This is a genomic window from Megasphaera sp. UBA4233 (assembly GCF_002395615.1).
In the GTDB taxonomy this organism is placed as follows: Bacteria; Bacillota; Negativicutes; order Veillonellales; family Megasphaeraceae; genus Megasphaera; species Megasphaera hexanoica.
The window spans coordinates 1-114564 of the sequence record NZ_DGXL01000020.1; the positions used below are offsets into that span (position 1 = coordinate 1).

Annotated in this window: 131 protein-coding genes, 1 tRNA gene, 1 pseudogene and 1 other annotated feature (1 of these 134 only partly in view); of the genes and pseudogenes, 111 read left to right on the forward strand and 22 right to left on the reverse strand. The window is 47.8% G+C overall.

Annotated features, from left to right (window positions below; genetic code table 11):
- Positions 1 to 347 precede the first annotated feature (347 nt).
- The 12 genes and pseudogenes from B2U90_RS12565 to B2U90_RS06040 all read left to right on the forward strand — a co-directional run bounded on the left by B2U90_RS12565 (position 348) and on the right by B2U90_RS06040 (position 8385).
- Positions 348 to 419 carry a Fic family protein gene (locus B2U90_RS12565; protein WP_353885620.1) on the forward strand — a complete coding sequence of 24 codons (72 nt, stop codon included), beginning with the start codon at positions 348 to 350 and terminating at the stop codon, positions 417 to 419.
- 636 nt (positions 420 to 1055) lie between these two features.
- Positions 1056 to 1817, forward strand: a pseudogene (gene cas1f, locus B2U90_RS05990) (type I-F CRISPR-associated endonuclease Cas1f); the annotation flags it as partial.
- A gap of 95 nt (positions 1818 to 1912) precedes the next feature.
- Complete coding sequence (locus B2U90_RS05995; protein WP_292017352.1) at positions 1913 to 2626, forward strand: hypothetical protein; 714 nt, start codon at positions 1913 to 1915, stop codon at positions 2624 to 2626.
- Positions 2627 to 3142: 516 nt separating this feature from the next.
- Complete coding sequence (ylxM, locus tag B2U90_RS06000; RefSeq protein WP_072235719.1) at positions 3143 to 3472, forward strand: YlxM family DNA-binding protein; 330 nt, start codon at positions 3143 to 3145, stop codon at positions 3470 to 3472.
- 30 nt (positions 3473 to 3502) lie between these two features.
- The gene (gene ffh, locus B2U90_RS06005; protein WP_292017353.1) at positions 3503 to 4855 is read left to right on the forward strand and encodes a signal recognition particle protein; all 1353 of its coding nucleotides are present in this window, start codon (positions 3503 to 3505) and stop codon (positions 4853 to 4855) included.
- A gap of 43 nt (positions 4856 to 4898) precedes the next feature.
- The gene (rpsP, locus tag B2U90_RS06010) at positions 4899 to 5165 is read left to right on the forward strand and encodes a 30S ribosomal protein S16 (RefSeq protein ID WP_059075947.1); all 267 of its coding nucleotides are present in this window, start codon (positions 4899 to 4901) and stop codon (positions 5163 to 5165) included.
- 15 nt (positions 5166 to 5180) lie between these two features.
- Positions 5181 to 5408, forward strand: coding sequence for a KH domain-containing protein (locus B2U90_RS06015; protein ID WP_292017354.1), 228 nt, complete (start codon positions 5181 to 5183; stop codon positions 5406 to 5408).
- A gap of 8 nt (positions 5409 to 5416) precedes the next feature.
- Entirely contained in the window at positions 5417 to 5824 is a 408-nt protein-coding gene (locus B2U90_RS06020) for a YlqD family protein (RefSeq protein ID WP_059075949.1), read from the forward strand.
- 4 nt (positions 5825 to 5828) lie between these two features.
- Entirely contained in the window at positions 5829 to 6332 is a 504-nt protein-coding gene (rimM, locus tag B2U90_RS06025) for a ribosome maturation factor RimM (protein ID WP_292017355.1), read from the forward strand.
- On the forward strand, positions 6329 to 7066 hold the full coding sequence (gene trmD / locus B2U90_RS06030) for a tRNA (guanosine(37)-N1)-methyltransferase TrmD (protein WP_059075950.1): 738 nt from the start codon (positions 6329 to 6331) through the stop codon (positions 7064 to 7066). The genes rimM and trmD overlap by 4 nt, the downstream gene beginning before the upstream one ends.
- On the forward strand, positions 7063 to 7635 hold the full coding sequence (locus B2U90_RS06035) for an RNA methyltransferase (protein WP_059075951.1): 573 nt from the start codon (positions 7063 to 7065) through the stop codon (positions 7633 to 7635). Before trmD ends, B2U90_RS06035 begins: the two co-directional genes overlap by 4 nt.
- 15 nt (positions 7636 to 7650) lie before the next feature.
- The gene (locus tag B2U90_RS06040; RefSeq protein WP_059075952.1) at positions 7651 to 8385 is read left to right on the forward strand and encodes a YebC/PmpR family DNA-binding transcriptional regulator; all 735 of its coding nucleotides are present in this window, start codon (positions 7651 to 7653) and stop codon (positions 8383 to 8385) included.
- A gap of 132 nt (positions 8386 to 8517) precedes the next feature.
- Here B2U90_RS06040 and B2U90_RS06045 read toward each other — a convergent pair whose 3' ends face one another.
- Both B2U90_RS06045 and B2U90_RS06050 read right to left on the reverse strand, forming a co-directional pair.
- Entirely contained in the window at positions 8518 to 9126 is a 609-nt protein-coding gene (locus B2U90_RS06045; RefSeq protein WP_141700272.1) for a hypothetical protein, read from the reverse strand.
- Complete coding sequence (locus tag B2U90_RS06050) at positions 9107 to 9634, reverse strand: GNAT family N-acetyltransferase (RefSeq protein WP_059075954.1); 528 nt, start codon at positions 9632 to 9634, stop codon at positions 9107 to 9109. Before B2U90_RS06050 ends, B2U90_RS06045 begins: the two co-directional genes overlap by 20 nt.
- A gap of 185 nt (positions 9635 to 9819) precedes the next feature.
- Between B2U90_RS06050 and B2U90_RS06055 the strand changes: the two genes are divergently transcribed.
- From B2U90_RS06055 to B2U90_RS06070, 4 genes are all read left to right on the forward strand, one after another.
- Positions 9820 to 10452 carry a GTP pyrophosphokinase gene (locus B2U90_RS06055; RefSeq protein ID WP_292017357.1) on the forward strand — a complete coding sequence of 211 codons (633 nt, stop codon included), beginning with the start codon at positions 9820 to 9822 and terminating at the stop codon, positions 10450 to 10452.
- Entirely contained in the window at positions 10452 to 11120 is a 669-nt protein-coding gene (locus B2U90_RS06060; RefSeq protein WP_113855744.1) for a response regulator transcription factor, read from the forward strand. Before B2U90_RS06055 ends, B2U90_RS06060 begins: the two co-directional genes overlap by 1 nt.
- A gap of 1 nt (position 11121) precedes the next feature.
- A complete protein-coding gene (locus B2U90_RS06065; RefSeq protein ID WP_292017358.1) occupies positions 11122 to 12405 on the forward strand; it encodes a sensor histidine kinase in 1284 nt (427 codons plus the stop codon).
- A gap of 67 nt (positions 12406 to 12472) precedes the next feature.
- The gene (locus B2U90_RS06070) at positions 12473 to 13108 is read left to right on the forward strand and encodes a class II aldolase/adducin family protein (protein ID WP_292017359.1); all 636 of its coding nucleotides are present in this window, start codon (positions 12473 to 12475) and stop codon (positions 13106 to 13108) included.
- Positions 13109 to 13184: 76 nt separating this feature from the next.
- On the opposite strand, the gene B2U90_RS06075 is transcribed toward B2U90_RS06070, so the two are convergent.
- From B2U90_RS06075 to B2U90_RS06085, 3 genes are all read right to left on the reverse strand, one after another.
- Positions 13185 to 14189, reverse strand: a complete 1005-nt coding sequence (locus B2U90_RS06075; RefSeq protein WP_059075959.1) for an inorganic phosphate transporter — start codon at positions 14187 to 14189, stop codon at positions 13185 to 13187.
- On the reverse strand, positions 14182 to 14808 hold the full coding sequence (locus tag B2U90_RS06080) for a DUF47 domain-containing protein (RefSeq protein ID WP_059075960.1): 627 nt from the start codon (positions 14806 to 14808) through the stop codon (positions 14182 to 14184). Before B2U90_RS06080 ends, B2U90_RS06075 begins: the two co-directional genes overlap by 8 nt.
- 214 nt (positions 14809 to 15022) lie before the next feature.
- Complete coding sequence (locus B2U90_RS06085; protein WP_059075961.1) at positions 15023 to 15298, reverse strand: hypothetical protein; 276 nt, start codon at positions 15296 to 15298, stop codon at positions 15023 to 15025.
- Positions 15299 to 15486: 188 nt separating this feature from the next.
- Here B2U90_RS06085 and B2U90_RS06090 point away from each other — a divergent pair, with 188 nt between their 5' ends.
- The 11 genes from B2U90_RS06090 (at position 15487) to upp (ending at position 23625) form a co-directional block, all read left to right on the forward strand.
- Entirely contained in the window at positions 15487 to 16617 is a 1131-nt protein-coding gene (locus tag B2U90_RS06090; protein ID WP_292017360.1) for a hypothetical protein, read from the forward strand.
- The gene (locus tag B2U90_RS06095) at positions 16607 to 16846 is read left to right on the forward strand and encodes a hypothetical protein (RefSeq protein WP_059075963.1); all 240 of its coding nucleotides are present in this window, start codon (positions 16607 to 16609) and stop codon (positions 16844 to 16846) included. Before B2U90_RS06090 ends, B2U90_RS06095 begins: the two co-directional genes overlap by 11 nt.
- Before the next feature lies 1 nt (position 16847).
- The gene (locus tag B2U90_RS06100; protein ID WP_292017361.1) at positions 16848 to 17393 is read left to right on the forward strand and encodes an NUDIX hydrolase; all 546 of its coding nucleotides are present in this window, start codon (positions 16848 to 16850) and stop codon (positions 17391 to 17393) included.
- Positions 17394 to 17481: 88 nt separating this feature from the next.
- Positions 17482 to 18042, forward strand: coding sequence for a phosphoribosyltransferase family protein (locus B2U90_RS06105; protein WP_059075965.1), 561 nt, complete (start codon positions 17482 to 17484; stop codon positions 18040 to 18042).
- 101 nt (positions 18043 to 18143) lie between these two features.
- On the forward strand, positions 18144 to 18356 hold the full coding sequence (gene rpmE / locus B2U90_RS06110; RefSeq protein ID WP_059075966.1) for a 50S ribosomal protein L31: 213 nt from the start codon (positions 18144 to 18146) through the stop codon (positions 18354 to 18356).
- Positions 18357 to 18425: 69 nt separating this feature from the next.
- A complete protein-coding gene (locus B2U90_RS06115; RefSeq protein WP_083237035.1) occupies positions 18426 to 19379 on the forward strand; it encodes a DUF1385 domain-containing protein in 954 nt (317 codons plus the stop codon).
- A gap of 34 nt (positions 19380 to 19413) precedes the next feature.
- On the forward strand, positions 19414 to 20499 hold the full coding sequence (gene prfA, locus B2U90_RS06120) for a peptide chain release factor 1 (RefSeq protein WP_059075967.1): 1086 nt from the start codon (positions 19414 to 19416) through the stop codon (positions 20497 to 20499).
- A complete protein-coding gene (gene prmC / locus B2U90_RS06125; protein WP_059075968.1) occupies positions 20492 to 21352 on the forward strand; it encodes a peptide chain release factor N(5)-glutamine methyltransferase in 861 nt (286 codons plus the stop codon). The genes prfA and prmC overlap by 8 nt, the downstream gene beginning before the upstream one ends.
- A gap of 6 nt (positions 21353 to 21358) precedes the next feature.
- On the forward strand, positions 21359 to 22414 hold the full coding sequence (locus tag B2U90_RS06130; protein ID WP_059075969.1) for an L-threonylcarbamoyladenylate synthase: 1056 nt from the start codon (positions 21359 to 21361) through the stop codon (positions 22412 to 22414).
- Between the two features lie 107 nt (positions 22415 to 22521).
- Positions 22522 to 22959, forward strand: coding sequence for a ribose 5-phosphate isomerase B (gene rpiB, locus B2U90_RS06135; RefSeq protein WP_059075970.1), 438 nt, complete (start codon positions 22522 to 22524; stop codon positions 22957 to 22959).
- A gap of 42 nt (positions 22960 to 23001) precedes the next feature.
- Complete coding sequence (gene upp / locus B2U90_RS06140) at positions 23002 to 23625, forward strand: uracil phosphoribosyltransferase (protein WP_059075971.1); 624 nt, start codon at positions 23002 to 23004, stop codon at positions 23623 to 23625.
- Positions 23626 to 23711: 86 nt separating this feature from the next.
- Here upp and B2U90_RS06145 read toward each other — a convergent pair whose 3' ends face one another.
- Entirely contained in the window at positions 23712 to 24644 is a 933-nt protein-coding gene (locus B2U90_RS06145) for a homoserine O-succinyltransferase (protein WP_170087207.1), read from the reverse strand.
- A gap of 81 nt (positions 24645 to 24725) precedes the next feature.
- Positions 24726 to 24970, reverse strand: a binding site (T-box leader).
- Positions 24971 to 25163: 193 nt separating this feature from the next.
- Between B2U90_RS06145 and rplM the strand changes: the two genes are divergently transcribed.
- From rplM to B2U90_RS06170, 5 genes are all read left to right on the forward strand, one after another.
- A complete protein-coding gene (rplM, locus tag B2U90_RS06150) occupies positions 25164 to 25604 on the forward strand; it encodes a 50S ribosomal protein L13 (protein ID WP_059075973.1) in 441 nt (146 codons plus the stop codon).
- Positions 25605 to 25625: 21 nt separating this feature from the next.
- Positions 25626 to 26018 carry a 30S ribosomal protein S9 gene (rpsI, locus tag B2U90_RS06155; protein WP_118022355.1) on the forward strand — a complete coding sequence of 131 codons (393 nt, stop codon included), beginning with the start codon at positions 25626 to 25628 and terminating at the stop codon, positions 26016 to 26018.
- Between the two features lie 315 nt (positions 26019 to 26333).
- The gene (locus tag B2U90_RS06160; protein ID WP_292017363.1) at positions 26334 to 28832 is read left to right on the forward strand and encodes an autotransporter outer membrane beta-barrel domain-containing protein; all 2499 of its coding nucleotides are present in this window, start codon (positions 26334 to 26336) and stop codon (positions 28830 to 28832) included.
- A 238-nt stretch (positions 28833 to 29070) separates the two neighbouring features.
- A complete protein-coding gene (locus B2U90_RS06165; protein ID WP_292017364.1) occupies positions 29071 to 29700 on the forward strand; it encodes a TetR/AcrR family transcriptional regulator in 630 nt (209 codons plus the stop codon).
- A gap of 201 nt (positions 29701 to 29901) precedes the next feature.
- The gene (locus tag B2U90_RS06170; protein ID WP_292017365.1) at positions 29902 to 30672 is read left to right on the forward strand and encodes an EFR1 family ferrodoxin; all 771 of its coding nucleotides are present in this window, start codon (positions 29902 to 29904) and stop codon (positions 30670 to 30672) included.
- Between the two features lie 84 nt (positions 30673 to 30756).
- Here the strand turns inward: B2U90_RS06170 and B2U90_RS06175 are convergent, their stop codons facing one another.
- Positions 30757 to 31170 (reverse strand): flavodoxin, encoded by a 414-nt coding sequence (locus B2U90_RS06175; RefSeq protein WP_059075978.1) that lies wholly within the window; start codon positions 31168 to 31170, stop codon positions 30757 to 30759.
- Positions 31171 to 31183: 13 nt separating this feature from the next.
- Positions 31184 to 31741, reverse strand: a complete 558-nt coding sequence (locus tag B2U90_RS06180) for a DUF3793 family protein (protein ID WP_292017366.1) — start codon at positions 31739 to 31741, stop codon at positions 31184 to 31186.
- A gap of 553 nt (positions 31742 to 32294) precedes the next feature.
- On the opposite strand from B2U90_RS06180, the gene B2U90_RS06185 reads away from it, so the two are divergent.
- Both B2U90_RS06185 and B2U90_RS06190 read left to right on the forward strand, forming a co-directional pair.
- A complete protein-coding gene (locus B2U90_RS06185; protein WP_170087204.1) occupies positions 32295 to 32504 on the forward strand; it encodes a 50S ribosomal protein L9 in 210 nt (69 codons plus the stop codon).
- 82 nt (positions 32505 to 32586) lie between these two features.
- Positions 32587 to 33102, forward strand: coding sequence for an HMA2 domain-containing protein (locus B2U90_RS06190; RefSeq protein ID WP_292017367.1), 516 nt, complete (start codon positions 32587 to 32589; stop codon positions 33100 to 33102).
- 113 nt (positions 33103 to 33215) lie between these two features.
- Here B2U90_RS06190 and B2U90_RS06195 read toward each other — a convergent pair whose 3' ends face one another.
- On the reverse strand, positions 33216 to 35318 hold the full coding sequence (locus tag B2U90_RS06195; RefSeq protein WP_292017368.1) for a heavy metal translocating P-type ATPase: 2103 nt from the start codon (positions 35316 to 35318) through the stop codon (positions 33216 to 33218).
- A gap of 458 nt (positions 35319 to 35776) precedes the next feature.
- On the opposite strand from B2U90_RS06195, the gene B2U90_RS06200 reads away from it, so the two are divergent.
- The 11 genes from B2U90_RS06200 to gatB all read left to right on the forward strand — a co-directional run bounded on the left by B2U90_RS06200 (position 35777) and on the right by gatB (position 46170).
- Positions 35777 to 35995, forward strand: a complete 219-nt coding sequence (locus tag B2U90_RS06200) for a hypothetical protein (RefSeq protein WP_059075984.1) — start codon at positions 35777 to 35779, stop codon at positions 35993 to 35995.
- Between the two features lie 112 nt (positions 35996 to 36107).
- On the forward strand, positions 36108 to 36356 hold the full coding sequence (locus B2U90_RS06205) for an HMA2 domain-containing protein (RefSeq protein ID WP_234995438.1): 249 nt from the start codon (positions 36108 to 36110) through the stop codon (positions 36354 to 36356).
- A gap of 4 nt (positions 36357 to 36360) precedes the next feature.
- Positions 36361 to 36984 (forward strand): HMA2 domain-containing protein, encoded by a 624-nt coding sequence (locus tag B2U90_RS06210; RefSeq protein ID WP_292017369.1) that lies wholly within the window; start codon positions 36361 to 36363, stop codon positions 36982 to 36984.
- Between the two features lie 5 nt (positions 36985 to 36989).
- Entirely contained in the window at positions 36990 to 39077 is a 2088-nt protein-coding gene (locus B2U90_RS06215) for a heavy metal translocating P-type ATPase (protein ID WP_292017370.1), read from the forward strand.
- Between the two features lie 325 nt (positions 39078 to 39402).
- Positions 39403 to 39696: a DUF2325 domain-containing protein gene (locus tag B2U90_RS06220; protein WP_059075987.1), complete on the forward strand. Its 294-nt coding sequence runs from the start codon at positions 39403 to 39405 to the stop codon at positions 39694 to 39696.
- 82 nt (positions 39697 to 39778) lie between these two features.
- Complete coding sequence (locus B2U90_RS06225) at positions 39779 to 40021, forward strand: FeoA family protein (RefSeq protein WP_075581141.1); 243 nt, start codon at positions 39779 to 39781, stop codon at positions 40019 to 40021.
- A gap of 5 nt (positions 40022 to 40026) precedes the next feature.
- Positions 40027 to 42468, forward strand: coding sequence for a ferrous iron transport protein B (feoB, locus tag B2U90_RS06230; protein ID WP_292017371.1), 2442 nt, complete (start codon positions 40027 to 40029; stop codon positions 42466 to 42468).
- A gap of 144 nt (positions 42469 to 42612) precedes the next feature.
- Positions 42613 to 42792 carry a FeoB-associated Cys-rich membrane protein gene (locus tag B2U90_RS06235; protein WP_059075990.1) on the forward strand — a complete coding sequence of 60 codons (180 nt, stop codon included), beginning with the start codon at positions 42613 to 42615 and terminating at the stop codon, positions 42790 to 42792.
- 173 nt (positions 42793 to 42965) lie between these two features.
- A complete protein-coding gene (gatC, locus tag B2U90_RS06240; RefSeq protein ID WP_059075991.1) occupies positions 42966 to 43256 on the forward strand; it encodes an Asp-tRNA(Asn)/Glu-tRNA(Gln) amidotransferase subunit GatC in 291 nt (96 codons plus the stop codon).
- Positions 43257 to 43267: 11 nt separating this feature from the next.
- Positions 43268 to 44731, forward strand: coding sequence for an Asp-tRNA(Asn)/Glu-tRNA(Gln) amidotransferase subunit GatA (gene gatA, locus B2U90_RS06245; protein WP_059075992.1), 1464 nt, complete (start codon positions 43268 to 43270; stop codon positions 44729 to 44731).
- Positions 44731 to 46170 (forward strand): Asp-tRNA(Asn)/Glu-tRNA(Gln) amidotransferase subunit GatB, encoded by a 1440-nt coding sequence (gatB, locus tag B2U90_RS06250; RefSeq protein WP_059075993.1) that lies wholly within the window; start codon positions 44731 to 44733, stop codon positions 46168 to 46170. The genes gatA and gatB overlap by 1 nt, the downstream gene beginning before the upstream one ends.
- Before the next feature lie 101 nt (positions 46171 to 46271).
- Here gatB and tadA read toward each other — a convergent pair whose 3' ends face one another.
- Positions 46272 to 46745 carry a tRNA adenosine(34) deaminase TadA gene (gene tadA, locus B2U90_RS06255; RefSeq protein ID WP_059075994.1) on the reverse strand — a complete coding sequence of 158 codons (474 nt, stop codon included), beginning with the start codon at positions 46743 to 46745 and terminating at the stop codon, positions 46272 to 46274.
- 83 nt (positions 46746 to 46828) lie between these two features.
- On the opposite strand from tadA, the gene B2U90_RS06260 reads away from it, so the two are divergent.
- Complete coding sequence (locus B2U90_RS06260; RefSeq protein ID WP_059075995.1) at positions 46829 to 47494, forward strand: trimeric intracellular cation channel family protein; 666 nt, start codon at positions 46829 to 46831, stop codon at positions 47492 to 47494.
- A 79-nt stretch (positions 47495 to 47573) separates the two neighbouring features.
- Entirely contained in the window at positions 47574 to 49415 is a 1842-nt protein-coding gene (locus B2U90_RS06265; RefSeq protein WP_292017372.1) for a DUF4127 family protein, read from the forward strand.
- Positions 49416 to 49547: 132 nt separating this feature from the next.
- On the opposite strand, the gene B2U90_RS06270 is transcribed toward B2U90_RS06265, so the two are convergent.
- On the reverse strand, positions 49548 to 50186 hold the full coding sequence (locus B2U90_RS06270; RefSeq protein WP_292017373.1) for a YigZ family protein: 639 nt from the start codon (positions 50184 to 50186) through the stop codon (positions 49548 to 49550).
- Between the two features lie 69 nt (positions 50187 to 50255).
- Positions 50256 to 50332 (reverse strand) — tRNA-Val (locus B2U90_RS06275).
- A 194-nt stretch (positions 50333 to 50526) separates the two neighbouring features.
- Between B2U90_RS06275 and cobU the strand changes: the two genes are divergently transcribed.
- The 30 genes from cobU (at position 50527) to bioB (ending at position 77966) form a co-directional block, all read left to right on the forward strand.
- Positions 50527 to 51105 carry a bifunctional adenosylcobinamide kinase/adenosylcobinamide-phosphate guanylyltransferase gene (gene cobU, locus B2U90_RS06280; protein WP_292017374.1) on the forward strand — a complete coding sequence of 193 codons (579 nt, stop codon included), beginning with the start codon at positions 50527 to 50529 and terminating at the stop codon, positions 51103 to 51105.
- Positions 51102 to 51833: an adenosylcobinamide-GDP ribazoletransferase gene (gene cobS / locus B2U90_RS06285; protein ID WP_292017375.1), complete on the forward strand. Its 732-nt coding sequence runs from the start codon at positions 51102 to 51104 to the stop codon at positions 51831 to 51833. Before cobU ends, cobS begins: the two co-directional genes overlap by 4 nt.
- Positions 51834 to 51903: 70 nt before the next feature.
- The gene (locus B2U90_RS06290) at positions 51904 to 52569 is read left to right on the forward strand and encodes a histidine phosphatase family protein (RefSeq protein ID WP_292017376.1); all 666 of its coding nucleotides are present in this window, start codon (positions 51904 to 51906) and stop codon (positions 52567 to 52569) included.
- Positions 52570 to 52578: 9 nt separating this feature from the next.
- Positions 52579 to 53304, forward strand: coding sequence for a pseudouridine synthase (locus tag B2U90_RS06295; RefSeq protein ID WP_059076000.1), 726 nt, complete (start codon positions 52579 to 52581; stop codon positions 53302 to 53304).
- A 74-nt stretch (positions 53305 to 53378) separates the two neighbouring features.
- Positions 53379 to 54443 (forward strand): M24 family metallopeptidase, encoded by a 1065-nt coding sequence (locus tag B2U90_RS06300; RefSeq protein WP_059076001.1) that lies wholly within the window; start codon positions 53379 to 53381, stop codon positions 54441 to 54443.
- Between the two features lie 16 nt (positions 54444 to 54459).
- The gene (efp, locus tag B2U90_RS06305) at positions 54460 to 55017 is read left to right on the forward strand and encodes an elongation factor P (protein WP_059076002.1); all 558 of its coding nucleotides are present in this window, start codon (positions 54460 to 54462) and stop codon (positions 55015 to 55017) included.
- Between the two features lie 77 nt (positions 55018 to 55094).
- Positions 55095 to 55466, forward strand: a complete 372-nt coding sequence (locus B2U90_RS06310; RefSeq protein ID WP_292017377.1) for an Asp23/Gls24 family envelope stress response protein — start codon at positions 55095 to 55097, stop codon at positions 55464 to 55466.
- Entirely contained in the window at positions 55463 to 55768 is a 306-nt protein-coding gene (locus tag B2U90_RS06315) for an Asp23/Gls24 family envelope stress response protein (protein ID WP_292017378.1), read from the forward strand. The genes B2U90_RS06310 and B2U90_RS06315 overlap by 4 nt, the downstream gene beginning before the upstream one ends.
- 12 nt (positions 55769 to 55780) lie before the next feature.
- Positions 55781 to 56215: a transcription antitermination factor NusB gene (nusB, locus tag B2U90_RS06320; RefSeq protein WP_059076005.1), complete on the forward strand. Its 435-nt coding sequence runs from the start codon at positions 55781 to 55783 to the stop codon at positions 56213 to 56215.
- A gap of 6 nt (positions 56216 to 56221) precedes the next feature.
- On the forward strand, positions 56222 to 57175 hold the full coding sequence (locus B2U90_RS06325) for a peptidase (RefSeq protein WP_292017379.1): 954 nt from the start codon (positions 56222 to 56224) through the stop codon (positions 57173 to 57175).
- The gene (gene xseA, locus B2U90_RS06330) at positions 57172 to 58398 is read left to right on the forward strand and encodes an exodeoxyribonuclease VII large subunit (protein WP_292017380.1); all 1227 of its coding nucleotides are present in this window, start codon (positions 57172 to 57174) and stop codon (positions 58396 to 58398) included. The genes B2U90_RS06325 and xseA overlap by 4 nt, the downstream gene beginning before the upstream one ends.
- Positions 58364 to 58615: an exodeoxyribonuclease VII small subunit gene (xseB, locus tag B2U90_RS06335; protein WP_059076008.1), complete on the forward strand. Its 252-nt coding sequence runs from the start codon at positions 58364 to 58366 to the stop codon at positions 58613 to 58615. The genes xseA and xseB overlap by 35 nt, the downstream gene beginning before the upstream one ends.
- Complete coding sequence (locus B2U90_RS06340; RefSeq protein WP_292017381.1) at positions 58612 to 59496, forward strand: polyprenyl synthetase family protein; 885 nt, start codon at positions 58612 to 58614, stop codon at positions 59494 to 59496. The genes xseB and B2U90_RS06340 overlap by 4 nt, the downstream gene beginning before the upstream one ends.
- 12 nt (positions 59497 to 59508) lie before the next feature.
- Complete coding sequence (locus B2U90_RS06345; RefSeq protein WP_292017382.1) at positions 59509 to 60312, forward strand: TlyA family RNA methyltransferase; 804 nt, start codon at positions 59509 to 59511, stop codon at positions 60310 to 60312.
- 8 nt (positions 60313 to 60320) lie between these two features.
- A complete protein-coding gene (locus B2U90_RS06350; RefSeq protein WP_059076011.1) occupies positions 60321 to 61193 on the forward strand; it encodes an NAD(+)/NADH kinase in 873 nt (290 codons plus the stop codon).
- A complete protein-coding gene (locus B2U90_RS06355) occupies positions 61186 to 61770 on the forward strand; it encodes a tRNA (mnm(5)s(2)U34)-methyltransferase (protein ID WP_059076012.1) in 585 nt (194 codons plus the stop codon). The genes B2U90_RS06350 and B2U90_RS06355 overlap by 8 nt, the downstream gene beginning before the upstream one ends.
- Before the next feature lie 2 nt (positions 61771 to 61772).
- Positions 61773 to 62228 (forward strand): arginine repressor, encoded by a 456-nt coding sequence (gene argR / locus B2U90_RS06360; protein WP_059076013.1) that lies wholly within the window; start codon positions 61773 to 61775, stop codon positions 62226 to 62228.
- Between the two features lie 3 nt (positions 62229 to 62231).
- Entirely contained in the window at positions 62232 to 63944 is a 1713-nt protein-coding gene (gene recN / locus B2U90_RS06365) for a DNA repair protein RecN (protein WP_349678594.1), read from the forward strand.
- 168 nt (positions 63945 to 64112) lie between these two features.
- Positions 64113 to 64910, forward strand: a complete 798-nt coding sequence (gene dapB / locus B2U90_RS06370; protein WP_075581129.1) for a 4-hydroxy-tetrahydrodipicolinate reductase — start codon at positions 64113 to 64115, stop codon at positions 64908 to 64910.
- 36 nt (positions 64911 to 64946) lie between these two features.
- Positions 64947 to 65984, forward strand: coding sequence for an aspartate-semialdehyde dehydrogenase (locus B2U90_RS06375; protein ID WP_075581128.1), 1038 nt, complete (start codon positions 64947 to 64949; stop codon positions 65982 to 65984).
- 25 nt (positions 65985 to 66009) lie between these two features.
- On the forward strand, positions 66010 to 66891 hold the full coding sequence (gene dapA / locus B2U90_RS06380) for a 4-hydroxy-tetrahydrodipicolinate synthase (RefSeq protein WP_059076017.1): 882 nt from the start codon (positions 66010 to 66012) through the stop codon (positions 66889 to 66891).
- 195 nt (positions 66892 to 67086) lie between these two features.
- Positions 67087 to 67854, forward strand: a complete 768-nt coding sequence (locus B2U90_RS06385; RefSeq protein WP_292017383.1) for a glycosyltransferase family 2 protein — start codon at positions 67087 to 67089, stop codon at positions 67852 to 67854.
- Positions 67851 to 68783, forward strand: coding sequence for a glycosyltransferase family 8 protein (locus B2U90_RS06390; protein ID WP_292017384.1), 933 nt, complete (start codon positions 67851 to 67853; stop codon positions 68781 to 68783). Before B2U90_RS06385 ends, B2U90_RS06390 begins: the two co-directional genes overlap by 4 nt.
- 14 nt (positions 68784 to 68797) lie before the next feature.
- On the forward strand, positions 68798 to 70018 hold the full coding sequence (locus B2U90_RS06395; protein WP_292017385.1) for an O-antigen ligase family protein: 1221 nt from the start codon (positions 68798 to 68800) through the stop codon (positions 70016 to 70018).
- Positions 70019 to 70188: 170 nt separating this feature from the next.
- A complete protein-coding gene (locus B2U90_RS06400) occupies positions 70189 to 71253 on the forward strand; it encodes a glycosyltransferase family 9 protein (RefSeq protein ID WP_113855774.1) in 1065 nt (354 codons plus the stop codon).
- Positions 71254 to 72258 (forward strand): glycosyltransferase family 8 protein, encoded by a 1005-nt coding sequence (locus tag B2U90_RS06405; protein WP_075581124.1) that lies wholly within the window; start codon positions 71254 to 71256, stop codon positions 72256 to 72258. It begins immediately after the preceding gene.
- Between the two features lie 86 nt (positions 72259 to 72344).
- Positions 72345 to 73511: a nucleotide sugar dehydrogenase gene (locus tag B2U90_RS06410; protein ID WP_292017386.1), complete on the forward strand. Its 1167-nt coding sequence runs from the start codon at positions 72345 to 72347 to the stop codon at positions 73509 to 73511.
- Between the two features lie 22 nt (positions 73512 to 73533).
- Positions 73534 to 74541: an NAD-dependent epimerase gene (locus B2U90_RS06415; RefSeq protein ID WP_292017387.1), complete on the forward strand. Its 1008-nt coding sequence runs from the start codon at positions 73534 to 73536 to the stop codon at positions 74539 to 74541.
- A 63-nt stretch (positions 74542 to 74604) separates the two neighbouring features.
- Entirely contained in the window at positions 74605 to 76647 is a 2043-nt protein-coding gene (locus B2U90_RS06420; RefSeq protein ID WP_292017388.1) for an LTA synthase family protein, read from the forward strand.
- Between the two features lie 305 nt (positions 76648 to 76952).
- Positions 76953 to 77966 carry a biotin synthase BioB gene (gene bioB / locus B2U90_RS06425; RefSeq protein ID WP_292017389.1) on the forward strand — a complete coding sequence of 338 codons (1014 nt, stop codon included), beginning with the start codon at positions 76953 to 76955 and terminating at the stop codon, positions 77964 to 77966.
- 91 nt (positions 77967 to 78057) lie between these two features.
- Here the strand turns inward: bioB and B2U90_RS06430 are convergent, their stop codons facing one another.
- A complete protein-coding gene (locus B2U90_RS06430; RefSeq protein ID WP_059075869.1) occupies positions 78058 to 79323 on the reverse strand; it encodes a DEAD/DEAH box helicase in 1266 nt (421 codons plus the stop codon).
- Positions 79324 to 79470: 147 nt separating this feature from the next.
- On the opposite strand from B2U90_RS06430, the gene B2U90_RS06435 reads away from it, so the two are divergent.
- On the forward strand, positions 79471 to 79896 hold the full coding sequence (locus B2U90_RS06435; RefSeq protein ID WP_075581119.1) for a hypothetical protein: 426 nt from the start codon (positions 79471 to 79473) through the stop codon (positions 79894 to 79896).
- On the forward strand, positions 79897 to 80757 hold the full coding sequence (locus tag B2U90_RS06440; protein WP_292017390.1) for a hypothetical protein: 861 nt from the start codon (positions 79897 to 79899) through the stop codon (positions 80755 to 80757). It abuts the gene before it with no gap.
- A gap of 88 nt (positions 80758 to 80845) precedes the next feature.
- Here B2U90_RS06440 and potE read toward each other — a convergent pair whose 3' ends face one another.
- The 8 genes from potE to B2U90_RS06480 form a co-directional block, all read right to left on the reverse strand.
- Positions 80846 to 82183 (reverse strand): putrescine-ornithine antiporter, encoded by a 1338-nt coding sequence (potE, locus tag B2U90_RS06445; protein WP_292017391.1) that lies wholly within the window; start codon positions 82181 to 82183, stop codon positions 80846 to 80848.
- Positions 82184 to 82453: 270 nt separating this feature from the next.
- Complete coding sequence (locus tag B2U90_RS06450; RefSeq protein WP_059075873.1) at positions 82454 to 83647, reverse strand: acetyl-CoA C-acetyltransferase; 1194 nt, start codon at positions 83645 to 83647, stop codon at positions 82454 to 82456.
- Between the two features lie 384 nt (positions 83648 to 84031).
- Positions 84032 to 85450, reverse strand: coding sequence for a VWA-like domain-containing protein (locus B2U90_RS06455; RefSeq protein ID WP_292017392.1), 1419 nt, complete (start codon positions 85448 to 85450; stop codon positions 84032 to 84034).
- The gene (locus B2U90_RS06460; protein ID WP_059075874.1) at positions 85447 to 86523 is read right to left on the reverse strand and encodes an AAA family ATPase; all 1077 of its coding nucleotides are present in this window, start codon (positions 86521 to 86523) and stop codon (positions 85447 to 85449) included. The genes B2U90_RS06455 and B2U90_RS06460 overlap by 4 nt, the downstream gene beginning before the upstream one ends.
- A 168-nt stretch (positions 86524 to 86691) precedes the next feature.
- Positions 86692 to 87540 carry a DUF4116 domain-containing protein gene (locus tag B2U90_RS06465; RefSeq protein ID WP_236699635.1) on the reverse strand — a complete coding sequence of 283 codons (849 nt, stop codon included), beginning with the start codon at positions 87538 to 87540 and terminating at the stop codon, positions 86692 to 86694.
- 980 nt (positions 87541 to 88520) lie between these two features.
- Complete coding sequence (locus B2U90_RS06470; protein WP_292017393.1) at positions 88521 to 89678, reverse strand: tyrosine-type recombinase/integrase; 1158 nt, start codon at positions 89676 to 89678, stop codon at positions 88521 to 88523.
- A 362-nt stretch (positions 89679 to 90040) separates the two neighbouring features.
- On the reverse strand, positions 90041 to 90796 hold the full coding sequence (locus B2U90_RS06475; RefSeq protein WP_292017394.1) for a type II toxin-antitoxin system PemK/MazF family toxin: 756 nt from the start codon (positions 90794 to 90796) through the stop codon (positions 90041 to 90043).
- A 12-nt stretch (positions 90797 to 90808) separates the two neighbouring features.
- Positions 90809 to 91423, reverse strand: a complete 615-nt coding sequence (locus B2U90_RS06480; protein ID WP_292017395.1) for a helix-turn-helix domain-containing protein — start codon at positions 91421 to 91423, stop codon at positions 90809 to 90811.
- Between the two features lie 188 nt (positions 91424 to 91611).
- On the opposite strand from B2U90_RS06480, the gene B2U90_RS06485 reads away from it, so the two are divergent.
- The 3 genes from B2U90_RS06485 (at position 91612) to B2U90_RS06495 (ending at position 92882) form a co-directional block, all read left to right on the forward strand.
- Positions 91612 to 91812, forward strand: a complete 201-nt coding sequence (locus tag B2U90_RS06485) for a helix-turn-helix domain-containing protein (protein ID WP_292017396.1) — start codon at positions 91612 to 91614, stop codon at positions 91810 to 91812.
- Positions 91813 to 92480: 668 nt separating this feature from the next.
- Complete coding sequence (locus B2U90_RS06490; RefSeq protein WP_292017397.1) at positions 92481 to 92660, forward strand: helix-turn-helix domain-containing protein; 180 nt, start codon at positions 92481 to 92483, stop codon at positions 92658 to 92660.
- A gap of 12 nt (positions 92661 to 92672) precedes the next feature.
- Positions 92673 to 92882, forward strand: a complete 210-nt coding sequence (locus tag B2U90_RS06495) for a hypothetical protein (RefSeq protein ID WP_292017398.1) — start codon at positions 92673 to 92675, stop codon at positions 92880 to 92882.
- On the opposite strand, the gene B2U90_RS06500 is transcribed toward B2U90_RS06495, so the two are convergent.
- Complete coding sequence (locus B2U90_RS06500) at positions 92837 to 93043, reverse strand: hypothetical protein (RefSeq protein WP_292017399.1); 207 nt, start codon at positions 93041 to 93043, stop codon at positions 92837 to 92839. The two genes, B2U90_RS06495 and B2U90_RS06500, sit on opposite strands and share 46 nt — an antisense overlap.
- 63 nt (positions 93044 to 93106) lie before the next feature.
- Here B2U90_RS06500 and B2U90_RS06505 point away from each other — a divergent pair, with 63 nt between their 5' ends.
- The 29 genes from B2U90_RS06505 to B2U90_RS06645 form a co-directional block, all read left to right on the forward strand.
- Positions 93107 to 93307, forward strand: coding sequence for a helix-turn-helix domain-containing protein (locus tag B2U90_RS06505; protein WP_292017400.1), 201 nt, complete (start codon positions 93107 to 93109; stop codon positions 93305 to 93307).
- 15 nt (positions 93308 to 93322) lie between these two features.
- Entirely contained in the window at positions 93323 to 93556 is a 234-nt protein-coding gene (locus B2U90_RS06510) for a hypothetical protein (RefSeq protein ID WP_292017401.1), read from the forward strand.
- A gap of 14 nt (positions 93557 to 93570) precedes the next feature.
- Positions 93571 to 94302: a hypothetical protein gene (locus B2U90_RS06515; protein ID WP_292017402.1), complete on the forward strand. Its 732-nt coding sequence runs from the start codon at positions 93571 to 93573 to the stop codon at positions 94300 to 94302.
- A gap of 88 nt (positions 94303 to 94390) precedes the next feature.
- Positions 94391 to 94918, forward strand: a complete 528-nt coding sequence (locus B2U90_RS06520) for a hypothetical protein (protein WP_292017403.1) — start codon at positions 94391 to 94393, stop codon at positions 94916 to 94918.
- On the forward strand, positions 94915 to 96087 hold the full coding sequence (locus B2U90_RS06525) for a DUF2800 domain-containing protein (protein WP_292017404.1): 1173 nt from the start codon (positions 94915 to 94917) through the stop codon (positions 96085 to 96087). The genes B2U90_RS06520 and B2U90_RS06525 overlap by 4 nt, the downstream gene beginning before the upstream one ends.
- A 12-nt stretch (positions 96088 to 96099) precedes the next feature.
- Entirely contained in the window at positions 96100 to 96654 is a 555-nt protein-coding gene (locus B2U90_RS06530; protein WP_292017405.1) for a DUF2815 family protein, read from the forward strand.
- Positions 96655 to 96665: 11 nt separating this feature from the next.
- Positions 96666 to 96941, forward strand: a complete 276-nt coding sequence (locus B2U90_RS06535; protein ID WP_292017406.1) for a hypothetical protein — start codon at positions 96666 to 96668, stop codon at positions 96939 to 96941.
- Positions 96938 to 98893: a DNA polymerase gene (locus tag B2U90_RS06540; protein ID WP_292017407.1), complete on the forward strand. Its 1956-nt coding sequence runs from the start codon at positions 96938 to 96940 to the stop codon at positions 98891 to 98893. The genes B2U90_RS06535 and B2U90_RS06540 overlap by 4 nt, the downstream gene beginning before the upstream one ends.
- A gap of 4 nt (positions 98894 to 98897) precedes the next feature.
- Entirely contained in the window at positions 98898 to 99641 is a 744-nt protein-coding gene (locus B2U90_RS06545; protein WP_292017408.1) for a hypothetical protein, read from the forward strand.
- Between the two features lie 12 nt (positions 99642 to 99653).
- Entirely contained in the window at positions 99654 to 100019 is a 366-nt protein-coding gene (locus B2U90_RS06550) for a hypothetical protein (protein WP_292017409.1), read from the forward strand.
- A gap of 13 nt (positions 100020 to 100032) precedes the next feature.
- The gene (locus B2U90_RS06555) at positions 100033 to 101784 is read left to right on the forward strand and encodes a PcfJ domain-containing protein (RefSeq protein WP_292017410.1); all 1752 of its coding nucleotides are present in this window, start codon (positions 100033 to 100035) and stop codon (positions 101782 to 101784) included.
- Positions 101785 to 104274 (forward strand): virulence-associated E family protein, encoded by a 2490-nt coding sequence (locus B2U90_RS06560; protein WP_292017411.1) that lies wholly within the window; start codon positions 101785 to 101787, stop codon positions 104272 to 104274. It begins immediately after the preceding gene.
- Positions 104275 to 104615: 341 nt separating this feature from the next.
- The gene (locus B2U90_RS06565) at positions 104616 to 104870 is read left to right on the forward strand and encodes a hypothetical protein (RefSeq protein ID WP_292017412.1); all 255 of its coding nucleotides are present in this window, start codon (positions 104616 to 104618) and stop codon (positions 104868 to 104870) included.
- Positions 104864 to 105184, forward strand: coding sequence for a VRR-NUC domain-containing protein (locus tag B2U90_RS06570; protein WP_292017413.1), 321 nt, complete (start codon positions 104864 to 104866; stop codon positions 105182 to 105184). Before B2U90_RS06565 ends, B2U90_RS06570 begins: the two co-directional genes overlap by 7 nt.
- The gene (locus B2U90_RS06575; RefSeq protein WP_292017414.1) at positions 105162 to 106544 is read left to right on the forward strand and encodes a DEAD/DEAH box helicase; all 1383 of its coding nucleotides are present in this window, start codon (positions 105162 to 105164) and stop codon (positions 106542 to 106544) included. The genes B2U90_RS06570 and B2U90_RS06575 overlap by 23 nt, the downstream gene beginning before the upstream one ends.
- A 5-nt stretch (positions 106545 to 106549) precedes the next feature.
- Positions 106550 to 107080: a hypothetical protein gene (locus B2U90_RS06580; protein WP_292017415.1), complete on the forward strand. Its 531-nt coding sequence runs from the start codon at positions 106550 to 106552 to the stop codon at positions 107078 to 107080.
- Between the two features lie 14 nt (positions 107081 to 107094).
- The gene (locus B2U90_RS06585) at positions 107095 to 107295 is read left to right on the forward strand and encodes a hypothetical protein (RefSeq protein WP_292017416.1); all 201 of its coding nucleotides are present in this window, start codon (positions 107095 to 107097) and stop codon (positions 107293 to 107295) included.
- Between the two features lie 12 nt (positions 107296 to 107307).
- Entirely contained in the window at positions 107308 to 107766 is a 459-nt protein-coding gene (locus tag B2U90_RS06590) for a hypothetical protein (protein WP_292017417.1), read from the forward strand.
- Between the two features lie 87 nt (positions 107767 to 107853).
- The gene (locus B2U90_RS06595; protein ID WP_292017418.1) at positions 107854 to 108075 is read left to right on the forward strand and encodes a hypothetical protein; all 222 of its coding nucleotides are present in this window, start codon (positions 107854 to 107856) and stop codon (positions 108073 to 108075) included.
- Positions 108062 to 108562 carry a sigma-70 region 4 domain-containing protein gene (locus B2U90_RS06600; protein WP_292017419.1) on the forward strand — a complete coding sequence of 167 codons (501 nt, stop codon included), beginning with the start codon at positions 108062 to 108064 and terminating at the stop codon, positions 108560 to 108562. Before B2U90_RS06595 ends, B2U90_RS06600 begins: the two co-directional genes overlap by 14 nt.
- Before the next feature lie 164 nt (positions 108563 to 108726).
- Positions 108727 to 109239 (forward strand): ParB N-terminal domain-containing protein, encoded by a 513-nt coding sequence (locus B2U90_RS06605; RefSeq protein ID WP_292017420.1) that lies wholly within the window; start codon positions 108727 to 108729, stop codon positions 109237 to 109239.
- 162 nt (positions 109240 to 109401) lie between these two features.
- Positions 109402 to 110163, forward strand: a complete 762-nt coding sequence (locus B2U90_RS06610; protein WP_292017421.1) for a hypothetical protein — start codon at positions 109402 to 109404, stop codon at positions 110161 to 110163.
- 36 nt (positions 110164 to 110199) lie between these two features.
- Positions 110200 to 110901: a 7-cyano-7-deazaguanine synthase QueC gene (gene queC, locus B2U90_RS06615; protein ID WP_349678595.1), complete on the forward strand. Its 702-nt coding sequence runs from the start codon at positions 110200 to 110202 to the stop codon at positions 110899 to 110901.
- 4 nt (positions 110902 to 110905) lie between these two features.
- Complete coding sequence (locus B2U90_RS06620) at positions 110906 to 111244, forward strand: 6-pyruvoyl trahydropterin synthase family protein (protein ID WP_292017422.1); 339 nt, start codon at positions 110906 to 110908, stop codon at positions 111242 to 111244.
- The gene (locus B2U90_RS06625) at positions 111228 to 111881 is read left to right on the forward strand and encodes a radical SAM protein (protein ID WP_292017423.1); all 654 of its coding nucleotides are present in this window, start codon (positions 111228 to 111230) and stop codon (positions 111879 to 111881) included. The genes B2U90_RS06620 and B2U90_RS06625 overlap by 17 nt, the downstream gene beginning before the upstream one ends.
- A 5-nt stretch (positions 111882 to 111886) precedes the next feature.
- Positions 111887 to 112450, forward strand: a complete 564-nt coding sequence (gene folE / locus B2U90_RS06630; RefSeq protein WP_292017424.1) for a GTP cyclohydrolase I — start codon at positions 111887 to 111889, stop codon at positions 112448 to 112450.
- Between the two features lie 41 nt (positions 112451 to 112491).
- On the forward strand, positions 112492 to 113262 hold the full coding sequence (locus B2U90_RS06635) for a hypothetical protein (protein WP_292017425.1): 771 nt from the start codon (positions 112492 to 112494) through the stop codon (positions 113260 to 113262).
- On the forward strand, positions 113259 to 114542 hold the full coding sequence (locus B2U90_RS06640) for a PBSX family phage terminase large subunit (protein WP_292017426.1): 1284 nt from the start codon (positions 113259 to 113261) through the stop codon (positions 114540 to 114542). Before B2U90_RS06635 ends, B2U90_RS06640 begins: the two co-directional genes overlap by 4 nt.
- Positions 114539 to 114564, forward strand: the beginning of a protein-coding gene (locus B2U90_RS06645) for a phage portal protein (protein WP_292017427.1). 1342 nt of this gene lie beyond the right edge of the window; the window shows 26 of its 1368 coding nt (coding positions 1–26); the start codon lies at positions 114539 to 114541; its stop codon lies off the right edge, out of view. The genes B2U90_RS06640 and B2U90_RS06645 overlap by 4 nt, the downstream gene beginning before the upstream one ends.

The following is a 114564-nucleotide window of genomic DNA, read 5'->3' on the forward strand; positions in this document are numbered from 1 at the left end:
AACAAGTCTAACGATAAGAAAAAAATCACCTGTTTCAAAGGTCTGATTCGGATCTTTGAGACAGGTGATTTAAAATACAAAAATAGTCGCTCAATAATTTAATGACAAATTTTGATGAGGTTTTTCCAAGTCGGGGTAAATCCCATAGTAAGCATTACACCTTTTCAGCTTCAAGGAGAAATTTTATGAAAACATTTCTTAAGTTACGATTATTATTTGTTTACGAAAGATTCGCGTCTAGAGGAAAGACAGAAAACTTCTTGACATTAACTTCAGAAATAAAAATATTGAAGGGCAACGCTTTTATTGAAGGGTAACGCTTTTGTGATGTATAATAAAATTGTTATATTAATGCAGGGAAGATTGAAATGACGATACCTGATAAGCCGAACAGTAGAAATCAGAAATATAAAAAGTGAACATTAAAGATTGAAAAGCGGGACATTGGAGACGAAAATCGTGTATTGAAAAGAGAAAGCCGAACATTCAATATACAATTTTGATTGCAACAATAGATATGTCAGGACGATGGGACTTCGGACATATTCCCTCAGAGCGAAGCCTTGAAAAAAAGGTGGTTTTCAGACAAAAACACACATTGACCAATTCCCGCGGACGAACGCAAATCTGGCTATACACTCGACATCAAGATGAACCAATCGAGCCGCGTCGAGAACGTAGCATTGCTGACGAGGGCGCATTAATTGAATCAACAATCGAAAGAGTGAGGTATAGATTACTACTTGACTCCAGCCTTGGAGCTGGGAATTATTGAGATGACCATTCCGGAAAACCGAAAAGCCGTAACCAGAAGTACAGGAAAAAATAACTTGATCGCTAACCAACCAAGGAAAGCGACTAAGATAACGACTAATTTATGAAAGTTTTTACCATCGCCTTTACCACTAAAGATACCGTTGACATTGCCGAGTACTTTGGCGCGGAAATGGAGAACAACGTAAATAAAAGTAACCTGCCGCACAGGCAGTGTGTTATTTTTATTGCACTTTTGAAAACGTGATTAACGGATTGTACACTATGATAAAGGTGATGTCATGACAAGAACAGAAATTGAAGCATCGAATTTAAAAGTCATCTTGCATTCCAAGAGAGCGAATATCTATTACCTGGAAAAGTGCCGGGTCATGCAGAAGGATGGACGCGTGTTTTATCTGACAGAAGGTAAACGCGAAAATCAATATTGGAATATACCGATTGCCGATACGACGGTGCTGCTGTTGGGAACAGGTACATCCATCACGCAGGCAGCCATACGGATGCTGTCTATGGCTGGCGTCATGGTCGGATTTTGCGGTAGTGGTGGAACGCCGTTGCTCTCTGGTGTCGAAATTGAATGGCTCAGTCCTCAGAGCGAATACCGGCCAACAGAATATGTGCAGGGATAGCTTTCTTTTTGGTTTCAGGAAGACAAGCGGTTGGCAGCGGCAAAAGAATTCCAACTAAAGAGATGCCAGTTCATCGAGCAGGTCTGGCAGAAAGATCGAGACTTGCAAAGCTGGGGATTCTATGCAGATGACGATGATATTCAGTCGGCTATGAATCGTTTCCAGCGGGTCATCCGGCAAGCCGTGGATATCAAACAATTGTTGGCCGGTGAGGCAATCTTTACGAAATCGCTTTATAAATATGCGAGCGAACACGTTGATATGCCAGATTTTGTTCGCCTTCATGATGCTCCTGCGGGAGATAAGGCCAATATCTTCTTGAATCATGGCAATTACCTGGCCTATGGTCTGGCTGCGGTCACCCTCTGGATTTTAGGGATACCGCATGGCTTTGCCGTCATGCATGGAAAAGCACGGCGGTGTCCTGCCGCTGGATTCGCTCTCGTAATCGCAGCCAACTCCTCTGGGTGGTGGGAAACCGCGACAAATTCAATGAAGAAGGCCTGGTGCCGGTCAATACAACGCGAAAAAATATCCTGTATAATGAATGGGAAGGTGGTTGGCCGTATCTGTCCCTGCTCAAAGCAGTGGTAGCTGTTGCAGCCCTTTTTCATGATTGGGGAAAATCATCCGATCACTTCCAGAAAAAACTGCGGTCATCATCGCTGGAAAAAGACCCATATCGCCATGAGTGGGTCTATTGTCAATTGTTGGCGGCTGTAGCGGATATCAGTGGTGACACACAGGATGATGATGCTTGGATGCATCTCTTCTTGGAAGGAATGTTGAAAAAGACAACTTTGAAGAACGAGATGAAGAAGCATAGTGATCAGGCAGATGCATTGCCGAAGATGCCGCCAATCATGTGTTTTTCTTTTTCAAAAGGGTTCCTGTTGGATGATGACGACTGGAATAAGGCTGTTAAAAAATGGATGGCCCGTCTGCTCCGGGAAAAAGCACAGCTGCAGCAGCTCTGTACTAATTCAAGCCTGGCTTTGCGTACGCTCCTTCTATATGCGCGGGAAGCCTTGATGCTGGCAGACCATTTCGTCTCTTCATGTGTTATCACAGCCGTCAGGTTTTGCTGCTCCGCCATGAGCAGGAAGCGTATCTCGATTATGTTCTGCGCCGCAAGCAAGAGAAGGGAGAGCGAGTCGTTTTTCAAGATAACGTTCTTCGTACTCATTTGGATAGGGGTCAAAAGCAGCGGTGTATCATAGGGCTTAGGAAAGAGAGTTTTATAATTTTTATAGTATTAATATTACAACATGAGTCGTGATATTTCCGTTGATGTATGATGTTTTTGAGCGGCAATATACTGTTCAAAGGAGGCTCGTTTCCACGGATGGCTCATGGTCTAAGGCAAAGATGGATTCTACTTAGGAATCCTCATCAATCGATGGGGATTTTTTGCATTGATAGGTGAACACAGTACGCCTATCGGTAAAGATTTCATGTTGCATTCGTTTCTTTTTTGCTTTGGTTGCTTTGGGAGACAGGATGTACCGGTTTCATTCATGGATAGTTCTACCTTACTGATAGGAATCCCTCCCCTTATATTTATAATGATAAAGAAGAGAGATTATATCATAAATTGGGGACATTTTCATCTGTGGTCTATTGAGACAATATCATATGTGGCTTATATTATGCTAACTGCCAAGTAAAAGTACTTGACAGTTAGCGTTGCTTACGGTATACTAGCAAAGTACGAATTCACACGGGGCGGTGAGGCGATGATTGAAGATGTTGTACGCAAGGGCAGACTTCTTGATATTTACGGGCCGCTTTTGACAGAACGGCAGCGCCGTTGCATGGAGATGTATTTTAATCTGGACCTGTCCCTCAGTGAAATCGGAGAAGAGCTTCATATTTCGCGGCAGGGGGCCTACGATATGCTCAACCGGGCGTCCCGGTCGCTGGAAGGATATGAATCGAGACTGGGCCTGCTTGCCCGTACAGATGCCATCCGGGAGAAAATCGATACGGCTGTATCGCTGTTGGAGTCTGGCACAGAGTCGGCGCAGGAACAGGCAGAACATATATTGAAAGACATTGAATTGTAATGTGCGTAAATCAGAAAGGGAGGTCCATCAATGGCATTTGAGAGTTTGTCCGAACGGTTTCAGGCTGCATTCAAAAAACTACGCGGCAAGGGAAAGCTTTCTGAAGAAGATGTCAGTGAAGCGCTAAAAGAGATGCGCCGTGCCCTCCTGGAAGCGGATGTCAATTTCGCCGTTACCAAGGACTTCATCAAGCGGGTCCGGGAAAAGGCAGTCGGCGAAGAAGTATTTGGCAGTCTGAATGCATCGCAGACGGTCATTAAGATTGTCCGTGATGAACTGGCCGAACTCCTCGGTGGCACGCAGAGCCGTATCGCCATGGCCAGTAAGCCACCTACCATTATTATGCTGGTAGGGCTGCAGGGCGCCGGCAAGACGACGACGGCGGCCAAACTGGCCAGAAAGCTGCATGGCCAGGGCAAGAACCCGCTTTTGGTCGCGGCAGACGTATACCGTCCGGCGGCTATTACACAGTTACAGGTGCTGGGTCAGGATCTGGATATTCCCGTCTATACGGAAGAAGGGAGCAAAGATCCCGTTGCTATTTCCCAGCATGCCATACCATATGCCTTGAGTCATCTGAAAGATATGGTCATCATCGATACGGCAGGGCGGCTTCATGTCAATGAAACGCTCATGGATGAACTGGTCCATATCAAGGAACAGGTCAAGCCCCATGAAATCCTGCTCGTCGTCGATGCCATGACAGGCCAGGACGCTGTGACGGCAGCATCTGCCTTCGATCAGGCGCTGGGCATTGATGGCATTATCATGACCAAGCTCGACGGTGACGCCCGTGGTGGTGCGGCCCTTTCCATCAAGGCCGTGACGGGTAAACCCATCAAGTTCATTGGCGTCAGCGAAAAGTTGGACGGCCTGGAAGAATTCCATCCCGACCGGTATGCATCGCGTATCCTCGACCTGGGCGATGTGGAAACGATCATCGAAAAGGCGCAGGCTGCTTTTGACGAAGAGTCGATGGCCAATATGAAAAAGGCCATGAAGAGCAATAGCTTTACCTTTGATGATTTCCTGGCCCAGCTGAACATGGTCAAGAAGATGGGGAACATGAGCAGTCTGGTCAGCCTGATCCCCGGGATTGGCAAATATAAGAAAGAAATTGATAAAATCGATATGGATGGCAAGGAATTCAAGCGGATTGAAGCCATCATCCAGTCTATGACAGCCCAGGAACGGGCCAGTGCCAATCCGAAACAGCTCATCAAAGACAGCCGCAAACGCCGTATTGCCAAAGGAAGCGGCACGCGGGTGCAGGATGTAAACCGCCTCATCAAGCAGTTTACGGATATGCAGAAGATGATGAAGCAGGCCAAGAAAATGCAGAAGAACAAACGACGGGGCTTCTTGCCACGTCTTCCCTTTTAGAGGCTTCTCATGAAGCGACAGTCCATATAAGGAGGTGATTTTCATGATTAAAATTCGTTTAGCTCGTTTAGGCGCAAAGAAAAAACCGATCTACCGCGTCGTTGTAGCTGATTCCCACGATGCCCGTAAAAACGGTCGTCCTGTTGCTACTCTGGGCATGTACGATCCGGCCAAAGGCGCTGACTGCCTGACTGTAGACGCAGAAGCAGCTCTGTCCTGGCTCGGCAAAGGCGCACAGCCGACTGATACCATTCGTTCTCTCTTCAAAAAAGCCGGTATCATGGCTCAGTTTGAAGCATCCAAAAAGTAAGTGAGGCTGGATACGATGGAAGAATTGATTGCTTGTATTGCCCGGTCTCTGGTAAAGAAACCGGAAGCAGTAACAGTTACAAAGATTCAAAAGAATGGCCTCGAAGTCTATCAGCTTCATGTAGCCCCGGAAGATATGGGCAAGGTCATTGGCAAACAAGGCAAGATTGCCAAGGCCCTGCGCCTTGTCGTCAAGGCGGCTGCAGTGAAGGCTAACAAAAAAGTATCAGTGGATATCGTATAGGAGGAACCATGGATCAGATTACGTTGCGTGTACCGGTGACTGTCAAGTCCAAAGTTACACAGGCACTGAAAGACAAAATCATCAGAAATGCTGATCAGGCGTTGAGCGATATCGATCGTGAAGCTCAGAACCTGGAATTCCAGGCTAAGCGCATGATGACCGAACAGGCCAAAATCGACGCACAGGGTTTGATATCTCTTCGTGCACAAGTGGAAGAACAGAAGCAGCACATTGCCGCTGCCAAAGCGAAAGCCCAGCACGAACGCGAACAGGCGGAACAGCTCGAAATCGGCTCCGAAATCCGGCAGGGAACGCTCGAACAGACGGTCGTTGTCAAAGTCGGAGACGATCTGGGCAAACTCATGGGCACGGAAATCTTGCTCGAAGACGACAAGATCATTGCCTTCCGCCAGTAATACGATGACGGGTATGGATCTCTATACTATCGGTCAAATAGTTGCCCCGCACGGTGTGCGGGGTGATGTTCGTATTTATCCCGATACGGATTTTCCCGAACGATTCCTGCATATGAAATACGGGTACATCGACGGCAAGCGCTATGAAGTCAAGGCGGCACGGTTCCATAAACATGTCGTCCTGATGAAGTTTGCAGGTGTCGATGACCGTAATGCAGCGGAACTTCTGGTACGCAAGGAATTGCAGGTGCCAAGGGAAGATCTGATGCCGCTGAAAGAAGGGCAGTACTATGTCTTTGATATCATCGGCATAGCTGTCTACAACCTGGAAGGCAGGCTGCTGGGGAAAGTGACGGACGTTCTGAAGACAGGAAGCAATGACGTTTACGTGGTAAACGATGACGCCGGCAATGAGCTTCTATTAGCGGTCATTCCTGAAGTAATACGCTCTGTGGATATCAAAGCGAAGAAGATGGTGGTAAATCCGCCAGAATGGATTGACGAATGAGAATCGATATAATTTCCTTATTTCCTGAATTTATAGAGGCTTTCTATCAGCATAGCATCATCGGCCGCGCACGGGCACAGGGACTTCTGGAGCTCGATGTGACTAATCCCAGGAGTTTTGTCTATGACCGGCACCGCATGGTGGATGACACCATTTATGGCGGTGGCTGTGGCATGCTGATGAAGGCAGGCCCGTTGTTTGCAGCCGTAGAATCGGTGCGCAGAGATGTGCCCCGGCGGCGTGTCATCCTCATGGGACCGGCCGGCTCGACCTTTAATCAGGCCAAGGCGCGTGAGCTGGCTGCTTATGACCAGCTCATTTTGTTGTGCGGTCATTATGAGGGTGTCGATTACCGGGTAGAGCAGTATCTGGCTGATGAAACGATTTCCATCGGCGATTTCGTCGTGACAGGCGGTGAAATGCCGGCTATGATCATCACCGATGCCGTAGCCCGCATGATTCCCGGTGTCCTGGGGTCAGCTGGCAGTGCTTCGGATGATTCGTTTTATCATTCCCTGCTGGAATACCCGCAATACACGAAGCCGGCCGTATTTCGCGGCCATGCCGTTCCAGAAGTGCTGCGCAATGGCAATCATGCTAAAATTGCAGCCTGGCGCCGTGAACAGTCACTGCGCCGTACGGTGGCTAAAAGACCGGATCTTCTACAGGGTTGCTCTCTTTCGGATACAGACCGCATGATACTGGAACGCATACAGAAGGAAACGGAATTATGAAATCATCACTGTATATCGGGCTCGTTCACTACCCGATTTATGATAAAAACTTCAACGTCATTGCTACGGCCATTACGAATTACGATCTCCATGATATTTCCCGGTCGGCCCGCACTTATGGCGTAAAAAAATATTTCATTATCCACCATGTCGAAGCACAACTGGACATGGTGCGTAAGATTATCGATTTCTGGCGCAGCCCTGTAGGAAAGAATTATAATTCGTATCGTACGGAAGCTCTTGACATCCTCGACATCCGTCCTTCCATCGGGGCGGCTGTCCAGGCCGTCACCGATGCAGAAGGAAAAAGGCCTTATGTCGTGACGACCGATGCCAGGACGTACGCCAATACGATTTCCTACAAGGACCTCCGACGCAAGAGAGAAGAAGAAGATACTCCTGTCCTGCTGCTCCTTGGTACGGGATATGGCATGACAAAAGAAACGATGGAACAATTTGATTTTATCCTGGAACCAATTTATGGTGCAGGGGATTACAATCATCTCTCCGTTCGTTCGGCTGCGGCGATTATTCTGGATCGTCTTGCCGGCGAGGACTGGTGGAACTAAAGAGGAGGAACTAAGATGTCCGGACATTCAAAATGGGCGAATATTAAACGTAAAAAAGGTAAAAACGATGCGATCCGTGGCAAGATCACGACAAAAATCAGCCGCGAAATCACGATTGCCGTCCGTATGGGCGGAGCAGACCCGACGGGTAATATGCGCCTGAAACTTGCTCTGCAGAAGGCAAAAGAAAACAATATTCCGAAGGATAATATCAAACGGGCTATCCAGAAGGGCGCCGGCGCAACGGAAGGCCAGAATTACGAAGAAATCACCTATGAAGGCTATGGCCCGGCTGGCGTTGCCGTTACGGTCAATGTCCTCACAGATAACCGCAACCGTGCAGCAGCCGCTGTCCGTCATGAATTCAGCAAACACGGTGGAAACCTCGGTGAAACCGGCTGTGTTTCCTGGATGTTCAAAAATGAAGGCATTTTCATCGTATCTAAGGAAAACGCAACGGAAGACCAGCTGATGGAAGTCGCTCTCGATGCCGGTGCCGATGATGTCAAGACCGGTGATGAAGAGTTTGAAATCATCACCTCTCCAGAAGCCTTTGATGATGTAGAAAAGGCGCTGGCAGATAGCGGCATCGAAACAGAACATGCCCAGATTACGATGGTTCCGGATAATACTATTGCTCTCGGTGCTGAAGATGCCAAGAAACTGGAAAACCTCATCGATGCCCTCGATGAAATCGATGATGTCCAGGACGTATATCATAATGGGGAACTTCCCGACGAAGAAGAATAATAAAAAATTACAGCTTGCAGACCGTATCTGCAAGCTGTTTTGCATGACAGGGGGATGCTGTGTAGATCACGGCATCCTCTATTTATCGGGGGATATTCAGACATAGCTGAAAACGCATCCTGCATCGGGAAGCTAATACATTGTAAACGTTTGCAGACACTGGCGCATAGCCGGAAGATATGGTTCTTTCGTTTGGGCATCGGCCGTCAGTGTCAGGATATACAGGCTGTTTCCCCATAAAAGAAGGTAGCGTTCGGTGTACAGGTCGATGATCTGATCCCCCAGGTAGAACCGTTGTGTATAGGTCAGACGGGATGCCTGATGGGTGCCGATATGAGTCATACCCGTGTGGATGTCCCGGACGGTATGATCCGTTTTCAATACGCGCCGGTAGGCTTCCCAGCTTTGTTTCAGATAGGCTTTTTGCTTGCCCGGGGATATGGGCTGACTTCGCTTTTCTTCCGAAATCTGGATGCAGAGCCGGCCCTCTGGCTGTACGGCTGCCAAGTGTATTTCCGGACGGGGCGGCGTAGTCAGGGCAAAGCCAGCGGGAAGCTGCAGGGAGATGCCCAGCCTGTCATCCTTCCATTCCCGGGCAGCCGGAGAGGACGGCATGTCCTGAGTCACTGCCGGCTGATGTGCGGCGGCAGCGGCTGGCCAGACTGTCAGAACAGCGATACAAAGGCAAAGGGCCAACAGCCATGATCCGATGAGATGCACCTTAATCCAGTTTCTTTTCATAATAGCGTAACGTAACAGGCAATATTCCATTTAGCATAGCCTTTCCCGTGCTGACTAGTTCAAATCCCATATTTTCATAGAGGTGGCTGGCGGGAATATTATCAATATTCGTGTCGAAGCGCATGACCGTACATCCCCGGGAACGGGCCTGGTCCAGGGCAAACTGTACCATCTGCCGGCCAATGCCGCGGCGGCTGTGCCCGGGGAGTACACAGAGCGTATGCAGTACCAGCACGTGTGCGGAATCTGCCGGATATCGCCAGGGCTGGGAAGCATATTCGTCGTCCTGATGGTGATTGAGGAGCATACTGGCCAGGAGCGTGCCCTCTTCATCGCGCAGTACGTACAGCCAGCCTTCGGCAACTCCCCGTTCGGCTACGGCACGGGTCGGATAGGTTCCCCGCAGCCAGTGCGTCCGGTCGCGATGGGAATCGAAATAATCGAACAAGGCTTCATAGCTCCGGGCTACGTCATCGATGTCATTGGATACAGCTTTTTTTATCGTCATAGGTCTTCATCCTTTCTGTCAGTAGATACTTTCAGCATAGGGGCTTTCCCGGCAGATGTCAAGCCGATGTGGTACAATAGAAGGAGAAAACGTTGTAACTGTGACGAAATTGTGATGGCCGGCACATGGCATTTCACGGTTCGGTCTGGTATACTAAATCATTATAGTGATAAAAGGGTGAGTACATGGAAACAGATATATACGGCATATACAGGACTTCGCTGGAACAGGTCATGGATACACTGGTCCGGGAAATCCGGGCGTATAGTGAACGGGAAAAGGCCCGCACGGGTTCGACGATTTATGAACACTTGCTGTACCGCATAAAAACAGACAGTAGTATGCGCGGCAAATGTGACCGGAAAGGATTGCCGCAGACAGAACGTTCAGCATTATATGACATTCACGACGCTATCGGGCTGCGGATCGTCTGCCGGTTTATCGACGATATTTATACCAATATTAATTACTTACGCCAGTTGCCTCAGGTAGAGGTAGTAGAGGAGAAGGATTATGTCCGCCATGCCAAGCCCAACGGATATCGCAGCTATCATCTCATCCTCGCCGTGACGACACCGTTTATCGATGTGCTGGGACACAACCCGGGGCGCTACTTTGCGGAAATACAGCTTCGCACACTGGCGATGGATTCCTGGGCCAGCCTGGAACATGAAATGAAATATAAAAAACATATCCAGAATCCGGAAATGATCAGCCGCGAGTTGAAACGCTGTGCCGATGAACTGGCTTCGTGTGATTTATCCATGCAGACCATACGGAATCTGATTCGTGCAGATAACACAGGAGGGAAATCGTAATGAAAATCTTACTGGCAGAAGACGAAAAAGATATGTCGGCTGCACTGGTTGCCATACTGACCCATTCGGGGTATGAAGTCGATCCTGTCTATGATGGAGAGGCGGCAGTCCGCATGGCACAGAGCCATTCCTATGATTGTATGGTGTTTGATATTATGATGCCCAAATTGGACGGGGTACAGGCGCTGCAGCAGATCCGCGATGGCGGCGATGTGACGCCGGTCATTATGCTGACAGCCAAATCAGAAGTATCGGACCGTATCAACGGACTGGATGCCGGAGCGGACGATTATCTGACCAAGCCCTTTGCCATGGCTGAATTACTGGCCCGTTTGCGGGCCATGACACGGCGTTCGACGGCATTTACACCACAGAAGCTGCAGACTGGTTCCGTGTCTCTGGATGTGGCGGAACAGGAATTATGCAGTACCAATGCAGTCCGCCTTTCGGCCAAAGAAACGAAACTCATGCAGTTATTGATGATGAATGCCCATAAGGATCTGACAACTAGTGATATCCTCAGCCGCGTCTGGCCCGATGAGGACGAAGATGAAAAAATTGTCTGGATTTACATTTCCTATCTTAAAGAAAAATTAGCGGCTATCGATGCCGATATTACGATCCGGGGCGATGAAGGAGGTCCCTTCTGCCTCATGCAGGAGTCCTGATATGAGTATGATTAAAAAGATGCACCGGAAGTTTATCCTGGCCGGTACTGCCGCTGTCATCATCATCGTAGTCGGAGCACTGGCCGTCCTCAATGCTATCGTGTATATGCATGAAATAAGGGAAATCGACTGGATTATAACTTCTATTGCTGAAAATGACGGAACGTTGCCGGATGGACGGCAGATTCATCGTGATGCAGGCTGGTCAGCCGTCGATAAAGTACTGCTGGACGGTGATGACTGGATTTCCAGTACACCCGATTTTCTCTACCAGGTACGATATTTTTCTGTCTACTGGGATGCAGACCAGACTGTGTCCCGTGTCGATATCAGTCATACCGCTGCTTTTGATGCTTCTTCAGCAATTGTCTATGCTGACATGGCATCCCACCTTTCCAGTGATAAAGGTTTCCTCAATAGAGATAAGGCCGTTTATGCCTATCTCAGGAAGGACTATCCCGATGGGTCCCGGCTGCTCATTGTACTGGACAGCACGAAAAATATCATGTCCATCAATCATATGCTGCGCTATTCCTTCTGGTTTGGTCTGATTGTCATTGTTCTGTATGTAATCATTCTGGCGGCTTTGTCCAGCCTGGCCGTCCGGCCTTTTGTCCGCAATATGGAAAACCAGAAACGGTTTATTACCAATGCCGGCCACGAATTAAAAACACCGATTGCCATCATTTCGGCCAATGCTGAGACTATCGAGATGCTCAACGGCAAGAGTCAGTGGACGGACAATATTTTAAAACAGGTCCGGCGCCAGTCACAGCTGATCAATGATTTGATCATGCTGGCAAAAAGGGGCGAACGTTCCCGGGCAGATATAACGCTGCAGGATATAGATATTTCTCATGAAATCCAGTCGGCTGTCCAATCTTTCGATGCTCTGGCCAAAGACCAGGGAAAGATGCTCGTGCCACGCATAAAAGAGGGAATCCATGTCGTGGCGGATCAGCGCTGTGTCTATGAAATCGCCAGTATCCTTCTCGATAATGCCGTTAAGTATTGCGATGAAGCAGGAACGATTACCGTGACTCTGACGACGAAGAAAATCGGCAAGGGGGCTGTACTGACCGTCTCTAATGATTTTGCCGGTGGAAAGGGCGTCGATTATACGAGGTTTTTCGAACGTTTCTATCGGGGGGATGAATCGCACAGCAGTGCCAAAGCCGGATACGGTATCGGCCTGTCTATGGCAGAAGAACTGGTGCGGCTGTTGAAAGGCTCTATCAATGTTTCGTATAAGAATGGCGTCATCACCTTTACGGTGACACTTTGATTTTTTACTATCATACGGACTTTGTGATATGATTGAGATATCTTTTAGGAAAGAACAGGTGAATGGTATGGATACAAAGGATACAAAAAAACAACTATGCCGCATCGGCCGGAAGATGAAGGAAGGCGGGCTGGTCGTAGCCTGCGATGGTAATATCAGTTATCGCCGCGACGACGGCCTGATTGTCATCACGCCTTCCGGTGTGCCAAAGGGAGAACTCAGGCCGTCCGACCTGCTGCTCATCGACATGCAGGGGCATATCGTAAAAGGAAAAGGCAAGGCGTCGTCCGAAACGAGCCTTCATCTGGAAATCTATAAGGCCCGTCCTGATGTGAAAGCCATCGTCCACTGCCATCCTGTGACGGCTACGGCTGTATCAGTGGCAGGATTGGAATTTCCCAGTCAGGTCGTAACGGAAGGGCGGGATTTCCTCGGACCGGTCATAACCGTGCCTTTTGCTGAACCGGGATCAATGGATCTGGCCGTCAAGTGTGCTCAGGGATTGAAGAAAGTCAATGTCATCCTCATGGCAAGTCATGGGGCTTGTGCCGTAGGTACGAATCTCAATCAGGCGTTTTATCGAATGGAAACGCTGGAGTCGGTGGCTAAGATATACCGTAATGCCATGACTTTCCATGCAGCCTATCGCGTAATCCATGAAGAAGAACAGGTACATAGCCTGGCTGATGTATTTACCTTATAAGACATAAAAAAACAGGGACCGTCCCATGATGTGCGTTCATGGAACAGTTCCTGTTTTTTGTTTGAGGTTTGAGGTTTTAGACGACGGCAAAGAAGACATAACGGATGATGAGGAAGGCGAGGGCTCCCATGACGGCCGTGCAGGGGATGGTAAGGACCCAGGCAGAGACCATCTGGCGCGCTACGTTCCAGTGGACGGCTTTAACGCGCTGGGCAGCGCCCACACCCATGATAGATCCGGATACGACATGGGTCGTCGATACGGGCAGGTGAAGCAGCGTGGCCGTAAAGATGACAACTGCCGAGTTGAGATCGGCAGCAAATCCGTGGATGGGATGCATCTTGAAAATTTTGCCGCCTACCGTACGGATGATTTTCCAGCCGCCTACACTGGTTCCCAGGGCCATGGCGGCAGCGCAGAGCAGTTTGACGATAGTAGGAACTTCCAGTGTGTCGATGAATCCGCCGGAAAGCAGGGCCAGTGTAATGATCCCCATCGATTTCTGGGCATCATTGGATCCGTGGGAAAAGGCCATGAGAGCAGCGGACAGGATCTGCAGCCGGTTGGCCGTCAGGTTGACGACGGCCGGACGGTAATTATGGCAGAAGGAAAAGAGGAGGTTCATGATAATATAACCGACGATGATGGCGGTTATAGGGGACAGGATAAGGGAGAGAAAAATTTTTAATATGCCCCAGCCGTTGAGGGCACCGAAGCCGACAGAAATGGCAACGGCGCCAATCATGCCGCCTATAAGAGCGTGAGAAGAGCTGGACGGCATGCCGACGTACCAGGTCAGGAGATTCCATATGATGGCTCCTGTCAGGCCGGACACGATAATCAGTTCATTGATCATACTGGCCGATATGACGATATCGCCGCCAATCGTTTTGGCAACGCCTGTAGAAATCATGGCACCGATAAAGTTCAGGATAGCCGTACCGATGATAGCCAGGCCGGGCCGGATTGCCCGTGTCGATACGCAGGTAGCGATGGCATTGGCTGTATCGTGGAAGCCGTTGATGAAATCAAAAATCAGGGCCAGAACGACGACGAGGATAATCATGTACGTATCAAGCATACTTCATAACCACTCCTTTGATCAGGTTACCCAGTGCTTCTACTTTATCCGCTGTTTCTTCGATGGACGCCATCGTATCTTTCCAGCGGATGACATCCAGAAGCGGCATTTCCCCGCTGAAAATACGGGACATTTCTGCCCGGTAGATATGGTCTACTTCTGTTTCCATCTTGTTGAGCTTTTCCGTATGGTAAATGAGTTCTGCCTGGTGCTTGTCGATATTCTTTAACAATTCAAAGGTGCTGGCCAGTTCATTTCCCATATCGATGAGGACTTCCGTACCACGCACGGCAGCCGGCGTCGATTGGGTAATATGGTACATATCGACGCGCATGATAAAGCCGTGGAGGTTGTCGATACAGTCTTCCAGCCGGCAGGACAGATTGTAAAAATCTTCTCTGTCGATCGGCGTGATAAATACGCGGGCCAGTTGTTTGATGACATCAAAATTGACTTTGTCTGCCCCGTGTTCCAGATTGGTAATTTCTTCCATATGATCCGGCAGGAGTGACAGGTCTTTCATGACTTCGTTGGCGATGACGGCGCCGCGCCGGAATTTCTCGGCATTTTCGATGAGATAGTCAAAAAATTCTTCGTGTTTATTGCTGATGCTGAACATGTAAGGTACGCCTCCTAATATACTCTTTTCAAAGTATACGTATACTTTGTCAGTCCTGTGTAAATACTTTGTAAAAATCATGTAAATTTAAAGGAAGTATTTACTACTTATTTACTACTATTTTACCATGCTTTACCAGCTCTTGACATGTATACAAGGAGAAAAATAGAAAAAAATAACTGACAACCGGAAAAATTCCAGCTGTCAGTTATTATTAGTGAATCATAGTCGTTACGAGGAGGGCCAGATGATTGATTCCTTGGGGAACGCAGGCCGGGACATAGGTTACGATGAGTGCCGTAGAGGCCAGACCTACAACCGTCAGCCAGGCTTCGCAGTCGCTGCCCCAGATATATTCGCCAAGTTTGACGCAAGCGCCGCCGATAGCTACCAAAGCAGTAAGCATGGCTAACGTTGCTACGGGACTGCCGGGATAGAGATGGCTCAGTACAAGAAGTACGAACAGACCTATTACAATCAGATTTTTCATCAAATATTTCCCCCTCAATATTTATAATGGTTATATTATAGCTATGAGATTGGGTGCAGTCAATTACTAATGATTATTTCTTCGTATCAATACTGCAAGTATAAAATGTGTTATGTGACTAGTTCAAATCTCTATGATTTGCTATAATTAAAAACTGGGAATGAATCAGGGGAGAAGGTTGAACATCGATGAGCTGGCTGAAAAAACAATTAGGAAAAGTAAAGACCAGTTTAACCCAGAAGGCACGTCCGGATACAGATCATGTTCTGGATGACATACGGGCGTATACGGCTGAACCGGCCGATGGCCTGCCTGAATACGACCGCCTGCTGACGGTATTACGGAACAGTGCGTCTGAATTGGTAGTGTATTCCCACTTTGAGGCTGATGCGAAATCCTTATGGAATTTGTCTTATGGAGGGTCGTTGGCTGAAGCCGATAAGATTAGCTTTATTTATACGCAGATTCCTATTATTTGTGACAGCATAGAACGTCATCTGTATATGGTACGGACAGCCCGGCAGGCGAAAGCCTCGTATTTTGAAAACCATGAGAGTACCCGGAAGAAAATAGAAAAGCGCAATCTCGCCCTGGACAGTGTCCGAAAGGCCCTTAAAGAGGCTGTGTCATATGTCCGGGACAGGGAAAATGAATACGACCGCGACTGGGCCGGCAGGAAGTATGTGCCCCTGGATGATATGACGGAAACGGAAGATTTTTACCAGCGCCTCCTGAAGGGTATCCGTAATTTTACGACGTGGCAGCCCGTGTTTGCCAAACTGGATGACGCTGCCAGCTTTGCCCATACCTTGGCCGGATATGAAGAGTCGGCACAAAAAGCCGAATCTTTCTGGCTGGACTGGCGGGAACGATGCCGGTCTTACTTTACGGAACGGGCAGACCTGTCCCGGGAACGCCGGCAGTTCATGAAGGACGAAGAAGAGTACGAACATTCCGGCCTGTGGGGGCGCAAGCCTGTCTTTGATTTCAGCCGCCGCGGTCATCATCTGGAACAGCACCGGGAAGAGCTGGAAGACTGGGAAGACCGCCTGGAAGAGGACTGGTATGACCTGCAGAAAGACTATAAGGGCTATTGCAACCGGATACTCGATATCTGTGATGAGCTTTGTGAGTATGTCGTCGTTCTGGAAGATTGTCTGGAAGAGGAAAAGGAATCCAATATCCGCAGTGGTGAGAAACTGGAAGCCGATTATGAAACCGGCCATGAAGACATATGCCGCCTCGACGAGGAATATGAACGGGTAAAGGTCGTATTAAATACATTAGAAACGCTGGGAGGAACAGCTTATGGAGTTTGAGGAAATACCAAAGCGGCGGAAAATACAGGATTTCTTTCCTGAAGAACCACCCCGCCCCAGGCGCAGGACACGGATAGAGGAAACAAAGCAGAAGCGGCATAAAGTCGATACGTATCTCGACGATGCGGATTGGCAGTCTCTGCAGCGCTATTGTGAAGAAGCGGATGAAAAACCGTCGGTATTACTGCGCCGCCTGTTACGGCAATTTTTGAAAGAAGAGAAGGGATAAAATGGAACGTCTGGATATTTATGACTATCGTGGCGTGTCTACGGGAAGGACTATCGACCGCAGCCAGGAAGATACACTGTCTGACGGGGAATATTTCCTCATTGTCCATGTCTGTATTTTCGATCATGCCGGGCGTCTTCTCATCCAGCAGCGGCGGAAGCCGGGAGATCCGCTGGATGGATGCTGGGATCTGACTGTTGCTGGGCATGTACGCAGTGGCGAATCGAGCCAGGCAGCGGCCATGAGGGAGGTGCGCGAGGAGATAGGACTTCCTGTTGATCTTACCGGGCAGGCACCGCTCATGCGGCTCCGGTTCCATCACGGGTTTGACGATATTTATGTCGTCATAGCCGATGTTCCCTTGTCGTCCCTGCACCTGCAGGATGCAGAAGTCCGGGCTGCCCGCTATGCTGCCTGCGACGAGGTGCTCCATATGATTCACCGGCAGCAGTTCCTGCCTTATATGGACAGCTTTATTGAAGCATTGTACGATATGCGCTGTTCCAATGGTTTCATCCGCAGCGATGCACCGTCCGATTTACAGTGAACGGGTAATCTGGCGGAATCGCTCTGGCCACCAGAATGAAGAAAGGGTATAATGAAAATATAAGAACTCTAAAAATGAGGTGTGTAATATGGCAAAGAACTATTATGAATTGCACGTAGCCGGCTGTACACGGCAGCTTCCCATCATCAAATTAAATGACGACCTGGCTATTGCCGGGTTTGTTATCCTGGGAGATGTAGATATCGTATCGGCTACGGCAAGGGAACTGGTTAAAAAAATGCCTGCCGATACAGACGTCATCATGACTGCCGAAACAAAGGGAATTCCCCTGGCCCATGAAATGGCGCGTCTGAGCGGCATGAAACAATATGTCGTGGCCCGGAAATCGGTTAAAGCATATATGGATGATCCCATCTGGGTAGAAGATGAATCCATAACGACAGCAGGCAAACAGCGCCTGTACCTTTCGGCTGCTGACGTGGCGCTCATGCGCGGTAAAAAGGTCCTCCTCGTCGATGATGTCATCAGCACGGGCGGATCGATGAAAGCTCTGAAGGCGCTGGCTGAAAAAGCCGGGGCTCATATTGCCGGACAGGCGGCTATCCTGGCCGAAGGGGATGCGGCAAAACGGGAAGATATCATTTATCTGGCACCGCTTCCCCTTTTGAAACCGGAGGATGCAGAATAGTTCTATGGGAATAACGGATATTTTCCCTTGCATTTCCCGGTCCTTTATGCTAAACTAGTCTAGCATAGGTTTTGTATGATAGATGAGAAGAGGTGTAAATTTTGAAAGAAGGAATTCATCCGAAATACTACAGCAACGCCAAAGTAACGTGTGCTTGTGGTAATACATTCGAAACAGGTTCAACTAAACCGGAACTGCGTGTTGAAATTTGCTCTAAATGCCATCCGTTCTTTACGGGCCAGCAGCGTGCCCAGCAGGCTCGTGGCCGTATCGAACAGTTCAATAAACGTTATGGTAAAAAAGCTAGTAAATAAGCAGTACAAGTGTGCAGCAGAGCAGAAATGCTCTGCTCTATTTGTTTGTGTGGAAATGGGGTGTGCCTTTTGAATAAACCCACTACGTATGTAGGAGGCCAGGCTGTCATAGAGGGGGTCATGATGCGGGGGCCGAAATATATTGCTACGGCAGTGCGGACGCCGTCCGGCCAGATTACGGTCAAAAAAGATGAAGTACATTCATTGTGTGAACGGTACCCGATTTTGAAGAAACCCCTGCTGCGCGGTACGATTGCCTTGTATGAATCCCTGGTATATGGCATGAAATGCCTGTCCTATTCTGCCCAGGCTGCCGGCGAAGAAGAAGAGGAACTGTCCCGCCCGCAGATGATGGCAACGATGGCTTTTTCGATTGTATTGGCCATTGTCATTTTTCTCCTCATTCCGACGTATGGCGCCAAATTCATACCGGGTGTCATGGACAGCGCCGTCCGCCTGAACATTGTGGAAGGCGTATTACGGCTGCTTATCTTCTTATTGTATATATGGGGCATTTCCCTTACGAGCGATATCCGCCGTGTCTATGAATATCACGGCGCTGAACATAAAACTATCTGGACCTACGAAGCAGGAGAAGAACTGACCGTTGATAATGTCAAAAAACACAGCCGTCTTCATCCGCGCTGCGGTACTAATTTTCTGCTCATCGTCATGGTCGTCTCTATTTTTGTCTTTGCCTTCCTGGGGTGGCCGAATCTGGCCGAACGGGTGGTATCACGGATTCTTTTAATGCCTGTCGTGGCTGGTATCAGTTATGAAATGATCCGCATAGCCGCGCGGACGGAAAATCCGCTTGTCCAGGCAATTTTTAAGCCGGGCCTGTATCTCCAGTATCTGACGACGCGGGAACCTCATGCGGATCAGATTGAAGTGGCTATTGAAGCGATGAATGCTGCCAAGCCGGAAGATCATACGGAAACGCCGGATGGTGAAACTGCCACCGTAACGATTACGCCAGTAAAACCCGGAAATGAGGATGCATCCCGTGTCGAATCGGCGTAACTCCGGGATGTGGTAACGAAAGAGAGGAATTTACGTGTTTATTGATAAAGTGCAGGCTGTTGAAAATAAATTTATGGATCTGGAACAACGCATCAGTGACCCGTCGGTCATTGCCCGCCAGGAAGAATGGCAGAAGCTGACACGGGAACATGCGTCGCTGTCCCCGATAGTAGAGGCATACCGTCAGTACAAACAGGTGACGGAACAAATCCGGGACGACCGGGAATTATTGAAAGATCCGGAAAGTGATGCCGAAATCATCGCCATGGCCAAAGAGGAAGTAGCGGATTTGGAAAAGAAGCAGGCCGGACTGGAAGAAGAGCTGCATGTCCTCATGCTGCCCAAAGACCCGCGGGACGATAAAAACGTCATCATGGAAATCCGTGGCGGAGCCGGCGGTGACGAAGCAGCCCTGTTTGCGGGAGATTTGTTCCGCATGTATATGAAATACATCGAAAAACAGCCTGGCTGGAAGGCGAGTATCATCAGTTCCAATGCTCCTGAACTGGGCGGTTTCAAAGAAGTTATTTTTTCCGTTGAAGGCCATGGTGTATATGGCAAACTGAAATACGAATCAGGTGTACACCGTGTGCAGCGTGTACCTGTTACGGAAGCCGGCGGCCGCATTCATACGTCTACCGCTACGGTAGCCGTACTGCCGGAAGCGGAAGATGTGGAAGTCGATCTGAATATGGATGATGTCCGCGTCGATTATTTCCGATCCAGCGGGGCCGGCGGTCAGCACGTCAATAAGACGAGTTCGGCTGTCCGCATGACCCATATGCCGACGGGAATTGTTGTCGAATGCCAGGACGAACGGTCCCAGCTGGAAAACCGGGCCAAGGCCATGCGCGTACTGAAGGCGCGCCTGTTGGACAAAGCCCAGCAGGAAGCCGATGCAGAAGTGACGGAAGCACGGCGCAGCCAGGTCGGTACGGGCGACCGGAGCGAACGGATCCGGACATATAATTTCCCGCAGGGGCGGGTAACGGATCACCGCATCAATCTGACGTTGTACAAGCTGGAAAACGTCCTCAACGGAGACCTGGATGAATTCATTCAGGCTTTGGCGGAAGCGCACCGGGCAGAACTGATGAAAGAAGAATCAGAAAATGAGTAAGTTGTGGACCATAGGGGCACTTCTCACCTGGACGACGCAGTTTTTTGCATCGAAGGGCATTGATTCGCCACGGCTGGATGCGGAAATCCTCCTTTCTCACGTATTGAAGAAGGAACGGATTTATCTCTATGCCCACTATGATGAACCGATGACAACAGAAGAACTGGCCACGTACCGGGAATTGGTCAAAAAACGAGCTGACCGGTTGTCTGTGGCACATATTTTGGGAGAAAGGTCTTTTATGGGTCTAGATTTCCTGGTCAATGAAAACGTGCTGATTCCCCGCCCGGAAACAGAAATGCTCGTCGAAACCGTATGGGAGCAGCTGGAACCGGAAGCGGAGGCACGGATTCTCGACATAGGCACGGGAAGCGGGGCCATCTTGTTGAGTCTGCTCCACGAAAGGCCGCAGTGCCAGGGGCTGGGTGTCGATATTTCAGAAAAGGCGCTGGCTGTTGCCCGGAAAAATGGGGAACGGCTGGGGCTTTCAGACAGGGTAAGCTGGCAGGTAAGCGATCTGTTTGCATCGGTACCGCCGTCTGTCTATGACTGGGTCGTATCCAATCCCCCTTATCTGACGGCAGATGATATGAACCATTTGCAGCCGGAGGTGCGCCATGATCCCCGGCAGGCCTTGTTTGGAGGCAAAGACGGGCTTGACTATTACCGCCGTATAGCCCGGGATGCCGTGCCGTATGTGAAAGTAGACGGGTTTTGTGCCGTCGAATGTGGGGCCGGACAGAGCCGGGATGTTGCCTCGATTCTTACGGCGTCAGGTCATTTCGTATTACAAAAAATAGTAAAGGATTACGGCGGCATCGAACGGGTCGTCGTATTCCAGCGAAAAGAGTAGATCAGTGTGAAACAGACAAAAATAGTCCGCATAACGGACGTAGAAAAAGATAAGGATATATTGGAAGAAGCTGGCCGCATCATCCGGGATGGCGGTATCGTCGTATTCCCGACAGAAACGGTCTATGGTATCGGAGCAAATGGCCTCAATGCCGACTGTTGCCGCAGTATTTACGCCGCCAAAGGGCGTCCTAGCGACAACCCGCTCATCCTGACCGTTCCGGACCAGGAGGCAGCTCATGAGGTTGCCGCGTACGTTTCGCCGACGGCTCAGAAGCTGCTCGATGCGTTCTGGCCGGGGCCTCTCACCATCATCTTCCCACGTAAATCCTGTGTGCCCGATGCTGCCACGGGAGGACTGGATACCGTCGCTTTACGTTGCCCGGACCATGATATTGCCCATGCGTTCCTCAAGGCGGCCGGTGTACCTGTCGCGGCTCCCAGCGCCAACCGGTCGGGCCGCCCCAGCCCGACGACAGCCGGAGAAGTCGCCCACGATATGGATGGACGGGTCGATATGATCATCGATGGAGGTCCCTGTCATATCGGTGTCGAATCGACTATTGTCGAATGCCACGATGATGATACGGTTACAATTCTTCGTCCCGGCGGAGTGACCCTGCCGATGCTGGAAGAAGTCGTGGGAAAAGGAAAGGTCGATGTAGACCGTCACATCATTACAGGGAAAGGCGTACCTAAGGCACCAGGGATGAAGTACCGCCATTATGCGCCTTCAGCTCCGGTAACGGTTTACGTAGGCTCTGTAGAACACGTACGGCAGGCTATGGAACAACAGGCGCTGGGACTTACGGCCGAAGGAAAGAAAGTCGGTTTTTTGGTGAGCCGGCAGACGGCTGAAGCATTTCCCAAAGATGCCATGTACATCTGGGGAGACCATGATGACAAGGCAGCCCTGGCAGCCCAGCTGTATACGGGCCTTTTGTTCTTTGACAGTGTCCATGTAGATCATATCCTGGCTGAAGGTACCGATGAAGAAGGCCTGGGAATGGCTATTATGAACCGCATGAAGAAATCTGCCGGCGGAGATGTCCGTTCCGTTTAAGGAAGAACGCTTTATTTTTCTGTCCTGTCAGAGTATAATAAATAAGAAAAGCAAAGGTGTCTGTCGCATCGGTGTTTATTTTATTTATGTACAGGAGGAAATAGTCTATGAAATTAGTAATTGGTGCAGACCACGGTGGTTTCGATTTGAAGGAAAACATCAAACAATACTTGGACGAACAGGGAATTGCCTACACTGATTATGGTACACATACGCCGGAACGGTGTGACTATCCGGTCATTGCCAAAAAGGTAGCTGAAGCCGTTGCCGATGGTACATTTGACAGAGGTATCCTAGTCTGCGGTACCGGTATTGGTATCGGTATTGCCGCCAACAAGGTCCATGGCATCCGGGCTGCTTTGTGCCACGATATGTTCTCTGCCGAATACTGCCGCCGCCACAATGATGCCAATATTCTCACTATGGGTGGCCGGGTCATCGGTCCGGGCCTTGCCAGAGAAATCGTCCGCATTTTCCTTTCTACGGGGTTTGATGGCGGCCGTCATGAAGTCCGTGTCAACATGATTAAGGAAATGGATAAATAAGCCGCAAGGCAGCTATATGTCATAAAGAAAGGAATATACCACATGCAGATCGAAGTATTAAATCACCCGCTGATTCAGCACAAAGTGACGCTGATGCGGAAAAAAGAAACAGATTCCAAAGATTTCCGGGAATTGCTGGAAGAAATTACCATGCTCATGGCCTATGAAATCACCAGAGACCTTCCCCTGGAAGACATAGAAATTGAAACGCCGCTGCAGAAAATGACGGGCAAGCAGATCAGCGGCAAGAAGCTGGTCATTGTCCCTATCCTGCGCGCCGGCCTGGGAATGGTTCAGGGCATGCTTAATCTCATGCCAATGGCAAAGGTAGGTCATATCGGACTGTACCGCGATCCGGAAACGAAGAAGCCGGTCGAATATTATTGCAAGATGCCTGATATCGAAGGCCGTGATTTCATTATCGTCGATCCTATGCTAGCTACAGGCGGCAGTGCTTCGGCGGCTATTACGCTGCTCAAGCAGCGGGGAATCAAGAATATCAAGTTTATTTGTCTGGTCGCAGCTCCTGAAGGGGTACAGTGCCTGAACCGCGAACATCCTGATGTAAAGATTTATGCAGCGGCACTTGATGACCGCCTGAACGAAAACTGCTACATCCTTCCCGGTCTGGGTGATGCCGGCGACCGTATTTTTGGTACGAAATAACGGACAGCAGGAAATGATTTACTGATAAAAATGGACTGTAACGAAATGGGAATATCGCCTGTTTTCGTTACAGTCCATTTTAGTTGTTAGTGAGCGCAGGCGACATGGCCGATTTCTTCCGGTATATACGGTGTTTCCTGGTAGACCAGGTTGAGCCAGTTATGATAGAAGATATGGGCATAGCTGCACCAGGTAAAGGCCGGCGTCCTGCGGTCATCATTATCAGGATAATAATTGGCCGGCGGAGCGATGGGAAGGCCTTTATTCTTGTCGCGTGTATATTCCTTGGCCAGTGTATCCCGGTCGTATTCGAAATGGCCGAGAATAAAGAACTGGCGGTTGTCCGGCGTGCCGATGATATTGATGCCGTTTTTGGCATTGCGTGAAAGGATTTCCAGTTCTGGTGTATTGTAGACGGCGACATCATCGATAGCCGTATGACGTGACTGGGGAATAAAATAACGGTCATCGAATCCACGCAGCAGAGGATGGTGGCGACGTGTAAGCTGATATTCATAAATGCCGAACAGCTTCTGGGGCAGGAGCTGCTTTTTGATATGGTAGAAATGATACAGTGCAGCCTGGGCACCCCAGCAGAACGACAGAGTAGAGTAGACATGGGTACGGGACCAGTCCAGGTATTTTACTAATTCCGGCCAATAATCTACTTCTTCAAAAGGCAGTGTTTCTACGGGAGCGCCGGTGATAATGAATCCGTCATAGTAGGTGTCCTTGATTTCGTCGTACGTGCGATAGTTGGCATCGAGGTAGGATGCATCAGTATTGCTGCTGATATGGGTAACCGTGTGACAGAAATCGACTTCTATCTGCAGGGGCGAGTCGCCGAGGAGGCGGAGATACTGGAGTTCTGTAATTTTTTTGAGCGGCATGAGGTTCAGAATCAGGATGCGCAGGGGACGGATGTCCTGGTGTAGTGCCTTGCGGCGGTCGATAGTGGCGATTCCTTCTTCGTGTAATTTTTCTTTTGCGGATAATCCGTCAATGATTTTGATTGGCATGATACGATTCCTCTTTTCTTTTGATGTACGTTGTAGTTACTTGACGGTTGCCGGCACTACGCAAAAAAAGCTTCCGCCCCAGTAAGGGACGGAAGCACCGTGATACCACCCAATTTCACTGTTTCCTCACGAAAACAGCCTCTTCAGGTACGCAGGCCCTAAGGCCCTCAATACCATAGTACGATAACGGGTACAACCGGACGGCCTGACTATTCGGCACGCCTGCTCAGAGTCCATCTTCTGCAGCGCTTTCTGTGCTCCATTGCACCGGACAGGAGCTCTCTGTGACAGTCCCTGCTGCATACTCTTCTCGTCTTAGCAACACTATCAAGTTGATGGGCTCATTCTAACATGCTTATACCAGATTGTCAAATAGAAATTGTCAGAAAAATAGCTTGACAAAGACTGCCGGGACGGGTAATATATATAGGTAAGCTTTTCACTTGGACTCCACCAGCCCCGGAGAAAAAGATCCTAAAGCTTAGGCTTAAGATAGTTATTCAGGGAGGATTATACAGCATGAAAACTACATTTATGGCCAACGCCAGCAACATTGAACGTAAATGGTATGTTGTTGACGCTGAAGGTCAGACATTAGGTCGTCTTGCTGCCGAAGTCGCAAAAGTTCTTCGGGGAAAACATAAACCGACATTTACCCCGCATGTAGATACAGGCGATTATGTAATCGTTGTAAACGCAGCAAAAGTAAAACTCACAGGTAAAAAACTCATTCAGAAGACGTATTTCCGTCATTCCGGCTATCCCGGTGGTTCTTCGTTTACACAGGCAGGCCACATGCTTGAAAAACGTCCGGAACGCGTTGTTGAAATGGCTGTTCGCGGCATGCTGCCGAAGAACAAGCTGGGCGAACAGATGTATCGCAAACTGAACGTATATGCTGGTGCTGAACATCCGCATCAGGCACAGCAGCCAGAAGAATTAAAGTTGAACATTCGTTAATATAACCGGGAGGAAGATTTCATGGCAGTAGCACAGTACTACGGCACTGGCCGTAGAAAAACCTCCGTTGCCAGAGTTCGTCTGGTTCCGGGTCAGGGTAATATCACAGTAAACAAAAAAGGATTAACCGAATATTTCGGCCGTAAAACGCTGGAACTCGTTATTAGACAGCCCCTCGTACTGACCGGCGTTACGGAACAGTATGATGTCATCGCTGACGTAAAAGGCGGTGGCCCGTCCGGCCAGGCTGGCGCTATCCGTCACGGTATCAGCCGCGCACTTCTCGAAGTCGATGCTGATTTCCGTCAGCCCCTCAAAAAAGCTGGTCTTCTGACACGTGATCCGCGTGAAAAAGAACGCCGTAAATACGGCCTCAAGAAAGCCCGTAAGGCTTCCCAGTTCAGCAAACGTTAATATACGCGTATATTTCCACAAACCTATGCAACAGATAAACCGCATGAACAAACCGTTCATGCGGTTTTTTTTAATGTCTAATTTTTATGAAGATCGATTAACTTTGAATAAATTCAAATGCGTAAGTCCTGTAATACACGTACAATATACAAATTATAAGTGATTCACAGCCTGATGTTATTACAATTCTATATATTTTTAAATTTGTTATGCTTTTTATTGTAATGTAGGCGATGCTGCATTGAAATAATTAAAATAAGATATATAATATTAACATATAATACATGAAAAATATAAAAACATGGAGGGATGCATATGAAGAGCGGACGCAATTTGCGACGACTTATCTTATTCAGTCTGGTTGCTGGTTGTGCACTGGGCGGATTAGGTAGTGGAGATGTGTATGCTGCTGAGGGACCGCCATATGAACAGATTCTATATATCAAAGGAGATGATACAGTAACCCAGAATGACACAGCCCCCAGCCTTCAAGTGGATACGAGCGGATTGCTCAAGGATGGGAATTTTACGTATGATACAGGCGACAAACTTTCAAAAGAAAAGCGGGGCCTTGTCATTATGAATTCCAAGAAAAATCTGAATTCATATACTGTTCGTGCTACTCTTGGGGCCGATTCGTCTATGACTATGGCCGATTATGGAAAGAGTGATTATCAGACTATTTTGCTGGAATCAGGAAATACTGCGATCCATGATGTAAATCTGCAGGTCGATGGATTATTGTCCCATAGATATGGAGGCAGTGGCGTTTACGGTATTTATAGTGGCGGTGGTAATCAATTTGATAATTTGACGATTAAATCAGATTTGAAAAATGCCATAAAAGACAGCGGTATCGTCAATACCAATGCCTATTTCATTGGGAAAGGGACCACTCAAATCGGCAATCTATACATTGATACCAAACTGGATCCCAATAACACGACGGGACGCAGCATTGCGCATAATGGTTTATATGCTGACCAAGGGGCGGTCATCAATGTCACGGGGAATACCTATATCAACGACCACATCGCCACGGGAACACATGATGGATATGACAATGAGTATGACATCGATACTAAGGGGAACGTGAATACCATCAGCAAGAACGATGCTGTGTCAGCTAAGCACGGCAGCGGTTCGACAATCAATATCAATGCCAAAGAAGACGGAACTATCCTGAATCCGGATAATACCGTTCAGATTTATGGTAACCTCGATGCGAAAGCAGGAACTATCCGCGTCGGCTTTTCAGGTAAAGATTCCTATTGGTACGGCGCTGGTGTCGGCCTGATTAAATATGATGAAGCGACACAAACCTATGGTGCCGTTCGCGATGACAGCCAGCTGCAAGTTACGTTGGCTGATGGAGCCAAATGGGTTCCTGATATCATGTTGCGTGGAAAAGATGCACAGGGGCTGGATACACGGAGCAATTATCTGAGTGCTATTACCCTCGATAAAGGCGGCATCATTGATACACATGCCTATAATGTCCATACTGGGGATAAGGATACAGTTAACAACCTGGTCCTGTATAACTTGAAATCCAATGAAGGGACTGTCGTCATGGATGCCAGCGGGGCCAAAGTAAATAGTGCCTATCGCAATGCGGGTACCGATTTCTTCACCATCAAAGATGGTTCGGGTCTGGTCTATGTCCAGCCAGCAGATATTTCTGCGTTAAAAGGTGTCAGTCCTGACAATCCAGTCCGCTTTGCCGATGCCGCTTCTGGTATTACTTTTAAGGCGATTACTAAGACCTCGGACATTTCAGACGGTGCCCTGTTTGATTATACGCCGGTCATTGATAAGAATATTGTATCTGGCCGGTTTGGGACTAACGGCAATGACTGGTATTTTGTCGATTATTCCGAAAATCCGACGGATAATATCAAGGTCCCTGTAGCCGCTGCCTCTGCCGTACATGGTGATTTGTTATCGCACCGGAACATCGACACGTTGAATCAGCGCCTGGGTGAACTGCGGGACTATAGTGATACGGAAGATGGCGTCTGGTTCCGCATGAAATCAGGGGAAACAGAATCGGATAAATATGGTCATTACAATTATCGTTGGAATTTCTACCAATTAGGGTATGACCGGACTGTGGCTGATCATCAGAATGGCAAATGGCATATCGGCGGAGCTTTTCACAGTGCCATGGGTGATGTAGACTACCATCATGGCGATGGCGACATGCGCAGCTACGGTGGCTCCTTGTATGCTGGCTGGGCTGGCAGCAAAGGCCATTATATGGATTATGTCTTATCGTACAGCCACTATAACAACAAATACAATATTTACCATGATGGCATGAAAGCGGCAGATGCAGACTATTCGGATCATGCCTGGATGGTTAGTGCCGAATATGGCCGTAAGTTCGACATGGGTGGTGAATGGTTCATCGAGCCGCAATCTCAGCTGGTATATGGCAAATCTGGCGGAAGTGACTATACGTTATCGAATGGCGTCAAAGTACATGATGATGGAGAAGACAGCCTGATTGGCAGACTGGGGTTCCGACTGGGCAAATCTTTTGCTACGCCAAAAGGACAGGCACCCAATCAGATTTACTTAAAATTCAATGTCCTCCATGAATTTTCCGGAGATTGGGACATGGCCCTTTGGGGAACCGATGCCTCCTATTATCAGCATTGTGATGGCGGAGATACGTGGTATACCTTTGGACTCGGTGGCAAAGTGTCCCTGACGGACAATACTGTTTTTTATGGAGACGTTGAAAAGTCTTTTGGTGGGGATGTAACAACAAAATGGCAATTCAATGCAGGACTTCGTTTCTTATGGTAAAGGAGCAATAAAGAAGCAATAAAGAAGAGATTGATCCATCGTATAGGTACGAAAAAAGAATAGGTTTATCAAAAAGGCCCCGCATAGTGATTCTTTTTAGCGGGGCTTTTTGAGTCTTGTTCAATTTTTTAACTGAAGGCCTTTTTTTCTTGACAACTTTCCTATTTCATTTTACACTATATTTGTGATATTGAACGCGTTCAAGGCGGTGAGAATAACGAAAAAGAATCGGGAGAATATGAATGGTGTGCAACAGCGCATCCTGGCGACGGCAAAGGATTTATTCGTTCATCAGGGATACAAGAAGACGACCATACGCCAGATTGTCGAAGAGTCTGGTGTCCTGACGGGCAGTATTTACTATTTTTTTAAGAATAAGGAAGATATTTTTCAATCTCTCGTATTATCTCTGTTCCATCAGTGCAATTATCTCATTGGTGAGCGTTTTCATGATGAATCGTCAGCTTTCCGTTACGCGGCCCTGTGTCAGGTCGAATTTGAAGCAGTACGCATGAATGAACTGGTACGGGAAACGTATTATGAAGGCTATACGTCACCGGTCATTTTTGAAAAAATAACGAACCATCTGACGGAAATGACCATTCAGATTTTCGGTGACAGCCTGACTCTTTCCCGCGAGGACGTATTTCTCCGGTCCCTCCTGATTAAGGGGGCTATGCGGAGTTATGTCATCCAGTTCGGCTTTTCCACTTCCGTCGATGCCGGCCGGTACAGCGAAATCTGTCTGCGTACGGCACTGGAACTATTGGGGGTAGGCTGCAATGAAACCGACGCCGTCCTGGAACGGCTGCGGGAGCGGTTGCCGGAAATCAGGGATATTGTCAATACGATAATCCATCAGCAATGAAGCTGCGTATCCGGACCCTGCCGCCGCATGAAAAACGGAGCAGAAAAATAAAAAAATCATGGTAATCACCACGATTACATGACCATATGTATTAAAATATATGGAATTTTGTATTAATATGTGTTATAGTGATATTATAGTTAAGAAAAAGTAACACTAAGACAGAACGTGACAAAATCAAATGTAATGAGGTGAAGGAAAATGATACTTTATTTTTCCGGCACAGGTAATTCGTTGAGCGCTGCGCGGTTTTTGGCCAGAGAGACGGGGGATACGGCTGTTCATGTGGTAGATCTGACGGCTCACTGTGGCACGTGCAGGGGAATTCAGGATAAAGTCATCGGTTTCGTATTTCCCGTTTATTTTGGTGATCTGCCTGATCCCGTACGGGAATTTGCAGAATATACACGGTTTGCACCTTCGACCTATTTTTATGCGGTAGCTACTTGTGGCAGTACACCCGGCAATGCCTTGTACAATCTGCAGGAAATTCTGGAACGGAAACGCTGCCACCTGTCGTATGGGCGGGCAGTGCCTATGATTGCCAATAGTACAGCTACATGGAAAAAGGGCGTGACGTATGATTTGAGCCGTCTTGAAACAGCCCGGAAAAAATTAGTATCTATTGCTACAGCCGTACGGGCCAGAACGGTCAATACGGACGAAGTAAAGCGCTCTCTGACGGGATCGCTTATGGCCATGCAGCTTGTCCGCCACATGGGAAAACGGCGCTTTGCCATCAGCGTGGATACAGAGGCCTGTACCGGGTGCGGGATATGTGAGCGCCTTTGCCCCATGCATAATATCACTATAAAGAATGGGAAAGCCCGTGCAGGTGATCAGTGTGTATCGTGCATGGCCTGTGCCCATTGGTGTCCATCGGGAGGTATCCTGGTTCATGGACACGCTATTTCCCGGGAAGACCAGTATCATCATCCCGATATAGAAGTCAAAGACCTTTTCTTGCGCTGATAAAAACGGGACTGATGCAGAATCGTATTCTGTGTCAGTCCCGTTTCTATATGAGAAAAAAAGGAGTCGGCCCGGTGAATCTTGTTATTGAGCGGCGGCTGCTTTGCCGAGAGCAGCGCATTCTTCTGAATTATCGGGTGTTTCATTGACGATAGCCGTACCAAATACGACAGCGCCGGCGTCCTGGGCGCGCTGTTTCCATGTGTCCATCCATTCGCCGGTTCCCCAGCCATAGGAACCGAAGAGGCCCACTTTTTTACCATTTAATTTGGGAGCGATGGCCGTAAAAAATGGTTCGACCACACTGTCTTCCAATTCTTCTGAACCCATAGCAGGGCACCCCAGGAGAATGACGTCATGCTGGGCGACAGCATCGGGGGTCGTATCTTCCATCAGGACACTTTCTACATCAGCACCGGCGGCTTTAACAGCGGCGGCGATTTCCTGTGCCATAGCTTCTGTGTTTCCTGTACCACTCCAATATGCGATTTCTACCATAATTGAGTCCTCCTTATGCTACGATGAGCTTTTCTAATGTCGTGCCGATGGCAAAGCGGTCCATATAATCTTTGCGGCAGCACGTATAGGCATGAAATAAGGCGGCGGCCTGACGAACATCGCCATATACTTTCCATTCACCGCACAGTTTGGCATGATTGCCTTTGTTTGTAATGAACCCCAACACATCGGCGAGAGGGTACCCCAGGAATATTCCTGATTCGTGTGGAAAACAGCCGTCTTCCTGGAAGCGCTGGGAAAGGTGATCTAAAAGCTGTGATATGCTGCTGTACGGATGATATCCATATGACTGGAGAAACCGTGCAATATAAGATTTCCGGGTATAAGCTTCTACCATTTCCGGACGAAAGACGTATAATAGTGTCCGCTGGGGGCACTGATAGAGAATGCGGAAATATAGCCCTTTACTATTATACTGACGGTTATACTGGGCGACGCTGGTTTCATATTCTTCCGTTGTTCCTTCCCGGTGAAGACAGAGCAGTGCACCCATTTTCAGACGGGCCAGTGTCGGTGCACAGTATGTAACGAGTAAATGATCGATGTTCATGTCAGTCCTCCTTCCTGTATTTTTCTGCCATAGTTACTATACCAATTATGATAACTGATGTCAATAGTTATTTGAGATAAAATATCAAAATAACATGATACAATGTGAATTAAAGCTGTAAAAAAAGAATTTTACGATATTAATTATCATAAACCAACATATGAATCAATCGGATGCGGGCTTTATTTTGATATATATATCCATAAACTAGAGGCGGATTATACGCAGAGATCGGAGCGTCTGTCTACTGCATTAAATAAATGTTTATGATAATCATTTATTTAATTTAGCATAAAATATATTTTTACACTGTGTATACTATTCAATAATAAATGATAATTATGCAAATTTAACTATAAAAATCCACTATAATAAATATTTAAATATATAAATTAATAAATATATAAAACAACAACAAAAAGATTTATGAAAAAATAAGGCGTATTTTGTTATTGACATTCATTTACTTGCACGACTATAATAAAGAAGATAAGGGGATTTGTGTATTCCTGTTATTTTTATATGTTGTATCTGTAGTTAGGAGAGGATTTTTATGTTTCAGAATACGAATTTTTGGATTGGCTTAGGTATTGGCGTCGTAGCAGGTATCTTTGGGTATAAGCTCATGCAGCAGAGACAGCAGCAGCTTCTTGCCCTGCAGCAGCCGGCACCGGTAGCCGCTGGTACACCGTCCCTGGAAGAACTGCAGCGTCAGAAAGAAGCTTTGGAAGACATGATTGCCGCACAGGAAGCGCAGCAGTAATATTTAGTCTATATAACCGGTGACAGCCTGGCTGCACCGGTTATTTTGCTAGCTGGCATAAAGGCCAGCAAGGAGGGATACGATGAAACGGATATCATTGGGACTGCCTCTGACCATTTCTCTTGCCGGTACGATTGGATCCCTTGTTGCCGGATCCAAACAGGCACATATTGCCTTTGGTATGGCACTGACAGGTCTTTCACTAATTCACGCATTTCAGAACCGGAAAGCGATGCTTGGGGCATGGGCCTGTAAACCGGTTCTGCCGGTCAGAAAACCGGTGTTGCCGCGGCCAGATGTATTGGACAGACTGCCCTGTGTAAGAAACCCCTTTCCCGGACATGGAGAAGTCGTTTTTTACATACCGGGACGCATACGCCTGTATATCCGGGAACTAAAAGGACAGGAAGGATACAAGAAGGTTTTGTGGGAAACATTAGAAGCCTTTCGTCAAATTGGTCATCTGGACATGAATTCCCGGACCGGTTCTCTGCTGATCGTGTATGATCCGGAAAAAGGAGCGGCATTGGAACCGCTTCGACCTTATATCCGCTATGCGGCATCCCACGCCCGCCGCAAAGGGTTCCCTGCCGGATAAACGCTTACAGGCCGGCTGCCTGCCGGCCTGTAGCTGCACGTATTAATACGGAGCTGTCTCCTGAAACGAACTCATCAGGATCCAGCTCCGTATTTTGTGCTTCGATGTATTATTTATGCCCGCAGGGCTCTCATGGAATTGAGTACTGCCAGAATCATGACGCCTACGTCGCCAAATACGGCTTCCCACATAGTGGCCATACCCAGCGCGCCCAGAATGAGGAGCAATCCCTTGATACCCAGTGCCAGGACGATATTCTGCCAGGCAATGCCTTTAGTTGCTCTTGCTACGCGGATAGCTGTCACCAGCTTGGAGGGTTCATCGGTCATGAGGACGACATCGGCCGCTTCAATAGCTGCGTCGGATCCGAGACCGCCCATGGCAATGCCTACATCCGCTCTGGCAAGTACGGGCGCATCATTGATGCCGTCGCCGACAAAGGCTAATTTCTTTCCAATCTGCTTGTGGGCATCCAGCTCTTCCAGCCGATCTACTTTATCTTGTGGCAGCAGTTGGGCATAATAGGTATCCAGTCCCAGTTTTTGGGAAACGGTCCGGCCAATGTCTTCTGCATCTCCTGTAAGCATAACCGTCTGGGAGACGCCGGCATCTTTGAGTCCCTGGATAGCCTGCCGGCTGTCTTCTTTGATTTCGTCGGTGATATGCAGACATCCGGCGTACGATCCGCCATAGGCGATGTACACTTTGGTTCCAGCTGCCGGACTGGGAGTAAACGTAATGTGCTTTTGATGGAGCAGCGTTTCATTGCCGGCCAGAATTTTTTTTCCTCTGTAGACGACGCAGATTCCCAGACCGGATAATTCCTGATAATCTGATAAAGTCGTCGTATCAATCGGATTTTTCCAGGCCTGGCGGATAGACTGGGCAATGGGATGGCGGGATTGAGATTCCGCCAGTGCTGCAAGATGAAGGACCGTGTCTTTGGAAAAATTGTCAGTGGAATCGATTGCCGTGACGCGGAATACGCCTTTGGTGAGTGTGCCAGTCTTATCGAAAACAACCGTACCGAGCTGGGTCAGGGCTTCCAGATAATTGCTGCCTTTGACCAGAATGCCCTTGCGGGAAGCCGCACCAATGCCACTGAAAAAGGTGAGAGGAATAGAGATGACTAAGGCGCAGGGGCAGGAAATGACGAGGAATATAAAGGAACGGATCAGCCAGTCGGCCCAGAGACCACCGAAGAAGAGGGGAGGGACCAGACCGAGGAGCAGCGCACTGAAAACGACGAACGGCGTGTAATACCGGCAGAACCGGGTAATGAACCGTTCCGTTGGCGCTTTGCGACTGGCAGCATTCTGTACGAGGTCAATGATTTTGCTGGCCGTCGATTCCCCAAAAGTACGGCTGACTTTGATTTCGATGACTCCATCTTTGGCAATACATCCGGACAGGGCAGTGTCTCCACTATGAACGCGGCGGGGTACAGATTCTCCTGTAAGAGCTCTCGTATCGAGGAGAGAACTGCCGCTCGTTACCTGGCCGTCCAGAGGAATCCGTTCTCCCGGATGAACGATGATCGTCGAACCGATGGCGATGGTATCAGGAGCTACGGTGATTTCTTTGCCGTCCTGCCTGATGTGGGCAACGTCGGGACGGATATCCATGAGACCAGAAATGGAACGACGGGACCGGTCTACTGCCATGTCCTGGAACCATTCGCCAATCTGATAAAAAAGCATGACGGCAACCGCTTCCGGGTATTCTCCGATGCCAAAGGCACCAATCGTAGAAATACTCATGAGGAAATGTTCATCGAAAATCCGGCCATGGGTGATATTGCGCAATGCCTGCCAGAGAACGTCATAGCCCAGGATAAAATAGGCGGCTATGAGTCCTGCCAGGTAAGTCATACCGGTAAAAGAGTAAAAGGAATGAAGGACCATGATGATGGCATACAGGATGGCGCCGGCGGCCAGGCGGATGATGCGGTTTCGCGTATTTTCATTCTCCTCACTGCAGCCCGGAGATGCTTCTGACTGTTCCTGCACCTCTACATCAGGTTCGTGTGTATGTACGATTGATTCGATGATGGGAGTTATCGTACGGGCCCGGTCCTCATCCAGCGTAATCGTCAGAGTCTGTTTCATGAGATTTACCGTAGAGGAAGTAATGCCTTCCAATTCGCCTACCTCTTTTTCAATCTTAGCGGAGCAGTTCGGGCAGTCCAGCCCTTTTAAAACAAATACTTTTTCCATCTCAAGCACCTTCTTTGATTAGTATAGTATATAAACTTCATTTCTAACATTTAAACATATGAACATATCTTCATTTGTTTTATGCTATTAGCATACGCTGTCTGATGGCAGATGTCAAGATGATATTTTTATTATAATAATATTATTCAGTAAACTGGATTCAGTAAACTGGGCAGGTATTTATTAAGGTTCATATAAAACCTTCAAGCTAGAAGATATTGATAAATAAATCTAAAATTATATAATGCATAATAAGGCACATAAACGTATCTCCGAAGACAAGGCGATAAAATACATGTATATCAAGGGCGTTCAAAAAATTTAAAAACATAATATCACAATATTGACAGTAATTACCGATTTCATATATAATAATTAATGTAAAAAGTTATCAATTTCACAACAACAGCTTCGTAATTCTCAGGAAAGATGGAGCCGGATAAAAGGAGATGTTCCGTATGTTTCAGAATCAGGATTTTTGGATTGGCTTAGGCGTGGGTGTACTGGCAGGTATTTTCGGATATAAACTGATGGTCGAAAGAGAACAGCAGCTGCTGGCTCTGCAGCAGCCGGCTGCTACAGCAGCATCGGCTACAGTTCCTGTTGCTGAATTACAGCGTCAAAAAGAAGAACTCGAAGATATGATTGCCGCACAGGAAGCAGCACAGGCTAAATAATCAGAAGAAAAGAGACTGTCTCGCCCTCCTGGGACAGTCTCTTTTTCTTGTGATATCAGAATTTGTGAAAGGTAAACAGAATATGCTGCCATTTTCAAAATGGGATATTATTATGCGGTCTGTACAAATATCTTCTTATATTCCAGGCCGTATCCGGCTCTACAGCAAGCGGCTGATAGGTAATGCCGGATTGTGCCGGCAGGTATATGCGTATATTTCCAGCTATCATGAAATAGATTCGGTTGAAGTCAATATGGTGACCGGTTCCGTATTAATCAAATATCAGCCTGGCCTGCTCCGGACAAATCACGAATTGGCGAAAGTGGAACAATACGTCGTCAAGCGCATAGAAAGGAGATAACAACGTGTCTTATGTATCAGGATTCATGATTGGTGCCTCTATTGGTAAGTCGATTCACCAATTTTTTAGTAACTCCGGCCATTCAGGCGTCGCCCACAACACTATACCAGATTCCCGGCCTGTTCCTGTTTTACCGCTTTTTAGCCGGGCATCCCAAAGTCCGGGACGACGCCGTTATTATGCCAGAAGCCTCGTACGCAATCAGGCCCTGGCCGGCCTCCTGGCACAATGTCTGTATAAAATGTCGGGCATCCGCCGTGTTGAAATCAATCCCCGAACGGGCAGTATCCTCCTCCTGGGGGATGAAAAAACGCTCGATACGGTCGAAAAGGTGTTGAGTGAACAGGTTTTTTCTGTTCCCTTACCGGGGGAAGAGCTGATGAAAGAACTGGACGAAGCTAAAACGATGGAACAGAAAGTTGAATCAGACTTCCGTCATACCGCTGCTGATGTCTGCCGTATGTTCAATCAGGGAGTATCGGACAGTACAGGTCATCTGCTTGACTTGAAAGCGCTGGTTTCCCTCATATTCATTATACGGGGACTGCGCCGGACTATCGCGATGAATGAACGGGCGTCTGGTCCGCAGCTCTTATGGTGGGCGTACAGCCTTTTGAGAGGAAAGTGATTGTTATGTATATGTGTACCAAATTGCGGCTCCATGCAGAAATCCCTGCCCGGATCCGTCCTCTGCTGGGAGTGCGGCTGCGCCAGCTGCGAGGTGTCGTAGCGGCCTCGACTGACGGCCGGCTGGTTACTCTGTATTATAGACGGCCGTTTGATCCCCGCTCGGCTCTGCCTTTGCTGTACAGCTTTGAAAAAACGTATGGTGCAAAACGGGAAGAACGAAAAGATTTGGATATTGCTTCCTATAAACGGGAAGCAATCCTGTCTGTTGGTGGATTTATTGCCATGAATATCCTGCGCAAAACCAATCCGGCATTTTACGATAGCATTCTTTTGTTCCGCCGGCTCTTTACCCTGTTCATTGCCCGCCGGTTCATTAAAAACGGTGTTCTCGGTGTCATCCGCGAACATCAGGCCAATGCCGATACACTGACGGCGACGGCTGTCGTTGCATCGGTTCTGGCAGGAAAACCTGAATCCAGCCTGACTCTTCTGGCCTTATCCAATGGAGCAGAAATGCTGACAGAATATGCGGCAGAACGGGCGCGTAAACAGATTTCAGGCTTGTTACGGCTGGATCAGCGTGATGTATGGCTTATCGAACAGGGAAAAGAAAAGAAAGTCCCCGTAGAATCGTTAAAACCAGGTGATCACATCGCAGTCCACCTCGGCGAAAAGATATGTGTTGACGGGCGTGTCGTAAGTGGCAATGCCGCGGTAAACCAGGCCTCCATTACCGGCGAATCGAATCCGGCAATCAAGCAGAAGGGCTCTTTCGTCTACGCGGGCAGTGTCATTGAAGCGGGAAGTCTGGTCATTCATGTAGAAAAGGTTGGCAATGATACATCCCTGGCCCAGATTATCCATCTCGTAGAAGAAGCTCAGACGAGACGTGCTCCGGTACAGAACTTTGCCGATAAGATGGCAAATATGCTGGTACCTATTTCATTTATCGGTGCGGCAATCGTCTATGGTGCGACCAAAGACTGGCAGCGTGTTTTGAACCTGTTGTTCATTGATTTTTCCTGCGGCCTGAAGCTTTCTACGGCTACGGCTATCTCTGCGGCTATTGGTGTGGCTGCCCGCAAGGGTATTCTGATCAAAGGCGGCAACTACATCGAAAATCTTGCTGATATCGATACCATTGTTCTCGATAAGACCGGCACCATTACGATGGGGGTTCCGCAGGTACAGCAGATTCAGACGGCACCTGGCGTCGATGAAAAAGAAATGATCCTGCTGGCTGCTTCAGCGGAAATGCATTCAGTTCATCCACTGGCTGTCGCCATCCAGAAATACGTCAAAAATCATAAATGGACGACGCCGTCCCATGATACATCGGAAACGATTGTGGCACGGGGAATGCGTGCCGTCGTGCCTGACTTTGAAACGTATAAAGGCGGCACGATTCTCGTCGGCAGCCGCCGTTTCATGAACGAAGAAGGTGTCACGGGTCTGCCGGAAGCTATGGGAAAGACCGTTGGCAAGAGCCTTCTCTATGTAGCACGTGATGGGGCGTTTATCGGTTTCATGGCCATTCAGGATCCGGTACGGCCAGCTATGAAGAAGACGCTGAATCAGATGCGCCGTCTTGGCATCGATGAAGTCGTTATGCTGACTGGCGATTCGAAAGAAGTGGCTGCTGAAGTAGCCCGCGATATGGATATTGATTCCTACCATGCAGAAATCCTGCCGGAAGACAAGGCAAATTATGTCATGAAGCTTCAGAAACGGGGGAACGTCATGATGGTCGGCGATGGGATTAATGATGCGCCGGCCCTTGCATTTGCTGATATCGGCGTCAGCCTGGGTGGCAATAAGACGGATATCGCTGCAGAATCGGCAGCCATTACTATCCGTTCGGAAGATCCGTCCAAATTGTATGATGCCCTGGTCATTGGCCGCAAAACGATGAAAATCATTAATCAGAACTTTACGGCGACCATTGTCGTCAACTCGGCAGCTATGCTGCTGGGGGCTCTGGGAAGGATTAGTCCGCTTTGGGCCGCTGTGATTCACAATACGGCTACACTCGCAGTCGTCATGAACAGTGTCCGCATCCTGGGTCCGGCACGAGGTGTGAAACGATTTTAATTTTCAAAGATATTAGAAATAGATTCATGATATAGTACGAAATAAAAAAGCGAAAGGTATCATATGTAACATATTGTTACGATATCTTTCGCTTTTTATTTATATTAATTATCAATTGTATTATCATTATTACATGATATGTTATGAAATTAAGCCTATATAAAGGAAATTATAGATAGATTGCTTAATAAATTTATGAAAATGAAAACAAGTATTGACAACCAGTACGTGATTTTATATACTATATATCGTAATGAATAATGTTATCAATAAAGAGAGGATGTGTGAGTATTATTTACGGAGCCTGAGAAGGGAAGCGATGTAAATGAGTGTTGTCATTGTAGGTGGAAATGATTGTATGGTTTGCCAGTACAAAAGTATTTGTAAAAAGTTTGATTATAAGGCAAAAGTATTTACCCAGGTACCAAGCGATTTCAAATCAAAAATCGGTTCGCCCGATTTGGTAGTACTGTTTACGAGTACCGTGTCCCATAGAATGGTACATTGTGCTGTGAAGGAAGCTCAGCGCAAGAACGTAGAAGTCGTTCGTTCCCATACGAGCAGTTCAAGCGCTTTAAAGTCTATATTACAGGCTCGTGCTGAGCGATGTGCATTGTAAATCTCCATTACAGGCCTGAACGGCATCCGCTGTCCGGGCCTGTAATATGGGCAATGGACAGTGGTAAAGGAGGTGTCAGATCATGAACATTGTCAAACTGGCGGATATGAAACCCGGTGTCAGCGGTGTAGTAGAAGCACTGAAAGGACATGGGAATATTCAGCATCGTCTCGTTGATATGGGCGTCGTCAAGGGATCCCATATCACAGTAGTAAAAGTTGCGCCTTTGGGCGACCCCGTTGAAGTCAAGGTCAAAGGGACCGCGCTGGCACTGAGAAAGAATGAAGCAGCTATGATCAGTGTAGCTGTCGGAGGAGGTCATTAGTAGTCATGGATAATGCAGGAACTATCAAGGTTGCCCTCGCCGGCAATCCGAACTGCGGAAAGACGACAATTTTTAATAATATTACTGGTGCAAAACAGCATGTCGGCAATTACCCCGGTGTTACGGTAGAAAAGAAGGAAGGCCGTTGCAATTATGACAATCATAGCCTTTTGTTCGTCGATCTTCCCGGTACGTACAGCTTGACAGCCCGTTCTCTGGATGAAGTCGTTGCAAGAAATGTTATTATTAATGAAAAACCGGACATCATCGTAAACGTCTTGGACGCTTCTAACCTGGAACGGAATCTGTATCTGGCAGCCCAAATCATTGAATTGGGGCGGCCTGTCGTCATCGGTCTGAACATGATGGATATTGCCGAACGCATGGGTGCCCAGATCGATTTGAAAAAACTGGGTGAACAGCTGGGAGCTACAGTGGTTCCTCTCGTAGGCAGTAAAAATAAAGGGACCCAGGAATTATTGCAAGCCGTCATGAATGTAGCCCAGAAAGAAGAAACGGTAAAGAACGCAAACGTCGATTACGGCCCCGACTTGGAACCAGCCATCACCAGCCTGGAAGATATGATCCAGAAGACAGGCATTATCCAGTATCCTGTACGCTGGCTGGCAATCAAACTTTTGGAAAATGACAGTGATGTCGTCAGCAAGGTAAAGGCCATCGATGGAACGGAAGGCATCCTGGCCATGGCCCATACGCTGCGGGATTCCCTGAAGAATAAAGTAGATCTGGAATTCTGCTTTGCTGAATACCGCCACCGTTTTGCTGTACAGGCCTATAATAATGCCGTTATTAAACCGGGTACGACGGACTCCCTGTCGGATAAAATCGATAGTGTCCTGACAAACCGCTTCCTGGGCATTCCTATTTTCCTCGGCCTCATGTGGCTCATGTTCGTTGTCGTCATCAATCTTGGCGCATATCCTCAGGACTGGCTGGATACAGGCTTTGGCATGCTCGGCGACTGGTGCAATGATGTGATTGAAGACGAACAGCTTCGTTCCCTCGTCGTTGATGGCGTCATCGGCGGTGTCGGTTCTGTACTTTCGTTTGTACCGCTTATTGTACTGTTGTATTTATTCATCAGTCTGCTGGAAGACACGGGATATATGGCCCGTGCAGCTTTCCTTATTGACCGGGCTATGCGTGCCCTGGGCCTCCATGGGAAATCGTTCATACCGATGATCCTTGGCTTTGGCTGCAACGTTCCTGGTATTATGGCCGCCCGTACACTGGACAATGAAAAAGACCGTCTGGTCACCATTATGGCCTGCCCCTTTATGAGCTGTGGTGCCCGCCTGCCTGTGTATACACTTTTGATTGCGGCTTTCTTCGGTGCTTCCGGCCACGGCGGTACGGTCCTCTTCGGCATATATCTGCTGGGGATTATCGTTTCCGTATGCGTCGCGCTGGTACTCCGCCATACAGCGTTTAAGGGTGAACAGGAACCGTTTGTCATGGAATTGCCGCCTTATCATATCCCGACGCTCAAAGGCGTTCTGACCCATATGTGGGAACGCACCGTATTGTACCTCAAAAAAGCCGGTACATTCATTCTTGGCGCTTCCATTCTGGTATGGTTCCTCACGGCCTATCCGATGGATGTAGAATACAGCCAGGATTACAATGCGGCCAAAGAAGCCGTAACGGCCCAGATGGAAGAAACTCAAGCCAGCATCCTGACCGGGTATGGCCTTTCTGACATAGAAGATAATGCTGAATTGAACGATATGTATGAAGCCATGGTAGCAGCAGCTGACGAAGCAGCCGATGAAGCCGACGAAGACGAAGCGGATACAGGTAACTCCCTGAATCCGGCTGCGGCTCTGAGTTCTGTTGAAGATCAGGTCAAGAATTCGGAAGAAGCAGAAAATACGCTGTTCATGGGTAAATACCCAGACAGCTTTGCCGATCTCCAGGAACAGAACCCGACTGTATTTGCACAGGCTCTGCCTTTGTTTGATGCCAAAGCAGAAGCCGATGATGCAACAGCCAAACTCGAAGACCAGCAGAATGCCGAAAAACTGGAACAGTCCTATGCGGCCCGCATCGGCCATTTCGTCGAACCGGTTATCCAGCCCCTTGGCTTTGACTGGAAAATCGGCGTAGGCCTCATTGCCTGCACGGCTGCCAAGGAAGTTATGGTTTCGACACTGGGTACGATTTACAGCGTCGGTGGTGATGATACGCATGAATCGGGCATCGTCGCTTACCTGAGAGACGACCCGGACTTCAATCCGGCCGTAGCCCTCTCATTGATGGTATTTTGCCTGCTGTACATGCCCTGCGTTGCAGCAATGGCCGTCATCAAACGTGAAACCGGTTCCTGGAAAATGCTCCTCGCCGTCGATGGCATGTGCCTCGTATTTGCTTATATTGGTGGTTTTATTACCTATCATCTGGCACTCTTTGCCGGACTGGGTGCATAATACGAATGCGATTCACCATTCTCGTTTTTGAAATTAACTATTGATTTTATAATGGGAATAATGATATACTTAGGGCGCCGGAAGGCGTCCTAAGTATATACCAGTATCACCGAATGAAACGATAGAGAAAGGTTGTGATCTTGTATGAGCATTGCAACGATTATTGTGGCACTTGTAGTATTGGCAGCTGCGTTTTACATCGGCCGTCATATCCGGGGGCTGTTCAAGGGAACGACCAGCTGCTGTGGCAGCAGTGGTTCCTGCAGTGGCAGCTGCCCGTCCTGCTGCTCCCATCCTGAAAAAACAAGTTGGGAAAAGAAATAAGAATTGCATTTTCAGGTATTCTGAGAACATTTTCTCAAAATAGAACCGTAAAAAATCAGGAGTTCGTTTATTATAAGCGGCTCCTGATTTTTTTGTCCTGCAGATGACAAGAGGCACAATATGGGGTATAATCTAGATTGTTGAATATTATTATTAGTACAAGGAGTGTCCGTATGAAAATCAGTGCTGAAGAAATAAAGAAAATCGCACTGCTTTCCCGTCTTAATATCGAAGACGATCAGATTGAAGAAGTCGGGAAACAGCTGAATGACATTTTGGCTTATATGGACCTGTTAAATCAGGTTGATATCACGGATGTAGCGCCTACGGCTCACGCTGTATCTATGCGCAATGTCATGCGCGACGATGTGCCCCAGCCGTCCTTATCCAATGAAAAAGCGCTTTCTAATGCGCCGGAACCGGAAAATGGCTATTTTAAAGTTCCCAAAGTCATTCAGGATTGAGGAGGGATATTGTGGAAGCATTAACCATACATGCACTGCATGATAAACTCGTAAATAAAGAAATATCTGCTGTGGAGCTGACAGAAAAGTTTATTGCCCGTAAAGACACGGTGGAACCGGATATCAAAGCCTTTTTATCTGACAACCGGAAAAATGCACTGGAAGCAGCCGCCGCAGTCGATAAGAAAATCGCTGCCGGGGAAGCTATTGCGGATATGGCCGGTGTACCGGGAGCTATTAAGGATGTCATCTGCGTTGCCGGACAAAACACGACCTGTGGCTCGAAAATTCTGGAACATTTTAAATCGCCCTATAATGCGACGGTCATTGAAAAACTGAATGCCCTCGATTATATCAGCCTTGGCAAGACCAATATGGATGAATTTGCCATGGGCAGTTCAACGGAAAATTCGGCTTATCAGATTACCCATAATCCCTGGAATCTGGATTATGTACCAGGCGGATCATCCGGCGGTTCGGCCGCTGCCGTAGCAGCTGGGGAAGCCGTCTGGTCACTTGGTTCGGATACGGGCGGATCGATTCGTCAGCCTGCTGCCTACTGTGGCCTCGTTGGCCTCAAACCGACGTATGGTCTCGTTTCCCGTTATGGTCTGGTCGCTTACGGTTCGTCTCTTGACCAGATTGGGCCATTTACCAATGACGTAGAAGACTGCGCCATCGTCCTCAATGCCATTGCAGGGCACGATGCGAAGGACTCGACGTCTATCCCACAGGAAAAGAAAGATTATAAAAAAGCACTGATCAATGATGTCAAAGGCATGAAAATCGGCGTTCCGGAAGAATTCTTTGTAGAAGGCCTGGATGACCAGTGCCGCAAAGCCCTGGAAGAAGCCATTGATACCTATAAGAAGCTCGGTGCTGAAATTGTGCCGGTCAAAATGCCGCATATGAAATATGGTCTGGCTGCCTACTATATCATCGCTCCGGCAGAAGCCAGTTCCAATCTGGCACGGTACGACGGTGTTGGATTCGGATTCCGGGCAGATGGCACGGACATTGTCGATATGTACCGCAAGACCCGTACCGAAGGGTTTGGACCGGAAGTAAAACGCCGCATTATGCTGGGGACGTATGTCCTCAGTTCCGGTTACTATGATGCGTATTATCTGCGGGCTATGAAAGTACGTACTCTGGTAAAACAGGATTTCGACAATGCCCTTCGCACCTGTGATGTCCTGCTTACGCCGACCGCGCCGGATACGGCATTTAAAATCGGTCAGAATGACAATAATCCCCTGGCCATGTATTTAGGCGATGTCTGCACAGTTACACTGAATCTGGCCGGCCTTCCGGGTATCAGCATTCCCTGTGGCTTCAAGAACGGTCTTCCCATTGGCATGCAGCTCATTGGCAAGGCTCTTGATGAAGAAACACTGCTGCGCGTTGCCTATACATTTGAACAAAACCGCACGGACCTGAAGAAGCCGCTGCCCATGGGGGAGGTTGAACTCTGATGAAATATGAATCCGTTATCGGCCTGGAAGTCCATGTCGAACTGAAAACAAAAACAAAAATTTTCTGCGGCTGCTCCACTGAATTCGGTGCCCAGCCCAATACGCACGTATGCCCGGTCTGCCTGGGCCTTCCGGGAAGCATGCCTGTTCTCAATAAGGAAGTTCTCCATTATGCCGTAAAGGCCGGATTGGCACTTCACTGCGATATCCTGCCGTTCAGCAAATTCGACCGTAAGAATTATTACTATCCCGATTTGCCAAAGAATTTCCAGACATCCCAGTATGATCTGCCTATCTGCCTCAATGGCTATATCGATATCGAAGTCGGGGGCAAGACACGCCGCGTTCATCTGACCCGTATCCATATGGAAGAAGATGCAGGTAAACTGGTCCATAGCGGCGCTTCTATCGACACATCGGATACGACCTTCGTCGATTACAACCGTACCGGCGTGCCCCTGCTGGAAATCGTATCCGAACCGGATCTGCGCAGTGGGGAAGAAGCCCGGGCTTATCTGGAAAAACTCCGTTCTATCATGCAGTATCTCGGCGTATCTGACTGCCGTATGGAAGAAGGCAGCATGCGCTGTGATGCCAACATTTCCGTACGCCCCGTCGGCAGTGATAAACTGGGGACGAAGACGGAAATTAAAAATATCAATTCCTTCAGTGGTGTCCAAAAGGGGATTGAATACGAAGCGGTCCGTCAGGCCCAGATTCTCGATGAAGGAGGCACAATCCAGCAGGCGACCCGCGGCTGGGAAGAAGCCAAGGGTATTACGGTCCTGCAGCGTGTCAAAGAAGGCGATGCCGATTACCGTTATTTCCCGGAACCGGATCTGATTCCTATCGAAGTATCGAAGGAATATATTGAAAAAGTACGGGCTGAATTACCGGAAATGCCGGACGCACGGCGCCAGCGCTTCCAGGATGAACTGGGACTTCCCGAATACGATGCCAATCTCCTGACACTGGAAAAACAGACAGCCGACTATTTTGAAGATGTCGTCAAAGAAGGAATCGACGCCAAGACGGCTTCCAACTGGATGCTCGGCGAGTTTGCCAAAAAACTCAATGAAGAAGGCGTAACGGCCGATCAGGCTCCGGTCCGTCCGGCGGCGCTGGCAGGTCTCCTCAAACTCATTGCCAAAGGTACGATTTCCGGTAAGATTGCCAAGAAAGTCCTGCCGGAAATGTGGTCCAGCGGCAAGTCTGCCGACGATGTCGTCAAAGAACAGGGCTTGGTACAGATTACCGATACTGGTGCTATTGAAGAAATCGTCAAATCGGTCATTGCGGCCAATCCGCAGTCTGTCGCCGATTATAAAGCAGGTAAGAAGAAAGCTATCGGCTTCCTCGTCGGACAGGTCATGAAACAGACTAAGGGGCGGGCTAACCCGGGAGTTGTCAACCAGCTGCTCACGAAAAATCTGGAATAAGAAGCAGCGTTCATAGTACATACAATAAAGGACCATGCATGAAGTCTTCGGCTATCATGCATGGTCCTTTGCCTTATGTTTCGTCTGTTATGACGATTATCTCAGGGCTGTCCAGAATCACTTTTTTTTCGTTTTTTTCGGAAGAAATCTTTGAGGAGTGCGGCGCATTCATCGGCGCGGACGCCGGCTGTAATGGAAGCCCGGTGATTGAGAAGCGGGCTGTCTGCCAGCTGGAACAGGGACCGTACGGCACCTGCCTTAGGGTCGGCGCAGCCGTAGACTACCCGGTCCAGACGGCTGTTGACGATGGCTCCGGCGCACATGGGACAGGGCTCACAGGTGACATAGAGCGTACAGCCCGATAAGCGCCACCGGCCGAGGGCGCGGCAGGCTTTTTCGATAGCCAGCAGTTCTGCATGGGCGGTGGCACAGGGCAGGCTTTCCCGCAGATTGTAGGCCCGGGCAATAGCTTTCTTCTGATAAATAATGACGGCGCCAATCGGGATTTCACCGACGGCATAGGCTGTTTTGGCTTCTTCCAGGGCTTTCCCCATATAAAATTCATCTTTTGTCATAATGATATCCTTGATTCTTTTTTGCATTCATGGTAGGTTACTATCAGATACACTGATTTTATTGTACAGGATGGTGGAATATAATGCAATCACTCTGGTGGCAGCTTTTCGATATTCTGGGGACCGTGGCCTTTGCCCTGTCGGGTGCACTGGTTGCCGTTTTGCGGCGCATGGACATATTTGGTATTTTCGTACTGGCCGCAGCGACTGCTGTCGGTGGCGGAATCGTACGTGACCTCATACTGGGACGCATTCCCCCGGCTTTTTTCCAGAATAGTATGTATTTCTGGCTGATCATTGCGACTATGGGAGTAACTATCTTTTTCCTGCGCTATATGGATACGCACCGCCGTCACCGCCTCATGCATGCATCTATCAACCTGTACCTTTTCTGTGATGCCATTGGACTCGGTTCGTTTACTGTCACGGGGACATTGCTGGGCTGTTATATGTTTCCCCATTATTGGGTTTTGTGCATTTCTCTGGGGCTGATTACGGCTGTCGGTGGTGGTATCATCCGTGATGTTCTGGCAGGCCGCATCCCGGCAACGCTGATTCAGGATGTCTATGCTACGGCTTCGTTTATCGGTGCCGTCGTCCTCTATGTCCTGTATATCCCCCTGGGCCAGGCAGCTGATGTGGCATCCATTATTTGTTTTGCTGTGACCGTTGGCGTCCGCCTCCTGGCCATCCGCTATCACTGGAATCTGCCAAGAGTCAAGCGGCGCAAGAGAGGACAGCGTTTTTGAAAGCATTTGCATGGCAGATGGTAAATCTGGTATAATAAACTGATAATTTTTTCTATTTCTGTGTATGTCAGAGGTGATAGTGTTGAATGGTTTTCGTAAGGTCTTAGGAGCTGTCGTCGTATCTTTGTGTTTGTGTTCAGGCCCGGCAGCGTTGGCCAAAACGATTTTATACGTGCCGCAGGACAACCGTCCCGTTGACTTTGCCTATACGGTCAGTACGGCAGAAGATGCCGGATATACGGTGATAACTCCGCCAGACCGGTATTTATCGGGGTCTAATTTCCAGGGTTCTCCCGATAAGCTTATGGAATGGGTAGAAGAAAATGCCGGCAAAGCCGATGCTATGGTACTGTCGGTGGATTCCCTGGTCTATGGGGGACTTGTCGATTCGCGCAAACATAACCTTTCTATGGATACTCTGCTGGCCCGTCTGGAAAAGGTAGAAAACCTGCACAGCAAGTTTGGCAAAGTGCCGATTTATGCTTTCAGTACAGTCATGCGCAGTCCCTGGGCCGGTGGCAAGGGCGTCGAACCGGATTACTATCTCAAATCCGGCAGTGACATTTATGAGCTGGCATCACTCCAGGCAAAGATGGATGAAGAAGGATTGACTCCGCAGGAACGGAATGACTGGTTCAGCATCATGCGCCGCGTCCCGGCCGAATATCTGCAGGACTGGTTCAGCCGCCGTAAGAAGAATATGGCCATCAACTATCGCCTCATTAGTGATGCTCGAAAAGGCATCTTTACCTATTACAGTCTCGGTCATGATGATAATTCTGTCCGTACCCAGTCGTCACTGGAATCGAAATATCTTGAACAAGCAGGAGCCGATATCCCGAAGACCAGTTTCGGGTCGTTCCCGGGAGCTGATCAGCTGGGGTTGCTGCTCATTACGCGGGCTAATAATGATTTTAATAATTATCATCCTAAAGTAACGGTCATCTATCCTCTCGGCGGGGGAGAAAAGACTGTGCCGAGTTACGACGGACAAGCTATAGGGAAGACGATTGCCGAACATATTGAAGCTATCGGCGGTACGATAACGGACAAGGAAAAGCCGGACCTGCTGCTGGCCGTCAATACGCCTCTTACGACATCGACGCGTGAATCGGGGAATTTTGAAAATTTCCCCATCATGCTGGACTCGACGCGGACATTCCTCACACAGATAGAAAAGGCTATGGCCCAGAATATACCAGTCAGCCTCGTCGATATGGCCTTTTCCAACGGGTCAGATAATACGCTGATATATGGTTTATATAAGGATAAGATGATGTATCAGCTGGCGGCATATAATGGATGGAATACAGCCAGCAATTCTGTCGGATATGGTATATCTCAGGGGATTCTGGCCCGGTATATGTCTCCCGATGCCCATCAGCGCATGCTGACGACCCAGTATCTGGACAACTGGGCGTATCAGGCCAATGTCCGGGATTATATTTACCGGATACAGCAGAAGGTAGAGGCCAATACAGAGCAGAAGTATTATCCGACGGTGATGAGCGAAATGCAGAGCCGTACGAAAGAACAGCTCCAGCGGTATGCCCAGACATATCTGGGCATCGATCCCCGTACTGTCAATGTCACATTCCCGTGGAACCGGCTGTTTGAAGTCTACGTCGATGTTCATTCTCAGCCGGATGTAAGTCTGGAAAGTGATGTCCGGCAGGGACTGCGCCAGAAAGAACTGGACCGTCTGGCGGCCCAGCAGGAAGCAGCCCGCAAGGCTTTGGAAGCAGAAAAACAGAAAACGGTTAAAGATAAAAATGCCAAGATAGATCCGAAAGTAAAAGAAGAACTGGAACAGGCTGAACAGGCTGCGCGGGAACAGTACGAAGCAGAGTTGCAATCTCAACAGCTGGCCCGGGAAGAAGAACAGGCCCAGAAAAACCGGACCTGGGTTCCCAAAGACTAGGACAGAAGAAGGTAGTTTACAGATTGTAGTTTTTGGAAAAACGGGTGCAGAAGGGACAATATGAACCAGCAAAAAGCCCATGGATGTGTACGATGAAAGGTGTACATATCTATGGGCTTTTTGCTGGCTTTGTTAAGTTCGTACGATGGGGATGACTTTCGTTTTTTCGGTCTTGCAGATAGCGTTGCCATTAGTCGCATTTGTAATGGCCTGGATTGCCGGACCGGCCTGCTCTTCCGGAATTTCCAGAGTAAATGTGACGTCAGAGGCAAAGGAACGGTCTGCGATGCGCACGGCATACGATGGGACCAGACGTTCTATGACGCTCACAAAGGAATAGGGGAAGGAAACGTTTACGACCTGATAAGGGAGATAGTCGGCAATTTCCGCTGCTTCCAGACCGAGGGTTACACAATGGCTGTAAGCCCGTATGAGGCCGCTGGCACCGAGCTTGATGCCGCCGAAATAGCGGGTGACGACAACAACGGTGTTGGTGATGCTGTTTTTTTTCAGTACTTCCAGCATCGGGCGGCCAGCTGTTCCCGACGGTTCTCCGTCGTCATTGGATTTCTGGATGGCGCCGTCAGGACCAATCTGATAAGCATAACAATTGTGCCGGGCATCCCAGAATTCCTTGCGCCGGGCTTCGATGAAAGCAGATGCTTCCTCTTCGCAGGTCACTTCTCTGAGATGGATGAGAAAACGGGATTTTTTTATGGTATATTCTGTTTCGGCACTGCCATAAACGGACGTAATATGCGGACTGGTCATAATCGAATTTCCTCGCAAATTATAAATGTGTATAAAAAAGCCGCCGGAATCCGGCGGCCTTAGTTTCATTGGTGGGAATAGTTGAATTCGAATCAACGACCTTCACGATGTCAACGTGACGCTCTAACCAACTGAGCTATACCCCCATGCGACTTGTTTAGTATACTCAATTTCACACGTATTGTCAAGTATATTTGAAGAAAAAATAAATTTTTTTTTTCAAGGATACTTACAGTCTGTACACGGCAAATCCTGCGGCTATGGCAGTGAGAAAACGTGTTGGCAGAGGTATCCTATCAGTAGTATAATATGTCTATCGTGCTGGAAAGGGGGAGGAAAAATGGCCCGCATTGTATTGGTTACAGGAGGCGCCCGCAGTGGCAAGAGTCAGTTTGCCGAGCAATATCTGGAGGCGTGTCCCGGACGGCATGGGTATATTGCAACGGCCCGGGTCCTGGATGATGAAATGGCAGACCGGGTGGCCCGTCACCGCAGCCGTCGTCCGGCGTCGTGGCAGACCTTTGAAGTACCGTCTGGACTGGGAAATCAGATTGACCATATTTTACAGCAGACTGATAACATCCTGCTTGATTGTCTGACCCTGTATTTTTCTAATTTCCTGCTGCAGCGTGACGGAGATGCTTTCTCCCATATCCTGAAAGAAGCAGAGAACGAATGGGACGGGGTGCTGCGAGCCGTGCGTCAGAGCAGGGATGGTGTCTTCGTCGTTGTTACCAATGAACTGGGATCGGGCATCGTCCCCATGGCAAAAGTGAGCCGCCAGTACCGTGATCTCATCGGTTTCCTGAATCAGCATACCGCTGCGGAAGCAGATGAGGTGTATCTGAGTGTATGTGGCATTACTATGGAAATTAAAAGCCGGCAGGTCCATCTTCCATTGCGGGAGGAACGGCCATGACGAGTTTTCTCATTGCCCTCCAGTTCCTGACGCGGATACAGTTGGCCCGGCATCTGACCTGGACGAATGAGGCCTTTGGCGCGTCACTGCGATGCTTTCCGCTGGTGGGAGGCTGTATCGGCCTGTTCCTGTGCCTGTGCTGGTTTGCTGCAGGTCTGGCCCTGACCGGGTTCTACCGGGCTGTGTGTGTCATTATTGCCTGGTTCCTGATTACGGGAGGCCTTCACGCCGACGGATTCATGGACACGGCTGATGGCCTGTTTTCCGGACGCAGCCGGGAACGGATGCTGGAAATCCTGAAAGACAGCCGGGTCGGATCCAATGGCGTCATGGCTTTCTTTTTTCTGGCATTGCTGAAAATTTGCTTTCTGGCAAACATTGAAGGACCGGCAGTCTATGCGGCCCTCCTCGGTATCCCAGTGGCAGCACGCTATGGCACGCTCGTGAGCGTGCTGGAATTCCCCTATGCCCGTCCGGAGGGGTTGGGAAAGGCCTTTGCCGCCTATGCACCGCCGCGTACCCTGGCTTTGGGATTTCTGGCAGCTCTGCCGCCAGTTCTCATGGGAGGTTTTTTGTACCTGACTCTCTTAGGGACAGCTATAGCGGCCAGCCTGATACTCAATACCTACATCGTGCAGCATCTCGGCGGCGTCACGGGAGATACGTATGGCGCCGTTACCGAAAGCAGCGAATTGTTGTTACTTGGCCTCTGTGCCGCTATATATTAACCATTTTCTCCAGAATCTCCCGCTTCTATCAGCAGGAAAGGATTCATCATAGATTACAGGAAAGGACCGAATGTACATGATCAAGCTTTATCTCGTTCGTCATGGTGAAACCGATGGTAATTCCCAACAGTGGTTCCAGGGCGCATCAGACGTACCGCTCAATGCCACAGGGATAGAACAGGCCCGGCGCCTGAGCCGCTTTATGAAGGATATTCATTTTGATGCCATCTATACCAGCACGCTGTCGCGGGCTTATACGACAGCCCAAATCATTGCAGAGCCACACCAGCTGCCGGTACAGCAATATCCGGAACTGAGGGAAATCAGTTTTGGTGTATGGGAACGCCATACCTATGATGAAATCACCAAACAATGGCCGGGAGAAATTGAAGCTTTTTATGCATCTGAAGGTAAAATGCGGGCCCGGGGCGGTGAATCGTTCCTCGAAGTGCGGGACCGTATTACGGCCAAGACGAAAGAGTTACTTAGTAACCATGCAGACGGGGATTCCGTTATGATTGTCTCACATGGTGCAGCTATCCGCTGTTTGTTGTTTGGCCTGCTGGAACTGGATTTCCGCAAGCTCTGGTGTTTTCAGCAGTATAATACGGCTTTTACGATTATTGAATATTATGGCAGCCGCAGTGTCATGACTCTCATGAATTGTACCCAGCATCTGGAAGGGATGAAAGGGTATGAACCACAATGGTATGGGCGGCAGCATAATGTCATGTAGGAGAAGGTCATGGCAAATACGATACGTCTTGATAAATTACTGGGCCATACGGGATGGGGAACCAGAAAAGAAATAAAGGAACTGTGCCGGTCTGGCGCCGTAGCCGTAAATGGTATGTCCTGCAGAGACAGCAGCCAGAAGGTCCAGCCGGGCCGTGATGCGGTAACGGTCAAGGGACAGGCTGTATCTTACGAAGAATTTTACTATCTCATGCTCTATAAGCCAGAAGGTGTCCTGTCGGCGACAGAAGATCCCCGTGCACAGACGGTCATCGACCTGCTGCCCCAGCAGTTTTCTGGTGCCGGCCTGTTTCCCGTCGGGCGTCTGGACAAAGACACGACGGGGCTGCTGCTTCTTACCAATGATGGACAGTGGGCTCATCGCATCACATCTCCCAAAAAGCATGTTCCTAAAGTATATATAGCCCGCGTAGCCGGATGTATCCCTGAAGATATAGGGGAACGCTTCGCCGCAGGACTGGTCCTGGACGATGGATTAGTCTGTCTGCCGGCAAAAGCGGTCCGGTCGGGAGAACAGGAGTTGACCATCACTGTGCAGGAGGGAAAATTTCATCAGGTCAAACGTATGTGTGCTGCTGTAGGACTTACAGTAGAAGCATTGCATCGTATGCGCATCGGTAAAGTCATTCTCGACAGGGCATTGACGCCCGGTGCATGGCGTCCTCTAACGGAAACAGAGCGGGAAGCTGTATTCGCATCGTCCGGAACGGATTGAGTGAGAATTTTTCCTTTTCAACGTCTCTGTTATATGATATGATAAGGTGTAGACTGAAAAAATCAGGTGATAGCATGATTGGAGAAAGAATAGACCGGCTGCGCCAGTTCCTCCGTGAACACGTGGCAGACGGCGTCATTATTATGCAGCCAGAAAATCTTCGCTACTTCAGCGGCTTTACCGGCGGGGAGGGAGCACTTGTCGTGACTGGCGCGACAGCCGTTCTCTGGACTGACTCGCGTTATACGGAACAGGCTGCTGGTCAGTCTGGTACCTGGTATACCATTGGCAACCATCAGGGCCGGCTGGCAGAATGCATAGCCCGGAGCTTGCGCGAAGGCGGTGCCCAGGCTGTTGTATATGAAAGCAATTTCCTGACTCATATGATGTTTGAACAGATTGCAGACCAGACAGAATGTGGTTTTGAGGGGTATAACCTCAACGTCCTGCGCGCTGTCAAGGAACCGTTCGAACTGACGGCTACGCGGAAAGCCAGTGCCATTGCCGATCAGGCGTTTGCCGATCTTCTGCCGTACATCAAACCGGGAGTGACAGAAAAAGAACTGGCAGCCCGGCTGGAAAGCAATATGCTCCTTTCCGGGTCAGAAGAAAAATCGTTTACGACCATAGTCGCATCCGGTGTCCGCTCGTCTATGCCCCATGGCACGGCTAGTCCCAAGGTCATCGAAAAAGGAGATTTTGTCACTTTCGACTTTGGAGCAGTCTGGGAAGGGTATCATTCCGATATTACGAGGACCGTCGTTGTCGGTAACGCAAGCCGGGAACAGCGTGATTTCTACAATATGATCCTGGAAGCACAGAAAGAAGGCGTTGCCGCTGTCCGGGCCGGTGTCAGCCGGAAAGATGTCGATTTCATCGTCCGCAATTATTTTGCTGCCCGTCATGTATCACAGTATTTCACCCACTCCCTGGGGCATGGGACAGGGCTGGAAATTCATGAAGAACCGGTCTTGTCACCGCGCAGTACGGGTGTCCTGAAAGAAAATATGATAGTCACGGTAGAACCGGGGCTGTACATAGAAGGCAAATACGGGGTCCGCATCGAAGATTCCGTTGCCGTGACAGCCAATGGCTGTGAAATCTTAACCAAAACGCCAAAAGATTTGATGGAGTTATAGTAGGAGGAGTTAACAGATGATTACAAGTAATGATTTCAGACCAGGTGTAACGATTGAAATTGATGGCCAGGTATGGCAGGTTGTTGAATTCCAGCATGTAAAACCCGGCAAGGGCGCTGCTTTTGTCCGTGCTAAAATCAAAAACCTGGAAACCGGTTCTGTCGTTGAACGTACGTGGAATGCCGGTGAAAAAGTACAGGAAGGCCATGTAGACCGCCGTCAGATGCAGTACCTTTATGAAAACGAAGGCATGTACTGTTTCATGGATAATGAAACATACGAACAGCTTGAACTGAATAAAGATAGCCTCGGTGATGCTGTTAATTTCCTGAAAGAAGAAATGAACGTTTCTGTCATGATGTTCAAAGGAAAAGTCATTGGTATTGATCTTCCGGCTGCCGTCGAACTGAAGGTCATCCAGACAGATCCGGGCCTGCGTGGTGATACAGCTACAGGTGGCAGCAAACCGGCTACCCTTGAAACCGGCTATGTCGTCAAAGTACCTCTCTTCATCAACGAAGGCGAAGTTCTCCAGATCGATACCCGTACAGGGAACTATATCGGCAGAGCATAAGTTGTCATGGCAAGGGGCTGTCGTGAGAAGTGAAAGGCTTCTTGCGCCAGCCTCTTTTTTGTAGTCAGGTGACGCGTATGGAAACGACGAATCAAAATGACCTGGGCAGTATTCATATCAATGATAAAGCTATCTCATCCATTGCTGCCAGGACGGCGGCCCTCGTGCCCCACGTCCATGCCCTGGATGCGACGCTGGCTGAATCGGCGGCCCGCCGCCTTGGGAGGGGCAGTCTGTCCCAGGGAGCCGTAACCCGTATCAGCGGCAATGTGGCAGAAATCACACTGCGGCTGATCGTGGAAAGCGGATACCGTATCCCCGATATAGCCCTCAAGGTGCAAAAAGCGGTCAAAGATGCGGTAGAACGCGATACGGGCTGCCAGGTCGACGCCGTCCATATTCTGGTTGCAGGTATCGTCTTCCCGGAAGATAAGGAGGCAGGGCAATGACTGGCGAAACAAAAGACATTGAATTTTTCGTCAACGATTCCGTATATGTCCAGGTCGTGTCATTGGCACTGCAAGAATTTTCTGACCTGATTCCTGCCAAAGGCCGAAATGTGAATGTGCACCAGCAGGAAGGAACGCTGATTGCTGATATCCACGTCTATGGATACTACGGCGATAATTTGTGTGTACTGGCCAGGACTGTCCAGGAGCATGTGGCGGCAGCGCTGCAGGAAATGGCAGACCCGCAGACTCTGGAAGTCCATGTGACAGTCGATGATGTTGTATTGAAGGAACAGTCCTGATAGGAGGTCCGCGTGAGCAGACATAGAGCACGCCAGAAGGCGTTAGAAATATTATTTTCCAGAGAATTCCATGGAAAAGATGACATTCAGTATCAAGAAGATGAAATCCTGAATTCTGTAAATGGAACAGATGATGAAGATACGCCGGTCGTACAGGATGAAGAAAATTATTGTGATTACCTGGTTACGACGACGACCGAGCATATGAATGAATTTGACCAGATTATCCAGTCTCTGGCAAAAGGGTGGGATGTATCCCAGATGAACCGGGCGGATAAGAACGTCATGCGTATGGCGTTATGTGAACTGCTGTACCCGAAAGATGTGGATATGGCCGATGCGGTCATCCTCAACGAAGCCATTGAGCTGGCCAAAGAATTCAGTGGCCATAAGTCGTCCCGGTTCGTCAATGGCATTTTAGGGACGTACGTGCGTCAAAGGAAGTAAGAGGATATGAATCTCTATCTGGGAATCGACACAAGCTGCTACACTACATCGGTATGCCTTCTCGGAGAAGATGGCCGTGTCGTACAGGATGAACGGCGTATCCTGACTGTACCCAGCGGTGGCCGCGGAATCTCCCAGTCTCAAATGGTCTATCAGCATACGCGGAATTTGCCGGAACTTATGGAACGGCTCCGTCCGGCACTGAAAGGCAGGCGGATCGGGGCCATCGGGGTGACTCATCAGCCACGGCGCAGAGAAGACAGCTATATGCCGGCATTTCTGGCCGGATGGGGCTGTGCACGCAGTCTGTCAGCTATGCTTCAGGTGCCGTTATACTGCATCAGTCATCAGGAAAATCACCTCCTGGCAGCCCTGAGACCATTGGGAACGGTACCGGCGGATCCGTTTACGGGCCTTCATTTATCTGGCGGGACGACGGACCTTCTGCATGCCGTTGCCGATGAGGAGGGACTGTCCATTTCCCGCATTGGCGGAACGAGCGACATCAGTGCCGGACAGTTTATCGACCGCGTTGGTGTCGCCCTGGGATTTCCTTTCCCCGCAGGCGTGCATCTCGATGCCATGGCCCGGAAGGGAGATATGGACATCAAAGGGAGCCGCGTCTTTTGCCGCGATGGGGAAATCAGCTATTCCGGCCCGGAATCGCAAGCCCAGCGCCAGATAGCCGGTGGCACGGCCGATAGCTGTGCCATGAGCTGCTGGACGCTGAAGACCGTTTGGAACGGCCTTCAGGAACTGCTCGATGCAGGACTTGCCGGTGGCATGGATAAACTGGTTGCCGTAGGCGGCGTCATGAGCAATGGATTCCTCCGCAGCCAGCTGCTGCGTTATGCCGGCCGGCACCATGTCCAGGTCATCCTGGCCCCCGACGGATACAGCGCCGACAATGCCTCTGGTGCCGCATTCTGGTCACTTTGGAAGGAGAGGGGCCATTTATGAAATATGCATCGGTAACAGAGGTCGTACGGCGCATTAAAGATGATCTGCAGAGCGATTACCGCCTGCAGAACATTGCCATGGAAGGCAGTATCATCGGCCTGAAGCGGGCGTCGAACGGCCATTATTATATGAATCTCCATGACGAAACGTGTTCTATCCGGGCCATTTTGTTCCGCAGTCGCGTAGGCCATTCTATGGATGGCGTGCGTGAAGGGGACCAGGTCGTAGTTATAGGGTCTATCAATGTCTATGAAAAAGGCGGCACTGTGTCCTTTATTATTGAAAAACTCTTTGCCCGTGGCGTAGGTACGTTGCAACAACAATATGAAAAGATCAAGAAAGAGTTATATGAGAAAGGATATTTTGCACCAGAGCACAAAAAAAATATCCCCCGGTTTCCCTGGACTGTCGGTGTCCTTACGTCGGCGACGGGGGCCGTCCTGCACGATATCCATAAAATAGCAGCTGAACGCAATCCCTACGTGGAGATTCGCTTGTTTCCTGTTCCCGTGCAGGGGGCAGGTGCCGAAACGGTCATTGCCAGGACTCTGGAAAAGGCCGGTAAGGATCGGAACCTCGACGTGCTCATTCTGGCCCGCGGCGGCGGTTCCATGGAAGACTTGTGGTGCTTTAATAGCCCGCAGGTCGTACAGGCCATCTATGACGCTCAGGTACCGGTCATTACGGCTATCGGTCATGAGACCGATACGACACTGGCCGACTACGCTGCGGATGTGCGGGCTGCGACACCGACCCATGCGGCCGAACTGGCATTTCCCGACTTTGAAGAAATCCAGATGGACTTGGCAGCTATGGCAGACCAGGCGTATCAGTCTGTCATTCTGCGCCTCGATCGTCTGGAACGGGAATTGGGGCGGACCGTAGCAGCGCTGCAGACCCGCCGCTATGATGCATTCCTTTCTATGAAGGATGAATCTGTATCCCAGCTGGTCCGTCTGGCCCGGCAGCATCTGGACCTGAAACTGACACGGGAAGCGGGGCGCCTGCAGGCTCTGAAAGCATCGCTCAGCGCTATGAATCCGGCCCTTCTGGTACGAAAAGGGTATGGGCAGCTGGAGCAGGGCGGTCATGTCCTCAAGGATATCCGCTCACTTGAGCAGAATCAGCTCTTGACGATACAACTCCTGGAAGGAACAATTTTAACGGAAATAAAAGAGGTAACAATCCATGGCAGCGACAAACGCAAAACTAAAAAACTTTGAATCGAATTATGCGACACTGGAAAAACTGGTGCAGGATTTGGAATCACCGGATCTGACGCTGGCCCAGTCACTGGACTTGTTTGAAAAAGCTATCAAAGTATCCCAGTCCTGCGAAAGCGCGCTGGAATATGCCCGGCAGCGGGCCCAAGTCCTGGCAGATATGCAGAAAGGGCCGGATACAGATACGCTGACAGAGGAGGGAACGCTCGATTTATGACGATACAGGAGTATTTACAGGATAAAAAACAAATGGTCGATCAGCGTCTGGCAACACTGCTTCAGACGGATGTACCCCAGTTTTCCCGTTTATATGAATCCATGAATTACAGCCTCCTTGCCGGGGGCAAACGGCTGCGTCCCGTTTTATTCCTGGCGACGCTGGAAGCATTGGGAAAGAATCCGGCAGAGTATCTCGATGTGGCCTGTGCTCTCGAATGCGTCCATACGTATTCTCTAATCCACGACGACCTGCCCTGCATGGATAATGACGACCTGCGACGGGGCAAACCGACGAATCACGTCGTATATGGGGCGGGCCTGGCAACTCTGGCCGGGGACGGGCTTCTGACTTTTGCCTTTGAACTCATGGCACGCCAGACCCGGCTTGATGCAGATAAGCTGCGCCAGTGCATCGCTGTCTTTGCCAGAGCAGCCGGACCGGCCGGGATGGTCGGCGGTCAGGCCTTTGACCTGGAAAGCGAAGGAAATAAGTCTATTGGCCTTAAAGGACTGCAGCTTCTGCACCGGATGAAAACGGGCGTTATTTTTGAAGCCGCCATTGATCTGGCGGCCATTCTGGGTGACGCGACGGAAGAACAACGGCGCATTTTCGATGCCTATGCCCTTCATATGGGACTGACATTCCAGATTACCGATGATATACTGGATTTCACAGGTGATGAAAAAACACTGGGCAAGCCGGTCGGCAGTGATGTCAGAAACAATAAGGCAACGTATGTTACGATTTTCTCTCTGCCGGAAGCCCGGCGCATGGCAGAACAGGCTGCTGCCAAAGCCGTCGGAGCCATACAGCCGCTGGGGGATGGCGCCTGGTTCCTGCGCGATCTGGTAACGTATATGCTGACACGGGTCAGCTGAGGAGGCGGGAGCATGCAGCATAAGGAACGACTGGATGTCCTGCTCGTAGAACGGGGCTTGTCGGAAAGCAGAGAAAAAGCGAAAGCGACCATAATGGCCGGCCTGGTATTCGTCGATGGTCAGCGTCTGGATAAGGCCGGGACCAAACTGTCTCCCGATGTAGACATAGTGGTCAAAGGAAATCCCATCCCCTATGTCGGCCGGGGCGGATTGAAATTGGAAAAAGCCATGGCTGTGTTCCCGATTGACCTTGCCGGCGTGACGATGATGGATATCGGTGCCTCGACAGGCGGTTTTACCGATTGTGCTCTCCAGAATGGCGCTGCCCGCGTCTACGCCGTCGATGTGGGCTATGGCCAGCTGGCGTGGAAGCTGCGTACCGATGACCGGGTCATCAATATGGAACGGACCAATATCCGCAATGTGACCGTTGCCGATATCGGAGCTCCCGTCGATTTTATTTCTGTCGATGTATCATTCATTTCCCTGCTTAAAATCATGCCGGCGGCTTCTCAGCTGCTGCGTATGGGCGGCAGCATGGTTACACTGATCAAACCGCAGTTTGAAGCCGGACGGGAGAATGTCGGAAAAGGTGGAATCGTCCGCGACGTCACCGTGCATCGCGCGGTGCTCCGCCAGGTCATCAGTGGCATTGCCGGTTTTGGCATATCGCCGCTCATGCTGACCTTTTCTCCTATCAAGGGTGCCGACGGTAATATTGAATACTTGTTATACAGCCGTAAGGACGAACCATGCCACGATGATATTACTGACGACATCATTGATGATGTCGTCCGCCAGTCTCATGAAATGTAGGTGATACTATGCGCATCGGTATTTTTCCGAATCTGGTCAAAAAAGAGAGCACCCATGTGGTGCGCAAACTCATCGGATTATGTGAACATCATGAACTGCCCTATTTTCTGCCGGCTTATGTAGCACAGAGTACACAGGATTTTTATCATCATATCGATGCCGGCCACTTGCGCCCCCGTATGACCCTCTTTGATAATATTGACATCGCTATGGTGCTGGGCGGCGATGGCACGATTCTCAAACTGGCCAATCAATTTGCAGACAGGGGAATCCCTATCTGTGGTGTCAATCTGGGGTCGCTGGGGTTTCTCTATGAAGTAGAAACGCGGAATCTGGAACAGCGCTTCCATGACATACTGGAAGGACATTATTTTCTGGAAGAACGGATGATGCTCCATTCCGAACTGGATTATGAAGACGGGACGGTCCAGGTATTGCCCGATGCCCTCAACGATATCGTCATCGGCCATGGCAATGTAGGAAAGCTCATCCGCGTCGATATGAGCATCAACGACCATTTCGTACAGCAGTTCCCCGGTGACGGACTCATCGTATCGACACCGACGGGATCGACGGGGTATACATTTTCAGCCGGCGGCCCTATCGTATCGCCGGAAGTACGCTGTCTCATGGTGACGCCTATATGCCCGCATCTGCTCCTCAAAGTACCGCTGGTGCTGCATCATGAGGACCGGATTTCCCTGTCTGTTGCCAATAGCCGCAACGGCATCCGCATATCCGTCGATGGCATGATGGACCAGGAATTCACCAGGCATATGACCCTGCAGATTTACGAATCGGATAAAACGCTGAAGATGGTGCGATTCAGCAAAAACTATTTTTATAAAAATCTGTTTACAAAAATGATGGGAAATGATTGAAATGGAAGAGTATCTGTTAAAAAACGCTGTCAATGTGTCGCATATGTTGCTGGATCCGTTTATACCACGAGCCAGAGTACTCGTCGATATGACCTGTGGCAACGGGCACGATACGGCGTTTCTGGCAGCCCGTATGGCCCAGGATGCATCTCTATATGCATTTGACATCCAGGATAAGGCCATTGCGTCGACACGGAAGCGTCTCTGTGATGAACGGCTTTTTTCAGACCGGGTACATTTGCTGCAGGGATCGCATGACCAGCTCCTGGAACAGATACCAGGTGTAGTGGATCTGATTGTGTTTAATTTAGGCTATCTGCCTTCTGGTGACCATTCTCTTCATACGACCAGTGAAATAACTGTAAAAGCTATAAAAATAGGCTTGCATAAAATTGCGAAAAATGGGATAATTATGTTAGCAGCGTATCCCGGAACTGATGCGGGAGCCGTAGAAGCAAATGCCGTCCGCGCCTATTTGCAGACGGTGCCCCAGAAAGACTATGATGTCTCTATGTGGCAGCCGCTGAACCAGATACATTGTCCACCGCAACTATATATTGTACAGAAAAGAGGGTAATTATGAAGAGATTCCGTTATACGAAGATAAAAGAAATTGTGCAGTCCCGTCCGATTGAAACACAGGAGGAACTGGCCAAAGCCCTTCAGGAAGAAGGCATTGAAGTAACGCAGGCCACGGTATCCCGGGATATCAAAGAGCTGATGCTCATCAAGGTTCCGACCAGTGACGGCCATTACCGCTATGCCCTGAGCCAGGAACAGAACATGCTCATGTCCAAAAACCGCATGGCCCGCCTGTTTCAGGATTCTATCGTCCGTGTCGATTCGGCACTGAACCAGATTGTCATCCATACCATGCCGGGTTCGGCTAATATGGTAGCAGCAGCCATTGACCTGGCAAAGTGGGAAAATGTCATCGGCACGATTGCTGGCGACGATACCATATTGATTATAACCAATAGTACAGAAAGCGTTCCCAAGATTACGAAAGTCATCGTGACGCTTATGAAGGAATGATGGATGATGCTCCAATCACTGCATATCCATAATTTCGCCTTGATTGAAGACCTGCACATCAGTTTTGCCGATGGTGTGACCATCCTGACAGGGGAGACAGGGGCCGGGAAGTCTATTCTTCTCGATGCCATCGGCATGCTCTGTGGCAAACGGGCTTCTGCGTCCTTTGTCCGCCAGGGGACAGACGCATTCCTCGTCGAGGGTGCGTTCTTTTTTTTAGATAAAACAGGTGCCCTGGGTAAGGTGTTAGAGGCGAATCATATTGAATGGGAAGACGGGCAGCTCATTATTTCCCGTAAATTCCACAAAAGCGGCCGCGGGTCTATCCTGGTCAATGGCACACTGGCGCCTACCAGTGTCGTACGGGCGATTTCGGCTTTTCTCCTCGATATCCACGGCCAGTTTGACAATCAGCTCATTTTTGATCCGGCCTATCATGTGACGATTCTCGATTCTTTGACACCGGAATTGAAAAAAGTGCGCCGGGAATATGACAATATGTATTCAAACTGGCGCGATTTGTGCCGGGAAGCGCAGAAGCTGCAGAAAGACGAGGGGGAAAAAGCACGTCTCCTGAGTATCCTCGATTTCCAGATTAAGGAAATCGAAGGGACCCAGCTCAAGGAAAAGGAAGATGAAGAGCTGGAAGAAGCTATCAACAAAGCCTCGCATTCGGAGCATATCAAGGAAACTCTCCGGACGGCTCTCTATGCCTTTGAGGGCGGAGAGCGGCAGAAAGGTATGACAGAACAACTCGATGAAGTCCACCGGAGTCTGGAAAAGGCTTCTGCGTATGAACCGTCCTTTGCCGGACTGGCTGCGCGTGTCGAAACACTTTCGTATGAACTGGAAGATATCCATGATAGTGTAGTCCGTTATGCCGATAGTTTCACCTTTGATGAAAATGCACTGGACCGGATGCAGTCCCGTCTGGCTTCTATTGAAAAATTGAAACGCAAGTATGGGTTTACTATATCCGACATCATGGAATTCCTGAAAAAAGCCAAAGCCGATTTCAGCCGTCTGGACCAGTCGGAAAGTACGCTGGCTGAACTGGAAAAGCAGATACAGCAGGAAAGCCGTGCTCTCCGTCAGAAAGCAGGAGAACTCATGGAACTTCGTACGGCAGCAGACAAGGTGTTCCGGAAGAAAATGGAAGACACCTTGTTCCGCCTGGGCCTCATCAACAGCCGTATTGCCTTTCATCTGGAACCTATGCAGGATATTACAGCGGAAGGGGCAGCCGCAATTGAGCTGTATTTTTCTGCCAATAAAGGAGAAGCCATGCAGCCGCTGGCCAAAATTGCCTCTGGTGGGGAAGTATCCCGTATTGCTCTGGCATTAAAAGCCAATGGCCCTGATTCTGTCGAAGGACGGACGATGATTTTCGATGAAATCGACGTCGGGATCAGCGGCCAGACGGGCCTTCAGGTAGCAGCAGAAATACATAAACTCAGCCGCCGGGGGCAGGTACTCTGTATTACTCATCTGCCACAGACGGCGGCCAGTGCAGACCACCATTACTTCATCTACAAAAAAGAAAAAGATGGGCGGACCGTTACCCAGGTACGGAAACTGAGTGAAGAAGACCATATCCGGGAAATCGCCCGCATGTTTGCCGGTGACGATACGAGTCCTGCCAGTATCACGGCGGCCCGGCAGCTCATCTGTCAGGTACGGGGAAACATATCGGATTGTAAAAAGCAGCCCTTTTAGATATAGGATCATACTATAGTAAATGGGATGACTTACGTATAAATAAGATGTTATGTATACAGGCGTTTGCCTTGACTAAGAAGAATATAAGGTATATTATTTTTATATATTAGCAGGGTGAGGGAGTAAACAATTTCTTGCCGGAACTGCAGTAGGGAGTGTGATAGTATGCTGAAGGTACTCGTAAACGGTGCAGATGGCCGCATGGGTAGCCAGGTAGTAAAAGCCGTGTATGAAGATAAAGATCTGGAACTGGCAGGCGGTGTCAGCATTACACATATCGGGGAAGACCTGGGTGAGATTGCTGGCATTGGCACGCTGCATATGCCTGTCCGTGACAATCTGGGAAAGACGATTGATGACGTAAAGCCCGATGTTGTCGTTGATTTTACATCGCCGCGGGCTATATTTGATAATGCTAAAACGGTCATTGAACATGGTGTTAATATGGTTGTCGGAACGACCGGTCTTACGGCTGAACAGCGGGATGAACTGGGAAAAATGGCCCTGGCTGAAGGGACATGCATTTTTATTGCCCCTAATTTTGGTCTCGGCGCCGTTCTCATGATGAAGATTTCTACGGAAGTAGCCAAATATCTGCCTGACGTAGAAATCATTGAAATGCACCATAACAATAAACTGGATGCACCATCTGGCACATCTATCATGACGGCCAATATGATTGCCGCAGCCCGCAAAGAAGCTGGTATCGAACCGGCTCCGGACAAGACCCATGAAAGCCTTGAAGGTGCCCGTGGTACTAAAGTAGATGGCATTCCCATCCACAGCGTACGCCTGCCCGGATATGTGGCTCATCAGCAGGTACTCTTTGGCGGATATGGTGAATATCTGACCATCCGTCATGACTCAATCGACCGCAAATCGTTTATGCCGGGCGTTATCCTGGCTGTAAAGAAAGTCGGTTCTCATCCGGGCCTGACATTCGGTCTGGAAAATTTCTTATAAAACATGCGGGAACCGGCATAATAGGGGGAATTCAGAATGACAAAGAAACCGGTAGTAGCTATTTTGGGTGCCACAGGTGCCGTAGGACAGGAATTTATCCGTCTCATTGAAGAACGGAACTTTCCATACAGTCAGCTGAAATTGCTGGCTTCGTACCGTTCAGCAGGTAAAAAAATGACCGTAAATGGTCAGGAATATACGATAGAAGAAGCCAGGCCGGAATCTTTTGACGGTGTTGATATCGGCTTGTTTGCTGGTGGTTCCATTAGTAAAGAACTGGGACCGGAAGCGGCAAAACGGGGATGTGTCGTTATTGACAACTCCAGCACCTTCCGTATGGATCCCGAAGTACCTCTTGTCGTGCCGGAAGTCAATCCGGAAGACATTGCCTGGCATAAAAACATTATTGCCAACCCGAACTGCTCGACGATCATCATGCTCATGGCATTGAAACCAATCCATGACCTTTCGCCGATTAAAAAAATCGTGGTCAGCACCTATCAGGCTGTATCCGGAGCTGGCAAGGAAGGTATTGATGAACTCAAAGAAGAAACGGAAGCATATCTTAAAGGGGAAGAAATGCAGCCGAAGATTCTGCCGAGCAAGAGCCTTCCCAAGCACTATCCTATCGCATTCAATCTGATTCCGCAGATTGACAAATTCATGGACAACGATTACACCAAAGAAGAAATGAAAATGGTCAACGAAACCCATAAGATGCTCCACGATGACAGCATTGCCATTACGGCGACGACTGTCCGCGTGCCTGTATTCCGCAGCCATGCCGAATCCATCATGGTCGAAACGGCAGACGAACTGGATGTAGAAGCCGTGCGTAAAGCCATCGACGCTTTCCCCGGTGCACAGGTACAGGATAATCCGGCGGAAATGGAATATCCCATGCCTCTCTATACGTCGGAAAAATATGACTGCTATGTCGGTCGTATCCGCAAAGACCTGTACAATCCGAAAGCAATCAATCTCTGGGTTTCCGGTGACCAGATCCGTAAAGGGGCCGCACTCAATGCCTTACAAATTGCCGAATACATGCTGGCCCATGATATGATTAAGTAACTGACTAACTAGGAGATGAATGTATATGTTAACTTTTCCTAATATTATAACGGCGATGATTACGCCATTTCATGAAGATGGTTCTGTCAATTATGAAGCCTTTGTCAATCTGGCAAAAAAATATGCTGATGAAGGCGCCGGTATCCTCGTAGCTGCGACAACTGGCGAAGGGGCCGTCATGACAGAAGACGAAAAACTGAAACTCTTCAAAATGACGGCTGATGCCCTGAAAGATAAGACACTGGTCATGGGCAATGTAGGAACGAATAATACGGCCCAGTCTATTGCTCTTGCTAAAAAAGCAGAAGAAACGGGCGTTGATGCCATTCTCTGTATCGTACCATATTATAACAAGCCAAATCAGGAAGGCTGTTATGCCCATTTTGCGGCCATTGCTAAAGCGACGAAGCTGCCTATTTTCATCTACAACGTACCTGGCCGTACGGGTGGCAAAATCGAACCGCCGACAGTGTGCAAACTAGCCCACGATTTCCCCAATATCATTGGCCTGAAAGATGCCAGCGGTGACCTTGATTATGCCGGGTATGTAGCAGCCAATGCACCGGAAGGGTTCCATCTCTATAGTGGCGATGACAACCTGACACTGCCTATCGTTGCTGTCGGCGGCGAAGGCGTCGTATCCGTCGCCGCCCATGTCATCGGCAAGGAAATGGATGAAATGATTCAGGCCCATAAAGATGGTGATGTCCAGAAAGCAGCAAAACTGCATCAGAAATACCTGCCGTTCATGAAAGGAATTTTCTGCACCGTAAGCCCCGTTCCCATCAAGACGATGATGAACATGCTCGGCTATCCGGCCGGTCCGTTCCGCCTGCCCCTCGTCGATGCCACACCGGAAGTACGGGCAAAATGCGAACAACTGTTGAAAGACATTGGTAAAATGTAAACTTCCATACAAATGAAAGAGAGACTGTCTCTTGAGCTGACCACCAATTGTTAGACCTAACATCTAACGATTGGGGATCAGTACATCCATGGCAGTCTCTCTTTTTTCTGTCAGGCCATGACTTTAAGAGCGCAATATGGTACAATATTATGTGATTATATGCCCGTTTATACATGTTGCAGAAAGGAATTCATTGTGAATTCATTAGCTATATTAATCCTGACTAAAAACGAAGAAATAAATATTGTCGATGTCGTCCGCAATGCTAAAAAGTGTACAGACGAGGTGGTCGTCATTGATTCAGGCAGTACGGACCGTACGGTAGAACTTGCTAAAGCAGAAGGAGCACATGTCGCCTTCCGTGCCTGGGATGACGATTTTGCCGCACAGCGCAATTTTGCACTGGAACAGACAACAGCGGACTGGGTTCTCTATCTTGATGCAGATGAACGGCTTAACAATGACCTCATTGCCGCTATCCATCAGGTCCTGGAGGATAGTGATATGGGGGCACAATTCGGAATAAAGAGAAATATGGTATTTAATGGATACCATTTTCATCATGGTATTTTTGCACCGGATACTGTATATCGAATGTTTCCACGTACTAAGGTAAAATGGATAAGTAAAGTACATGAACATCCCGAATGCTCGTTAAGTAGAAAAACTTTACAGGGAAATATTGAACATTATACATATAATAGTTGGCATCAATGGTTAATGAAGGCCGATTATTATACAACCATTTGGGCTGAAGAAAAGTATAAACAAGGAAAGAGAGTGACTTTGGGAACTGCTTTTTTACATGCAAGTTTAGGGACTTTGCGTGCTTTACTTATCAAATGTGCTTTTTTAGATGGCTGGATGGGGATTATTTCATGTGTACAACATGGATTTTATACTATGCTGAAATACGTCAAATTATACGAATTACAAATGCAAAATAAAGGAAAGAAAAAATGAATAGAATTTCTATTGTATTTGCATCAGATGATAATTATGCACAACATTTGGCGGTAGCCTGTGCATCAATTTTAAAAAATGCAGCACATCCAGAAAAAATCTGTTTTTATATTTTGAGCGATAATATTTTCCCGGAAAATCAAAATAGAATTGTACAGACTGTTCATGATTTAAAGGGAGGAGTACAGTTTATCTCTGTAAATAGTGATGATATTAAAGGCTTTACGAGTGATCATATTAGTAAAGCTGCATATTTGCGGCTTACTATTGATCAAGTGCTTCCGGAAACGATCACAAAAGTTATTTATTTTGATACAGATTTAGTTGTTCTGGATGATGTGGAAAAGCTATGGAATCTATCCTTAGATGGAAAACCACTTGGTGCAGCCTGTGATTTTGGTATTATGAAATCTAAACGGATGAGACAACAAAAATTTGAGTCTTTAGGATTGCCAGAAGGAACCCCTTATTTTAATTCGGGGGTTCTTGTCATGGATTTGCATCAGTGGCGGCAAAAAAAATATGGGAATTTAGTTATTGATAATGTAACTAAGCATGCTTTTCGTCATCACGATCAAGATGGATTGAATAAAGTGTTTATGAACAATTGGAAAAATATTCCACTTAGATGGAACGTTATTCCACCTGTATTTATGATGTCTTTAAAAGTATTATGTCGCACCTCATTAAGAATAAAGGCTTTGGAGGCAATAAAGAGTCCGGCTGTTTTTCACTGGGCTGGAAGATATAAACCTTGGGAATTTTCTTTGAATGGACCTTTTAATCAGCTCTATTATGATTATTTGCATTGGACCTCTTTTAAAAATAGTCCAATGCCAAAGCCAAGTGCAGATATGCAAGGAAAGTCCATTATGAGACAGAATTTGCGCATGGAATGGGCGGCTCTTTGGCAAAATATATTAGGGTGAAAGAGTGAGGATTAATGGAATTAAATAATTTAGCATTTGTAATTTGGATGAAGAAGGTAGTCGGCCCTATAAATAAAATAAAATTCAACCACTTATGCCTTATCATGTTGACATTGGCAATATGCGTACAGCGTCTTACTATTGCTGTTGGAAATATGTTTTATGCATTTGCTATCATATTTTTTACTATTGACACTTATCGGAGATATCGTTCTGGTGAACATTTGGTTTTATCGAAACAGATTAAAAGATATTTTTTAGTTTATATATTTTTTGCACTGATGATATTGCCATCAGCAATTTTTAGCTTAAATTCTGGATATTCATTTTTTAAATATATTGATTATTTTGTGCTACGGTTCATTGTATTAATCATGTTAATCTTTTTGAAAATTGATAACGAGGCTATCAAGAAGGCATTGTTTTTCTTTATTGCTTTTATGGCTATTGATGGACTTGTAACACTTGCTGAACGGTTCATTACACAGGCGCCCCGGGCACAAGGACTTGGAGATGGTTGGCTTCGCCATGCCAGCATAGTTGCCACCATTTTCCCAGCTAGTATTATTTTATGGATTTCACAGAGAAAATATTTCCTGTCTAAAAACTGGATGTTACTTTGTTCTGTCTGTATTGTCCTAGGGGCAATTGCCAGTGGGACGAGAAGTTCCTGGGTGGGAATTTTATCTGTCATGCCTTTTGTGCTCTATCAAGGTGCGAAATGGAGCCCTAAAAAATGTTTTGCCTTACTGGCGATTCTTATTTGTATTGCTGGTGTAATAGTAATGACTCCTCCATTGCACCAACGTGCAGTTTCCATAGTGAATATAACAACAGACCGATCAAATGGCGACCGTGTTGAGGCTTGGAAGAGCGCGGCAGTCATGGTACAGGATAAACCTGTTATCGGTTATGGAATATTACAAGGCGGAAAGGTCTATCTCCAGAACTATCGAACTGCAGCGGATACGCAGGGACTCGGGCATTTCCATAATATCTATGTCCAGACGGCTGTAGACAGCGGCCTTTTGGGTTTTATTGGTTTAATGACATTCATAGTTTATTCACTATGGATGTTTAGGAGGTGGAATTACCCGTATATCTTAATAGGATTTTGTGCCTGGATTGGTTTTATTATTGTAGGTTTTTTTGATTATACATGGGGAATGTCCGCAGCAGTAAAAACTCTTTGGTTTGTTACAGGTTGCAGTTTACGTCTATATGATGATGCCTGATGCGTTGTCAATGTATCTCCTATAAAATGTTTGATGAGGTATTTATTATTCTGCTTATTTATTTTTGCATAAATGAAATTATTTTAAATGTGGTGTTTACTACAATTGGGAGTAGAATATCATCTTAATGAGTTTAACTGCTTGAAGAGATATACTGAGGGGCTGTTGTTATGACACATAAAAAAATATTTATTGACGGTATTATGCATTTAGGAGATATGATTATGTCTTCTTCTGTTATACCTGTACTAAAAAAAGCATATCCAGATTCGGAAATTGTATATTTGGCGACAGCTAATTTAGCTTATGTAGTCTCTTTTTTTAAAGGAATAGATCAGGTGATTCCCTATACTTATCAAAGCAAAGGTGGGTATATGGATGTATACCGTATGGGTAAAATGCTTCGTAAATATAATTTCGATATAGGGATTTCTCTAGATCCCCGTGAAAGAGTTACCTTAATGAAATGGTTTGCGCATATCCCCATCCGGATTAGTATGGAGCAAGCTTTAGGTTGGAAGCTTGGCTGGGAAAAATGGTTTTATACTTATGATTTATCATTCTCGGATGGTTGGAATTATCGAGAACATAGAATGTCTGAAAGTTTTCAACATTTGATGCGTTTATATATGAATGACTCGGAAATAAAGTTTATTCCCCCTGCTTTTTGTCCTTCCGATGATTCCGATATAAAAAAAGCAATTGAATTATTAAAACCAGCTGGTATAGGCAAGAAAAAAATCGCTTTTTGTGTATCAACAACCGATGAATTTAAAGATTGGCCAGCAGATCGATTTTCTATTATTGCCGATTGGTTAATAGAAAAATATAATAGTGTTATTATCATGACAGGAGTTCCGAAGCATTCTAAAAAAGTATCTGAGGTTATTACTCGTATGGTTCATAAAGATTCATGTATTGATGCTGTAGGAAAAACGTCTTTTTCAGAGCTAATTGCTCTGTTTCGCCATGTTGATTTAGTTCTGACTTTAGATACAGGAACTTCTCATATTGCGGGTGCAGCCGGTTGTCCCGTTGTTACTATTTTTACCCATAATACTCCGGAAATATACAGAGCAGCTGGTAAATATACGGGAGCTGTCAGTGCCAATCTGCCATGTTCTGGAAAACATATATGTATTGGCCCAGGCAAATGTAAAAAAAATGATTGTGTAGAAGCGGTATCTGTGTCTATGGTTCAAAAAGAAATATCTCGTATAATGGAGATGGTATGAGTGAAAACTTTTATCGATGAATTTTTCAATAAAGAAAATTTTCTCGTTACTCAATACGATTACAATTATTTGGAAAACTCTCAGCCAAGTTACCATATTTGTTATAATGTTAATAATCAATATATACATATTATGGGTGTTTCTATTGTGTCTGTCTTAGAGAACAATAAAGAGATGCATTTTACATTCCATATTTTTACTGATGGTTGTGATGAGGAAAATCGCAATAAGGTTAAAATTTTAGCTCAAAAATGGAAATGTAGATGTATTATATATATTTTGAACATGAAACCATTTCAAGATTTTCATATTAAGGTTTCTCGCTTTTCAAGAATTACGTATGCACGCCTGTATATGCCCAAAGTATTAAAGAAAAAAGTAAAGCGGTATATTTATCTTGATGCAGATACGATGTGCATTAAATCTATCCGAGCTTTATCTTCATTAAATATGAATGGGGCGCCAATGGGGGCAGTATCAGAACGAGCTTCGGCAATTAAATATCGGGCTGATTTTTTAAAATTAAAAAGTGAAAAGTATTTTAATGATGGTGTTATGCTTATAGACGTAAATTCATGGGAAAATGCTTCTATAACAGAAAAGGCTTTTTCATATCAGAAAGAACCACGTGAACGTTTTTTAGGGCAAAGCCAGGATGTTTTAAATCTCGTTTTTGATGGTAAAAATTATCAATTACCTGCCTGCTATAATGTATACGATGGTGGTGCATATGATGAAGGTAATAGTGTGATTATTCATTGGACGGGGCGCCGGAAACCATGGCAGATGGTATTGACGGATTTCGATGCTCAGTGGCGTACATATAATGCACTATCCCCTTGGAAAACGATTACTAATATATTGCCTGTCAAAAAGCCTGAGAATTATCATGATTTCCAGCAATGGGGCAGGTATCAGAAAGCTCGTGGTAATATATCGGGATATATCAAGGGAATGTTCTGGTATTCGTGGCTAAGAATTCGTTATAAAATTGGAATCCAATAGTGAATATGTCAATTGTTTTTTAAACTGTATAATATGCTTAATATTATGCGACTGAAGGTGTTGCAATGAAGAGAGCAGGGAGACTAATGAAAATAGCGATTGCCGGGACGGGATATGTGGGGCTTTCCAATAGTATGCTTTTGGCACAGCATAATGAAGTAGTAGCACTGGATATTGTTCCTGAAAAAGTAGATATGTTGAACCAGGGAATATCGCCTATCATCGATGATGATATTTCACGGTTTTTACAGCGCAGTGATATTCATTTCAAGGCGACACTACGCCCTGAAGAGGCTTTTTCCGGAGCTAGTTTTGTCATTATTTCGACGCCAACCAACTATGATCCGGATAAAAATTTCTTTGATACTTCATCGGTTGAAGCCGTCATTGAAGAAGTATTGGATATCAATCCGGAAGCGGTCATGGTCATTAAATCGACAGTTCCTGTCGGATATACGCAGCACATCAAGGAAGTTTACCATACGGATAATATCATGTTTTCTCCGGAATTTTTGCGGGAAGGCAAGGCCCTGTATGACAATCTCCATCCATCCCGTATCGTCGTAGGCGAACGGTCAGAGCGAGCTAAAGTATTTGCCAATTTGCTGGCTGAAGGGGCAGTAAAGAAGGATATACCCATGTTGTTTACTGGCTCCACGGAAGCTGAAGCTATCAAGCTCTTTGCCAATACCTATCTGGCATTACGTGTGGCTTATTTCAATGAACTCGATTCGTATGCTGAAATGAGGGGACTCAGTACGAAAGATATCATTGATGGAGTCTGCCTCGATCCGCGCATCGGAGATTTTTATAATAATCCGTCTTTTGGTTATGGAGGGTATTGCCTGCCAAAAGATACAAAGCAGCTCCTGGCCAATTATCAGGATGTACCACAGAATCTGATTTCTGCTATCGTAGCGGCAAATAGGACGCGGAAAGACCATATTGCCGATATGATTATTGCAAAAAATCCCCGCATCGTCGGCGTCTATCGACTGACCATGAAGAGTCATTCTGATAATTTTAGGGCTTCCGCCATCCAGGGGGTCATGAAGCGTATTAAGGCGAAAGGCATCGAGGTTGTCGTCTATGAACCGACATTGAAAGAGAACGAATTTTTCCATTCCCGTGTCATACGCGATTTGAATGAATTCAAGAAGGTAAGTGACATCATCCTTACAAACCGCTGGTCGGATGAATTGGATGATGTAAAAGATAAAGTATATACAAGGGACTTATTTGCTAGGGATTAATTTAGTCAAGGAGTTTATTACCATGGCAACATATAAACCATTTGATACATCGAAGAAAATATTGATTACAGGTGCTGCCGGTTTTATCGGATTTCATCTGGCAAAGCGCCTGCTCGATTTGGGGACGACTGTATTGGGATTAGATAATCTCAACGATTATTACGATGTCAGTCTGAAAGAAAGCCGTTTGCATATATTAAAAGACTATCCATCTTTTACCTTTATAAAAGGAGACCTGTCTGATGCGAATACGGTGAACGAACAGTTTGAAACGTTCCAGCCAGATATTGTCGTCAATCTGGCTGCCCAGGCCGGAGTACGTTACAGTATCGACCATCCCCGTTCCTATATTGATTCCAATATCATCGGATTTTTTAATGTTCTTGAAGCCTGCCGTCATCACCAGGTCGAGCATTTGTTATTCGCTTCCAGTTCTTCTGTTTATGGTAATCAGCAGAAAACGCCCTTTTCTACAAGCGACAATGTAGACCATCCTATCAGCCTCTATGCAGCAACTAAGAAATCGGATGAACTCATGGCCTATACGTACAGCCACCTCTATGGCATTCCAGCGACGGGACTCCGTTTCTTCACTGTATATGGTCCCTATGGACGGCCGGACATGGCCTATTTCAAATTTGCCAATAAAATCCGGAAAGGCGAACCCATTCAGATTTACAATCATGGCGATATGTACCGGGACTTTACCTATGTTGATGATATCGTAACAGGTATTGAACACATGCTTTGTAATCCGCCTAAGGCCAATGAACTGGGCGATTTGTACAAAGTATATAATATTGGTAACCATAAACCGGAACAACTCATGCATTTTATCGAAGTACTGGAACAAGCACTGGGGCAAACGGCAGAAAAAGAATATCTCCCCATGCAGCCAGGTGATGTATACCAGACCTATGCAGATGTCACAGACCTGCAGAAAGACTTTGATTTTAAACCAGAAACGACAATTGAAGAAGGATTGGGAAAATTTGCTGTTTGGTATAAAAAGTATTATGATATAAACTGATAAATAAAATTTATCTTTTTTGTATACACTAACTCTATGTTTCACAATATATGAGGTGTCATTGTGTTTGAACAATTCTTTCTATCGATGCAACAGGATATCAAATTATTTTTAGTTTTTCCTATTTTATGTGCCATATTCCGAGCCATTTTTATAAAGGTATATTCTCCCTATCCCAGCTTAAAAGGTCGTTGGAAGGTAGTATGGCATTGTTTCCGGTATGGATTCTGGTGGGGTATGGATTTTAATGCCTACGTTTTTTTGCTGCCCCTGGTTCTGGTTTCTATTCCAGGATTGTTCATCACTTCTTACCATGCGTTAGAGAATGATATCTTATTATATGCAGGATTAGTGTATGCACTGGTATTGTATGCTGCCTTTGTGGGGAAAATGATATTTTATAATCATTTTCATGATACATATAATCAGATAGTCCGTTTAGGTGCTAAAGCGGAAAAGCATAATCTTGTGGATGTTTTCTTTCATCAGGATCATGGACTCCTGTTTATACTGGCAGGGATTCCGTACGGGTGGATTGTTAAGTACTGGATAATGAGTTTTTTAGCCTTGCCAAGTATTCCATATCCTGCTTTTACATCTTCTATAGGTATGTATATATTTAATATACTGATATGTGTGGGTATTATCCTTGGATTTTACTGGTTTCGATATGGCGGTACGTTTTGGCATGATAACAAGCCAGAATGGGATACTATACCGAGTATTGTAAAAAAAGATATTTTTTTTGCTAAAGCAACTGTCGATGATTTAGTTGCTTTGGAACAAGTCAAGAAACATAAACTGAATGATGCATATACCCATAGTGATGAAGAAGATTTAGAATCATTAAAAGCTGTATTGCCTGTAGAAGCAAATGATATTGCCTCATATCCTAATCCTGTGTATGCATTCAGACATATTGCAAAGGGCCCGAGAATTAAAAAACCATCCCATATTTTTTTAATCGTTGGCGAAAGTTATTTACAACAGTTATTTGATCCGGCATATGATTCTTTGAACCTGACATCAGGCGGCAAAAGATTAATGAATGATGTCCATACGGCTGTTTTGTCTAATTCTCTTTCATCAGGGATTATTTCCAGACCTTCTATTGTAAGTCTTATGTCGGGGATTTTTGACGCAGGTTTGGAACTCAACGAAAAAGAAACATTTTGGAAGGGAACAGTTCCTACAGCATTTCCTTTGCAGTTAAAGAAATTAGGGTATACTTCTACCTATTGGTATGGTGGAAATGTGACGTATGGTAATTTTAATCAGTTTGCACCAGCTTGTGGTTTTGACAGGGTAATGACAGCTACTGATTTTTGTGGTCCGAAGGCTCCTAAAACGTGGGTAGGAGTCTATGATAATGTATTTTTAGATAAAGCAGCTGAACTGATTCAGCAGACCAATTCCGGGAAGCCTGAATTTCATTTTGTATATACGACATCGTATCATGGACCGTTTAAAATCAATCTGAAAAAGTATGGATATAATACAGAAAGTGTTATGCCTGATGCTCCTGACGATATCAAACATAATAAGAGTTTGCAGGAAAATTTAGGTACGTTCTGGCTTTCTGATCAGGCCATCGGTACTTTTATTGATCGTATGCGTGCTGCCTATCCGGATAGTCTTTTTATTGTTACAGCCGATCATGCTATTAATATGACGCCACTGCAACATACCTCTATTATGAATCGGGATTGTTCCATACGGGAGCAGCATTGTCCGGTTTTCATGGTGTATCATAAAGACTTGGATCAGCATATTTTTGCCGGAAACACTATTGGTGGTCATATGAATATCATGCCTACGGTTATTGAACTGATTGCACCAAAAGGCTTTACATATTATTCTTTATTTTCTTCGCTTACTGAACCTATCGACCATTTAGTTACGCCATATCATTGGCTCAGACCGGATGCATATGGAACTTTTGAAAATGAATTTTATCAGCCATTGGGGAAGCATCATAAAGAAGATGAACTCTGTGAAGGACCGATTCCCTATGTAGATGAATGTATGGCGTGGAAAAATTTGACAGGATATATGGTACGCCATCCGGAACTGTTGCAGAAAAAAGAAGACATTCTTCAGCAATAGAAAGGCAGCTTGGCAGTCTCCTCTCCTATGTGTTCATTTGTCATTAGCAAAGCTCCATCCAATGTAAGTGTATCTATCATATTGGATGGAGCTTTATTGCATGTATCACGCAGGATGCAGCAATGGTTGATGTTTGGTTGTAGAAATGGACGACTTTCCGTATAAATGAGATTGGATAATGAGAAGTGGCGGGAAATTACATTGTCAACTATAAAATGACACATTAAAGTTGACGTATGTAAGGCGAGGGGGTATAATAGAAAATATCATATCAGTCTGATAGAAATATGGAGGGACGTCAGTGTATGGAGTATAGTATTGCAGAGATAACAGAAAAGGTATTAGCTGGTTATCGGTTCAAGCGGGGCGATGATTTACAAGTATTTCTTCAGGCACCTCTTGAAGAATTGCAGCACGGGGCCGGTGTATTGCAGAAGTATTTTTGTGGGAATCATATCGATTTCTGTACGATTATCAACGGCCGCAGCGGTCGTTGTGGAGAAGATTGCAAGTATTGTGCCCAGTCGGCTTGTCATCATACCGATTGTGAGGAATATGGGTTTCTGCCTAAAGAAGAAATCATTGCGAATGCCAAAGCCAATCAGGATGCCGGTGCTAACCGGTTTGCTATTGTGACATCAGGCCGGGCACTGGCAGGTGATGATTTTGAACGGGCCCTTGATGTGTACCGCACGATGAAGAAGACACTTCATATTGGTTTGTGCGCGTCTCATGGCCTGCTTTCGGCTAAGCAGTTGCACCGGCTTCATGAAACTGGTGTTACCAGTTATCACCATAATATCGAGACGTCACGGCGGTTTTTCCCTCAGATTTGCACGACCCATACGTATGATGACCGTATCCGGACAATCCGCCTGGCCCAGAAGGAAGGCTTATGCGTCTGTTCCGGCGGAATCATCGGTATGGGAGAAACGTGGGAAGACCGTCTTGATATGGCCATCAGTCTGGCTGAATTAGGAATCCAGTCTATTCCGATTAATGCATTGATGCCGATTCCGGGAACGCCACTGGAAAACCGGCCCCAGCTGGATGGGAAAGATGTGTTGCGCACGATTGCATTTTTCCGGTTTATCAATCCGGAAGCCAATATCCGTCTGGCGGCAGGAAGAAAATTATTGCCTGAAAACGGTGCTACAGCCCTTTTGAGCGGTGCTTCTGCATCTATCACGGGAAATATGCTTACCACATCAGGAACGACGATTGCCGGGGATATGGTTATGCTCAGACGACTGGGGCTCACGAATGATGAGAGTGCCAGAACGTGTGGAACAAATTGTGCCGCCGGCTGTCATCATTAAACAGGGCATTTACAAAGAAGAGGATTGCAAAAAGGGAAGCATTTCTGCAGGTTTGATATGATGCAGAAATGCTTCCCTTTTACTGTTTTTCTTATTGTTTCTTCCGACGGCGCCGGTTATCTCCGCCTTTATGCAATGTTTTATGGCGTTTTTCTTTCGTGGTCTGATAGGTGCTGGCCGGAAGCTTGTCTTTGTATACTTTCTTTTTCTTTGGTGCCGCGTTTTTTGCTTTGACCCGTATCTGACCATTGGCGGCATATTTGGTAATTGTCGCTTCAATCGTGTGTTCGATACGGCGTACCCAGTTTTCATCGGCAGCGGTAGCAAACATGATGGCCAGTCCTTCACTGCCGGCACGGCCCGTGCGGCCTATGCGATGGATATAGTAATCGACGTCGTGGGGGACATCATAGCTGAAAACGTGAGTAATGCCTTCGATATCGATGCCCCGGGCTGCAATATCGGTTGCGACCAGAATCTGGGTACGGGCTCTGGAAAAATCACGCAATACCTGGCTGCGGCGACCCTGACTCATATCGCCGTGGAGTTCACCGATGTTGAACCCGCGGGCAATGAGTTCTCCCGCCAGCCAGGACGTGCGCTCTTTCGTGTTGCAGAACACAATAGCCAGATAGGGATTCATATCGGCCAGCATCTGGCAGAGAAGATCCAGTTTTTTTTCTTCCTGGACCATGTAAATCCGCTGTTCAATCGTATCCAGAGCAATGGTATCGCCTTCAAGGATATTGAGGACTAACGGATGAGTCATATGCTTTTTAGCCAGACTGCGGATTTTATCGGGGATGGTGGCAGAGAAGAAAAGCAGCTGTCTGTTGGACGGCGTCATGGCAATGAGGGTGTCAATGTCTTCCAGGAATCCCGACTGCAGCATCTGGTCGGCTTCATCGACGATGATCCGCCGTACATGGGATAAATCGAGGGAATTACGGCCACAGTGGTCGAGAAGCCGGCCGGGGGTACCAATGATGACGTGGGGGTGGCGATGGAGCTTCTGGAGCTGATTTTCGATGGTTTTGCCGCCAATCAGGCTGAGCACATCGACAGAAAGCGATGGCGCCAGAGTCAATGCCACGTCGGCAATCTGTTTGGCCAGTTCGCGGGTCGGAGCAACGATCAGGACCTGTTCACGCGATAAATCGGTACGGATCTGCTGCAGGGCTGGCAGTAGAAAAGCCAGCGTTTTGCCTGTACCGGTCTGTGCCTGGGCCAGGACATCCCGTCCTTTGAATATGGCGGGAATAGACTGGGCCTGAACGGCAGTCGGTTCATTGATGCCCTGTGTATGCAATAGATTGGTTAATTCCGGCGTAACGCCGAGTGTCTGGAATGTTTTCATGGGTATACCTTTCTCTATTCAAAAAAAATAATATATGTCTCTTTTACATGTGTTTATTTATTATACCATAAGATTCAACTCTAGGCATTCTTTTTGAAATTTGGTATACTAAACTGTAAATGACTTTTCTTTCAGGAGGCAGATAGCATGAGCTGGTGGCGTGATATTTTCCGTCAATGCGTATTTATGAGCTTTTTCATTATTCCCATTCCCATTGGATCCTATACGATTCATAGTGGCTCCAGTGCGGCTGTGGCGCTCATATCCCATCTGGCTCTGTCTTTTCTGATCCCTCTGGCCTATGTGGGCACGAAGGAAGCGGCGTTTGGCCCGAAACATGCCCGTATCAGCCGTATAAGCTTTGTCATTGCCTGGCTGGTACTGGCAGCTATTGGCGGTGCATTCAGCGCCTTTATGGGGCAGATATGGAAGACATCTTCCTTCTGGGAATGGCCTACCATCGGTCGTGATATTGTTTTTATCGGTATTATGTATGGCGAACTATGTGCGACTATGTTGGGAGCCTATGTCCTGAGCCGGTTTCATGATACCTGCAGAAAAGAGCGTGTGTAAATGAATAACCCATCGTGGCGTCCCTATGGGCTTCATCTGGCCTGGCAGTGCGTCTGGCTGATCCCTGTTCCTTTTGGGGCGTTTGTTTCTGATAAAGGATTTCTTACCGTTTTGTCTTTTCTTGTATTTTCCCTGGGTTCTTTGACGGTGCCATTGCTGCAGCGTCATCGGCAAGTGAGAAATCAAGGATATACCTTGTATGCTTCACCGGGAATGTATTTCTATGGCGCCTTGACTGGTCTTATGCTGGTGACGGGCTTTTTTGACAGCCTGATAGGTACGAGTCTATGGCAGAATTATTATAGCCGGGTCATTCTGTATGCGTGCTGGATGATCGTAACGATCCTTGTACAAAATCTGCTGGCATGGGGCTTTGATTTCTGGAAAAAACGGCGCAGGAAATATGCCTGGTCGGAATTTTTCGACCCGGTGCTGTATGCGTTGCCTATCCCCCTTTCGTTTATGACGATGTGCTTCTTTCCCGTACTGGACACGACGGGTCTGGATGGGCCGCTCATTGGCGTCTTTATTCTCCTGGGGCTTTGCGTTTTTCTGCTCATCGCTTTTGTTCTGGCTTCGTTCGCGCTATACTTTTACCCTGCAAAAGAACGGTTTCCCAAAACGGGCGACCGTATCGTTCAGCTCATACGGATTCTTTGCATGAGTCTGGCCTGGCTGGCCCTCAATATGCCGGCATCTCCGTATATCCGGTTCGTCGTAGGTCATACGCCGCTATCGGAAAATAGTATTCTGACGCTGCTTGTTCCTCTTGCTGGAGAGACTATTTCTATCATAGCTGCCGTAGCTGGCAGCAATCTCATTCCACTTATCTGGAACAGGCTGCACCGGAGTCAGGCATAGGGACTGATTTCATTGCCAATCATATATTACAGACAGATACAAAAAAGCTGTCCTTTGCAGGACAGCTTTTTTGTGTACATACAGATATTCAGCTTTTTGCACGCTGTTCCTGCATAAATGGCTGTTTCATGATGACGAAACGCACTACATAAGTCATCCAGCCAATGAAGACAGCGGTACAGCCACCGAGGAAGGTGGGCAGATCCAGTGTCGTCATAGCATAGAAACAATAGATGATGGAAACACCGGCAAAGAAATAAGCCGTATTCCGGTTGCACTGGGTATTGGAAATCCCTTCCGTATCGAGAATGGATTTGAGGGCTGCTGAACAGAGAATATAAGGAATTACGTTAGTAACGACAGCCAGGTTTGCGAGGTTTTCAAATTGTTCGGCCAGAGTCGGGCTGATGGTCATGAGGGATAAAAAGCTCTGCATGACCAGGATGAGCATCATGCCTTTAAGAGGAACATCGGCATCGGTAACTTTGGCAAATACCTTCGGGAACAGACCGCGCTGAGCACTTGTTTTAAAGACCCGGGCCAGCGTAAACTGCCAGGAAAGAAGAGAGCCGGCACAGGAGAAGACCATGAGTCCCATGACCGCTTTGCCTGCTGTAGAACCGAGCATGGTGGCGAAAGCCAGGCCGAACGGAGCACTTGAATTGAGGATATCGTTGTTGGGAACGACACCGGCAATGACGTTGGTCGATGCTACGTAGATGACGGCAACGGCAACGGTGCTGACGAAGGTCGCAATGGGGACGGCACGCTGCGGGTTTTCTACGGCATCCATATTGACAGCTGCCGATTCAAATCCCAGGAAGGACCAGAGCGTGAGGGCGATAGAATTGCCAATAGCGTCCCCCAGACCAAAATGGTTCGGATTCCATGAGCTGACCCACAGCTGGGGATCGAACCAGTACCAGCCGATGAGGGAAATACCCAGAACAGGGATAATGGCTCCCCAGATAGTTATCGTGCTTAGTTTGCCGGAGTAACGTGAACCGCTGAAGTTAAGTGCAGCAGCAATCCAAAGAAGTGCTATAGTATATAGACATGTCTGCAACGGCGTCAGTTCAGTGCCAAAGAAGCCAGCACCATAACCGACGGCTGAAATAGCAATAGCTACGTTTGCAATGACAATAGAGACGGAATAGGAATAACTTGTCATGAAATGTCCAAGACATCCGAACCGATACTCAGCATAACCTCCCATGCCACCCGGCTTGGTAGAGAACATACCACATCGGGCGAACGTCAGTGCCAGGGCTAAAGAGCCGAGAGAAGTAATAATCCAGGAAATAATCGAAATCGTGCCTACTTCGGCAAGTTTCGTCGGCAGCATGATGATGCCGGCACCGAGCATGTTGGCCGCTGCTACAAAGGTCAGCTGAACCAAAGACATTTTACGACGTGAAGTTTTCATTATCAGTCCTTCTTTCTTAGGGCCGGAGACGTGTCGTATCAGGCCGTCTCCCTTGTCATAGTATGGTAAAAATATAGCCCGTTTTTATAGCTAGTACATTGTAGCATGTTTACTATGAAAATTAAATGGTTTTTCGATAAAAAAATAAAATAGTATGATAATTTTTTAAAATCGATAGCCTGGGTATTTTTGGCAGTGTTATTGAAAAAATTTCAAAAAAAAGACAGCCACTATAAAGTGACTGTCTTTTTTAAGACCATCTAGTCGGAATTAGTCGCACATTTTAATTGCTACGGCTGTACCCTGGCCACCGCCGATGCACAGGGAAGCGAGGCCATAACGGGAACCATTGCGGCCCGGTTCTGCCAATGCATAGAGCAGAGTCGTGAGGATACGGGCACCGGAGCAGCCTACGGGGTGACCGAGGGAGATACCGGAACCATAGATGTTTGTTTTGCTCATGTCAGCGCCGAGCTGCTGGCAGCAATATACAGCCTGAGCTGCGAAAGCTTCGTTCAATTCAACCAGTTCGAAGTCTTCCATTTTGAGGCCGGTTTTCTTGAACAGTTTATGGCAGGCCGGGATAGGACCAGTACCCATGATAGCCGGTTCAACACCTGCTGAAGCCCAGTCGAGGATTTCAGCAATCGGTTTGATACCGAGTTCTTCGGCTTTTTTCTTGCTCATGAGAACTAGTGCGCAAGCAGCATCGTTGATACCGGAAGCGTTACCAGCTGTAACTGTGCCGTCTTTTGTGAAAGCCGGTTTTAATTTAGCGAGGCCTTCCAGTGTGGTTTCCGGACGGATATGTTCATCCTTCGTAATGACGATATCGCCTTTTTTGCGGTTGTGGATCGTTACAGGAGCAATCTGAGCATCGAATTTGCCTTCAGCCTGGGCTTTGGCAGCACGCATCTGGGAATTGTAAGCGCATTCATCCTGCTGCTGACGGGTTACGCCAAAGCGGGATGCGATGTTTTCTGCCGTTACGCCCATGTGATAGCCATTTTCTGTGCAAACCAGGCCATCACGGAGCATCGTATCTTCGAGGACACCATTGCCCATACGATAGCCACGGCGTGCTTTTGCGATAACATACGGAGCGTTGGACATGGATTCCATACCGCCGACGATTACGCAGTCAGCGTCGCCGAGTTCAATCTGCTGAGCGCCGAGGGATACAGCACGAAGGCCGGACCCGCACAGTTTATTGATAGTAAATGCAGGAACTTCCTGAGGAATACCGGAATGGAGAGCTACCTGGCGGGCTGTGTTTTCGCCGCAGCCAGCTGTCAGAACATGACCCATGATAACTTCATCAATCTGATCTACAGGAACTTTTGCACGTTCGATAGCAGCTTTAACAGCAACGATACCGAGCTGGACAGCTGTTACGTCTTTGAACTGGCCGTTGAAGCTGCCGATAGGAGTACGAGCTGCACTTACGATGACTACATTTTTCATTGAAAAACCACCCTTTCTGAGTACAAATAAAATAGTATATCTGTTAGTAGATGTAATATCTGCCACATAGACACTATTTATATCCTGGTGCTTGGGGATTGTGATGGAGCTCTCTTTCTGAATGAAAAAGCTGAGTTCTAAATTTCACAATCTCTATGTGTATATAGTACATTTTTTCACATGGATTTGCAAGTAAAAATTGAAGGAATTCTATACCAAATACTCATATTTATTCTCCAATATTTCCTAAACAGAATACACAATTACCTATCATATTTAAAATATGTATTTACGAACGCGTTCGAGAATACATTGTATAATAAACGATATATGTCAATATGTACTAATTGAGATAAATTTCACAAACTCTGCAAAGGTCTGCATTTAGAAATTCAGGCTGATTCCTTCCTGATTATTCATGGAATATCCGCCTTTTTCGACGAAGAAAAATTCTGCAGCCGAGTTTTCTTCTTCCAGCGGATGAAGCCGTTTGACAATGCCATAGGGGGTGTCGAGAGACAATTCATCCCCGTTGCCGCCAATGAGCCAGAGTATCTTGTAGCCTGATGGAATGGTACGCAGCTTGTCTTCTCCTTTTCCATCGGTGAAATAGAGAAGAAGGTCTATTTTATGTTTATTAGCGTATTCGATGACCGGTGCATAACAGGTGCCACCCCGCCCGGCAGGACGGGCCTGCAGGTCTTTGATTGTCCGGACGGTATATACTTTGCGGATGTGGTCGTCACATTGTATGATAGTGATTTCCGTTTTATATTCCCGTACAATCTGGAAGACTTCTTCCATAGCCTGTTTGAACTCGTCATCACTGATGCTGCCGCTGATATCGAGAGCAATATATATTTTGGCCTTGTAATTGCGCAGCTGTCCCCGCAGGTCCAGCCGTTCCGGCTGGCGGCGGTTGCGGCGGGCCGTCGTTTTTTTGTTGCCGCTGGCTACAGTACCGGCCAGCTTTTTCAGATAGAAATGCCAGGGAAGAGTATGATTGCTGTCCTTGATCTGGGCTATGGCATTGGCAATATGATCCGACAATTTGCCCCGGCTTGCGGCATCGACATATTTTTCTGTGAATCGTCCCAGAAGCTGGGCATCGATCGTGTCTGATTCATTCCAGACATCATGAGTGCGCAGAGGGTCGAATTTGGTCAGGATATCTGTATCAGCCGTATTATCCTCATCGGTGATAGTCGTCGTCTTTTCCCGTTTATCAATGGCTTCCTGTATTTCCTGTACATAATCTTCCAGTGTACCAAATGGCGTAAGATAGAGATGGTACTGCAGATTGACCCAGTCGAGTGTTGCCGCATCATCGGGAAGGGGACGCAGGTAAGTGTTGACGACGATATCCATGGCCAGATTCAGGGCCAGCTTGCTGTAATGATCCTGAAGGTCTTTGGCACGTTGCAGGTGTTGGAAGACGATGTGCAGGATTTCATGGCGGATGCAGTTTCCCATCTGGTCAATCGTCAGGGGAAGGAAGATGAAGGGATTGAAATACATGACATACTTTGCTCCCTTGAAATTCGTCGCCGTGGCCGAACCGATATTGAGGCGGATTTCTTTTCCCATCTGGAAAAAGAAATATCCATAGAAATTATCTTTGTCATCGAGCAGTTTCAAACTGATTTTGCTGACAAATTCGAAGAATTCCCGCACAAAGTCTGCCGGTAAGTCTTTTGCCCGGCAGGCCTTATCGGAAAGGCGCATTTCATTATCGGCCCATTGGTTCAGTTTTTGGTCGAGGAGTATGGCCTCGGTACGGAGTTGTTTATCCAATACAATCACCCGATTGCTTCATAGGTTTTAAAATAAGCATCAATAAAATGGTCATTCTTCAGGGCATATTTTCCGACTTCTTTCGTGTTATTGCGGATATCTTTCATTACGCCTATCATGAGATCGACCGGATAATAGTGCAGGAATGTCACCAGACGTTCGATTGCCTGATTGGGATCGATGGCACCTTCTATGAGCTTGCTGTCAAGCTGGCGCAGGATATTTTTGGCTGCCAGATACAGCCGGGTGTGGGATTCGTTCTCGATCTTTTTGATTGTTTCTGCGGTCATGGACGGACTGGAAAATACATCGGCGTATGACACGAGCGGCTGGGCGTCGGATTCGATGAAGTTGACGAATTCTTCGGCAATGACCTTTCCTACATTACCGCGGATTACATTGAAAAATACGTTCCTTGTATAGGATTCAGGATGTTTGGCATAAATACGGTAAATATCGGAAATCCGTTCGTAACTGCGCGGTGTCGCATTGATATCGTCTTCATTGCGCTGTGACAGATAGTCGGGGAAGGTAGAAATAAATTCCATGACCCGCGGTTCGATTCCCTTAGTGGCAGCCCAGTCCAGCCACTGCATGTAATCCGGTTCCATATACAGCCAGACAAAACGGTTTTTCTGGGCATCATCCATTTCTACAGTCTGATAATCATAGGTATCCGTGGGGTTCATGGCGGCGATGATACGTACGCTTTCGTCAAGGTGGTATCCATTGATTTCATGATTGAGTATGAGGTTCATCAGTTCCTGTTGTACGGCGTGTTCGCAGCGGTTGATTTCGTCGATGAAGAGGAGAACTGTTTTTCCTTCAGCCAGAGCTTCATCGATTTCTTTCAGTTTGTGATGAATGGCATAGACGGTCGTACGGTTTTCGACGGTAGGCAGGCCGCCGATTTCGCCTTCCTTTAAAATATTGCCATCAATATCGATGAGTGTCCATCCGTTTTCTGCCGCCAGATCCGTAGCCAGGGCTGTCTTGCCAATCCCTGTTTCCCCGATGAGAAGTGGAACCGCCTGAGCGGCTAAAACGAGTTTTACACTTTGCAGTGTGTCATTATAATTCATGAATATTCCATCCTATCTCTGTAAAATCTAATAAAAATCTAATAAAACAATATTATACGATATAAAAATTATATCTTAATACTACTATATAATAATACAATAATAAATGATGACCAGCAAATGGTAAAGAAGAAATAGCTGATTTTCCTGTGGCACGTGGGGAATCTTTTATTGAATCTTTAATTTTTCATCGACCGTAACCTGTTTGGCTTTCCGGCTCCCATATTGGTAGACGAATAATAATTTATCGATCGGACTCCAGCCATAGTCTGTTTCGATGCGCCGGCAGCCAATGAAATCCCGTACATATTTTTCCGGCACATCTTCCTGGGATAATGTTTCTTTCAGGACACTTTTCAGGTCGTCATTGCTGATGAGCCGGTTGCGGGGCAGATAGCGGATGACCAGAATATTGATTTTTAAAAATGTAAGCAGTGTTTCTTTATCCGTATCGACAAATAAACGGATTGCCTGTTCATTATTGGCAATGGCAATGCACTGCGCTTCGAAGGAAGGTTTGTCTATATAACGCAGGGCGGTGTAGTTAATGGCGGCCGCCGCTGCCTGGACGTGAGGCGTCGGATGTTTGATGTAGCGGATGGCATCGTAATTTTGCCGTATGGCAGCGAGTTGCAATTCTTCACTGGGGTTTTCTGCATACTGGATAGCCCATCCTGACTGCTGGATGGCTTCCATGATGAGCCATTCCGGCGGATGTTTGATGTATGCCAGGTTTGTCCAGCTTTTGTGCACGGCTTGTTTCAATAATTCTTTAGGGGCATTGGGAATGAACTGGATGGCTTTTGCTGTGTTTTTTAAAGCAGTCAGTTGCATTTCTTTTGTCGGATTGTCAATAAACTCCAGAACCAGTCCGTTTTCGCGCAGAGCGGTCAATTTCATTTCTTCTGTAGGATTGGGAATGTGCTGCAGGGAAAATGGATTGATCTTGATCATTCGCATGTAGTCTTCTGCACTTTTTGTATTTGGCGGTGGAACCGATACGTTAGTATTGTACACGGCTTCAGGCACCTCCTTTACGATAAACGTTTTTCTACATCTTTTATTTTACGTTTTTTGCGGCTGTTTTACAACTGCTAAATCTCTTTACGTTTCAGCAACGTGTTCTGTTTATCGTTGGGAAATCCTGTTAGGTTATATTTATAAGTTTATACTTATTTTATAAAATTACGGTTATGTTCACGGATTAGGCTTATACTTAAAAAAATAAAGACAAAGTAAAAATAGGTGATAAAGCAGATAAATAAGGAGATTTATGGTAAATTTCTACTAGAAAAGAGAAGCTGTAAGACCGGTATTTCCCTCTTGATTTTAAAAAATGAAAGCAGTATTATAATGGCAGATAGGGAATGGAACACCTTATCGAGATATGTTATTATTTATATATAATGATAATTTATTCAAGATTATTCAGGAGGATGACCATCATGAGTGCAAATGTAAAATTGCTGATTGCTGTTGGAGCACTGATGTCTTTTAGTTTTGTTGCTAATCTTCTTTAATATATAATTGCCTTGATTGTCGTGTTCTTTAGGATGGTGAAACAGATGAATACGAACGTAAAACTGCTGATTGCCGTAGCTGCATTGATGTCTTTCAGCTTCATTGCCAATCTGATCTGATTGTATAAAGTAAAAAACCGCTGTTGCCTGACGGGACAGCGGTTTTTTTGTGCGCCCGGTATAGGTGTACGCCGGGCAGGACGGAGTTACTTTTAGACTCACAGTATATATTATGGAAAATAATAAGCGGCAAAGTAACAAGTAAGCGGTTCCTCATCATTGAGAAACCGCTTACTTGTTAGTGGTGCGCCTAGAAGGATTCGAACCTTCGCACCCGGTTCCGGAGTCCACGGAGCCTGGTATTGACGGAGTTGTATCTACTTGTATACAGTAGTATGAATGCCCTTTACAGGCAAATTCCAGTTATAGCCAGATATATAGAGTTGCATCTAAATAAGACCCAAAATAAGACCCAGATTATTGATGTTCTTTTACAGCATCCTCCACCAGGGAATTGAGGTACATTGTCGGTGTGGCAATCCGGGACTGCAGTACTTCTGCATAATATTTTGCAGTCGTATCGATATTAGTGTGTCGGGCAAACTGGCTGGCCTCTTTCAAATTGACTTTTTGCATGGCATAAGTGACAGCCATTTTCCGGAAGCCCTGGGCGTTAACTTTCGGCAGGTCATATTTTTTCAAGAAGCTATGAAGCCAGTGAGTGAAGGTAGAAGGCAGGATAGGGGAACCGTCTACATTGGTGAAGAATTTCGTGCTGTGCGGCATATCAAAATATTGTTCTTTCTGTATTCGCTCTGTATTATACCGCTTCAGGATATTCAAAGTTATGGGTGCTATGTACATGGTTTGGGCGCTGGAGGCCGTTTTGGTCTCTTCTTTATAGATAACCTTACCGCCAACGAAAACACCAGTCACAGCGACGCGTAGCGTTCCCTTTTCAAAATCTACGTTCGCTTCATCCAGCCCACATATTTCAGACCGGCGCAGTCCGTCTGTAAAAGCTAACATGAAAAACGCCTGATATTTTAACGGGGCTTTAGCCAGCAGGAGATACAGAAACCGGGACAGGTCCTCTTCCTGCATAATGGGCTGCGGCTTTGTCCGCTGTTTCGGTGCATCGACACGACAGCAGGGGTTTTCGTCTATCAGTTCCCATTTGACGGCTTTATTCAGGATAGCGGACAGAAGCTTGAAGTGCATTGCGACAGTCCTACTGGACAGTGGGCCTTTGCCGTCTGCTCGCGCGTTCGGTTCCTGCAATTTCCGGATGAACAGATGAATATGTTTCGGGCGAAGCTTGTTGACCCGGATATGGCCCAGCAATTTATTGATCCGAGCGATAAGCTGGAGGTTCCGTTCCTGTGTCGTCGGCGACTGCTTGCATCCGTAGTTGTCCCACCAGTATTGGATGATGTCAGCTACTGTCTGGTCATTCTTTGTTCTGACTCCGGACTTTAATAATTTCCGTTCAAACGCAACGGCCTCTCGCATAGCAGCCGTCTTCGATAAGGCCCCGTCAATTGTTTTTGTTCGTTTTCGCTGATACCCCAGGTCATCATAGCCCAGGTATGCGATGATTCTCCAGTTTTTTCCACGACGTACGATAGTAGCCATATTTGAGACACTCCCTTTCTTTTAAATCCGAATTCAGATTCAATGGAGCTTTATTATAATGTCTGGTATAATACAGGTCCTGGATTCATAGTTAATCTTTTCCGTTAGCACTCTTTGGGGGTGCTTTTTTATTATAAAAAAAGAGCTACCAGGCTATTAGCCATAGTAACTCTTTTCGCATCATTAGTATGTGCGGGCGAACCGCTTATGGCTATATTATATAATGACTTGGTGGGTGTGTCAATCTTATCACTATACTAAAAAAAAAGCGCCCCTCAGAACGAGAGACGCTTTTTGTTTTGCCTTTTACAAGACAATGGTGAAAAATAGGTTTTGGGATTCAAGCCCAATTTGTAATTTTATTATATGCGCTCTTGTTCTGTTCTGTCAATAGTATCAACTATGATATTTTTTGCTATTTTAACCTTAACCGTATTTAAATCTGCTTTGCTGATTTTTATGCCATAAAGCGGATGAGTCTTTCGCCTGGGAAAATTGATTCTGGCTTTACTAAGTGTTCTAAGCTGATTCGTCTCCACGATGCTGCCATCCTTCATCTTTTCTCTAAGCTGCATAATAGCTTTATTGTTCTCAAGAAGGCTCTGTAGTCCTTTATTAAGTATAACCTCATATTTTATATGAAATTCATTATCTGTTATTTTGTTTGTCATTAAGCTCACGATGTCTTGTCGTAGCGCTGTATATTCAGGCATTTGCAGATCAAAGTTATTTAATACCTTCATCGCAAGAAGCTTGGGTATAGGGACCTGCAGTTCGTGCTCCCATGGCTTCGGATGTTTATGTTTAGGTTTTTTCGATGTCATCGGCACCACCGTAAGGAATTGAGACTTTTTCATATCATGGGTATCTAAAACAATAGCGTAATGGGGATAGCTGAATTCATGGTCGATGCCGCAGCCAAAATCAACAAATATAATCTGTCCTTCTTCATACCGGGGAAGATACGAGGGCCTGAAAGTATATTCGCTCTGTTTCAACTGAATATATCGCTGTAACCATGCAAGAAATCTATTAAAGTTTTTCAAACTGTTGCTCCTTAAGGAAGAAGCGTATCTTCGATAAGATTTTAAAATTTCGCTAGGTGTTTGACGTTCCATACGTATTCCTTTCTAAAATTTCCGTCTCATCTCCACAACTTTTCCAATGATCTGAATAGGTAGCTGCTCTATATCCTTATTTGAATAGAATTGTGGGGAGTATGCAGCGACGTTATGTCCGATAAGGGTGATGCCGGCAGGGGACTCTTTGACTTCTTTGACGGTGGCGTCATTGCCATTAATCAGAACGATAGCGATATCCCCGGAATCCACGTTGGATTGCTTCCGGACGATAACCACGTCGCCTTCCTTCAGCGTCGGTTCCATAGAGGCCCCGTGTACTTGTAAAGCGAAGAACTCACCGGTTTTTGCCAGTTCTGGTGTAATTTCCTCATAATCCAGTATTTCTTGTATAGCCTCCAGTGGAATACCGGCAACGACACGGCCCAGGACAGGAATACGGACACCTTTTTTATTACCAGACAGAGGAGGTATACCTTTCAACAAGTAATCCGTTGTAACATGAAAGAAGTCGGCTAGTGCTATTGCTTCATCATCCCTTAAAGGGCGCTTCCCCAATTCAATTCTATTGAGGACAATACGATTCATTCCTATAGCAGCGGCTACTTCTTTTTGTTGTAAATCTCGTTCTTTTCTTAATTTTGTAATTCTCTGTCCAGATGTCATTTTTTATCACCTCTAATTATTTACGATTTGTAACTTTATTCAATTATAATTGTTACAAATCGTAAAATCAAATAAAGTTACAAACTGTAACTTTATTTTAATATAGACCTTGACAAGTTACAAAATGTAAATTATAATATACTCATAAAAGTTACATAATGTAACTAATAAGAAAGGAAGTGATAAGCATGACAACAGTGGATTTGGATTATATCAAGAAACGCCGTGAGGAATTAGGTATTACACAAGCACAAATGGCTAAAGAACTGGGGCTTAGCAACCCTTCTGGTTATAACCATTATGAAAACGGAAACAGAAAATTCACGGCAGCATTAATGCCGATTATGGCAAAGATTTTACAATGCCCAATGGAAAAGCTATATACATAATATTTTTTACCTTTTAAAGTTATAAAATAGAACTTAAAAGAAGGAGGAACGAAGAAAAGTATGGCAGGCCTCGAGGAGATGATACAGTTGGGCATAACAAAAAAGAACCCTGTGGGGACAGGGCTCTAGTAAATAGCAGGATGCCGGGATTTCTTGGGCGGGTTATTCGCTACGGTCGGCACCACCTATGCGTTGCACCTTCTGATTACACATCCGTTTCATCAGCTTGGCTCATGGTTGTCCCTTACAGGAGTTTCCATGAATTAACCCGGTTTGCATTAACCGTTACCGATTAATGGGGCATGGTTATACCCTTTCTTTCATAAGCCTTTCGAGCTAAAGAGCTCAAGTTTCTATCATGGAGAGCTTGAGCCGTGGACACAGCCTCAAAGGATTTAAACGCATCAGCGACTCGGGGCGCAGCGTTTAACGATTTAATCGCATCCGCTAACATCCCGCCGTCTTGGAATGTAGAAACTATTTTATTAGTAGATTCAATCATACCTTTTAATGCATCACTTTCCGTTACAGCCACCATTCATGTTATCGCATCGGCTTTTTATCCAATGCTTCTGCAGGTTACCCTGCAGTTCAGCATATATCATCATCCTGCTATATAGCTTATACAACATATAGTATACATGACATAGAAAGGGCGGTCAATACCTATGAACCGGATTAAAGAAGTACGACAAAAAAAGAACATCTCATTATATCGGCTATCAAAGGAAACAGGCATCGCATATAAGAATCTATGGCTCATCGAGCATGATGCTGATACGCGTGTTTCTACACTAAAGAAAATCGCCGACGCATTGGGCTGCAACGCGTCGGATCTGATCGATTAAGGAGGCGAGCACATGACGAACGAAGAAAAGCTAGCCATTGTATTGCAATTAATGAATGGGTTAAAAGCGAACGAATGGCGACGCATCCAAATCATTATTGACCGTCAATATGAAGAAAAGGCCACCAAGCTGGCACTTGATGACCTTTCCTGTGAATCCATTGAACAATTAGCTAATCATTTGCATAAAGCCTTAGAAAGAACCTTGAAGAGCAATTCCTGATTTAGCTTAGTACTTAATTGAAACGCTCCGAGGATAGCGGATTCGAGAGAAGTTTCCCCGGATGCGTTCGACAATATCGTTTTAATCTTGGATTCATCATACGAAGCCATAATCTCTGATTGTGCTTCAGCAAAAATTTCCTGTAATTCTTTTTCAGTCATAATACTCACCTCCTTTCATGGTCATTATAACATTGGGAGGTGATGTAAAAGGAGCTGATTCTTATGATGTTATGCGTAGACGATGTCATCCGGCGGTACTTTACGACAGCGGATGGCAGGCCAATGTTTTCCAGGGACATGGTGTACCGCATGGCCCGGCGGAAAGAAATCCCGTCTATGAAAGTCGGGCGCCGTGTCCTGTTCAGCGACAAGGCACTGGACAAATGGGTGAAAGAACAAAACGAACTGCCGATTACTGAATAGAAGGAGGTGAACGAGATGGATAAAAAACTACAATCCCCAGCAGCCTGGATCAACTCAAGATATCATCCGGAGGCCCCGGAGCCAGAGGAACCAGAATTCAGTGAAGACGTCATTGATGAAATCATCCGGCTGCAGGATCAGGCAGATGACGCTATGTGTCTTGTCATCTTACTGAGTGGTATCATCCTGACGGCCATGGCCATCATATACATCATGTGGGCCAATAACCTGATTATATTTATTCATTAAAGGAGACGAGACACATGGGCGAATATGCGAAATACAATGGGGAAGAAATCAAAATAGGCACCTGCGAATCGATGTATTATCTCCGCTGGGACCAGAGACATCTGGTAGAAGCGGAACCAGGGAACGTCAATCCGGTCAAGGAAATCAACAGCATTTGGTTCCGGCTTCCACGGATACTGGAATCCTTACAGAGCCCAGGGGATTTTGACTTTAACGGATATTGTGGGGCAAGACCGATTCCTATCTTCATCGATCACAACTCTCAGTTGGAGGCGGATGTAGATGAACTGCTGGAAGATGAAACAGCACTAGGTATGATCAGCGGGGAGGCCGGGGACTCAGGCATCCACTACCGGATACCATGCAATCACGGGCATATATTAAAGGAACCGCCAACAGGAGTTGTATATAACGGATTCCACGGCCACACGCTGGGCATTGAAGCAGTAGGCGTCCGGGTCCAACTCGAGTCAGCAGAAAAACCGGATGACGGGCAAGAGTTCCGATGGGCGGGATTTGTACGTGTTGCCTGCAGGGTCTGTGGTAGGACACTGTTCCGTTTTTCAAGAGATGAACTCAGCATGTGCCACGTATTACATATAGGTACGCATGAAGAGAACGTCATGAATATTCTGGATTTCAACGCTCTCCCGGATTATCTGGAACAGATGGAAATCGACGCAGAAAAGGATATGCCTGCCAATCTGTATGGATGGGAACGGCTGCGCAGAGACAAAAAAATATAGCGCCCGGGGAACCGGACGCTATAGAAGCCAAGGAGCTTCTGAACACTAGACACACATTCAGTATACCACAAGAAAAGGAGACCTTCAAATGAAAATCAACATCGAACTGAACACGAAAGACATCGCAAACGCAAAACAGGAAAGCATCAATACGATCACGGCAGCTTTACAGGCCATCGCCCAGGCGGATGAAGTTACTTCCGTAATCAATACTTCCGCTCCAGTTACAGTAATGACTACAGATGAACCCAAAGCACACGGACAACAGCCGAAAACCGTCAAAAAGGCGTCCAGACCTAAGAAAGAACAGGACAAAGATATCGAACTGGAACCAGCCACTCAGGAAAAAACGGTAGCGCAGGAAGAACCAGCCACTCAGGAAAAAACGGATACTTCGGAAAAACCGGTAACGCAGGAAGAACCGGCAACCCCAGAAGAACCTGTACAGGAAGCTGCTGTGGATCGCCAGGCTGTCCAGAACCGGCTGAAAGAAATCGCAAAAGCCGGCAAAGCGAAGGGAATCAAGGAGATCCTCACAAAACGGAATGTCCGCAAATTCTCGGAACTGCCTGATGAAGATCTGGCGGACGTACTGAAGGAGGCCGAAGCGTTATGAGTAAGCACGCATTATTGAGTCCGAGCAGTGCACACCGCTGGCTGGTGTGCACGCCCTCGGCCCGGCTGGAAGCACAGTACCCGGATTCTGCCGGGGAAAGTGCAAAGGAAGGCACGTTCGCCCATAAACTGGCAGAATTGGCACTGCAACGGTATGTAAAGACCATCGGCGATATGAAATACCAGCAGGAAGTCAAAGCGCTTAAAAGCGGAAAATCCAGGTTTGGTGACTACTACACCCGGGACATGGATGAGTATGTCGGCGAATACGTTGACCTGGTGATCCAGAAATTTGAGGATGCTAAAGAGAAGGACACGGAAGCGGCATTACTTCTGGAACAGTCCCTCGACTTCTCTGACTGGGTGCCGGAAGGGTTTGGCCGTGGCGATGCCATCGTCATTGCAGACGGGACGCTGGAAATCATCGACCTGAAATATGGCCGGAATACCCCTGTGACGGCAGTCAACAATCCGCAGATTCGTTTATACGGGTTAGGAGCCTACAACACGTTCGGTGCCATATATGACATCGAAACGGTCTGCCTGACTATCATGCAGCCCCGCAACGGGGGCGAAAGCTCTGAGGTCCTCAGTGTTGGCGATTTACTGGATTGGGCAGTATCTATTCAACCGTCCGCACAAAAGGCGTATGAAGGGAAAGGCGATTTAACGCCGGGTCCACACTGCCAGTTCTGCCGGGCTGCGGTCCGGTGCCGGGCGCTGGCGGCCTATCAGCTGGACATGGCCAAATATGATTTCAAAGACGCAGACCAGCTGACGGATACGGAGGTGGCCGATGTACTGGCCCGGACGGACGAACTGGTGACCTGGGCCAATAAAGTCAAGTCCTACGCCCTTACGGAAGCCGTGGAACATGACGTGCACTGGCCTGGCTGGAAACTGGTGGAGGGACGGGCCGTCCGTAAAATCAGTGAGCCGGACCAGGCGGCGGAAGTCTTATCTGTCCAGTATGGCCATACAGAGGACGAGATTTACAAGCCCCGGGAGCTCAAGACGATTACCCAGCTGGAAAAGATCATCGGCAAGAAGACGCTGGCCGACGAGCTGGCCGGGCTGCTCATTAAACCGCCGGGCAAACCTACGCTAGTACCGGAAAGCGACAAGCGCCCGGAATGGAACTCGGCGCAAAACGATTTTAAAGCCATTTAAGGAGGAAACATCATGAAAGAAAAAAAGACGAAAGTAATTATCCCTTGCCGTATCTCTTATGCCCACATCTGGGAGGGGGAACCAGATGATAACGGTAAGATCAAATATTCTGCAGCCATTCTGATCCCGAAGGACGACACCAAGACAATCGCTAAAGTGGAAAGTGCAGTCAAAGCGGCCATCGAGGAAGGGAAAAGCAAGCTCGCCAATACAAAAGGCGTCGTCCCTAGGAATATCAAGCTCCCACTGCGTGATGCCGACGAAGAAGATATTGATGATCCTAATTATGCAGGGATGATGTTCTTCAATGCCAGCAGCACCCGTAAACCTCAGGTCGTGGACAGGCATGTACAGCCTATCTTGGATCCAGAAGAAGTGTACAGCGGATGCTACTGCAATGTATCCGTGAATTTCTTCGCCTTTGCGAAGGAAGGCAATAAAGGTATTGCCGCAGGCCTGAACAACATTCAGAAAGTCCGGGACGGCGAACGGCTTGCCGGTGGATCTACAGCGGAAGAGGATTTTGAAGTATTAGATGATGACTCGGATGACGATATATTTGATTAGGAGTGATCCCTATGGTGGTAGGTGTAGTCTTTCGGGGTACACCCTATAAAATTTACGACTATTTGACGGATTTGCCGCTCTGCAAAGGTGATTTAGTCGTAGTACCTACCGGCCCTCTTGCCAAAGGCGATACAGCGGATATTTCGGAGCGGTTCGTAACCGTGGCCCGGGTGGTCCGGCGGCGGACCGCCTCCGCCAAAGCCTTTGCCTGGGTCATACAGAAAGTAGACATGACGGCGTTTGTGAACCGTATGGACGGAGAGATTGTCGAGGCGATGCTGGAATGAAAATACTAGCCATCGACCTGGAAACCTACAGTTCCATAGACATTCGGAAAGCCGGGCTATACAAATACGTGGAGAATAGTGAAATCCTATTGTTCGCCTATACTTACGATGATGAACCCGTCCGTGTTGTTGACATGGCTTGTGGTGAAACCGTGCCGGAAAATGTACTGGCTGACCTAGATAATCCGGATGTCCTAAAAACCGCTTTTAACGCAGCTTTTGAAATGCATGTGCTGGGGCACTGGCTGGGAAGACGACTGGACCCGGCACAATGGTTTTGCACGATGGTACAGAGTTATACCCTGGGATTGCCGGGAAGCCTGAAGGATGTAGGCAAAGTCCTGAACCTGGCCGAAGACAAGCAGAAATTGGCTACTGGCAGCCGTCTTATCCAGTACTTCTGCAAGCCCTGCCGCCCAACCAAAGCCAACGGCGGGCGGACACGAAACCGGCCCGCAGACGCCCCGGAAAAATGGGAGCTGTTTAAAACATACAACGGGCAGGACGTGGAGGCAGAACGAGCTATCCGAAAAAAGATTGACAGATTTTACCCGAACACCACGGAACGGAAACTCTGGTGCCTGGATCAGAAAATTAACGATGCCGGAGTCAGGATTGACGAAACACTGGTCCGGCAAGCCATTACCTTAGATGCCCGAATCAAAGAGGACGTCCTGCAGAAAGCCGTCCGCTTAACAGGAATGAGTAATCCGAACAGCAATGCACAACTGCTTGACTGGTTTGAACAACAGGAAGGCTGGCGGCCTGAGACGCTGGATAAGAAAGCCCGGGCAGAGCTGTTACAGGATGACAGCCTTTCCACAAAGACACGGACAATGCTCCAGTATAAGCAGCTGCTATCCAAGACCTCAGTCAAGAAGTACGTGGCCATGGAGACGGCGGAATGCGCAGACGGCCGGGTTCACGGGATGCTCCAGTTTTACGGGGCCGCCCGGACCGGCCGCTGGGCCGGACGGCTGGTACAGTTGCACAACCTGCCCCAGAATCATCTGGATGATCTGGACGACGCCCGGGAAATGGTTAAAGCTGGGGATCTGGACAGTCTGGATATCTTCTATGATAACCCCTCCGATGTCCTATCCCAGCTTATCCGCACGGCGTTCATAGCCGGAAATGGGAAACGCTTTATCGTAGCGGACTTTTCCGCTATTGAAGCCCGGGTCATTGCCTGGTACGCAGATGAAGCATGGCGCCTGCAGGCCTTTGCCGATGGCAAGGACATCTATTGCGCCTCTGCATCCCGAATGTTCGGGGTGCCGGTCGTCAAGCACGGCATTAACGGCGAACTCCGACAGAAAGGCAAAGTGGCGGAACTGGCCTGTGGATACGGCGGCGGTGTGAACGCCCTGAAAGCGTTCGGAGCGGACAAAATGGGACTGACAGAAGAACACATGCAGGACATCATCCGTAAATGGCGGCAGTCCTCCCCGCATATCGTCAAGATGTGGAGTGAGGTAGAAAACGCGGCAAAGACAGCCATACGCCATAAAGGGGCCCGCGTTAGATACCGTCACGGTCTGGAGTTCTATACACAAGCCGGACTCCTGTTTATCCAGCTTCCCAGTGGACGGGCTATCGCCTATGTCAAGCCCCGGATTGAACAGGAAGACGAGTTTAACAGGGAAACCCTGACTTACGAAGGCACCGTTCTCAATGGCGGTTGGGGACGGAATTACACCTGGGGTGGAAAACTGGTGGAAAACATTGTACAGGCCACGGCCCGTGATTGTCTGGCTATGGCTATGTTCCGACTGGATGAAGCCGGTTATAAAATCGTCATGCATGTACATGATGAAGTTATTTTGGAAATGCCGTATGGTACAGGAAGCCTGGAGGAAGCCGCGGGCATCATGGGCCAGCCCATACCCTGGGCACCCGGCCTTCTGCTCCGGGCTGACGGCTACGAGACACCTTATTACAAGAAGGACTGATGTTATGAACAGACAAACGATACTGAAGAAGCTGGCAGCGTTTACAGCTAACGCCAAAGACGCACCCACCGGCACAAACCGGGAGGTATTCCGGTACCTGTATTTCACTGGGCATGAAGTCGTGGCCACAGACGCACACTGGCTGGCTATCCTTAAAGATGAACTGACAGAGAACCCACATTATGAAGATGCTAACGGGAGCAAAGTGAACCTGCCAAATCCGTATCCAGATTACAGACGGATCCTCATACCAAGAGATCAGATTGGCTGGGAATATGTATTTCCCGAAGAAGCAGACATCCTGCAACGGCTCAAACACCTGTTCACGGGAATGGCCAGTGCAGTTAAGGACACATCTTTCAATAAACGGCCGTCCGTCCTGATACATAAATCGGAAAACCTGGAATTGTTCAGCGCCTGCAAAGAACTCCAGATCCATACACAGCTCCTGTCCGGACTGACAGATCCATTCACTTTTGAAGGTTATTATTTCCTGTCCTATTTGATTAAAGCCTTTGATTTCCTGGGAGCCGCTGGAGGCGGAAAGGTAAGATTATACGTTCCAAAAAGAGGCGTACCGAAGGCAGGTCCTTTGCTAACGTTGGAAACACCTCGTGCGTTGGTACTAGGCGGCCCAGTCGGTATGGAACGAGTAACTATCAATCCAGTACAAGATTTCGTAAAACAGCTGGACAAGCCTGCCCAGGATGACAAGCAAGCGGATACAGATTTGGATTTTTTAGATTAAGGAGACTACATTATGGACACGAACACACTGAAACGGATTGATTCATTCATGGATCAACAGCTCAATGCACTGAAGATGTTATTAGACCTCGTGGATACCTGTGAAGAAAAGAAACTGACAAACGCCGTAGATGATACAGAATTACAGCAGCTGAAGGACGCCACGGCGGACATGATGCTGGCCTGCACGACTTCCAAGAAACTGGTGGAAGCGCTGAAGCCCGTACTGGAAACAGGGGAAAAGACCAAGACTAAAAAGCAGACAAAGTCTAAAAAGGCAGAACCTACTAAGGTGGAAAAAGAACCTGCAGAGCTTCCGGCTAAAGAAGAACTGGTTCCGGATCCGCCCGATGAGGACGACATGGATTTCCTGGATTAGGATGTGACGACATATGGAAACGCTATTCTATTTGGAAATCCCGACATTCTACCATGCCTACGCCCGGGAAGTGTATTCCGGGGCAGCAGGTACCCACAAAGGGCGGCTGGGCCCTGCTTACGTCATTGATGAGCGGTACTACTGCCTGAACTGCGGTACAAATTTCAAAGTTGAACATCGCCCAGTGCCTATGTCCTACCGCTTCAATGATGCCGTCGTCAGCTGTCCGGTATGCGGGCAATGGCTGTACAATCTGGGCCACAGGCAGGAAATAGCCGTACTAAGTGCACATGACGAACAGGACAGCGCGCCTATACGAATGACACTCCGTCTGAAGGAAACGAAAGACGCCGTTACGCTCCATGTCCAGGCCAGGGTTGTACATATGGACGCAGACAGACGGACATATATCTACAATAAGCAGGAACGCATCCAGTTCGATATCCGGCACCGCCAGACAGTATTTACCTACACCGTACGGGACCACGGTCTGCATACACACCAGGTACACACAAAAATCGGGAAGCTCCTGGACGATGATCTGTTCACTCACTCCCTGCTGCGCCATATCAACAGCCGCAATCTGGTATTCAAGACACATCTCTACCATACAGAACCGATTTTCGAGGCGCAGGACAAGCAACGGCGGACGGACATATATTTACTCCTAAAGACGCTACGGGAGGCCGTACAGCGGAAATGGAAGGCCATTTATGGGTACCCGTTAAAATCCCTGTTCGTCCCATCCGGCTCCCATCAGGGGCTGCTCCTGTTTCCGCTGTTCAATATCGCGTGGCGGCTTCAGTACCCGGACGCCAACAACCTGCCGCGGACGTTCAGTGGTGCATCCTACATGGCGCAGAGCTATCTAAAGGCCATGTTCTTCACAGAAGACCTGGTACAAGCCTACTGGCAGAATCCGTACACGAAAAAGAGGATCAGCAGCGTGCAGGCTGTCATCCGTCAACTAGGGCTCCCGGATATCCCGTTCGTCCGGCAGCAGCTATCCAGGGACCTGCTGGCCGGTCCAGTCCTGCAGCAGGTGTTTTCGATTGTTAAGAGCCCAGATTACGCCCGTCAGCTACTTGCGTGCCTCGGATGGAAGAACGAACCGAAGGACGCCGGAACACCTGCAGCCCGTTATATCGCGGCCTGGGAACTTGACACTATACGGAAGGCCCTGCGTTACTGGCCTGCCGAAGCAGTATTCCCAGTATTGCGGAAGAAGACCGTTCCCCTGTATGAATTACGGGATACAGTATCTATGATGGCTCAGATGCCTGATGATGCACTGAAACAGGCGAAACGGATACCTATCCGCAAAGCACATGATTGGCTGATAAACAAGATACAGGAAATCAAAGAGGCTGGGTTCCCGTTACGTGTACCGGATGCCATCCGGCGCCGCCTGACCATGCAGCTGGATAACGGGTACCTACAATTCTTCTTACCCCGGCATTCGCACGACCTGGACAGCGCATCCAAAATCTTTCACAACTGCGTCCGGACCTACAGCGCACGAGTTGCGAGCCGGGATTGCCAAATCGTATTGATGACGGATGACAACGGGCTGATGCGGGCCTGCCTGGAAGTACGGGATAACGCGCTTGTGCAGGCTAAACTAAAATTCAACAAACCTGTCTCAGAAGACGCTGCTATCAACAGCGCTATCCGGGATTGGTGCCGGATGACAGGCCTTGCCATAAAGACTGCTGACGTCCGGCAGATCCAATATCTTGTGCCGATAGAAAGGAGGGCGGTATAAATGGACACACCCATCAGGGACATCATCCTCAGCCACGACGGTGCACTGACGATTTCAACAGGCAGCAGCCGCCGGGCCAAAATCTGGAAGCAGAAGCAGGTATCCTGGTCGGCGCTGATCAAGCGGCTGAGCCGGACGAAACGGACAATGGAGACACAGGCACAATACCAGCAGATGGACAAGGCCAAACAGGACACCATCAAGGATGTCGGTGGTTTCGTAGGCGGTATGCTGAAGAACGGGCGGCGGACTGCCGCCTGCGCCGGCAAACGACAGCTCGTCACGCTGGACGCTGATTACGCGGACTCGTCCTTGTGGGACCTTGTTGAGTTATTATACAGCGATTATGCCATGTGCTGTTATTCAACACATAAGCATACACCCCAGAAGCCCCGGCTGCGGCTGGTGATACCACTGAACCGCCAGGTAACGCCGGATGAATACCAGGCCGTTGCCCGGAAGATTGCCGAGAATTTCGGTATCGATATGTTCGATGACACGACCTATCAGCCACAGCGGCTGATGTACTGGCCCAGCACGTCTGCTGACGGGGAGTTTTTCTTCCGCTGGCAGGACGGCGACTGGCTGGACGCCGACGCCATACTGGATGAGTACGAGGACTGGCAGGACCAGGCGTCCTGGCCCGTATCCGGCCGGCAGACGGATATCGTCAAACGGGCCATGAAAAAACAGGAAGACCCGGTAACGAAAGAAGGCATCGTCGGCACGTTCTGCCGGGCCTACTCCATCACGGAAGCCATCGAAACGTTCCTGCCGGATGTATATACTCCATGTGCTGGCCATGATGACCGTTTCACTTATACCGCAGGTTCCAGTACAGGCGGGGCCGTCGTGTATGAAAACAAATGGCTGTACAGCCACCATGCCACGGACCCGTCCTCGATGAAGCTCTGCAACGCTTTCGACCTGGTACGCATCCATAAATACGGCGACCTGGATGAAGGGCATACAACAGAAGACCCGACAAAGCTGCCAAGCTGGAAGAAGATGCTGAAGCTCTGCGCGGCAGACGCCACGCTCCGGGAACAGCAGATAAAGGAACGGATGCAGTCCGTACAGGACGAGTTCGGCGACCTGGGCGAAGACGAAGAAGAGAACTACGACTGGATGACCAAACTCAAGACTTCGGACAAGTCCGGGGCCATCCTGCCGACCCGGGCCAATATCCGGATCATCCTCAACAACGACAGCCATATCAAGGGGACGTTCGGCTGGGACGATTTCGCCCAGCGCATCGCCATTTTAAAGCCACCGAGCTGGCGGCAGGAAGACAACGTGAAGCCGTACTGGGGGGATGCCGATGACAGCGAGCTCCGCTACCTGCTGGAGACGCTGTACGGTATCGACAGCCGGCAGAAAATCGAGGACGAGACACTGAACGCAGCCATGCGCCACAGCTTCCACGATGTCCGCAACTACCTGCACGGCCTCACCTGGGACGGCACGTCACGGATGGAAACGTTGTTCATCGACTACCTGGGCGCACAGGACACGTCTTACGTCCGGACGGTGACACGGAAGATGCTCATCGCCGCCGTCGGCCGTGTCGAACACCCGGGGCTGAAATTCGACAACATGGTCGTACTGGAAGGACCGCAGGGGATCGGCAAGAGCTACATTTTCAAAAAACTGGGAAAAAAGTGGTTTTCTGACTCGCTGACAACCGTACAAGGGAAAGAGGCGTACGAACAGCTCCGGGGCTTCTGGATCATCGAAATGGGCGAATTAGCGGCCCTTAAAAAAAGCGAAGTCGAACCCATCAAGCAGTTCATCAGCAAACAAGTGGACAGCTACCGTGTCGCCTACGGGCGGCGCATTTCGGAATTCCCCCGGCAGTGCATCTTTGTTGGAACGACGAATGAATCGACATTCCTCCGGGACCACACAGGCAACCGCCGGTTCTGGCCTATCAAAGTCGGACTGGAGCCAATACGGAAATCGTTATGGGCCCCAGGTATCGATACGGAAATAGACCAGGTCTGGGCCGAGGCAGAAACCGCCTGGAAGGCCGGGGAAGATGTCTGGATAGGTAAAGATATGGAGCAGACCGCAAAAGACGTCCAGGCGGCGCATACAGAGGAAAATCCCTATGTTGGCATGATACAGGAGTTCCTGAATACGGACCTGCCGGAAAACTGGTACAAGCTGGATATCCAGACACGGCGGAATTTCATCCGTGGGGAAGGCTTTGAAATCGATATGGGCCACAGCTTCAAACGGACACGGATATGCCCGATGGAAGTTTGGTGCGAAATGTTAGGCGGGGACATGAAACGGTTCAGTAATTACGACCGGAAGGAAATCCGTGATGCCCTGGGTCAGCTGCCGGGCTGGGAGCTGTACAAGGAAGGGCGGGTCAACCTGTCATTCGGTAAATTCTACGGACAGCAACGGAGTTACGTCAAAAAGGGTTCTGAGGATGAAAGTATAAGACATGGCACCCGTTGGGATGTACAACACGAAAAATAAAAAGTCATTTAGCTATGCGGTAAGTTTTGCGGTAAGTCTTGCGGTAGGTAAAAGCCGCATGGTTAAGCCGTTTGTAGAAACATACCGCAGATATTGATAAAAAAGTGACCCAAAAATCATATAGAGATGGAGACCTGCTTGCTAGTTAATACATACATACGTATAGGCATACGTATACATACACACATATTTACCCTTATTTTATATATTATTTGCGGTGAGTTTCTATAAATGTGATATTACTGCAGGTTTAACTCACCGCAGAACTCACCGCAGAACTCACCGCAAAGTTTATTTTCACTGCTTCTCAATTAGCTTTTTTACGGAAAGGAGTGTTTGACATGACTATGGAGACCGAACGAAAACAGTACAGTCTTCAATTAGTATCAGATGAACTGGAAGCTATTCGGATATTACTGGATACACTGAACACCGGCGGGATGCTTCAAATCAACGGCGTGGCATTGGCAGCCTATGGGGTATCTTTTGCAACGAGCACGTATGTCAGAAAAGCAGTCGTAGCCGAGCTGTTAGAATGCCAGGCATACCTGCAGAAAGAAAAAGAGATGTTACTGGAGGAAAAAGGGGCATGTTAGAAAAGGAGCTGGAGCAGTATTTCCGGAAACAGATGCTTTACCTGGGGGCGCTGCCGCTGAAATTTGTGTCACCAGGTAAAGCCGGTGTCCCGGACCGGATCGTTCTGATCCCTGGCGGCCATGTCCTGTTCGCCGAACTGAAACGCCCCGGTGAGGACCTGCGGCCGTTGCAGCAGTATGTAGCCCGGGAGTTTTTCCTGATGGGCTTCCCTGTCCGTGTTCTGGACTCCCGGATGAATGTAGATTTGTTAGCCGGAGAAATCCGGTACCTGTTGGGAAGGCGTGATCTGGATGCACGAAGACCGGAAACCTGAACCGTTGATACTACGACCGTATCAGCAGTACGCTGCCAATCTGATTATGGAAAAACCGGCGGTCGGTTTGTTTCTGGATATGGGCATGGGCAAGACGGCGACCACGTTATACGCTGTGAAAGAACTGCTGTATGACTATTTCGATGTCCAGCATGTTCTTGTCATCGCCCCGCTTCGGGTAGCTGAAACGACATGGGCCGACGAGTGCCGGGAATGGGAACAGCTTCAGGATTTGTCTGTTGTCCCCGTCATCGGCAGTATGAAACAGCGGGAAAAAGCGTTGCGGATGCCGGCGGACATCCATACCGTCAATCGGGAAAACGTTCCCTGGCTGGTCGGCTATTACGGCAAGGACTGGCCCTTTGATATGGTAGTGCTTGATGAATCATCATCATTCAAGAACCATCAGTCCCAGCGGTTCCGGGCGCTGAAGCGTGTCCGGCCCCGGATCCGCCGTCTGGTGGAGCTGACCGGGACGCCGGCCCCGAACGGGCTGATGGACCTGTGGAGTCAGATATTCCTGCTTGACGGTGGCAGGCGGTTGGGAAAGACGATTACCGCTTATCGCCATCGCTGGTTCTATCCGGCTGGCGGGTATGGCCATGTCGTGTACAACTATGAGCCGAAGCCCGGCGCCCGTGACGAGATTTATCAGGCTATCTCGGATATCTGTGTCAGCATGAAAGCCGACGATTATATCCATTTGCCGTCAGTGCTGTACAATACGATTTCCGTCCGTTTGCCGGATACGGCGAAAGCCCAGTACAAAAAGCTGGAAAAAGACCTGGTGCTGTCATTGGGGAATGATGATACGATTGTTGCCAGTACGGCAGCTGTATTGAGCAGCAAGCTTCTGCAGATGGCCAGTGGGGCCGTCTATGATGAGAATGGGGAAGTAACCGAACTGCACCGGGCAAAAATCGAGGTATTGGCAGAGATAGCCGAGGTAAATACAAATAAACCGATGCTGGTATTCTACTGGTTCCGGCACGACCTGGAACGGCTGCAGAAAGCCTTTCCGAAGGCCCGTCAGCTGAAAGGGGCACAGGATATCCGGGACTGGAACGACGGGAAGATACCAATGCTGCTGGTCCATCCGGCATCGGCGGGGCATGGACTGAACCTGCAGAAAGGCGGCAGTCTCATCGTCTGGTTCAGCATGACCTGGAGTCTGGAACTGTATCAGCAGGCGAACAAGCGTCTGCATCGGAGCGGACAGACCCGTACCGTGGTCATCCACCATCTAGTAGCGGAAGGCACGATAGACGAGGATGTGATGAAGGCCTTGCAGGAAAAGAGACAAGGGCAGGACAGCATGCTGGAGGCCGTCAAGGCCCGTATACGAGAATATAAGGAGTGAGAAATATGGATAAGGATAACCGTAAAAGGATAGCCGCAAATGGCGGCAGTATATCGACATCCGTCCTGATTTATATGGCACTGCATGACGACGACGCGCTGCGGTTTGGCAGCAAACGGTTGAACCGCATAACGGCATGGGCCGTCAGGAAGAGCTCACAGATCAATCACAGCCCGGACCGGCTCCATGACTGCCGGAAACAGATTGCTGGGCACGGACTGGATTATCAGCTGCAGAGGGATTTCATCCATGTATTGCTGAAAGGATTGAAATTTACGGGAAAACTGGAATATACAGGCGCATGGGAAGGCGCTGAGACCACGTATACGATTATTTTCCTGGCCCTGCACGAGCTGTATGGCCTGGGGCCGCAGAGGCTGAAGCGTATCCAGCGGCGCATCAAAAGTTACGCCTGGTTTATCCGCGAAGGAACGACCCATGTACTCCAATACATGAAATGCCTGAAACTGGAATGCGGACAGAAGTATAGAGCGCTGGATCTTTATGAAAAACAGTATGGAGAAGTACGACTTTAGGAGGAGGTATGTGTATGAAATGGGTAGATGCAAATGAACAGCTTCCGATTCCGCAGCGGCGTGTACTCGTAGCGATGCACGCCGGTACAGAGTGGGAATTTAAAGCCGTCGGGGTGTTTTGCCATGACCATTGGATTGTAGACGGGGAGGCCCGTCTCATCCCGATGTGTGAAGTAGATTATTGGGCGCCGATAGCCTCGACGCCGAAGCGATAAGGAGGAACTAACATGACGATTATTATTGCAGGCGTGATTATTATTTTAGGGATTTCGTTCGGGATAGGAATCTTATTTAAAAATAACGGAACGATCACACTGGCGACATGTGCAGCAGCACTGGTAACATTCGGCATTTTTGTTGCCATGGCAGCCGGCATTGTCTTTGGATATCCGGTATATAAAGTATGGGAACAGAGCAAGGCCGGAGAAGCAGCATTGGCTAAAGCAACCCAGGACCGTCAAGTCAAAGTCCAGGAAGCCGAAGCAGAAATGGAAGCAGCCAGCAAACAGGCCGAAGCAAACCGTATCCTTGGCCAGAGCGTCCGTGATTACCCGGAAGCGATGGAACAGAAATGGGTGGAAGCTATCGAAAAAACATCCAACCAGGTGATTTATCTGCCGACGGAAGCCTCCATCCCGGTCACGGAATCCAGCCGGATGGCCGTGAAAAAACAGCAGGAAAAGTAAATTCAGGTAAAATCAGACAGTAGTATTGGCGGACAGGGTAGGCCGGGCTTATCCTGTCTACCGTATTCCATAGACTGGAGGCTGGGTATGGACAAGTACAACGCTAGTCATAAGAAGGACCTGACAGCCTATCAGGCAATCACCGGCCTGGAAGCAGACGTGCGGAAGCATAGCTTTAAATTAGCCGCCCTGCTATCTGCCATGGCGGCTATGGCCGGCTTCGATATGAAGTATGTTCAGCTAAGGCATCGAAAGACCGGGTTTCAGGTGACAGCTAACGGAAAGGAGCATATTCATGGACGCAGATAAGATATATAAGCATAACGACTATATCACATTGACTAAGAGCTATTTACGGGAGTATACGCCTCTAAAGTCCGCAGAATGTAACTTGCTGGAGCTGATTGATGGCATCGACCTGGAATTACAGGATGTATCCGTGAAGGCAGCTGCCTATGGCGCAGAACAGGCAGGTGGCGTCAAAGAATTAACTGATACGGAGCAAGCCGCGGAAAAGCGATTGTACCTGGCCCATCGCCGGTGGGAACTTATACAATACTGGCGTCGTGTCTCCAGCCTCTGCAAGCGGATTGATACGGCTTTGACATCATTGCCTCCTGAAGAACGGCAGTTGATACAGTTATATTATTTTGACCGAGTCGGATACACCGAAATCTCCCGGATCATGCATAGCAGTGAACGCTCCTGCCGACGCCAGGTGCAGCAGGTCACGACGCAGGTAGCTAGTATGCTGTTCGGCCCCTTTGCCAAGGAACAAGTCATGTTTGTCAGCTAAAAATGAAAAGTTGGCCGTTTTTTGGCCGGATTTTCGTGTCAAGGTGTGATATACTGTAAACTGTCGATAGAAGGGAACAAGGAAATCCCAAAAACAACAGAATAGGAAACCGTCTCTGATGCAGGGGCGGTTTTTTTGTACGCAGGAATAAGGAAGGTGTTAACGTGCAGGTTATAGAAAAACAGGTAGCAGAGCTAATCCCTTATGAAAACAATCCCAGACATAATGAGGACGCTGTGAAGTTCGTGGCCTCCAGCATCCAGCAGTTCGGTTTCAAAGTGCCGATTGTCATCAGCCCGGACAACGTCATCATCGCCGGGCATACTCGTGTCATGGCAGCAAAGGAGCTCGGTATGGATACCGTTCCATGTGTGATTGCAGATGATTTGACGGAAGAACAGATGAAGGCGTTCCGCTTGGCGGACAACAAGGTCACTGAAGCGAGCGGGTGGGACTGGGACAAGTTAGAACAGGAATTGGACGATCTAACGGACTTTGATATGGGTGCTTTCGGTTTCGATGTGGATACCGTTCTTGATGATACAGGAGAAGGATCCGATGGTACAATCAATGATTTCTTTGAAGCGGCCCCGGATACGCCGGAGTCGGAAGCCAGACCGAAAGAGTCGGCTAGGACAGTTACCTGTCCGCACTGTGGCCAGACGTTTGAAATATGAAGCTGTTCCTGGCCCTTAACAGTGTCAATATAGCCCCTATGGGGGGGTGTTGGAAGGAGTTAAGTCGTAAGGCTGCATCTATGAAAATTTATCTGACAGGTTCAAACGGCAGGTGCTGGTGCTTAACCCGTCAGCTGGCAGGGGGGGGATGAAGCACTGAATATGTATCTATCTGGTACCGGGCTCTGGCGGTATGCGCTGGACGGTACCCGTCATCTGACGTTACCAGGTCTGCACAGTTTTTATGTACTGGAATCTTTTGCTTATATTCAGACGGATGACATACTGATTCCGCTGATTCCCTATTTCAAAGGCTTCATGCTGGATAGCGGAGCGTTTACGTTTATGCAACAACAGAAACAGAAAAGCGTGGCCGTTGATTTTGACGCGTATCTGGACAAGTATATCGCGTTTATCAACACATACCATATAGACCAGTTTTTCGAATTGGATATTGATAACCTGGTTGGCTATGAGAAAGTGAAACAGTATCGACGGATTCTGGAAAAGCGGACAGGGAAGCAGTGCATTCCTGTATGGCATCGGAACCGGGGGAAGGACGAATTCTTACGGTTATGTGATGAGTATTCCTATGTAGCGTTAGGTGGGATTGTTAGCAAAGAGATTCGGCTTACAGAGCACCGTTTCTTTCCCTGGTTCATCCGGGAGGCCCACAAACGTGACGCGAAAATCCATGGATTAGGGTATACCCATCTTAAAGGGCTGCGTAAATACCATTTTGATAGTGTGGACTCCTCATCCTGGACATCAGGCAACAGGTTTGGTCACGTTTACCGATTTAACGGCCGGACATTGGAAAAGATCAACAAACCGGAAGGTTTCCGCGTCCGGACGCGTGAAACAGCCATTCAGAATTTTACAGAATGGGTGAAATTTTCCCAGTACGCAGAACGAAATCTGTAAAAATAAGGCGCCGGGAGTCGGTTACAGAAAGGAGTTATTACGAATATGAAAAAAGAAGCCATTGTGCTATTGTCTGGGGGCATTGATTCTACGACATGCCTGGCTTTAGCGGTAGAAAAATACGGAGCAGAAAAAGTATTTGCCTTATCCGTTTACTATGGCCAAAAGCATGTTAAAGAAATGCAGGCTGCGGAAAAAGTAGCCCGGTATTATGGGGTATTACGTCAGGAAATTAATCTGGCGGGTGTTTACCACTGGAGTGACTGCCCATTATTGGCACATTCTGACAAGCCGATTAAACATGAGACATATGCGGAACAGTTAAAGGAATTAGGCGGAACGGGTACCGTCACTACTTATGTTCCTTTTAGAAACGGCCTTCTGCTGTCCTATTCAGCGGCGATAGCTATCAGTGTAGGAGCCTCCGCTATTTATTATGGAGCACATGCGGATGATGCCGCTGGGAGGGCTTACCCGGATTGTACACCTGAATTTGTTAAAGCTATGGATACTGCCATCTACGAAGGAAGTGGTCTTATTTGTCATTTATACGCACCACTTTTAGACCTGAATAAAGCAGGTGTGGTTAAGGAAGGCCTTCAGCTGGGGGCACCGTACGCTTTGACTTGGAGCTGCTATGAGGGCGGAGATATTCCCTGCGGTGTATGTGGGACTTGCCGTGATCGGGCGGCGGCCTTTGCAGCTAACGGAGTGCCGGATCCGGCAAGGGAGGCATGAGACTATGTATATTGTAGAAAAAACGTTTACCGTCTCCGCGGCACATAAGTTAAGGCTGGATTACGAAAGCCCCTGTCAAAATCTGCACGGGCATAACTGGAAAATCACGATTACCTGTGAATCCCCTAAGCTGGATGTTAATGGAATGGTCATCGACTTCAAAACAATCAAACGGCTGATAGAAAAGCGGCTGGATCATCATGTACTGAATCAGGAGCTCCCAGGTATGAACCCGACAGCGGAAAATATTGCGAAATGGATTACAGAGGTCGTTCCGTATTGCGTAAGGGCAGCGGTACAAGAAACAGAAGGGAACGTGGCAATCTATGACTCCAGAATTTAGGAATACGTTTCTTGTCAACGAGATTTTTGACAGTATCGAAGGTGAAGGAATCCGGGCCGGACAGCTGGCAACATTCATCCGGCTAAGTGGATGCAACCTGCGTTGTTCGTACTGTGATACGGCTTATGCCTTTGAACAGGGGAAGACAATGGCTATATCGGACATCCTGAGCAGTGTCCATTATACCAATGTTACATTGACAGGCGGAGAACCGTTACAGCAGCCGATAGGCCCTTTACTAGAGGCTTTATCTGGGCATGAAGTCAATGTGGAAACAAATGGCAGTATAGACATACGGCCTTATCAGGCATATTACAACACATTCTTTACCATAGACTATAAGTGTGGCTCTTCCGGCATGGGTAAGGCTATGTTCCTGCCGAACTTTGAGCACCTGCGGCCCCTGGATGTGCTGAAGTTTGTTGTCGGATCTGTTTCGGACCTTGTTGAGGCCGCTGACTTCTACGATGCATTTAAAAGCAGATTGGCAGATGTGCCAATCTATGTAAGCCCGGTCTTTGGGAAGATAGAGCCAAAAGATATTGTGGCGTTTATGAAAGAACGACGGCTGGTGCATTGGCGGGTCCAGTTACAGCTGCATAAATTCATCTGGGACCCGCGTATGAGAGGAGTATGAAGTATATGGAGACAGAAAACCGTAGAAAGGCTGAACAGGCCGTTCGTGACCTCCTGTCTGCGCTGAACATTCAGATAAAGCAAGGCATGGAAGAAACGCCGGCCCGTGTCATCCGGATGCTGGAGGAAGTCTGGGCAGGGGAACAGTATACCAATCAGGATTTGGCAAAAATGTATGGCAAGACGTTCCCTTGTACTAATGCGGATATGGTAATAGTAAAGGACATTGAGGCCTTTTCCTATTGCGAGCATCATTTGGCGTTGATTTACAATATGAAAATCAGTGTAGCGTATCTGCCGGAAGGAAAAGTCATCGGTTTGTCAAAGATTGCCCGTATCGTGGATATGTGCTGTAAACGGCTGCAGTTGCAGGAGCGTATCGGGCAGGATATCACGGATGTACTGTCCCGGATTGTCGGGCCTCATGTCTGCGTTCGTATCGAAGCAAACCATTCCTGTATGACGGCCCGGGGAATTAAGAAACCGGGGAGCAAGACTGTGACCGTAGCAAAGCATGGCGCATTCAATGACCCGGATGTATTTTCTGAGTTCCTTGAAATGCTTCGGTAACCGGGTTATTCATTACAACTGAAAAGAGTGGTGGTGGGTATGTGAAATTGAAATTGTGGGAACTTGCATACAACGATTATTTACAGGGAATGAAGTACGCGGATATTGCAGAAAAGCATGGCGTGGCTCTGTCCACTGTAAAATCCTGGGCTGTGCGTTACTGGAAACACCCAGAAAAGGGTTGCAAAAAAAGTTGCGACCCGCCCCATTTGCAACCGGAAAAAGTTGCAAAAAAGAAGAAGCGCGGTGCCCCTTTTGGCAGTCAGAATGCTAAAGGGCACGGTGCACCGAAAGGCAACCAGAATGCCAAAGGAAAACACCGTCCGGGAGGCGGCGCCCCGGTCGGAAACCAGAACGGCTTGATAACAGGGGAGTACGCTAAGATACTGACATCAACATTTACAGCGGAAGAAGTCGGTATCTTTAACGCAGCGGCGACGGACCCGCTGGACCAGATTGACCGGACTATTCAGTTCCTGGCTGTCCGGGAGTTTCGTATGCTGAAATTACGGGAGGCCCTGTTACGGCAACGGGAGGAATTGCGGCAGAAGAACTCCGCCAATACTTTTGACCTGGTACAAGATACTACCCTGCTAAAAGAGTCCAGAAAAGAAAAAGATCATATCATGGTTACGACGGAGCAGCGGTTATCTGAAAAAATATTAGCCATCGAGGAAGCCCTCACGCGTGTACAGGAGAAGAAAATACGGGCTATTGAAGCTAAGCAGCGGATCCTTAAGGACAGAGCTGCTTCCCAGGATGTACAGGACATCCATATCACCATTATGCGAAAAGAGAAGGCTGCTGAATGAATATTGTGAAAGAAGTGAATCCTCATTTTGAGGATTTTTTATTTAACTGGGATTATAAATTCTATTTTCTTGTAGGCGGGTACGGTTCTTCCAAATCCTATCATGTGGCGTTAAAAATCATTCTGAAGCTGTTAGCGGAAAAACGGACGTGTCTGGTTGTCCGGGATGTTTATGACACCATCCGGGATTCCTGCTTTTCCCTGTTCAACGAAATTTGTGAAGATATGGAGCTGACGCAGGTTATCCGGTTCACGGCCTCTCCTATGCAGATGAGATTTGTCAACGGAAGCCGGGTCCTGTTCCGGGGCCTTGACAAGCCCAGCAAACTAAAATCCATCAATAATGTCAGCCTGATATGGATTGAGGAATGCTCTGAAATCAAGTACGCCGGCTTCAAGGAACTGCTGGGCCGTCTCCGGCATCCTAATCTAAAGCTGCATATGCTGCTGTCTACGAATCCGGTTTCCCGGTCGAATTGGACCTATAAGTTCTTCTTCAAAAATAAGAGGATAGATGACCAGGAGCTGTATGAAAAACGCGTCCTGAAGGTAGGAAATGTCTATTACCACCATTCCGTGGCCGACGATAATTTGTTTCTGCCGGCAGAGTACATCGAACAGCTGGACGAAATGAAGACGTATGACGAGGACTTGTATCGTATTGCCAGGTTAGGGCAGTTTGGTGTCAACGGCCTGCTGGTCCTGCCCCAGTTTGAGGTACAGCCGCATGATCAGGTCATGGCAGCAGTTGACCATATCCCACAACGGTTCCGCCGGGTAGGCATGGACTTTGGGTTCGAAGAATCCTATAACGCAGTTCTGCGGATGGCCATAGATGATGAACATAAATGGCTGTACATCTATTGGGAATATTACAAGAACCATATGACCGATGATGAGACGGCGGATGACCTGCAGGAATTCGTCCATACCCGGGAACGCATTAAAGCGGATTGTGCGGAACCGAAAGCCATCCGATATTACCAAAAGCGGGGCTTTAACATGGTAGCCACGCATAAGAGCAACGGCGGTACCCGACATTCCCGGCTGGATAACACGCGCAAGATGAAACGGTTTCACCGGATCATCTGTTCCGACCAGTGCCCGCACTGTATCGAGGAGCTGCAGGAGCTGACGTATGCTACGACACGGGACAACGAAATCATCCCGGATGAGTTCAACCGGGACCCTCATACATTCAGTGCTATGTGGTACGGGCTGGATGACTACGATGTAGCCAACCTGAAATTTGCATTACGTAAGGAGGACCTTGGGTTATGAAGATACAGACAACCAAAACCGA

Coding starts and splice junctions, on each gene's coding strand:
- B2U90_RS06555 (WP_292017410.1), top strand. CDS start 100,033: ATGGAAACGCTATTCTATTTGGAAATCCCGACATTCTACCATGCCTAC.
- B2U90_RS06375 (WP_075581128.1), top strand. CDS start 64,947: ATGACAAAGAAACCGGTAGTAGCTATTTTGGGTGCCACAGGTGCCGTA.
- rpsP (WP_059075947.1), top strand. CDS start 4,899: ATGATTAAAATTCGTTTAGCTCGTTTAGGCGCAAAGAAAAAACCGATC.
- B2U90_RS06525 (WP_292017404.1), top strand. CDS start 94,915: ATGAGTAAGCACGCATTATTGAGTCCGAGCAGTGCACACCGCTGGCTG.
- B2U90_RS06610 (WP_292017421.1), top strand. CDS start 109,402: ATGTATCTATCTGGTACCGGGCTCTGGCGGTATGCGCTGGACGGTACC.
- B2U90_RS06545 (WP_292017408.1), top strand. CDS start 98,898: ATGAACAGACAAACGATACTGAAGAAGCTGGCAGCGTTTACAGCTAAC.
- ylxM (WP_072235719.1), top strand. CDS start 3,143: ATGATTGAAGATGTTGTACGCAAGGGCAGACTTCTTGATATTTACGGG.
- B2U90_RS06105 (WP_059075965.1), top strand. CDS start 17,482: ATGGCAAAGAACTATTATGAATTGCACGTAGCCGGCTGTACACGGCAG.
- B2U90_RS06065 (WP_292017358.1), top strand. CDS start 11,122: ATGAGTATGATTAAAAAGATGCACCGGAAGTTTATCCTGGCCGGTACT.
- B2U90_RS06565 (WP_292017412.1), top strand. CDS start 104,616: ATGACTATGGAGACCGAACGAAAACAGTACAGTCTTCAATTAGTATCA.
- B2U90_RS06520 (WP_292017403.1), top strand. CDS start 94,391: ATGAAAATCAACATCGAACTGAACACGAAAGACATCGCAAACGCAAAA.
- dapB (WP_075581129.1), top strand. CDS start 64,113: ATGCTGAAGGTACTCGTAAACGGTGCAGATGGCCGCATGGGTAGCCAG.
- B2U90_RS06510 (WP_292017401.1), top strand. CDS start 93,323: ATGGATAAAAAACTACAATCCCCAGCAGCCTGGATCAACTCAAGATAT.
- B2U90_RS06575 (WP_292017414.1), top strand. CDS start 105,162: ATGCACGAAGACCGGAAACCTGAACCGTTGATACTACGACCGTATCAG.
- B2U90_RS06435 (WP_075581119.1), top strand. CDS start 79,471: ATGAGCTGGTGGCGTGATATTTTCCGTCAATGCGTATTTATGAGCTTT.
- B2U90_RS06175 (WP_059075978.1), bottom strand. CDS start 31,170: ATGGTAGAAATCGCATATTGGAGTGGTACAGGAAACACAGAAGCTATG.
- B2U90_RS06270 (WP_292017373.1), bottom strand. CDS start 50,186: ATGACCAGTCCGCATATTACGTCCGTTTATGGCAGTGCCGAAACAGAA.
- B2U90_RS06165 (WP_292017364.1), top strand. CDS start 29,071: ATGAATGGTGTGCAACAGCGCATCCTGGCGACGGCAAAGGATTTATTC.
- B2U90_RS06595 (WP_292017418.1), top strand. CDS start 107,854: ATGGACAAGTACAACGCTAGTCATAAGAAGGACCTGACAGCCTATCAG.
- B2U90_RS06315 (WP_292017378.1), top strand. CDS start 55,463: ATGACTGGCGAAACAAAAGACATTGAATTTTTCGTCAACGATTCCGTA.
- B2U90_RS06170 (WP_292017365.1), top strand. CDS start 29,902: ATGATACTTTATTTTTCCGGCACAGGTAATTCGTTGAGCGCTGCGCGG.
- B2U90_RS06505 (WP_292017400.1), top strand. CDS start 93,107: ATGATGTTATGCGTAGACGATGTCATCCGGCGGTACTTTACGACAGCG.
- B2U90_RS06145 (WP_170087207.1), bottom strand. CDS start 24,644: ATGCCAATCAAAATCATTGACGGATTATCCGCAAAAGAAAAATTACAC.
- B2U90_RS06535 (WP_292017406.1), top strand. CDS start 96,666: ATGGTGGTAGGTGTAGTCTTTCGGGGTACACCCTATAAAATTTACGAC.
- B2U90_RS06440 (WP_292017390.1), top strand. CDS start 79,897: ATGAATAACCCATCGTGGCGTCCCTATGGGCTTCATCTGGCCTGGCAG.
- B2U90_RS06225 (WP_075581141.1), top strand. CDS start 39,779: ATGAACATTGTCAAACTGGCGGATATGAAACCCGGTGTCAGCGGTGTA.
- B2U90_RS06515 (WP_292017402.1), top strand. CDS start 93,571: ATGGGCGAATATGCGAAATACAATGGGGAAGAAATCAAAATAGGCACC.
- B2U90_RS06100 (WP_292017361.1), top strand. CDS start 16,848: ATGGAACGTCTGGATATTTATGACTATCGTGGCGTGTCTACGGGAAGG.
- B2U90_RS06190 (WP_292017367.1), top strand. CDS start 32,587: ATGAAACGGATATCATTGGGACTGCCTCTGACCATTTCTCTTGCCGGT.
- B2U90_RS06035 (WP_059075951.1), top strand. CDS start 7,063: ATGAAATCATCACTGTATATCGGGCTCGTTCACTACCCGATTTATGAT.
- B2U90_RS06450 (WP_059075873.1), bottom strand. CDS start 83,647: ATGAAAAATGTAGTCATCGTAAGTGCAGCTCGTACTCCTATCGGCAGC.
- trmD (WP_059075950.1), top strand. CDS start 6,329: ATGAGAATCGATATAATTTCCTTATTTCCTGAATTTATAGAGGCTTTC.
- B2U90_RS06310 (WP_292017377.1), top strand. CDS start 55,095: ATGGAAACGACGAATCAAAATGACCTGGGCAGTATTCATATCAATGAT.
- B2U90_RS06475 (WP_292017394.1), bottom strand. CDS start 90,796: ATGGAACGTCAAACACCTAGCGAAATTTTAAAATCTTATCGAAGATAC.
- B2U90_RS06015 (WP_292017354.1), top strand. CDS start 5,181: ATGGAAGAATTGATTGCTTGTATTGCCCGGTCTCTGGTAAAGAAACCG.
- B2U90_RS06430 (WP_059075869.1), bottom strand. CDS start 79,323: ATGAAAACATTCCAGACACTCGGCGTTACGCCGGAATTAACCAATCTA.
- rimM (WP_292017355.1), top strand. CDS start 5,829: ATGACGGGTATGGATCTCTATACTATCGGTCAAATAGTTGCCCCGCAC.
- B2U90_RS06350 (WP_059076011.1), top strand. CDS start 60,321: ATGCGCATCGGTATTTTTCCGAATCTGGTCAAAAAAGAGAGCACCCAT.
- B2U90_RS06075 (WP_059075959.1), bottom strand. CDS start 14,189: ATGCTTGATACGTACATGATTATCCTCGTCGTCGTTCTGGCCCTGATT.
- gatB (WP_059075993.1), top strand. CDS start 44,731: ATGAAATATGAATCCGTTATCGGCCTGGAAGTCCATGTCGAACTGAAA.
- B2U90_RS06470 (WP_292017393.1), bottom strand. CDS start 89,678: ATGGCTACTATCGTACGTCGTGGAAAAAACTGGAGAATCATCGCATAC.
- B2U90_RS06020 (WP_059075949.1), top strand. CDS start 5,417: ATGGATCAGATTACGTTGCGTGTACCGGTGACTGTCAAGTCCAAAGTT.
- B2U90_RS06205 (WP_234995438.1), top strand. CDS start 36,108: ATGCGGTCTGTACAAATATCTTCTTATATTCCAGGCCGTATCCGGCTC.
- xseA (WP_292017380.1), top strand. CDS start 57,172: ATGAAATATGCATCGGTAACAGAGGTCGTACGGCGCATTAAAGATGAT.
- B2U90_RS06460 (WP_059075874.1), bottom strand. CDS start 86,523: ATGAATTATAATGACACACTGCAAAGTGTAAAACTCGTTTTAGCCGCT.
- B2U90_RS06085 (WP_059075961.1), bottom strand. CDS start 15,298: ATGAAAAATCTGATTGTAATAGGTCTGTTCGTACTTCTTGTACTGAGC.
- feoB (WP_292017371.1), top strand. CDS start 40,027: ATGGATAATGCAGGAACTATCAAGGTTGCCCTCGCCGGCAATCCGAAC.
- B2U90_RS06480 (WP_292017395.1), bottom strand. CDS start 91,423: ATGACATCTGGACAGAGAATTACAAAATTAAGAAAAGAACGAGATTTA.
- ffh (WP_292017353.1), top strand. CDS start 3,503: ATGGCATTTGAGAGTTTGTCCGAACGGTTTCAGGCTGCATTCAAAAAA.
- B2U90_RS06070 (WP_292017359.1), top strand. CDS start 12,473: ATGGATACAAAGGATACAAAAAAACAACTATGCCGCATCGGCCGGAAG.
- B2U90_RS06600 (WP_292017419.1), top strand. CDS start 108,062: ATGGACGCAGATAAGATATATAAGCATAACGACTATATCACATTGACT.
- B2U90_RS06580 (WP_292017415.1), top strand. CDS start 106,550: ATGGATAAGGATAACCGTAAAAGGATAGCCGCAAATGGCGGCAGTATA.
- B2U90_RS06290 (WP_292017376.1), top strand. CDS start 51,904: ATGTACATGATCAAGCTTTATCTCGTTCGTCATGGTGAAACCGATGGT.
- B2U90_RS06620 (WP_292017422.1), top strand. CDS start 110,906: ATGTATATTGTAGAAAAAACGTTTACCGTCTCCGCGGCACATAAGTTA.
- B2U90_RS06180 (WP_292017366.1), bottom strand. CDS start 31,741: ATGAACATCGATCATTTACTCGTTACATACTGTGCACCGACACTGGCC.
- B2U90_RS06340 (WP_292017381.1), top strand. CDS start 58,612: ATGACGATACAGGAGTATTTACAGGATAAAAAACAAATGGTCGATCAG.
- B2U90_RS06215 (WP_292017370.1), top strand. CDS start 36,990: ATGTATATGTGTACCAAATTGCGGCTCCATGCAGAAATCCCTGCCCGG.
- B2U90_RS06355 (WP_059076012.1), top strand. CDS start 61,186: ATGATTGAAATGGAAGAGTATCTGTTAAAAAACGCTGTCAATGTGTCG.
- B2U90_RS06095 (WP_059075963.1), top strand. CDS start 16,607: ATGGAGTTTGAGGAAATACCAAAGCGGCGGAAAATACAGGATTTCTTT.
- B2U90_RS06260 (WP_059075995.1), top strand. CDS start 46,829: ATGCAATCACTCTGGTGGCAGCTTTTCGATATTCTGGGGACCGTGGCC.
- B2U90_RS06590 (WP_292017417.1), top strand. CDS start 107,308: ATGACGATTATTATTGCAGGCGTGATTATTATTTTAGGGATTTCGTTC.
- cobS (WP_292017375.1), top strand. CDS start 51,102: ATGACGAGTTTTCTCATTGCCCTCCAGTTCCTGACGCGGATACAGTTG.
- B2U90_RS06490 (WP_292017397.1), top strand. CDS start 92,481: ATGAACCGGATTAAAGAAGTACGACAAAAAAAGAACATCTCATTATAT.
- B2U90_RS06160 (WP_292017363.1), top strand. CDS start 26,334: ATGAAGAGCGGACGCAATTTGCGACGACTTATCTTATTCAGTCTGGTT.
- B2U90_RS06235 (WP_059075990.1), top strand. CDS start 42,613: ATGAGCATTGCAACGATTATTGTGGCACTTGTAGTATTGGCAGCTGCG.
- argR (WP_059076013.1), top strand. CDS start 61,773: ATGAAGAGATTCCGTTATACGAAGATAAAAGAAATTGTGCAGTCCCGT.
- B2U90_RS06495 (WP_292017398.1), top strand. CDS start 92,673: ATGACGAACGAAGAAAAGCTAGCCATTGTATTGCAATTAATGAATGGG.
- B2U90_RS06395 (WP_292017385.1), top strand. CDS start 68,798: ATGGAATTAAATAATTTAGCATTTGTAATTTGGATGAAGAAGGTAGTC.
- B2U90_RS06560 (WP_292017411.1), top strand. CDS start 101,785: ATGGACACACCCATCAGGGACATCATCCTCAGCCACGACGGTGCACTG.
- B2U90_RS06345 (WP_292017382.1), top strand. CDS start 59,509: ATGCAGCATAAGGAACGACTGGATGTCCTGCTCGTAGAACGGGGCTTG.
- B2U90_RS06325 (WP_292017379.1), top strand. CDS start 56,222: ATGAATCTCTATCTGGGAATCGACACAAGCTGCTACACTACATCGGTA.
- B2U90_RS06080 (WP_059075960.1), bottom strand. CDS start 14,808: ATGTTCAGCATCAGCAATAAACACGAAGAATTTTTTGACTATCTCATC.
- B2U90_RS06090 (WP_292017360.1), top strand. CDS start 15,487: ATGAGCTGGCTGAAAAAACAATTAGGAAAAGTAAAGACCAGTTTAACC.
- B2U90_RS06570 (WP_292017413.1), top strand. CDS start 104,864: ATGTTAGAAAAGGAGCTGGAGCAGTATTTCCGGAAACAGATGCTTTAC.
- B2U90_RS06410 (WP_292017386.1), top strand. CDS start 72,345: ATGAAAATAGCGATTGCCGGGACGGGATATGTGGGGCTTTCCAATAGT.
- rplM (WP_059075973.1), top strand. CDS start 25,164: ATGAAAACTACATTTATGGCCAACGCCAGCAACATTGAACGTAAATGG.
- B2U90_RS06400 (WP_113855774.1), top strand. CDS start 70,189: ATGACACATAAAAAAATATTTATTGACGGTATTATGCATTTAGGAGAT.
- B2U90_RS06625 (WP_292017423.1), top strand. CDS start 111,228: ATGACTCCAGAATTTAGGAATACGTTTCTTGTCAACGAGATTTTTGAC.
- rpiB (WP_059075970.1), top strand. CDS start 22,522: ATGAAATTAGTAATTGGTGCAGACCACGGTGGTTTCGATTTGAAGGAA.
- B2U90_RS06045 (WP_141700272.1), bottom strand. CDS start 9,126: ATGAAAAGAAACTGGATTAAGGTGCATCTCATCGGATCATGGCTGTTG.
- B2U90_RS06195 (WP_292017368.1), bottom strand. CDS start 35,318: ATGGAAAAAGTATTTGTTTTAAAAGGGCTGGACTGCCCGAACTGCTCC.
- tadA (WP_059075994.1), bottom strand. CDS start 46,745: ATGACAAAAGATGAATTTTATATGGGGAAAGCCCTGGAAGAAGCCAAA.
- cobU (WP_292017374.1), top strand. CDS start 50,527: ATGGCCCGCATTGTATTGGTTACAGGAGGCGCCCGCAGTGGCAAGAGT.
- B2U90_RS06300 (WP_059076001.1), top strand. CDS start 53,379: ATGATTGGAGAAAGAATAGACCGGCTGCGCCAGTTCCTCCGTGAACAC.
- B2U90_RS06550 (WP_292017409.1), top strand. CDS start 99,654: ATGGACACGAACACACTGAAACGGATTGATTCATTCATGGATCAACAG.
- B2U90_RS06415 (WP_292017387.1), top strand. CDS start 73,534: ATGGCAACATATAAACCATTTGATACATCGAAGAAAATATTGATTACA.
- B2U90_RS06540 (WP_292017407.1), top strand. CDS start 96,938: ATGAAAATACTAGCCATCGACCTGGAAACCTACAGTTCCATAGACATT.
- upp (WP_059075971.1), top strand. CDS start 23,002: ATGCAGATCGAAGTATTAAATCACCCGCTGATTCAGCACAAAGTGACG.
- B2U90_RS06185 (WP_170087204.1), top strand. CDS start 32,295: ATGTTTCAGAATACGAATTTTTGGATTGGCTTAGGTATTGGCGTCGTA.
- folE (WP_292017424.1), top strand. CDS start 111,887: ATGGAGACAGAAAACCGTAGAAAGGCTGAACAGGCCGTTCGTGACCTC.
- gatC (WP_059075991.1), top strand. CDS start 42,966: ATGAAAATCAGTGCTGAAGAAATAAAGAAAATCGCACTGCTTTCCCGT.
- B2U90_RS06530 (WP_292017405.1), top strand. CDS start 96,100: ATGAAAGAAAAAAAGACGAAAGTAATTATCCCTTGCCGTATCTCTTAT.
- B2U90_RS06055 (WP_292017357.1), top strand. CDS start 9,820: ATGGAAACAGATATATACGGCATATACAGGACTTCGCTGGAACAGGTC.
- potE (WP_292017391.1), bottom strand. CDS start 82,183: ATGAAAACTTCACGTCGTAAAATGTCTTTGGTTCAGCTGACCTTTGTA.
- B2U90_RS06060 (WP_113855744.1), top strand. CDS start 10,452: ATGAAAATCTTACTGGCAGAAGACGAAAAAGATATGTCGGCTGCACTG.
- B2U90_RS06585 (WP_292017416.1), top strand. CDS start 107,095: ATGAAATGGGTAGATGCAAATGAACAGCTTCCGATTCCGCAGCGGCGT.
- B2U90_RS06050 (WP_059075954.1), bottom strand. CDS start 9,634: ATGACGATAAAAAAAGCTGTATCCAATGACATCGATGACGTAGCCCGG.
- rpsI (WP_118022355.1), top strand. CDS start 25,626: ATGGCAGTAGCACAGTACTACGGCACTGGCCGTAGAAAAACCTCCGTT.
- B2U90_RS06200 (WP_059075984.1), top strand. CDS start 35,777: ATGTTTCAGAATCAGGATTTTTGGATTGGCTTAGGCGTGGGTGTACTG.
- B2U90_RS06640 (WP_292017426.1), top strand. CDS start 113,259: ATGAATATTGTGAAAGAAGTGAATCCTCATTTTGAGGATTTTTTATTT.
- B2U90_RS06500 (WP_292017399.1), bottom strand. CDS start 93,043: ATGACTGAAAAAGAATTACAGGAAATTTTTGCTGAAGCACAATCAGAG.
- bioB (WP_292017389.1), top strand. CDS start 76,953: ATGGAGTATAGTATTGCAGAGATAACAGAAAAGGTATTAGCTGGTTAT.
- B2U90_RS06485 (WP_292017396.1), top strand. CDS start 91,612: ATGACAACAGTGGATTTGGATTATATCAAGAAACGCCGTGAGGAATTA.
- dapA (WP_059076017.1), top strand. CDS start 66,010: ATGTTAACTTTTCCTAATATTATAACGGCGATGATTACGCCATTTCAT.
- B2U90_RS06390 (WP_292017384.1), top strand. CDS start 67,851: ATGAATAGAATTTCTATTGTATTTGCATCAGATGATAATTATGCACAA.
- xseB (WP_059076008.1), top strand. CDS start 58,364: ATGGCAGCGACAAACGCAAAACTAAAAAACTTTGAATCGAATTATGCG.
- efp (WP_059076002.1), top strand. CDS start 54,460: ATGATTACAAGTAATGATTTCAGACCAGGTGTAACGATTGAAATTGAT.
- recN (WP_349678594.1), top strand. CDS start 62,232: ATGATGCTCCAATCACTGCATATCCATAATTTCGCCTTGATTGAAGAC.
- B2U90_RS06295 (WP_059076000.1), top strand. CDS start 52,579: ATGGCAAATACGATACGTCTTGATAAATTACTGGGCCATACGGGATGG.
- prmC (WP_059075968.1), top strand. CDS start 20,492: ATGAGTAAGTTGTGGACCATAGGGGCACTTCTCACCTGGACGACGCAG.
- B2U90_RS06040 (WP_059075952.1), top strand. CDS start 7,651: ATGTCCGGACATTCAAAATGGGCGAATATTAAACGTAAAAAAGGTAAA.
- B2U90_RS06220 (WP_059075987.1), top strand. CDS start 39,403: ATGAGTGTTGTCATTGTAGGTGGAAATGATTGTATGGTTTGCCAGTAC.